The organism is Bacteroidales bacterium, assembly GCA_013314715.1.
Classification (GTDB): domain Bacteria; phylum Bacteroidota; class Bacteroidia; order Bacteroidales; family GWA2-32-17; genus Ch61.
Genome location: JABUFC010000005.1, coordinates 1 through 89,954, shown reverse-complemented (window position 1 = coordinate 89,954; position 89,954 = coordinate 1). Strand labels below are relative to the sequence as shown.

Annotated in this window: 80 protein-coding genes, 2 tRNA genes and 3 pseudogenes; 42 read left to right on the top strand and 43 right to left on the bottom strand. The window is 32.7% G+C overall.

The window, feature by feature from the left end; all coding sequences use genetic code 11:
• The coding region (locus HPY79_02220) for an IS110 family transposase (GenBank protein ID NSW44629.1) at positions 1-325 on the top strand (325 nt) is incomplete at its 5' end.
• Between the two features lie 637 nt (positions 326-962).
• On the opposite strand, the gene HPY79_02215 is transcribed toward HPY79_02220, so the two are convergent.
• Positions 963-3,101, bottom strand: a complete 2,139-nt coding sequence (locus HPY79_02215) for an OmpA family protein (GenBank protein ID NSW44628.1) — start codon at positions 3,099-3,101, stop codon at positions 963-965.
• Positions 3,102-3,321: 220 nt separating this feature from the next.
• On the opposite strand from HPY79_02215, the gene HPY79_02210 reads away from it, so the two are divergent.
• The 5 genes from HPY79_02210 to rplS all read left to right on the top strand — a co-directional run bounded on the left by HPY79_02210 (position 3,322) and on the right by rplS (position 7,178).
• Positions 3,322-3,403: transfer RNA gene (locus tag HPY79_02210), tRNA-Leu, on the top strand.
• A gap of 35 nt (positions 3,404-3,438) precedes the next feature.
• Entirely contained in the window at positions 3,439-4,785 is a 1,347-nt protein-coding gene (locus HPY79_02205; GenBank protein NSW44627.1) for a hypothetical protein, read from the top strand.
• Positions 4,786-4,791: 6 nt separating this feature from the next.
• Complete coding sequence (gene clpP / locus HPY79_02200) at positions 4,792-5,460, top strand: ATP-dependent Clp endopeptidase proteolytic subunit ClpP (protein ID NSW44626.1); 669 nt, start codon at positions 4,792-4,794, stop codon at positions 5,458-5,460.
• 11 nt (positions 5,461-5,471) lie between these two features.
• A complete protein-coding gene (gene clpX, locus HPY79_02195; GenBank protein ID NSW44625.1) occupies positions 5,472-6,704 on the top strand; it encodes an ATP-dependent Clp protease ATP-binding subunit ClpX in 1,233 nt (410 codons plus the stop codon).
• Between the two features lie 93 nt (positions 6,705-6,797).
• Positions 6,798-7,178, top strand: a complete 381-nt coding sequence (gene rplS / locus HPY79_02190) for a 50S ribosomal protein L19 (GenBank protein NSW44624.1) — start codon at positions 6,798-6,800, stop codon at positions 7,176-7,178.
• A 77-nt stretch (positions 7,179-7,255) separates the two neighbouring features.
• Here rplS and HPY79_02185 read toward each other — a convergent pair whose 3' ends face one another.
• From HPY79_02185 to HPY79_02125, 13 genes and pseudogenes are all read right to left on the bottom strand, one after another.
• On the bottom strand, positions 7,256-8,485 hold the full coding sequence (locus HPY79_02185) for an ABC transporter ATP-binding protein (GenBank protein ID NSW44623.1): 1,230 nt from the start codon (positions 8,483-8,485) through the stop codon (positions 7,256-7,258).
• Complete coding sequence (locus HPY79_02180) at positions 8,485-9,261, bottom strand: ABC transporter permease (protein NSW44622.1); 777 nt, start codon at positions 9,259-9,261, stop codon at positions 8,485-8,487. Before HPY79_02180 ends, HPY79_02185 begins: the two co-directional genes overlap by 1 nt.
• A gap of 1 nt (position 9,262) precedes the next feature.
• Positions 9,263-10,873, bottom strand: a complete 1,611-nt coding sequence (locus tag HPY79_02175) for a DUF4139 domain-containing protein (GenBank protein NSW44621.1) — start codon at positions 10,871-10,873, stop codon at positions 9,263-9,265.
• A gap of 14 nt (positions 10,874-10,887) precedes the next feature.
• Complete coding sequence (locus HPY79_02170) at positions 10,888-12,150, bottom strand: ABC transporter permease (protein ID NSW44620.1); 1,263 nt, start codon at positions 12,148-12,150, stop codon at positions 10,888-10,890.
• Positions 12,143-12,769: a C40 family peptidase gene (locus HPY79_02165; GenBank protein NSW44619.1), complete on the bottom strand. Its 627-nt coding sequence runs from the start codon at positions 12,767-12,769 to the stop codon at positions 12,143-12,145. The genes HPY79_02170 and HPY79_02165 overlap by 8 nt, the downstream gene beginning before the upstream one ends.
• The gene (locus HPY79_02160; GenBank protein ID NSW44618.1) at positions 12,708-12,926 is read right to left on the bottom strand and encodes an SH3 domain-containing protein; all 219 of its coding nucleotides are present in this window, start codon (positions 12,924-12,926) and stop codon (positions 12,708-12,710) included. Before HPY79_02160 ends, HPY79_02165 begins: the two co-directional genes overlap by 62 nt.
• Positions 12,919-14,913 (bottom strand): tetratricopeptide repeat protein, encoded by a 1,995-nt coding sequence (locus HPY79_02155; GenBank protein ID NSW44617.1) that lies wholly within the window; start codon positions 14,911-14,913, stop codon positions 12,919-12,921. Before HPY79_02155 ends, HPY79_02160 begins: the two co-directional genes overlap by 8 nt.
• Before the next feature lie 3 nt (positions 14,914-14,916).
• Positions 14,917-15,138, bottom strand: a pseudogene (locus tag HPY79_02150) (OmpA family protein).
• A gap of 3 nt (positions 15,139-15,141) precedes the next feature.
• A complete protein-coding gene (locus tag HPY79_02145; protein NSW44616.1) occupies positions 15,142-17,307 on the bottom strand; it encodes a PD40 domain-containing protein in 2,166 nt (721 codons plus the stop codon).
• A gap of 154 nt (positions 17,308-17,461) precedes the next feature.
• A complete protein-coding gene (locus HPY79_02140; protein NSW44615.1) occupies positions 17,462-17,974 on the bottom strand; it encodes an ATP-binding protein in 513 nt (170 codons plus the stop codon).
• The gene (locus HPY79_02135; GenBank protein NSW44614.1) at positions 17,961-18,539 is read right to left on the bottom strand and encodes a nicotinamide mononucleotide transporter; all 579 of its coding nucleotides are present in this window, start codon (positions 18,537-18,539) and stop codon (positions 17,961-17,963) included. Before HPY79_02135 ends, HPY79_02140 begins: the two co-directional genes overlap by 14 nt.
• Before the next feature lies 1 nt (position 18,540).
• On the bottom strand, positions 18,541-20,133 hold the full coding sequence (locus tag HPY79_02130) for a S41 family peptidase (GenBank protein ID NSW44613.1): 1,593 nt from the start codon (positions 20,131-20,133) through the stop codon (positions 18,541-18,543).
• A gap of 136 nt (positions 20,134-20,269) precedes the next feature.
• Positions 20,270-23,581 carry a PKD domain-containing protein gene (locus HPY79_02125; protein NSW44612.1) on the bottom strand — a complete coding sequence of 1,104 codons (3,312 nt, stop codon included), beginning with the start codon at positions 23,579-23,581 and terminating at the stop codon, positions 20,270-20,272.
• A gap of 120 nt (positions 23,582-23,701) precedes the next feature.
• On the opposite strand from HPY79_02125, the gene HPY79_02120 reads away from it, so the two are divergent.
• The 6 genes from HPY79_02120 (at position 23,702) to HPY79_02095 (ending at position 28,679) form a co-directional block, all read left to right on the top strand.
• Positions 23,702-24,394, top strand: a complete 693-nt coding sequence (locus HPY79_02120; GenBank protein ID NSW44611.1) for a hypothetical protein — start codon at positions 23,702-23,704, stop codon at positions 24,392-24,394.
• A 36-nt stretch (positions 24,395-24,430) separates the two neighbouring features.
• A complete protein-coding gene (locus HPY79_02115; GenBank protein ID NSW44610.1) occupies positions 24,431-25,519 on the top strand; it encodes a hypothetical protein in 1,089 nt (362 codons plus the stop codon).
• A 96-nt stretch (positions 25,520-25,615) separates the two neighbouring features.
• Positions 25,616-26,443 carry a universal stress protein gene (locus HPY79_02110; protein ID NSW44609.1) on the top strand — a complete coding sequence of 276 codons (828 nt, stop codon included), beginning with the start codon at positions 25,616-25,618 and terminating at the stop codon, positions 26,441-26,443.
• Between the two features lie 4 nt (positions 26,444-26,447).
• The gene (locus tag HPY79_02105; protein ID NSW44608.1) at positions 26,448-26,891 is read left to right on the top strand and encodes an SPOR domain-containing protein; all 444 of its coding nucleotides are present in this window, start codon (positions 26,448-26,450) and stop codon (positions 26,889-26,891) included.
• Positions 26,892-26,893: 2 nt separating this feature from the next.
• Complete coding sequence (locus tag HPY79_02100; GenBank protein NSW44607.1) at positions 26,894-27,745, top strand: transketolase; 852 nt, start codon at positions 26,894-26,896, stop codon at positions 27,743-27,745.
• Entirely contained in the window at positions 27,729-28,679 is a 951-nt protein-coding gene (locus HPY79_02095) for a transketolase family protein (protein NSW44606.1), read from the top strand. The genes HPY79_02100 and HPY79_02095 overlap by 17 nt, the downstream gene beginning before the upstream one ends.
• Positions 28,680-28,693: 14 nt before the next feature.
• Here the strand turns inward: HPY79_02095 and HPY79_02090 are convergent, their stop codons facing one another.
• Positions 28,694-30,622, bottom strand: coding sequence for a TonB-dependent receptor (locus HPY79_02090; protein ID NSW44605.1), 1,929 nt, complete (start codon positions 30,620-30,622; stop codon positions 28,694-28,696).
• Positions 30,623-31,200: 578 nt separating this feature from the next.
• Here HPY79_02090 and HPY79_02085 point away from each other — a divergent pair.
• Complete coding sequence (locus tag HPY79_02085) at positions 31,201-31,785, top strand: nicotinate-nucleotide adenylyltransferase (protein NSW44604.1); 585 nt, start codon at positions 31,201-31,203, stop codon at positions 31,783-31,785.
• A gap of 1 nt (position 31,786) precedes the next feature.
• On the opposite strand, the gene HPY79_02080 is transcribed toward HPY79_02085, so the two are convergent.
• Both HPY79_02080 and mutY read right to left on the bottom strand, forming a co-directional pair.
• On the bottom strand, positions 31,787-32,116 hold the full coding sequence (locus tag HPY79_02080) for a PUR family DNA/RNA-binding protein (GenBank protein NSW44603.1): 330 nt from the start codon (positions 32,114-32,116) through the stop codon (positions 31,787-31,789).
• Positions 32,117-32,180: 64 nt separating this feature from the next.
• Positions 32,181-33,245, bottom strand: a complete 1,065-nt coding sequence (gene mutY / locus HPY79_02075) for an A/G-specific adenine glycosylase (GenBank protein NSW44602.1) — start codon at positions 33,243-33,245, stop codon at positions 32,181-32,183.
• Between the two features lie 118 nt (positions 33,246-33,363).
• Between mutY and HPY79_02070 the strand changes: the two genes are divergently transcribed.
• From HPY79_02070 to HPY79_01995, 16 genes are all read left to right on the top strand, one after another.
• Positions 33,364-33,651 (top strand): integration host factor subunit beta, encoded by a 288-nt coding sequence (locus HPY79_02070; GenBank protein NSW44601.1) that lies wholly within the window; start codon positions 33,364-33,366, stop codon positions 33,649-33,651.
• Between the two features lie 183 nt (positions 33,652-33,834).
• Complete coding sequence (locus tag HPY79_02065) at positions 33,835-35,385, top strand: Rne/Rng family ribonuclease (protein NSW44600.1); 1,551 nt, start codon at positions 33,835-33,837, stop codon at positions 35,383-35,385.
• A 15-nt stretch (positions 35,386-35,400) separates the two neighbouring features.
• A complete protein-coding gene (gene asnS / locus HPY79_02060) occupies positions 35,401-36,792 on the top strand; it encodes an asparagine--tRNA ligase (protein ID NSW44599.1) in 1,392 nt (463 codons plus the stop codon).
• 54 nt (positions 36,793-36,846) lie between these two features.
• Positions 36,847-38,388 carry an RNA polymerase factor sigma-54 gene (gene rpoN / locus HPY79_02055; GenBank protein ID NSW44598.1) on the top strand — a complete coding sequence of 514 codons (1,542 nt, stop codon included), beginning with the start codon at positions 36,847-36,849 and terminating at the stop codon, positions 38,386-38,388.
• Positions 38,385-39,035 carry a hypothetical protein gene (locus tag HPY79_02050; protein ID NSW44597.1) on the top strand — a complete coding sequence of 217 codons (651 nt, stop codon included), beginning with the start codon at positions 38,385-38,387 and terminating at the stop codon, positions 39,033-39,035. The genes rpoN and HPY79_02050 overlap by 4 nt, the downstream gene beginning before the upstream one ends.
• 74 nt (positions 39,036-39,109) lie before the next feature.
• On the top strand, positions 39,110-42,340 hold the full coding sequence (locus HPY79_02045; protein ID NSW44596.1) for a DUF2723 domain-containing protein: 3,231 nt from the start codon (positions 39,110-39,112) through the stop codon (positions 42,338-42,340).
• The gene (locus HPY79_02040) at positions 42,340-42,897 is read left to right on the top strand and encodes a polysaccharide deacetylase family protein (protein NSW44595.1); all 558 of its coding nucleotides are present in this window, start codon (positions 42,340-42,342) and stop codon (positions 42,895-42,897) included. The genes HPY79_02045 and HPY79_02040 overlap by 1 nt, the downstream gene beginning before the upstream one ends.
• 185 nt (positions 42,898-43,082) lie before the next feature.
• On the top strand, positions 43,083-43,772 hold the full coding sequence (locus HPY79_02035) for a 4Fe-4S dicluster domain-containing protein (GenBank protein NSW44594.1): 690 nt from the start codon (positions 43,083-43,085) through the stop codon (positions 43,770-43,772).
• 85 nt (positions 43,773-43,857) lie between these two features.
• On the top strand, positions 43,858-44,220 hold the full coding sequence (locus tag HPY79_02030; GenBank protein ID NSW44593.1) for a four helix bundle protein: 363 nt from the start codon (positions 43,858-43,860) through the stop codon (positions 44,218-44,220).
• A gap of 67 nt (positions 44,221-44,287) precedes the next feature.
• On the top strand, positions 44,288-45,340 hold the full coding sequence (locus HPY79_02025) for a heterodisulfide reductase subunit B (protein ID NSW44592.1): 1,053 nt from the start codon (positions 44,288-44,290) through the stop codon (positions 45,338-45,340).
• A 33-nt stretch (positions 45,341-45,373) separates the two neighbouring features.
• On the top strand, positions 45,374-46,408 hold the full coding sequence (locus HPY79_02020) for a CoB--CoM heterodisulfide reductase iron-sulfur subunit A family protein (GenBank protein ID NSW44591.1): 1,035 nt from the start codon (positions 45,374-45,376) through the stop codon (positions 46,406-46,408).
• Position 46,409: 1 nt separating this feature from the next.
• Positions 46,410-46,745 carry a 4Fe-4S dicluster domain-containing protein gene (locus HPY79_02015; GenBank protein ID NSW44590.1) on the top strand — a complete coding sequence of 112 codons (336 nt, stop codon included), beginning with the start codon at positions 46,410-46,412 and terminating at the stop codon, positions 46,743-46,745.
• Complete coding sequence (locus HPY79_02010; GenBank protein ID NSW44589.1) at positions 46,742-48,517, top strand: (Fe-S)-binding protein; 1,776 nt, start codon at positions 46,742-46,744, stop codon at positions 48,515-48,517. Before HPY79_02015 ends, HPY79_02010 begins: the two co-directional genes overlap by 4 nt.
• 96 nt (positions 48,518-48,613) lie before the next feature.
• A complete protein-coding gene (locus HPY79_02005) occupies positions 48,614-49,489 on the top strand; it encodes a hypothetical protein (protein ID NSW44588.1) in 876 nt (291 codons plus the stop codon).
• A gap of 14 nt (positions 49,490-49,503) precedes the next feature.
• Complete coding sequence (locus tag HPY79_02000; GenBank protein ID NSW44587.1) at positions 49,504-50,100, top strand: hypothetical protein; 597 nt, start codon at positions 49,504-49,506, stop codon at positions 50,098-50,100.
• Positions 50,101-50,237: 137 nt separating this feature from the next.
• Positions 50,238-50,417, top strand: a complete 180-nt coding sequence (locus HPY79_01995) for a hypothetical protein (protein ID NSW44586.1) — start codon at positions 50,238-50,240, stop codon at positions 50,415-50,417.
• A gap of 88 nt (positions 50,418-50,505) precedes the next feature.
• Here the strand turns inward: HPY79_01995 and HPY79_01990 are convergent, their stop codons facing one another.
• The 3 genes from HPY79_01990 to HPY79_01980 form a co-directional block, all read right to left on the bottom strand.
• Complete coding sequence (locus HPY79_01990; protein NSW44585.1) at positions 50,506-51,300, bottom strand: thymidylate synthase; 795 nt, start codon at positions 51,298-51,300, stop codon at positions 50,506-50,508.
• Positions 51,301-51,444: 144 nt separating this feature from the next.
• Positions 51,445-52,707: a nucleoside permease gene (locus tag HPY79_01985; protein NSW44584.1), complete on the bottom strand. Its 1,263-nt coding sequence runs from the start codon at positions 52,705-52,707 to the stop codon at positions 51,445-51,447.
• Positions 52,708-52,731: 24 nt separating this feature from the next.
• On the bottom strand, positions 52,732-53,322 hold the full coding sequence (locus tag HPY79_01980) for a bifunctional nuclease family protein (protein ID NSW44583.1): 591 nt from the start codon (positions 53,320-53,322) through the stop codon (positions 52,732-52,734).
• Between the two features lie 174 nt (positions 53,323-53,496).
• On the opposite strand from HPY79_01980, the gene rplU reads away from it, so the two are divergent.
• The 3 genes from rplU to serS all read left to right on the top strand — a co-directional run bounded on the left by rplU (position 53,497) and on the right by serS (position 55,429).
• The gene (gene rplU, locus HPY79_01975) at positions 53,497-53,808 is read left to right on the top strand and encodes a 50S ribosomal protein L21 (protein ID NSW44582.1); all 312 of its coding nucleotides are present in this window, start codon (positions 53,497-53,499) and stop codon (positions 53,806-53,808) included.
• 11 nt (positions 53,809-53,819) lie between these two features.
• Positions 53,820-54,083, top strand: a complete 264-nt coding sequence (gene rpmA / locus HPY79_01970) for a 50S ribosomal protein L27 (GenBank protein ID NSW44581.1) — start codon at positions 53,820-53,822, stop codon at positions 54,081-54,083.
• A gap of 74 nt (positions 54,084-54,157) precedes the next feature.
• Positions 54,158-55,429, top strand: a complete 1,272-nt coding sequence (gene serS / locus HPY79_01965; protein NSW44580.1) for a serine--tRNA ligase — start codon at positions 54,158-54,160, stop codon at positions 55,427-55,429.
• Between the two features lie 73 nt (positions 55,430-55,502).
• Here serS and HPY79_01960 read toward each other — a convergent pair whose 3' ends face one another.
• Entirely contained in the window at positions 55,503-56,876 is a 1,374-nt protein-coding gene (locus HPY79_01960) for an MATE family efflux transporter (protein ID NSW44579.1), read from the bottom strand.
• Between the two features lie 214 nt (positions 56,877-57,090).
• On the opposite strand from HPY79_01960, the gene HPY79_01955 reads away from it, so the two are divergent.
• Together HPY79_01955 and HPY79_01950 are read left to right on the top strand one after the other, a co-directional pair.
• Positions 57,091-58,170 carry a hypothetical protein gene (locus HPY79_01955; protein NSW44578.1) on the top strand — a complete coding sequence of 360 codons (1,080 nt, stop codon included), beginning with the start codon at positions 57,091-57,093 and terminating at the stop codon, positions 58,168-58,170.
• A gap of 113 nt (positions 58,171-58,283) precedes the next feature.
• Positions 58,284-59,876, top strand: coding sequence for an AbgT family transporter (locus HPY79_01950; protein ID NSW44577.1), 1,593 nt, complete (start codon positions 58,284-58,286; stop codon positions 59,874-59,876).
• Here the strand turns inward: HPY79_01950 and HPY79_01945 are convergent.
• The 8 genes from HPY79_01945 to HPY79_01910 form a co-directional block, all read right to left on the bottom strand.
• Positions 59,873-60,853 (bottom strand): D-glycero-beta-D-manno-heptose-7-phosphate kinase, encoded by a 981-nt coding sequence (locus HPY79_01945; GenBank protein NSW44576.1) that lies wholly within the window; start codon positions 60,851-60,853, stop codon positions 59,873-59,875. The two genes, HPY79_01950 and HPY79_01945, sit on opposite strands and share 4 nt — an antisense overlap.
• Before the next feature lie 99 nt (positions 60,854-60,952).
• A complete protein-coding gene (locus HPY79_01940) occupies positions 60,953-63,172 on the bottom strand; it encodes a T9SS type A sorting domain-containing protein (GenBank protein ID NSW44575.1) in 2,220 nt (739 codons plus the stop codon).
• 175 nt (positions 63,173-63,347) lie between these two features.
• Entirely contained in the window at positions 63,348-63,587 is a 240-nt protein-coding gene (locus HPY79_01935) for a GIY-YIG nuclease family protein (protein ID NSW44574.1), read from the bottom strand.
• 105 nt (positions 63,588-63,692) lie between these two features.
• On the bottom strand, positions 63,693-63,932 hold the full coding sequence (locus tag HPY79_01930; GenBank protein NSW44573.1) for a GIY-YIG nuclease family protein: 240 nt from the start codon (positions 63,930-63,932) through the stop codon (positions 63,693-63,695).
• Positions 63,933-63,962: 30 nt separating this feature from the next.
• Positions 63,963-64,039, bottom strand: a tRNA-Asp gene (locus HPY79_01925).
• Between the two features lie 36 nt (positions 64,040-64,075).
• Entirely contained in the window at positions 64,076-64,630 is a 555-nt protein-coding gene (locus HPY79_01920; protein NSW44572.1) for an RsmD family RNA methyltransferase, read from the bottom strand.
• A gap of 1 nt (position 64,631) precedes the next feature.
• Positions 64,632-65,456, bottom strand: coding sequence for a DUF3822 family protein (locus HPY79_01915; protein NSW44571.1), 825 nt, complete (start codon positions 65,454-65,456; stop codon positions 64,632-64,634).
• A gap of 2 nt (positions 65,457-65,458) precedes the next feature.
• The gene (locus HPY79_01910) at positions 65,459-66,013 is read right to left on the bottom strand and encodes a hypothetical protein (GenBank protein ID NSW44570.1); all 555 of its coding nucleotides are present in this window, start codon (positions 66,011-66,013) and stop codon (positions 65,459-65,461) included.
• A 73-nt stretch (positions 66,014-66,086) separates the two neighbouring features.
• On the opposite strand from HPY79_01910, the gene HPY79_01905 reads away from it, so the two are divergent.
• Both HPY79_01905 and HPY79_01900 read left to right on the top strand, forming a co-directional pair.
• Positions 66,087-67,505 (top strand): AAA family ATPase, encoded by a 1,419-nt coding sequence (locus HPY79_01905; GenBank protein NSW44569.1) that lies wholly within the window; start codon positions 66,087-66,089, stop codon positions 67,503-67,505.
• A gap of 18 nt (positions 67,506-67,523) precedes the next feature.
• The gene (locus HPY79_01900) at positions 67,524-68,501 is read left to right on the top strand and encodes a methionyl-tRNA formyltransferase (GenBank protein ID NSW44568.1); all 978 of its coding nucleotides are present in this window, start codon (positions 67,524-67,526) and stop codon (positions 68,499-68,501) included.
• Here HPY79_01900 and HPY79_01895 read toward each other — a convergent pair.
• From HPY79_01895 to HPY79_01855, 9 genes and pseudogenes are all read right to left on the bottom strand, one after another.
• Positions 68,476-69,732, bottom strand: a complete 1,257-nt coding sequence (locus tag HPY79_01895) for a hypothetical protein (protein ID NSW44567.1) — start codon at positions 69,730-69,732, stop codon at positions 68,476-68,478. The two genes, HPY79_01900 and HPY79_01895, sit on opposite strands and share 26 nt — an antisense overlap.
• A gap of 35 nt (positions 69,733-69,767) precedes the next feature.
• A pseudogene (locus tag HPY79_01890) lies at positions 69,768-71,197 on the bottom strand (MBOAT family protein).
• Positions 71,198-71,425: 228 nt separating this feature from the next.
• Complete coding sequence (locus HPY79_01885) at positions 71,426-73,558, bottom strand: hypothetical protein (GenBank protein ID NSW44566.1); 2,133 nt, start codon at positions 73,556-73,558, stop codon at positions 71,426-71,428.
• A 625-nt stretch (positions 73,559-74,183) separates the two neighbouring features.
• Positions 74,184-75,338, bottom strand: a complete 1,155-nt coding sequence (gene dnaJ, locus HPY79_01880) for a molecular chaperone DnaJ (GenBank protein ID NSW44565.1) — start codon at positions 75,336-75,338, stop codon at positions 74,184-74,186.
• Positions 75,339-75,341: 3 nt separating this feature from the next.
• Positions 75,342-75,956, bottom strand: a complete 615-nt coding sequence (locus HPY79_01875; protein ID NSW44564.1) for a nucleotide exchange factor GrpE — start codon at positions 75,954-75,956, stop codon at positions 75,342-75,344.
• 39 nt (positions 75,957-75,995) lie between these two features.
• Positions 75,996-76,994, bottom strand: coding sequence for a GTPase ObgE (gene obgE, locus HPY79_01870; GenBank protein ID NSW44563.1), 999 nt, complete (start codon positions 76,992-76,994; stop codon positions 75,996-75,998).
• 5 nt (positions 76,995-76,999) lie between these two features.
• On the bottom strand, positions 77,000-77,578 hold the full coding sequence (locus tag HPY79_01865; protein ID NSW44562.1) for an adenylate kinase: 579 nt from the start codon (positions 77,576-77,578) through the stop codon (positions 77,000-77,002).
• Positions 77,579-77,589: 11 nt separating this feature from the next.
• On the bottom strand, positions 77,590-78,135 hold the full coding sequence (gene hpt, locus HPY79_01860) for a hypoxanthine phosphoribosyltransferase (GenBank protein ID NSW44561.1): 546 nt from the start codon (positions 78,133-78,135) through the stop codon (positions 77,590-77,592).
• A gap of 93 nt (positions 78,136-78,228) precedes the next feature.
• Positions 78,229-79,377, bottom strand: a complete 1,149-nt coding sequence (locus tag HPY79_01855; protein ID NSW44560.1) for an aminotransferase class V-fold PLP-dependent enzyme — start codon at positions 79,375-79,377, stop codon at positions 78,229-78,231.
• An 82-nt stretch (positions 79,378-79,459) separates the two neighbouring features.
• Here HPY79_01855 and purE point away from each other — a divergent pair, with 82 nt between their 5' ends.
• The 5 genes and pseudogenes from purE to HPY79_01830 all read left to right on the top strand — a co-directional run bounded on the left by purE (position 79,460) and on the right by HPY79_01830 (position 85,477).
• The gene (gene purE, locus HPY79_01850) at positions 79,460-79,972 is read left to right on the top strand and encodes a 5-(carboxyamino)imidazole ribonucleotide mutase (GenBank protein NSW44559.1); all 513 of its coding nucleotides are present in this window, start codon (positions 79,460-79,462) and stop codon (positions 79,970-79,972) included.
• Between the two features lies 1 nt (position 79,973).
• Positions 79,974-80,816 carry a hypothetical protein gene (locus tag HPY79_01845; protein ID NSW44558.1) on the top strand — a complete coding sequence of 281 codons (843 nt, stop codon included), beginning with the start codon at positions 79,974-79,976 and terminating at the stop codon, positions 80,814-80,816.
• Positions 80,816-82,903, top strand: coding sequence for a helix-hairpin-helix domain-containing protein (locus HPY79_01840; protein NSW44557.1), 2,088 nt, complete (start codon positions 80,816-80,818; stop codon positions 82,901-82,903). The genes HPY79_01845 and HPY79_01840 overlap by 1 nt, the downstream gene beginning before the upstream one ends.
• Positions 82,904-83,141: 238 nt before the next feature.
• Positions 83,142-85,043 carry an amidophosphoribosyltransferase gene (locus HPY79_01835; protein ID NSW44556.1) on the top strand — a complete coding sequence of 634 codons (1,902 nt, stop codon included), beginning with the start codon at positions 83,142-83,144 and terminating at the stop codon, positions 85,041-85,043.
• A gap of 299 nt (positions 85,044-85,342) precedes the next feature.
• Positions 85,343-85,477, top strand: a pseudogene (locus HPY79_01830) (transposase).
• A 300-nt stretch (positions 85,478-85,777) separates the two neighbouring features.
• Here the strand turns inward: HPY79_01830 and HPY79_01825 are convergent.
• Entirely contained in the window at positions 85,778-86,347 is a 570-nt protein-coding gene (locus HPY79_01825; GenBank protein NSW44555.1) for a hypothetical protein, read from the bottom strand.
• 156 nt (positions 86,348-86,503) lie between these two features.
• On the opposite strand from HPY79_01825, the gene HPY79_01820 reads away from it, so the two are divergent.
• Positions 86,504-86,725, top strand: a complete 222-nt coding sequence (locus tag HPY79_01820) for a hypothetical protein (GenBank protein NSW44554.1) — start codon at positions 86,504-86,506, stop codon at positions 86,723-86,725.
• A 59-nt stretch (positions 86,726-86,784) separates the two neighbouring features.
• On the opposite strand, the gene HPY79_01815 is transcribed toward HPY79_01820, so the two are convergent.
• The 4 genes from HPY79_01815 to HPY79_01800 form a co-directional block, all read right to left on the bottom strand.
• Positions 86,785-87,339 carry a hypothetical protein gene (locus tag HPY79_01815; GenBank protein NSW44553.1) on the bottom strand — a complete coding sequence of 185 codons (555 nt, stop codon included), beginning with the start codon at positions 87,337-87,339 and terminating at the stop codon, positions 86,785-86,787.
• Positions 87,317-88,660, bottom strand: coding sequence for a family 16 glycosylhydrolase (locus HPY79_01810; GenBank protein ID NSW44552.1), 1,344 nt, complete (start codon positions 88,658-88,660; stop codon positions 87,317-87,319). Before HPY79_01810 ends, HPY79_01815 begins: the two co-directional genes overlap by 23 nt.
• Positions 88,661-88,664: 4 nt before the next feature.
• A complete protein-coding gene (locus HPY79_01805) occupies positions 88,665-89,303 on the bottom strand; it encodes a hypothetical protein (protein ID NSW44551.1) in 639 nt (212 codons plus the stop codon).
• A partial coding sequence (locus tag HPY79_01800) for a hypothetical protein (GenBank protein ID NSW44550.1) occupies positions 89,293-89,954 on the bottom strand: 662 nt, incomplete at its 5' end. The genes HPY79_01800 and HPY79_01805, both read right to left, overlap by 11 nt.

Genomic DNA, 89,954 nt, shown 5'->3' with positions numbered 1-89,954 from the left:
AAGAAAATTTAATTGCTACGTTGGAATTGCTCCATTTGAGAAAAAATCAGGAACATCTATTAACGGAAAATCTAAAGTAAGTAACCTGGCAAACAAAAAATTAAAAACATTATTATATAACGGTGCTTACGCTGCTGCTCGATATGATACAGAAATTAAGACTTATTATACTATAAAAATAAGTCAAGGAAAAGAACATAATTCTGTTATTAACGCTATTGCTTGTAAATTGGTAGCAAGATTATTCGCTGTAATTAAAAGACAAACGCCATACGTTTCAATTTTTTTACAAAATTTTTATCAAAAAAATTTGGTTATGTCTTAGAATACGAATGAAGGGTTGGCATGGTGTTTTGATCCCGAGAAATAGGGAGAAGCAATCTTACTGATGCTCGTTACCATTGTGATATGTGTGTGTGTGGTGGAAATTGCTTCTTCTTCTCTTTTTTAAGAGAAGAATCGCAATGACAGTTAGGGGATACGTTTGCTTGCCATGACGTGAGATTTGCACATTGCTTTTTTTTCATTTAGATTGTTCTAATGTAATAGATAAAAAGAAATACAAATAATTAAAATAAGTTTGAAATTTTTATCACAATAAACGAGTACGTTTTTTAGTTTTGCAAAAGGCTCAATATTACTATTTTTATTAGCCTGATTGAATTTGTTTATTCATCCTACTTTGGTTAAAAATGCCCAAAAAGAAACCTTTGCAAAACTCCTTTTTCATCATTACGAACGTAGAGAAGTAATCTATAAATTATTGTAAAAAAAATTGATTTTTAATCGCATTAACGAATACTGTTGTTTTATTTTAGTTTTGCAAAATTCTCATCTAATAATTATTTTGGTTAATTATTTTTTAAAACACAAGGGTTAATTTTTATAGAAATTTTAAATTAAATAAAAAAAGCTATCCTCAAATTTAGAATAGCTTTTAAATAAGATTATTCTTAATAATTTTATTTTTTCATCACTTTAAATTCAACGCGGCGGTTCATAGCACGACCTTCTTCGTCAGTATTAAAAGCAATAGGACGCGATTCGCCATAACCAACAACTGTCATACGTTTAGCATCAACACCTTTGCTAATAAGATAATCGGCAACCGCACGTGCTCGTTTTTCAGAAAGCTTCTGGTTAGTAACATCAGAACCGATATCGTCTGTATGTCCGCCGATTTCGATTTCTATTGTAGGATTATTTTTTAAGAATTCAGCAGTTCTATCAAGTTCTGGATAAGATTCTGGGAGCAATACAGCTTTTGCAAATTCAAAGAAAATATTGTTTAATCGTACAACCGAACCTACTTCTATAGGCGAAAGTCTAAGCATTTCATCTTCAATTTCAGTATATTCAGTAATATCGGTTAAGTCTATATTTTTATTTACATCAAAGAAACCTAAGCCTATAGCACGAAAACCATACTTTTTACCAGCAGGTAAAATAATTTTAAATTCACCGGTGTTGGGGTCGGTACGTGCCACTGCTACTTCTTTACCGCCAGGTAATTCTTCTACAATAATACGTGCGTCGATAGGTTTATTTGTTTTTTCATTGAGTACTTTACCCGAAATTAAAACTACCGGTTTGGGTTTAACCTTCGATGGTAATTTAATTCTAAAAATATCGTTCTTACCCATGGATTTATTAGTAGAAGAAAAATATGCGTATTCGCCTGATGCAGGAATATTATATTTTGTATCTGATTCTGAACTATTTAATATAGGTCCTAAATTTTGAGGTTCTGTCCAATTTTGCCATGTATCATCGAGGCGAGTAGTTACAAAGATATCTTCTTTGCCATACCCCGATTTTCCAGATGTTGAATAATATAATGTAACTCCATCGGCAGCCAAAAATGGAGAATAATCGTTTACACTCGTATTTATAATTGGACCTAAATTAAGGGGTTTTGACCATCGATTATCTCCTTTTCTGAAGCTAACGTATAAATCTAATTCACCATAAGAATCCTTACGTTCGAGAGCCATTATTAAAAACTGACCGTCGTTCGATAAATAATAATTTGCAAAAGGACTAAGATTTATAAAGTCATCAATATTTTGTTTTTCTGGGAATGCCCAACCTTGTCTTGTTTTATATGTAAGCGAAGCACCTGGAGCTGTAGATCCATCTTTATTATATATATTGGCGAGCAATAATTGGTTACCGTCGGGTGTAATAGACTGAACATAATTATTATATTTATTGTTTAAAGGTAATCCAATATTTTTTGCTGGTGTCCAATGTCCATTTTCATCTCTAACTGAATACCAAATATCATCTTCATCGTTAATACCACCTGCATTTTCGGGATGAAATTTTCGTACAAAGAAAATAGTACGCCCATCGGGTGAAATCATAGGAGCTACTTCATCATAAATAGAATTTATGGCTTCGCCAAGATTTTCGGGTTTAGATGTAAATTCGAGATTAGGAACTAAATTTATGCTCCATTTAATGGTATCTTTACTATCAGATATACCAATAGCATCAATTCCATTGCGTCCGATAACGGCAATAGGATCAAGTCGAACTTCAACTTCAGAAACGTAAAATTCAGTAGGTTGAGGTAATATTATATTCAACATTCTACATTTTAATCCTAAATTTTTAGCAGGCTGTTCGTAAACAACTTGTTTTTCGCCATTGGCTCCAAATAAAGTAACTTTCGTTATAGCACCAGGGTTAGAACCCTCGGCTATAGCCACCTGTTGAATACGAGCAGGATTTTTGTAACCAACACGAATAAAAGCATTCTGATCTATTTCTTTTCCATCTTTTTCTTTAGTACACCAATTAGTATAAGCATCTCCTCCGGTTGGAAGCACATTGGGAGCTCCTAATGCCTGATATGCGGCCCTATCGGTTTTAGAATACTGCGAAGAAAAGGCGACCACTTTATCTGCCCAATATATATTAATGACTTTCGATTTTTGTGCCTGTAAAATAGAATCTTTAATTAAAGCAGCCTTCCATTTAACTATATTACTGTCAAGCTCATTCTTTTTGGTTTGATTTATAACCTCTACTTCTTGCTGAGAATACACACTTAAAGTACTAACAATCAACAATAAACTAAATAATATTCTTTTCATAGCATTAGTTTCAAAATTAACTTCAAAAATAAATAAGTATTGATTATTTACAAAATATTTAATGCTTTTTTTTTAAATTACTTATATAATATTTTGATTTACTGTTATATATTTTTATCATTAGTCTTATTTAAATTAACTTTTTGAGTTGAACACAGAAAATAATAAAATATATTTGGGGTAGTCAAAAATTATTTGTATTTTTGTGGCTCATAAAAAAGCGGGTGTGGCGGAACTGGCAGACGCGTCAGACTTAGGATCTGGTGCCGCAAGGCGTGGGGGTTCGAGTCCCTTCACCCGCACTTTTTTTTGTATCAATCTCAATTAAAATAAATGTATGAACGTTGAAAAAAAAGAAATCGGCAACTTACATGAAGCTGTAACCATTATCATTGAAAAAAATGACTATCAAGAAAATGTTGAAAAATCACTTAAAAATCTAAGAAAACAAGTTCAAATTAAAGGCTTTAGACCTGGCAATGTGCCTATGCCAATTGTTTCAAAGCTTTACCGAAAAAGTGTTTTAGTAGATGAGGTTGAAAAAATAATTCAAGAAAAAATTTCTGAACACTTAAAAGAAAATAACTTAGATGTACTTGGAACTCCCATTGTTACCGAATCAAATTTTAATTCTATTTCCGAAGACGAAAATCCAACCTTTAAAGTAACTTTTGAATATGGAATTAAACCTGAAATAAATATAAAACTCAGTAAAAAAGATAAGGTTCCTTTTTATAAAATTACTGTTGATCAAGATAGCATTAACGAATACCTCAACTATTACAAAAGAACTTATGGTCAACAAGTCGATTCAGCAGAAGTTGGAGAAAACTCATCGATCGAAGGTAAAATTTTTGAAAAAGACAACCCCGAACACGTTTTTAACGAACAAGGAGCTATTTTAGTTTCAATGATTCAAAACGAAAAAATTAAAAAGTCTTTTATTGGGAAAAAAGTTGGCGATATTGTTTCTTTCGATGCTTCAAAAACATTTACCAATAAAAAAGACTTAGCACTTTTACTTAAACTTAAAGAAGAAGAATTAGCAGAAAATCTTAAACTCTCAATAGAAATTAAAAAAATCACCGATTTTAAAGAAGCTGAATTCAACCAAGAACTTTGGGATAAAATTTACGGTAAAGATGTTGTAACTACCTACGAACAGTTTATAGAAAAAATAACAAAGGAAATTGAAGAACAACGAAAGATTGAAAGCGAATATAAGCTCCATGCCGATTTAAAAAACAAACTACTATCAAAAACACAAATTGATTTACCCGAAGAATTTCTAAAAAAACAACTCTTACAAAACGCAAAAGAAAAAATAACAGACGAAATTTTAGAAAAAGAATTTCCGTTTTACTTAAATGCTGTAAAAGAACAACTTATATATGCTCACCTCCAAAAAGAATATAAAATAGAAATCACTAACGAAGATATGCTCGAAGGAGCTAAAAAAATAGTTATTAATCAATTTCGTCAATACGGGCTTTATCAATTACCCGACGAATACCTCAATCAACTTGCCCCAAAAGTTTTAGAAAACCAAAAAGAAGCCGATAGAATTTTTGAAATGAAATTAGATGAAAAAATTATCGAAATTGTAAAATCTTTAGTAACTTTGGAAGAAAAAGAAATCACACTCGAAGATTTTATAAAAAAAGTAAAAGAAGATAAAAAATAACATTTTATGAGCGAATTCATTAAATATGCTGTAAAACATAGAGGTATTAGCAGCAACACACTCCATAAATATACATCCATTACTAGTAGCTATATTAGCCCAACCATTATTGAAGAACGTCAGCTCAATATTGCTACTATGGACGTTTTTTCACGTCTAATGATGGATCGAATTATTTTTTTAGGAACACCTATCGACGATGATGTTTCAAACATTATTCAAGCTCAACTTTTATTTTTAGAAAGTACCGACCCAAGTAAAGATATACAAATATATTTTAACACTCCCGGTGGCTCGGTTTATGCTGGTTTAGGCATTTACGACACCATGCAATATATCAATGCAGACATTGCCACCATTTGTACCGGTATTGCTGCATCGATGGGCGCAGTTTTGCTCACCGCCGGTGCCAAAGGTAAACGTTCAGCCCTTACCCATAGTCGTGTTATGATACACCAGCCTATGGGTGCCGCCGAAGGCCAAGCTACTGAAATAGAGATTACTGCACGCGAAATACTTAAACTTCGTAAAGAATTGTACGACATACTCGCTTATCATAGTGGACAGCCTTATGAAAAAATTGCAGCCGATAGCGAAAGAGATTATTGGATGACGGCTAGTGAAGCAAAAGAATATGGACTCATAGACGAGGTACTCATTAGAGAAAAAAAATAATTTAATTTTACATGAAAGGCAAACACTGTAATTTCTGCGGTAGAGCAGAAAATAATGTTCCTATGCTCATGCAAGGTATAGATGGATATATCTGCACAGATTGCATAGAACATGCACACGACATACTCCAAACTTTATCTAAAGAAGAAAAAACAACTCGTCCTTCTACGAGCAAACAAAAACTCTTAAAACCTCAACAAATATACGAATTCCTTAACCAATATGTAATTGGTCAAGATGAAGCTAAAAAAACATTAGCCGTAGCTGTTTACAATCATTACAAGAGAGTTTTCAAACAATCAAAATCGAACAATGAAATTGAAATTGAAAAATCGAATATTATAATGGTTGGCGAAACCGGAACAGGTAAAACTCTCCTTGCCCGAACAATAGCTAAAATGCTTGATGTACCTTTTACCATAGTTAATGCTACCGTTTTTACCGAAGCCGGTTATGTAGGCGAAGATGTTGAAAGCATTTTGTCGAGATTATTACAGGTTGCCGACTACGATGTTAAGCGGGCCGAAATGGGCATCGTTTTTATTGACGAAATTGATAAAATTGCTCGCAAAGGCGATAACCCAAGTATAACACGCGATGTATCGGGCGAAGGAGTTCAACAAGGAATGCTTAAATTGCTCGAAGGTTCAAAAGTGAATGTACCACCACAAGGAGGAAGAAAACACCCCGAACAGCGATTTATTGAAGTTGACACACAAAATATTTTGTTTATATGCGGCGGCGCATTTGATGGAATTGAGAAAAAAATTAGCCAACGCCTTAATACTAGAATGGTTGGTTTTAAAGCCAGCAAAGAAAATGAAAAAATTGACCGCCAAAATATGCTTCAATACATTGCTCCTCAAGACTTAAAAGCTTATGGACTCATCCCAGAATTAATAGGTCGTTTGCCTGTACTTACCTATTTACAGCCCCTAAGTAAAGAAATATTGCGTAAAATATTAACAGAGCCTAAAAACGCATTAATTAAACAATATATTCATTTGCTTAAAATTGACGGCATAGATCTACAGTTTACTGAAGGTGCTTTAGATTTTATTGTCGATAAAGCAGTAGAATATAAACTAGGTGCTCGTGGTTTACGTTCTATTTGCGAAGCTATTATGCGCGATATCATGTTTGATGCCCCATCATTAAAAATTAAAACACTTACCATCGATCAATTTTATTGTGAAGAAAAGCTAACTCAAGGTGTATTAAATAAACTTCAATCGGCAGTATAATTTTTTTACAAAAAATGTAATTAGTATTATTTTTTTTTGTAAATTTGCACTCCGATTTTTTAGCCAAAGGTAAACAATCAAATTATTAAAGAAATGGACTTAATTAAATTAGTTGAAAACGAACTTTCGCCCTCAAGAGAACTTCCAGCATTTAAAAGTGGCGACACCATCACTATTAATTATAAAATTAAAGAAGGAAACAAAGAACGTATTCAGAGTTTTAGAGGCGTTGTAATTCAAAAACGTGGCATAGGTGCAGGTGCTTCATTTACCGTTCGTAAAATATCAAATGGCGTAGGTGTAGAACGTATTTTCCCCATGAACTCACCTTTTATTGAAAGCATTGAAATAAATAAACGTGGTAAAGTTCGCAGAGCTCGTTTATTCTACTTACGTGGATTAACCGGTAAAAAAGCTCGTATTAAAGAAAAGAAATTATTTATTGTAGAAGAAAATACAGAAACTAAAGATTAACTCTTTAAAAAAAAATAATAAAAATTAAAAAAGAGGCTGTCTCAAAACGAGTCAGCCTCTTTTTTATGCGACTTTCACTACTTCACTTCCCACTCAACAGGAATTTTCACCGAGCCCATAAGCGATAAAAGACGAATCGTTTCGTTAATATTAAAATCTTCGGTATTTTTAATTCTAAAAGCTAACGATTTTTCAGATAATCGATATTCTTTGGTTGTTAGATGTAACATAAAGGGATGAATAAAAAACACTCCGGCATTCAATAAGTTCAAAGGAATTTTCAAATAAAGTTTAGCCTCCAATCCCGATGAAGGTAATCGAATATTATTTTGTCCGGCAGATATTGAAAATATAAGATTTTGCATAATATCACGTGCAATTATGCCAATATCTATTTCATGATGCGTAGAAGCGGTGCGAATAGAAAATTCAATCACCAAAGTCTCATGTGAACTAAATTCGTTATTCCCATCATTTGAGGGCATTATCTTAACGTTGTTAACACTTATCCCATCCATTTCAAAAGGTACATCAAAATGAATAACATTCCGCTCCAAAATATTATTTCTAACCCATGTATTTCGATGCTCAGCCTTTGATAGAAGTAATTCTTCGTAATATTCAGGTAATATTTTCAATGGAGGTCCGTCATTCACATATTTACCATTTTGCAATACCACAAAGCGATTGCATAAAGTGATAAGACTATTGATATGATGCGATACAATTAAATAAGTATTTCCCTTACTATGTAATGACTTTAAATATTGCAATGCTTTTTGCTGAAAACTTAAATCGCCAAAAGCTAATATCTCATCTACAAGTAAAATATCTCCTTTCAGAAATGGCACAATTGAAAACGATAAACGCGAAATCATGCCATTTGAATAATGTTTTATGGGCATATAAATAAAATGGCTTATCTCTGCAAATTCGACGATTTCGTCCATTTTGCTTTTTATTTCTTTCATGGACAGCCCTAATATTCTGCCAAAAATCAAAATATTATCGTAGCCGCTTAAATCTTTATGAAAACCTAAACCCGATTCTAATAGTGGAATTATTTTCCCATTTATGGTATAATGCCCTTTTGTTGGCGGATAAACGCCCGAAAGAATTTTCAATAAAGTTGATTTTCCACTCCCATTCCGTCCAATTAACCCAACCGATTCACCCTTAGTTACAGAAAAACTTATATCATCTAAAGCCGTTATATATTGTCCCGAATCGGTAGCAATACCTGTAGTTTCTTCGCGTTTTTTAAAAAGTTTGCTTAGGTGTTCTATTTCGATAACTTTTTCGCTCATTATATTTTTTCGGCCATTATAGATTCTTGCTTATGAAAATATAGAATTCCTCCTATAAGCATTACGAAAGAGAATGCTAGCCCCCATAAAAAATTTGTATTGTGAAATGGAATATGTAAAAACAAATAGCGGTACAACTCAATAACACCTGCTATTGGATTTAGGTAGAGAAATATTTTTAAATGTTCGGGTACCATGTTCATATGATAAAAAACAGGAGTAACCAACATGGTAAACCCGATAATGTAAGGAACCAACTGATAAATATCTCGCCAACTAATAGAAAAAGCTGTTACCCATATTCCTATCGAAAAGCCGGCAACAAAATTAAGAAACAAAACCAATGGTAAAAAAATTAGTGATAAACCAATTTTAATATGAAAAAAATACATTAGCACAATAGCCACTAAAAACCAAATAGCTAAATCGATCATTCCTGTTAAGGCTTTTGAAAGAGGAAATACTATTCGAGGAATAGCTGTTTTTTGAATAATTTCCTGATTTTGTATTAATGAAACACTTGAATATGAAATAATGTACGAAAAATAAAACCATCCTAACATTCCAGAATAAGCAAAAAGGGTGTAATTCGGAATTTCGTTGCTAACTTTCATTAAATTACCAAAAAAAAACGAAACTACTAACAATGCCATAAGCGGAGGGAAAAACATCCAAAATAGTCCCAAATAAGTTTGAGCATATTTTATTTTTAGCTCTCGCCAAACAAATACCTTAACTAAGTCCCAGAAATCTTTATCGAAGAATGGTTTAAACATTTTATTCCAAAATAATGGTTTTGTCTTTGGGGTATTTAACGGCATAAACAAACTTTATTTGTTTTGATTCGCCAGGTTTTAATTGTAATTTCCACAAAACAGCTCCGGTTATATCATTTACCAGCCCATTGCTCAACTCAATTTTCTCGATTTCAATATCTTTATTAGTTGAAAGCGGTAATTGCTCCAATAAATTTATCGAAACCGGAATGTTCTTATTATTACGAACCGTAATTTGGAATCCAATGCTTTGACGTTGGTTCGTTCCAATAATCTTTTTGCTCGAAAAATCTTTCATTTTTTCACGCTTTATCGAAATTCCTTTATCTTGACCAAGTGAAAAGTCAACGGTATCGGTTACCACCACTCCATTGTAATTTGATTTTCCAACATAAGTGTTTTCAAAGAACAAATGCATATCGCCAGGTAACATATTTAACGATTCAAAACCCGTAACTTTAGCCAATAAATAAGCGTAAGGATTGGCTTTAGGATAAGCATAATACTCATAATTAGCGTTCATTTCGGTAATAGTCATTTCAACTGTTACGCCTTGCCCACCCGATGGAATATCGTAGGGTTTATCAATAATAAACTCTGCCGTAGTCATATTGGTTTGCTGAGTAGTATAATGTGCTCCAGTAGTTGCGGGCATATCAGCTAATTGCTCCAACGACTTGCTCTCTTCGTTCATTGCGGCAGCCGGAGCTTTTGACTTAACAGCTCTTTCATCATATTCATATCGATAGGGTTGATAAAACGACAAATACCAAGGAGCAAACTCGGGTTTTGAGCCTTGACTAAATGGGTTGGCTGTAGATAGCGTCATCTTTATATTATTCCAATCTTCGCCGGTACGTTGTTCAACATTTGCTTTATAGGTAAGCTGGATAGGGCTGTTGATATTTTTCACTTTTAAATCGTAAAGAGGATACCACGATGCTGACGAAGTTACATAACTAACCTGAAACTGAGCTTGAGTTTGTGCCGAAGCCCATACTGAAATTAGAACTTCGCTGGTTGGTTGATTCATTTTTGCGTTTCGCTCATTGAGTTGACTCTCTATTTTGGTTATTTTTTTCTGAATATCGTTGATTTGTCGCTGAGTTTGAAGTTGTTTTGTTTTAATATCGAGCAAACGTACTCTAAAAAAATCGCTAGCTTCTTTTAATGCGGCAACACTCACTCCGTTGTTTTGTCCCCCCAATTGTTTGTTAGCAATAATCATTGCTTCTTCTTGGTTGTAAACAGATAATACTGCATTTTTATCATTTATAAGCTCACGCATACGTTGCAGTGAATCTTCTAATACCATTATTTCTTTAGGTTTTTGTTGCTCCACTAAATAATTAGTAGAATGCGAAACCGATAAAATACTAAAATTACCTTTCCCGCTTACCTGAACTGTTTGAGGATTAACATCAATAGGTAAACCTGTTACAACTACCATGCTATTACCTTCAGGAATGGATATAGTTCCCATTCGTTCTATTTGAGCACCATTCAGAAAAACGGTTACGTTTTTTAAAGTTGTTTTTAATGGTAAAATACTTTTTTGTGAAAAGGCTTGTATGCCAACAACTACAAATATAAAAAAAATGCTTGTTTTCATAATTCGTATATTTTTTAAAAGTTAGAATTAATTGCTTCAACAGGGTTCATTTTAGCTGCTACACGAGCAGGTGCATAGCCAGATAAGATACCAATAATAGCCGAGATGCTTAGGCCCGTAATAATATTTTTAAAGCTTAATGTCAAATTCATATCAATAATTTTTTCAGCATAGAATATTGCAATAAGAACTAATACTAATCCTAATATACCACCAAGTAACGATAATAAAACAGATTCGTTTAGAAATTGTAATAAAATAAAAGCATTTTTAGCTCCAATAGCCTTTTGAATACCAATTAACTTAGTTCTTTCTTTAACTGATACAAACATAATATTAGCAATTCCAAAACCACCTACTAAAATAGAAAAGCCACCAATAACTATGCCAGCTATATCTACAACACCAAATAAATCGTTAAATCCTTTAGTGATGGCACTTGCTTGATTTATAGCAAAATTATCTTCGTCTGCTGGTCGTATTCGTCGTATAGAACGCATAATTGATTTCAATTCGTAACTAAGTTGGTCGAGTGAAATTCCTTCGTATGCTTTAACAATAATAGTAGGGTTCATCATTTCGTCGCGAAAGTCGAAATAATTATGGCAAGCGTTTAAAGGCAAAAGTACTACATTATCTAAGCTCTGATCGAAGATTGAATTTCCTTCTTTCTTAAAAACCCCAACCACATTAAATTTAATTCCCATTAGCTGAATGTTATTTCCTATTGGGCTTTCGTTTTTAAATAGTATCGATGCCAAAGTTGCTCCAATAATAGCTTTTTTAACACCACTTTTTGATTCGTTTGGTGTAAAATATCTTCCTTTATCAATTTCAAATGAGCGAACTTTATCAAATTCGTAATCGGCTATTATAATAGGTACATCTTTTACTTCTATTTTATTAACTTCAACATTTTTAACCGAATTAGCCATAAACACAACCGAAGATGCTTTTAAGCTCCTGTTAGCAATTTCGTTAGCTTCTTCTACTGAAACTACAGGACGGCTTAAATACTTCCACCAAGGATAATCGTTACTAAATTCCCATGGCCATTTTTGAATATAAACAATATTATTTCCCAACGATTCTATAGAAGAATGTATAGAACTTTTTAAACTATCGAGTACAGCAAAAACCGATATAATTGAAAAAATACCAATAGTAATACCTATTAACGATAAAAACGCACGGACTTTATTTAGTTTAAGAGCTTGATAAGCAAAATACAACGATTCGGAGTAAAAATGTGCAATATATCTTAGGCGTTTAATCATTTAAAATCCGTTTTATTATTCGAAGTGTGTGCGAATATCTTTTTGCTTCTTCCTTATAAATACCATGATTATCAATAGAATCGATACGAACTTTTCCTGATGCGTGAATAATTTTATGGTTTCCTAAATAAATCCCCACATGAATTATTTTACCTTCGGCATTATCAAAAAACATCAAATCGCCCGGCTTTGCTTCTTCTATAAACGAGACTAATTTACCTGATTCTGCTTGTTGATAGGCATTTCGTGGCAATTGAATTCCTATTATTTTATATACAACCTGAGTTAAACCCGAACAGTCGATACCTAAGGCTGTTTTACCACCCCATAAATAAGGACAATTTAAAAATTCGTTGGCAAGTAGTATAATATTATTACGGGTAGGTTCATATAATGTTATTGGTTTTTGAAGCTTAAATACTTCATCTTTAATAACAAATGTATTGTTTGATAAATTAAAATTAGGTAAATTAGCTCCTGCCGGTATAATTATTTTTTCGTTTTTTGAATTTTCTGCCCAATTAATTAAAACATTATTAATCGCGTAAGATTTAGAGTTATCCCAAGCGTTTTTTTTCATCGAGATATAAAAAGTTTTTATTATCAACCCATCCTTCATAATGGTCGAATAAGTTTTTAATTTTTGACCAATTGCCTGTTGTTTCAATAATTTCAACAACTTCACCAAATAATAGTTGCGTTTCCATTTCGCTTTTTTCGGATGGTTCATGGCGTAATGGTAAACAAGCAATGGTAATAATGGCGTATTTAAACATAGCTAAAGCCTAATATTATAATATCGTCGACTTGTTTTAAATCACCTTTCCAATCATTTAGCGATTGTTCAAAAAATTCTCTACGCTTATTGGCTTCTAATGCATTAGCTTTAATCATTATTTCGTTTAATACTTTCTGTCCTAATTTCTTTTTATCGTTGCCTCCAATTTGATCGGCAAAGCCATCACTATAAAAATAGCAACTCATGCCTTTTTGGAGTTGTAATTGATGTTTTTCATATTTGGAATCGGGGCTTGCAAATACACCTCCAATCGAAAAATCCTTACCGTCTAACTCAGTCAATTCGCCATTATTAATAATAACACAAGAATGACCCGCCATTGCTATTTCAATAAATTGAGCAGATTCATTTAAAGTGCAAACCGTAATATCCATTCCATTATCTAAATCGTCGCCACTTTGCGACATTGCCTCTAGTACTTCGATATTCAAGTTTTCTAGAATAATAGCGGGATCGAAAATTTGTTTTTCTTTAACAATTTTACTTAACATTGAATTAGCAATTAAACTCATGAAAGCACCTGGTACTCCATGTCCTGTACAATCAATAGTTGCCAAAATAGCTTTGTCATTGGCTTTATGAAACCAATAAAAATCGCCACTTACAACATCACGGGGTTTAAAAAACACAAAAAAGTTTGGAAATACTTGTGAAATAATGGCTGGGTTCGGTAACATAGCAAATTGTATGTGTTTAGCATAATCGATACTTTCTCGAATAATCGTGTTTTGATGGGTTAATTCTTTATTAATAATTTCTATTTCATCTTTTTGTTTTTCAATTTGCAATTTTTGTTCACGAACTAACTTTAACGTTCTTTTATTTACTATGTATAAACGTACAATAAAAATTAACAAAATAATAACAACTGCTAATGCAAATCCAATAATAAATAATACCTTCTTTTGGTATGCTATAGCTTCGTTTTTCTTGGTTATTTCAGCTTCTTGTTGTTTTTTTTCAGCTTCTAAAACTTTTAAACTTTGTTCTTTTAGTTGATTTTCGAGTTTTTGTTTTTCAATTTCTCCCTGAATAGCCCTTAATTTGTATTCTTTAGCTTGATTTTCAATACTAAGTTTTTCGATTTCTTCGAACGATTTTAAATTTTGCAACTGTGCTTCTTGATATTGGCTTTGTAGCATAGTTACCATTTTTTCTTTTTCTTGCTCTTGTTCTTGTTCATAGGTAGTCTTGGTTTTATGAGCTAAATTTTCTTGTAAAGCGGATATACTTTGTTCAATAGAGGCTAATAATGCGGACAAATTGAGTGATTGAGCCATTTCTTTGGCAGCATTAAAAAATTTCTGAGCTTCATTATTATTACCATAATTTGCATAAGCAACTCCTAATTGGTAGGTAGCTGAAGCTATTTCTTTTTTATCGCCCATTTTCTCAGCAAGGGATTTAGCTTTCAAAAAAATATCGATGGCTTGTTTAGCTTGGCCAGATTTAACATATATTGCTCCCAAATTATTAGTAGTTAAATAAGCATTTTTGGTATCGCCCAGTTCTTCATATATTGGAATACTTTTATTATAGGCATTTATGGCATCGTTATATTTTTTGGCATCGCGACACGATAAGCCTAATTCATTATATATAGCTGCTAAGGTTTGTTTATTGTTAGTTTGCGAAACAATATTAATAGCATTATTCAAATATACTATACTTTCGCTTGCTTTGCCAGCATAACGAGCTGCTTTTCCGGCAATTACAGCCGATTGATATTCGCCATTTCGATCGTTATTTTTAACTGCAATACTATTGGCTGTTTTAGCTAATTCAAAAGCAGCATTTGAATTCGATTTCAATATACTATTGGCAATTTTGGTTAAATATGCTACTTGCTCTTTTGGTGATTTACCCGATAGTTTTGATTCAAGGCTATCGGGTATGTTTTGTGCAACAATAGGTGTAAGAAAAAAAGAACAAATCAATATCCATAAAAAAGCAATACGATTCATAAATTACATTTTTAAAATTTTAACTTCAATTCTTCTATTTATAGCATGCTCTTCTTCTGAGCAAGGTACATTATCTTTACATTTATTTAAAAGGCGTTTTTCGCCATATCCTTTTGCAACAATTCTTGATTCGGCAATACCTTTAGATACGATATATTCTTTAGCAGCATCCGCTCTTTGTTGTGAAAGCTTATTATTAAAATCATCACTCGATTTACTATCGGTATGTCAGCTAAGTTCAATTTCTAGTGTTGGATTTTCGTTCATAACTGCTACAATTCTATCTAATACCTCTTTTGATTCTTCTCTTAAAGTAGCCTTACCGTAATCGAAGTATATATTATGAAATTCAATAACTTTATCTTTTTTAATAACTGGATCTAAATTAAGATCAAGTGGAATTTCGGTTTCATTAGAAATGTCGCCCAATTCAATAACTTTTTGTTGATAATTATCTTGCTCAACCAAAAGTAATACTTTTTCGTTTTCGTCAAAATTTTCGAGTTTAAATTCAAATTCGCCTTTATCGTTGGCATATGTAACTGCTATAATTTTCCCCGAAGCAGAATCGGCCACTAATGCTACTTTAGCACCAGCAATCGATTTATCGGTTAATTTATCGTTCAGTTTTCCTTTAATGGTTTTAAAAGCCGATTTTTTGACCATCAATATAGGTTGTTGTTCAATAATAGTAAAGTTATAGATGGAGGTTAAATCGAGCGATTGTTTTCCATCGATATAACCATTGGCCTTAATAACCGCAGTATATTTATTACCAACAGGCAAATAAACACTGAATTTCCCGGTTAAAGAATCGCTAATTTCTTTAATTACAATGGCTTCGTCGGGATAATTTTTATATATAATAATAGCTCCTCCTATGGGTTCTTTGGTAGTCATATCCATTACGCTTCCTTTTAAAAGTGCGACTGCTTGAGGTTTTGCTGTATCGGGTAAAAGGATTCTGAAAATGTCGTATAAGCCAACAGAACCTTCTTTTGATGAAAAATAGGCATAACTCCCTGATGCTGGGATTGAAAATTTAGAATCGGATTCGGGTGAGTTAATAGGTTTTCCCATGTTCATGGGTTCTGACCAGTGCATCCATGTATCATCAAGTCGCCGAGTAACAAAAATATCTTCTTTGCCGTAACCACTTAATCCTGATGTAGAATAATATAAAGTAATGCCATCGGCTGCCAAAAATGGGCTATAATCATTTGCGGCAGTATTTACGTCGGGACCAAGATTGATGGGTTTTGACCACGAATTCTCACCATTTCTGAAGCTAACATATAAATCAAGTCCACCATAAGAATCGTCGCCTTCAATAGCCATTAATAAATATTTTCCATTGGCTGAGAGATAATAATTCACGTATGCACTATTATTCTTAAAATCTTTAATTTTTTGTTCAACAGGGAAACTCCAACCTGTTCGGGTTTTATATGAAACCGAAGCACCTGGTTTTAAAGTTACATTGCGTCCTTCTTTTACATAGATATTAGCTAACAAAATCATATTCCCATCGGGAGTTATAGATTGAGCAAAATTATTATCGTTAGTATTAAGAGGTGAACCAATATTAACAGCCGGCATCCATTGACCATCCAATATCTTTGAATACCAAATATCGTCTTCGTCGGCACTTCCACCAGTATTTTGAGGGTGATTTTTACGAACAAAGAATATTTCTTTTGAATCGGCTGAAATAATGGGAGCTCTTTCGTCGAACTCTGAATTGATGGCAGGTCCTAAAGATTCTTTAACAGCTTGATATTTCAAATTTACAGGTACATTAATACGAGCTTTTATTGAATCGGTAGTATTAGAAACTCCAATGGCATCAATTTCAAATTCTGATACTTTTTCGGAGTTTAAGCGTAATTCTAATTCTTGAACTTCAAATGTTGTTTCTTCAAAAAAAATATTGAGTACTCGTTTTGACTCACTGGCTAATTGGGCAGTTGACTGATACACGACTTTTTCTTCTCCAGGATTTTTTCCATAAAGAGTAATTTTTTCTACAGCACCTGGCTTATAATTTTCAAAAATAGCAACTTGTTTAACTTTTATAGCATTTTGAAATGAAACCCTTATAAATTCATCGCCATTTTTTGCCTTTTTAGCATAAGTCCATGCACAGGGTGAACTTCCTCCAATTGGGAATACATTAGGTTTTCCTAATACTTGATTTGCGCTTTTAATTTTAGGACTATATTCAGACGAAAATGATATTACTTTGTTTGCCCATTCTACACCTACTACTTTAAACTGAGCTTGTCCTACATCGATAACATTAGGAACCAACGAAGTATCAACCTGGCCATTCGCAATAAATAGCTTACATAAACTAACACTTAGAACCAGTAAAAAAGTATAAAAACGCCTCATAAATATCTATTAAACGGACAAATATACATTAAAAGTTTGAATTTTTTATTACTTACATTTTATATTTTTCGGGAAAATGTTTTTTAATCGAATAACAATTGAGGAATAAATTTTATAAATTATTTTTAAACAAATTTTATTTTATATTATTATACTAATTATTTTTAATATATTTAATTGCATTCATTATACGTTGTTTTTCTTTATCTTTTATGATAACATATTTAGCATGAATCGCTTTTATTTCTTTTTCGTACCAATTAAATAAATATTCTCTTAAATGAGGGTTTTCTCTAACAGGATCGAACTCCCATGGCAAATCGGGATAGGTTAAAAGATAAGCTTTGCGATAAGCATGTTTTAGGTATTCATCTATCCAAACGGGACTATTTTTGAAAACATGTTGTAGCCAGACCTTAGTAATTATGACATCAGTATCAATAAAAACATATTTTTTATCTGTTACAAATTGTTGTTCAATCTCTATTTGTTTTTTAGCTATATGAATGACATCATCGTATGTATAAGGTCGGTTTAATTGCTCTATATAAGTTCGAGCATATTCAGGAATCCATGCTCCATTAAAATAGTCTGCCAATTGCTGACAAAGCATCGTTTTCCCTGTCGATTCTGGACCTATAATAACATATGTATTATGTGGAAGCATTCAATTGTTTTCTCCATTCAAAATAGCCCCAAAAAGCTAACATTGTTAATATAACAAATAAAATAATAGTTGCATATAAATGCTTATAAAAATACAAGCCAATAGACATAAAATCTATAAAAATCCATAATATCCAATTCTCAATTTTTTTTCGAGCAAGCAAATATGTAGCAACAAAGCTGAGAGTAGTTAAAAATGAATCGACGAAAGGGACATCGGTGTTGGAATATTTTTTTAACAAAAAAGCCATACCCAGCCATATAAAAGGAAATATGGATATTATTACTAGCCAAGTTTTTGTAGTTGTTTTTGTTATTGGAATAGTAAGATTATTAGCTTTTTTAGACCAAAATATCCACCCATATGCACTCATAACTAAATAATACAATTGTAATGAAATTTCGGCATATAAACGAGCTTGATAAAAAACAAAAATATAAAGCATCACATTGATTATACTAATGGGCCAATATATGGGTTTAACCCTAATTTGGAAAAAAATTGCAATAATGCCTGTAATAGCTGCAATTGCCTCAATATAATTTTCGGCAAACCATTGAAGCATATTATAATTTGCCTAATTTTTTATTATATAATTTTTTATCACGTATAGCCTCAATAGCTTTAATATATTCATCGCGTGTTGGGTTAATAATTTCAAAATATTGAGAGTTGTCCCATAAGTCGCGAGCTAAAAGCGCCTTTATCATATTTTTGATATCTTTTTCGCTTTTAATTTTTTCATCGTCTGTAAAATCAATTTTTTCTTTTTTGGCTAACGAAGCTAAACTATCAATCATCGCAGCATCAACTTGAAAATTATTTTTAAAGTCTTCAAAAGTTTTATATTTTTCTTTTAATTTTTCACGTTCTTTATCAAGATATTGCAAATTAAAACGATATATAACTCCTTTCTGCATTAATTGTTTATAATATTTTGTATAAGCATTGGTATCGAGAGGTACAAATAAATCGGGCATAATACCACCACCTCCATAAACTGTACGTTTAGAAAGAATGGTTTGATATTTTAGACTATCGGGAAAATGAATACTATCGGCATTGGTAAGTTCGCCATTGTTATAGCGTTTAATAATTTCCTTAGAATAGTCGTCGAATCCTTTTTCGTATGGTTTTTGAATTAATCTACCCGAAGGAGTATAATATCGAGCTACTGTAAGCCGAATCATAGAACCATCATTAAGATTAAATGGGCGTTGAACCAGACCTTTTCCAAATGTACGTCTTCCCACTATCAATCCTCTATCCCAATCTTGAATAGCACCTGATACAATCTCGCTAGCCGATGCAGAACCTTCGTCTACAATCACTACTAAACGTCCAGTTTGCCATTCACCCTTTTCGGTTGCTTTATAATCGGTTCGTGGACTTGTTAAACCTTGTGTATAAACAATCATTTTTTTGTCATCGAGAAACTCATCTGCTAAATCAACTGCTGCATTTAAATAACCACCGCCATTACCAGCCAAATCGAGTATCAAATCTTTCATTCCTTTTGCTTTTAAATCTTTAATAGCCTTTTGAAATTCTTCTATGGTTGTAGCAGCAAAGCGATTAAGTTTTATGTAACCAATTTCTTTGTCAATCATATAAGCAGCATCGAGGCTATAAATTGGAATTTTATCTCGAGTTATGGTAAAATCTAATAATTCTTTTTCTCCTCTTCGCAAAATAGATACGGTTACTTGAGTACCTTTTTTACCTCTCAGTTTTTTAAATACTTCATTATTTTTAATTTTTACACCGGCTACATTTACTCCATCAATTTTAATAATTCTATCGCCTGCGCGTATTCCAAGTTTCTCGCTTGGTCCACCAGGTATGGGATTCACTACTAATATGGTGTCTTCAAAAATATTAAATTGAATTCCCACGCCTTCGAAATTACCTTCGAGTGGTTCGTTCATTTCGCGAACTTCATCTTTACTAATGTAAGTTGAATGTGGGTCTAAAGTTTTTAACATTTCTATAATAGCAGCTTCAGCTAATTTGTCATTATTTACGGTATCCACATAAAACAAATTAATAATATCGAAAGTTCGCTGAATTTTTAATGCTGCTTGTTGAGCTCCAACTTGTGCATAAGTAGTAAAACAAAAGAAAATACTTAATGCAATAAATACTTGTTTTATTTTCATCTCAATTTATTTATTTCCGCAAAGGTATTAAAAACATCAGAACAATAAGATGTTGTTTTTCTAAAAATATGCTAATTTTTGATAAAGAAAAAAAATAACCCACAAATTTAGCGAGCTATTTTTTTTAATAATTTCATTATTCTTTTACAAAAATCTTTTTATAAGTACCGTTAAGCGTTTGTATTTCGATTATATAAGCACCTTGTTCAAGTTTTTCAACATTCATATAACACTTTTCGCTATTAAAAGTATCTTGCATTACAAAACGTCCATCTATTGTATAAATAGTCATTTTAGTCTGCATAGGGTGTACTAAGTCAATTGTAAGAATATTGTGAACAGGATTTGGGTATATGTTTGTCCTTGCAAAATCATTATTTTCAATTCCGGATGCCTCAACGTGTATGGTTTGCGATATAGTATCGCTGCCACAGTCATTGGTTGCGATAAGCGTTACTATATAATCACCATTGGAAGCATAAGTATGAATAGGATTAACGGCATTAGAAAACATTCCGTCGCCATACGCCCAATTATATGAATTTGCATTTAGTGAGCTATTGGTAAAATTTACATCTAGTTGATTAACAGCATAACTAAATGATGCTTGAGGCAAGGGTAATACGTTAATATTGACCGAAGCAGTTCCTTGAATAAAACCATCGCTTACCGTTACCACATAAGTAGTAGAAGTCAAAGGGCTTACAACAGGATTGGATAAAGAACTACTAAAACCGGTAGGATTAGACTCCCATGTATAAGTATAGTTTCCATTTCCTCCTGTTACTTGTGTATTTAAAATTACATTCTCTCCTTGACAAACAGAAGTAGACGAAGGAATAATATTAACTGTTAAAATATTGCTGCTCACAGTAATTAAAATAGTATCGTGGCTTACACACCCTGAAACCAAGTCGGTAACTGTTAAAACAAAAGTTTGATTTTGAGTTAGATTAACAGTAGTAGGATTGGCGATATTAGCATTATTAACTAAATTGGCAGGTTCCCAATGGTAAGAATAATTACCCGAACCATTTGTAGCGGTAGCATTTAATTGAGCCGAAGTGCCCGAAGCTATTTGAATATCTTGTCCTGCATTAGCTATAGGTAGATTAAATACATTAGCTGTAACCGGTACTCGTGGACTTATGCAATCGGAACCTTTAACTTCCCAATTATAGAAATAATAGTAATAACCTAAGTCGTTTGCAGAATTGCCTGTTATAGAAATTATGTTACCAATATGATACGGATATGAGGAACCAGAATTATTCCGGTATAAAGCGGCATTAGTAGGTCCGACTAAACGTAATCCATTGGCAACTGGTAAATTAAAATTTAATGTAACGGTACTTAAACCAGCAGGCAATGAAACAGTAACCGATTGTAAAACACTTCCACTTGCATTTTGCAATTGTATGGTTCTACTTCCTTGCGACTGAGCATTTACCTGAACAGAAACTAAAGTAGCTGGTTCATAACAATCAAATATTAAGTAATGTGCCGTTGATGAACTTAAAAAACCACCCGAAGAGTTATATCGATTATCTCCTCCATAAACACTTGGTGCAGGTGTATGATTCTCGGCATAAACCGTTGTAGTTTGACTAATATTTGTAGAGTAAGTATTACCCGTAGCTAATTGATTTCCTCCTTGAGGTGCGTCATACCAATAAACAGTTCCACTTGCTGTTGCAGAATAGTTGGCTATTCCAGAACCACATAAGTTTATATTATTTACAACTGGGCTCGATGGCAAAGTAATAGTAATATAATTGGTTCGTGTTTTAGTTGCATTACCGGTACAAGAATTTTGCACGGTTAAGGTTACAGTATAAGTACCACTATTGGTATAGGTGTGTACTGGATTTTCATCTGTTGAGGTTTGCCCGTCGCCAAAATCCCATAAAAAAGATGACCCAACGGGTGCTTGTGATTGATTTGTAAAATGAATAGTTGCATTACAACCACTAGTAACATCGGCGACAAAATCAGCTACCGGTGGCAACGGAGTTAAAAGAATATCGCGAACCACAGTGGTTTTATTGGTAACTGAAATGTTATTAATAGTTTGCGATTGATATCCAGGTGCCGAGACCGTCATAGAATAAGTTCCGGCATAGATGGGGCGATGGTAATCACCAACAGGTAATGAACTATAAACATGCGAACTATCACGATCGTGCGATACAATAAAAATTTTGGCTTTTACTGGTTGTCCTGAACATGCATCGGTAACTACACCATGAATACCGTATTTAGCCTGACGAGCATAATTCAAAAATGAACGATAATTATAATTCCAATGATTTGGAAGCTGAGCTGCATCAAGCAATTTTGTATTAGAAATTTCTAAAGTTACTTCTCTTCCTAACAAATAATAAGTAAAATAATCCTGACGACTACCAAATGCATAATACCAGTCGGCACCTTCGGTTATACCATTACTTGACACTCCCCTCATATATGAGCTCGGACTATAAACAAAAACTGTATCCGCATATTCATGTCCAATATATTGCCACCAATTATCGTCTGCATGTGTTTTTTCGGCCGAGGTCCACGAATCCCATGGGTAATTAAAAACTTCGGCACCTCCGTGCGTATTCATCGACATAGTAAAATTATGAGCAGCTCCAAAATTCATCATAGCAACAGTTTCGGGTGCCCAAGATTCTCCATCGGGATGCTGTCCTTGAACAGGATTAGGGAAATTTCTATTAGGATCAACACCATTAGCTAATTCACGTGTTGCATTAGCGACTGTATTATCACCTCCAGCATAAGTTCCATCAGGATTGGCAAAAGGATTTATCCATATCTCTTCGTTGTCAACGATTTCTCTTACTCGAGGACTCGTATTATAGTTTGTTAATAAATAATCGGCTAGTCTTAACAAAAGCACTCCTCCAGTTATTTCATCGCCATGCATAGTACCACTAAAAAACACGCGAGGCTCACCTTCGGCCAAACTAGGGTTATCTGTAATTTTTAAAACTAAAAGTAAACGACCATTTTGACTCGTTCCAATCGTATCGAGCTTGCATAAATTAGAATAATTTGCTGCATAATTCTGCATCATTTGAACATATACCGAATAAGTAGGATATCTATCCCAATTTGCCATTTGAGCAACGGTAGTAGCCATAGTAAGTGCCTTGCTTTCAGAAGTTTTCGATACTACTTCGAAAGGAAGGTTCAAGGCTAAAAGCTTATCAAAATGTTTTTTGTGCACATAAGCATAAACCGTATTTCCTATTACATTATCCACTGAGATAAAAAGTGGCAGTACATTTAATTCTTCCCTTGACGAAACTTTAAACTTAAAATAAACATCATTATAAGTGTTTATTTGCTCATAAGCTTTTTGCTTCTCGATGTTGTTTTTTTGCCCATAAATAAAACTAAATGAGGCAACTAAAAATAAACCAATGATAAAACTTTTCATGTTATTTTTTTTCAAAATTAACAACTAAAACGATTTAATGTACTACATTAGACCATTTTTTTTGATAAAAAGTTGCATTAAATATATAAATAGCTTATTTTTAGCGACAAAAAATTAACTATGAAAACTATTGTTTCTTATTTATTTTTAGTATCATTAATGGCACAAGTATTTGCACAAGATGATACCACCGATGTTCGTTCACTTAACAAAAAAAACGATCGAATTACTATTAATTTGTTAAACAACCAATGGCAAAACATTAGCAACCCAATGCAACAAATGCCAGTTTCGCTTGGCATTGATATCTATACCTTTGAACAATTATTAAAAAAAAATAGAACATTCAACATTTCACTTGGTCTTGGTATAAGTAGTAAAAACTTTCATAATAATTCATTACCTTATGATAGCCTCGATATTACATACTTTAAACTCATTCCTGGTGGATACGAATACACCAAAAACAAACTAAACGTAACCTACCTAGATGCACCATTAGAAATAGATTTCGTAACTAATTCAGATAAGCGTAATAGAAATTTAAAAATAGCAGTCGGTGGACTTGTAGGTATTATGCTAACTAATTATATCAAATATGTAGGCGAAGACTTCAGAAATCATTCTAATCAAATAGTTAAATTTAAAGAATACAGAATAAATAATATCAACCCTTATCATTACGGTATTTATTTTCGTTTAAACTATGGACGATTTGGAATTATTGGTAACTATTGCTTATCTTCCTTATTTAAAGAAAATAAAGGTCCAAATTTAATAACCTTTTCTTATGGATTTAGTATCTCCATTTAAATAACTATTTTTGCTCAACAAATTTGAGCTCTTTTTATGAAAAGTATATCTTTAATTTTTGTTTTTTGCTTAGTTTTTTATTTCAGTTATTCTCAACAAGCAAATCAAAAAACTTCATTCTCAGCTTTAATGTTTGGAGATTATTTTTACAATGTTCAAAGAGACTCATTAGCCACATCATTAAATTTTGCATCCCTTAATGATGCTAAGAATATTAATGGCTTTAGATATCGACGAATATATTTAACTTACGATTACCCATTCGATCAACGAATATCTACTAAAATTACTTTAGAGTCGGATCAAGAAGCCAATACATCAAATGGCAAGTTTGGATTTTTTGTAAAAGATGCTTATATAAAATGGGATAGTTCATTTTTTAAATCCTCGCTTATTGTCGGAATCCAATCGCCTCCGACTTATTTATATTCTGAAAAATGGTGGGCACATCGTTTTTTAGAAAAAACTATTAATAATTTACGAAAAACTGAAGAGAGCAAGGATTTTGGATTATCATTAAATGGTAATATTTTCACTAACCGATGGTTTTATCATGTTATGGTAGGCAACAATAGCGGAAATAAAACCGAAATAGATCGCTTTAAATCGATTTATTCGTTAATTGGATATAAACCCAATAATCACTTTTTATTTACTTTAAGCTATTCGCATCATTTTCAAATTCGAACTTTAGATTTTTACGATACTAGCTCAACTATACAACTATTAAATAAGGATATTTCGTTGTTGAATTTTTTTGTTGGTTATCAAATAAAAGATAAATTATATTTTGGTTTAGAAGCTTTTTATGAAAGATTTAATCATGCTTTTAATTCAGGAAGTTCTTTAGACAACTATGATAGTTATGGAACATGTTTTTTTGTTAATTACAAACTTAATAATACTTTTTCATTTACTGGTCGTATAGATTACTATGAGCCCAATCATCATATTTTAGCTACTCACGACTATCGAATATTTTCATTACTAGCTACGAATGTGCAAGTATATAAATCCATTATTATTTCGCCCAATATTATAGCTGAATTCTACGAAAAACAGTCAAATGGAACAAAAATTAAGCCCAGTATTACCCCTAGAATAACTTTTTATTGGAAATACTAAACATTATTAAGTTCTATTAATAGAAAACCTTACAAATAACACTTTTATTTTAAGTAAAAAAATATTAATTTTGAAAATTAAAAACGGTTGTATTTTATGAAAACAATACTTGTGCCTATCGATTTCTCGGCAGATTCTATCAATGCACTAGAACATGCCATTTTAATAGCCAACAAAATAGATGCATCAGTTCGTCTTATTCATGTAGTAAAATCAAAAAATTTTGAACCTCCATTTGTAATCAATGAATTCACTTCTACAATGAGTAACAGTATCGACGATTTTATGAAGCGAATTATTGATAAATATGCAAATAAAGTGAAAGCGGGCATGGATTTTAAAATTAGAGAAGGAAAAATTTACCGTGAAATATGCAACCAAGCTAAATACGACGATGCATATTTAATTATTATGGGAACTCATGGTGTAAGTGGATTTGAAGAAAAAGTCATTGGTTCTAATGCTTATAGGGTTGTGGTTAACTCACCTTGTCCCATTATTACTATACGTCAAAAATTCAATCCTGTAGAACCTAAAAAAATAATACTACCTATCGATATGTCGAAAGAAACCCGCAAAAAAATTCCTTTTGTAACTGAATATGCCCTTAACTTTAATTCGGAAATTCATGTACTTGGAGTTTCAGATACCAATTCTGTTGACATAAAGAAAAAACTTACACTTTATTGCAATCAGGTTGAAGATTACCTTTCCGAAAAAAAATTAAATGTTCATAAAGAAATTATTATGAACAACGATATTACTAATTCCATCATTCAATATGCTCTTAAAAACGATGCACAATTAATAACAATAATGACCGAACAGCTTAATCGATTAGCATTTTGGCTAGGACCTACTGCTCAAGAAATTGTAAATAATTCACCTATCCCCGTTATGAGTTTTTCGTCGTTAATTTTTTAATTTTATGTTAAGACACTTTTTAATATTATCAAGTATAATTCTATTCTTATTAAACAGTGGATATTCACAAGCTCCTATATTTGTTTCATTAAAAACAAACCAATTAGGTTGGGGTAAATTCACTTTCATTTCTTCAGTAAATGCTGAAAATATTATTTCAAAGCATATAAGCATTAACCAAAAAGCTAAAGGCATTCCAGGGTATCGTGTTCAGGTATATTTTACTTCTGGAACCGATGCCAAAAATCAAATAAACAAAATGAAAACCGAATTGCGCAACTCTTTTCCAGAATACGATTGCTATATCATTTACGAAGAACCTTTTTTTAAATTACGAATGGGCGATTTTAGAACAAAAATTGAAGCTTATAAATTATTTTGTAAAATTAAAGATGTTTATCCATCTGCTTTTATTGTTGAAGACTTAATTGCATTTCCAAGTTTATAAAAATGTTTGATTTCGAGCAAATAAATAAATTAAAACTCAAGAGCCTAGCTATTCGAAAAGATATAATAAAAATGTTAGCAGAGGCGGGCTCGGGTCATTTAGGTGGGTCAATGGGGCTTGCCGATATTTTTGCAACGTTATATTTTCATGAACTCAAGCATCAACCGCAAAATCCTCAATGGAAAGAACGCGATCGATTAATTCTGTCAATAGGACACGTAGCACCGGTCTTATATGCAACTCTTGCTCATGCTGGTTATTTCCCTATCGAAGAATTATATACTTTACGCAAATTAGGCTCTCGTTTACAAGGACATCCTGGAAAAGATAAAGGATTGCCAGGGATAGAAATATCTTCAGGTAGTTTAGGACAAGGTTTATCAGTAGCAGTAGGAATAGCCTTAGCATTAAAAAACGACCAAAACAAAGCCCGTGTTTTTTGCATTTGCGGCGACGGTGAGTTGCAAGAAGGTTCTATCTGGGAAGCTGCAATGGCCGCCTCACATTATAAGCTCGATAATTTAATATGTATAGTTGACCGTAACGGAGTTCAAATTGATGGTCCTACTCATCAGGTTATGGCTCTAGAACCACTAGCGCTTAAATGGGCAGCTTTTGGTTGGCATACCATTACTTGCAACGGTAACTATATCCCCGATATATTAAAAGCATTTAACGAAACCAAACAAATTTTAGAAACACCTAAAGTAATACTAGCACAAACCATCATGGGTAAAGGTATCGCTTCTATAGAAGGCGACTACCATTGGCATGGCAAAGCTCCCAATAAAGAAGAAGCAATACAATTTCTAAACGAACTTGAGCAAAAAATAAACTATGAAACTCAAACATAGAGGTTTTATTTCTACTCGCGAAGGTTTTAGCAAGGGCATTTTACAAATGGCTCACAATCACCCCAATCTCATTGGTATCGGAAGCGATATTACTACTTCTGTGGGTATGGATAAATTTGCCAAAGCCTTTCCTGAACGTTTTTATAGTTTAGGCATTGCCGAACAAAATGCCATTACAGTAGCAGCAGGTATGGCTCTTTGCAATAAAATTCCTTTTGTAGCATCGTATGCTACTTTCATTGCTATGCGTACCTTAGATCAAATAAGAGTATCTGTTTGTTATAACAACTTAAATGTAAAGATTGGCGGTGCTCACGCTGGTATTTCGGTAGGACCCGATGGTGCTACACATCAAGCATTAGAAGACATTGCGGCACTTAGAGCTTTACCCAATATGACCATTTTATCGCCTGCTGATGCCACTCAAACAGAAAAAGCTGTAAAAGCTGCTGTCGAACATAACGGACCCGTTTATATAAGATATGGTCGTGAACCTATGCCCGATTTTACTTATTCCGACGAAAATTTCAACATTGGTAAATCGCATATTTATTCAGAAGGAAAAGATTGTGTCATATTTGCTACCGGTCATCTGGTTTGGGAAGCATTATTAGCAAACGAACACTTAAAAAATAACGGCATTCATTGTACGGTTGTAAATGTTTATTCATTAAAACCTATAGATATAGAAACAATCGAATCTACAGCCCGCTTATGTAAATGTGCTGTTACTGCAGAAGAGCATCAAATCACTGGAGGACTCTTTAGTGCTATAAGCGAAACACTTGCTACTCATTACCCAATACCTATTGAGCCCGTTGGTATGAACAATAGCTTTGGTGAATCGGGTAAACCACAAGAATTAATGTCGAAATATAAAATGAATGCCGAAGCCATTGTAGAAGCTGTGATTAAAGTATTAAAGAAAAAATAGCCCTCATTGAAGTTTTAGTTCGACCTTAACGACCAAATAAAACCACCTTTAACCCAACGACCCGGCATCGGTATATTAGCAATGTCATAATAATAAGTATCGAACAAATTGCTGCCACTCATGTAAAAAGTAAATTGCCTGAATTGGTAACTTATCCTACCGTCAACAGTCAAATAGGGAGTGTAACTTTTTTCAAGTCCACTTGGATACTCCGAATACGTTCCCATACGCTCATGATATAGTACCGACCATGAAGCACTCCATTGTTTTGTTATTTTATGTTCGAGCAATAAACTTACTTTATGCCTTAATACATCTAATGCATATTTTGAGTAATAGTCGCCACTTTGTTTAGTGATATCAATGTAAGCGTAATTAAAACGAATATTTTTTATCAAGAAATTCGGAAAGCGGTAAGTAAAATTATAACAAGAAGTAAATTCTACACCCATCGTATTCACTGTACTTATATTTTCGGTATGCCATTTATCTGTAACATTTAAACGTACCCAGTCAATAATATTTTCGCCCTGACGATAAAAGCCAGAAAGCTGAACTTGTAAGGCATCTTGATTAAATTTCAATCCAATCTCGTAATTAGTTGCTTGCTCGGGCTTTAAGTTGATATTGCCTTCATTGGCTGCGTCTTTGTAGTAAAGCTCAGTATAAGTTGGCAAGCGGAGCGAACGACTAACCGAACCAACAATGGTCCACAACGAATCTAACTTATAACCCAAATCAGCACCGGGATAAAAATAAAAATGTTCTGTGGACAAATAAGTAGCCATTAAACCGGCTGAAAAATGGAAGCGATGCCATTCAATGGAATGATCTACAAATACAGAGGTATAACTTTTTTGAGCTTTTCGAGTAAAAAAGCCATTGGTTTCGAAAGGAGCATCTATGGTATCGTTCATAGGTTCGCCTAAAACATTACTATATATGTGTTCGTAACGATAATCGACACCCAATGTGGTTTTGCCAAGCGAAGAATGAATAGCAACATTCGATTGACCTCCTAATACTTGTGTTAAGTGATAATTGTGATTCTTATACCATGTTGGAACTTGCAATGTAGGCAAATCGTGGCGGAACAATTCAAACCGATCGTGATGCTGACGATAGTAAACTTGTGTCGTTAAAAAAGCCTTATCCCATGAATAGCGATGTGTTAAAGACGAAAAAAGAGTGTGTGTTTGCTCATATTGATGAGGATATTTGGGGGTATAAAAGCTATTGGCCCCAAAAGCCTTATCTTCAATAGAAAATAATGCTTGCAAATGATGTTGATTGCGATGTTGCGAACCTTGCCAGCTAAACTGACTATGATTAAAATCGGTATTATTTCGATAGCCCTCGCTTTGATAACGACTTAAAGCAACAATATGCTCCGTATTACCTAATTTGAACATACCGTTTACTTGTCCTTCAAAATATTTAAAATCGCCACCAGCCAAAGCAACCGTTAAGTTATTTTTGGTAACTTCTTTGGTTACAATATTTATCACTCCCGAAAAAGCATTGGCACCATAGCGACGCGCATCGCCACCCGACAAAACCTCTATACGCTCTATCATAGTCATATCGATAGGTATGTTCATACTATGATGTCCTGTTTGCGGATCGTTAACCGGAACGCTGTTAATCATTACCAATGTTTGCTCATAATTGCCGCCACGAATGCTAACATCGGCTTGTACACTATGTACCCCACGCTGACGAACATCAACAGCCCCAACATAATCGAGTACATCCGTAAGCGATTGAATAGGCATTTGTTGCAATTCTTGTTTAGAAATAATTTGAATTAAACGTAAGTTATTTTTATAAGTTGTACTAACTCTATTGGCATTGACTTCAATTTCTTTAAGTTTAATGGTATCGTTTTGAGAATAAACTTGTAAAACGATAAACAAACAAGCTACAAAAATGTTAATCTTCATAAACACGTTTTTTAAAAATTTTGCCACAAAAGTAGAAAATTAAAAATACATTTTTACTTAAATCTATCATTTTTTAAGACCGTTTAAAAACTTACTCGTTTATTGCGATAAAAATTTCAATCTTATTTCAAACCTAGTAACATGAATAAAGAAATACAACCAGGCTAATTAAAATTTTAAAGGAGTCAACCCTACACCCACCGTCATACCGAGCCTGTCGAGGTATAACTAATCACAAATTGAAATGAGCATTGGGGTCCTTCTTCGACAAGCTCAGAATGACGAGGAATTCGATAAGCTTAGAATGAGAACAAAAGATTGAACTCGATAAAAAAAATCTTTTATTCATTAAAATTTGGATAAATTAAAAGAATTAAAACCTTTGCAAAACTAAGATAAAACTACATTATTCGTTATTGCAATTAAAAAATCAATCTTATTTATGTTTTCTTCTCAATTACATGAGAATAATCGCCATTACAAAAAAGAGTTTTGCAAAGGCCTAACTTATATATTTATTCGTAAAAATTATTAGCTAGATTATTTTCATTAAATTTGAACCGCAATAAAAACATACTATGCCCTCTAAAAAAGAAATCGGTTTATTTTTTGGTTCATTCAATCCTATTCATCATGGTCATTTAATGATTGCCAATTACTTTTTATGTTTTGCTCCATTTGATGAAGTATGGTTTGTAGTTTCGCCACAAAATCCACTTAAAAATAAAAAGATTTTAGCCGACGAATACCATCGCCTCGAAATGGTAAATCTTGCTATTGGCGATTTTGATAAATTTAAAGCAAGTAATATAGAATTTAATATGCCCAAACCGTCGTACACCATCGATACACTTATACACTTATGCGATAAATATCCCCATTATCAGTTTTCGCTCATTATGGGTAGTGATAACTTGCTTACGTTCCATAAATGGAAAAACTATGAAATCATTTTGCGAGACTATAATATATATGTATATCCTCGAAAAGATTTTATTGAACAAAATATGATTCAACATGCTCACATTAAATTCATAGATGCTCCTCTTATAGAGATTTCTTCAACATTTATTCGTAATGCAATAAAAGATAAAAAAAATATACCTTTTTTCCTACCGGAAAAAGTTTTTCAGTATATTCTCGATTGTAATATTTATCAATAATCTAAATTTCTTGCTGATTTTCGTCTTGGTGTGTTTCAGAACCGCTCGATAACTTTATGTTGTTGTTACGGATAAACTGAACCACATCATTTAAACCTTCAGCAAATTTTTCAAAATCTTCTTTGTAGAGAAACAATTTGTGTTTTTCATAGTAAATAGAGCCATCGGGTCTATATCTTTTTTTGCTTTCGGTAATAGTTAAATAATAATCTTCACTTTTTGTAGACTTAACATCGAAGAAATACGTCCTCTTGCCAGCTCTTACAGATTTAGAATAGACTTCGTCTCTACTCCTCTGATTGTTTTCCTGATAGTTTTCGTTATCTTCCATCATTTTCCCAAAGTATTAAAAATATAAGCAAATGTATAAACATTTTTTGAACTTTCAAAATTTTTTAATCACTTTCTGTAAATAATTCTTGATAATCATTTAATATTTTTTCTATTAAACGAGGCATTGGTATTTTTTTTAGTTCTTTTATACTTATTCTTTTAAAATTTATTTTATAGTTTGGATTTACTTTTCTAAAAATAAATGCTTTTGCATAAATAATACGGTGACTTAAAACATGTTTATAGTTATTAGTTTCTTTCAAAAATTCTAAAGTATTTTCAAACCAAAGTTTATAATCACTATGTTGCTTCAATTCTTCAAGACTAAACAATCTATTAGAAACGATACCGGGAAACTCATACATATTTTTCCAAATAGCATCTTTATTGCGAAAATTCATGTAAAGAGCCTGTTTTTCAATAACAATAATGTAGTTAAAATAAAGAATTTGTTGTTTAGATTTTTGTTTAACAATAGGATATTGATCGATGGTACGATTTACAAAAGCTTTACAATATTGAGCAATAGGGCAATCGAAACATTTAGGGTTTTGAGGTAAACAAATCAAGGCTCCTAACTCCATAATCGCTTGATTTAAAATATCTGGTTTTACATAATCCATTGCTGGTTTTACAATATCTACTAATTGATGCCTGAAGCTAATATTATTTTTATTTCCTTTTAATTCGTACAATCTACATAAAACCCGCACTACATTACCATCAACAACAGGTGTTTTTTCGCCAAATGCAATAGATGCAATAGCAGCAGCAGTATATTCGCCCACACCTTTTAACTTTAATAAATCATTAAAAGTGCTTGGAAATACACTATCACACTCACTAATAATATATTTTGCAGCTTGGTGCATATTTAGTGCTCTTCGATAATAACCCAATCCTTTCCAAACATTTAAAACATCTTTTTCATCTGCTTCTGCTAAACTTCTGATGTTAGGGAAATTTTCAATAAACTTTTTATAATAAGGTAATCCTTGTTCCACTCTTGTTTGTTGCAAAATGATTTCAGATACCCAAATATAATAGGGATTTTTTGTATTACGCCAAGGCAATATTCTTTTATTTTTATGATACCAATCGTTTAAAATAGTTGCTATTTCAATCATGGAACAAAGTTGCATTTTTTTTTTCAATAAATTTCATGAACTTATTTTTTGGTAAATAAAAATAAGCTATATTTGCAAGCTCAAAAATAAGACAATCATTATATTAAATTTTTAAGATATGACAAAGGCAGACATTGTAAACGAAATTTCAAAAAAAACCGGAATTGAGAAGGTTTTAGTACAAAAATCTGTGGAATCATTCATGGAAATCATGAAAGAATCGATGGTAAAAGGAAATAACATTTACCTTCGTGGTTTTGGAAGTTTTATTTTAAAGAAACGCGCTAAAAAAACTGCACGTAATATTTCCAAAAACACAACCTTAATTATCCCCGAACATTTTATCCCAGCTTTTAAACCTGCAAAAACTTTTGTAGCTGAAGTTAAAGAAAAAGTAAAAAAATAACCTTAAAAAATTTGAATTATGCCTTGTGGTAAAAAAAGAAAAAGACACAAAATGGCGGTTCATAAACGCAAAAAACGTTTAAGAAAAAATCGTCATAAAAAGAAAATCCGTTAGGTTTTTTATTTATCAGTAAAACCTATAGCTTGCTATAGGTTTTTTTCTGTTTATTAATACACAGATATTGTGACAAGAGAGTTATTTGTAGAAGTAGATTCGAATGAAATAAAAATTGCTCTTCTTGAAGATAAAACCTTAGTTGAATTAAACAAAGAGAAAAACAATCTTCAATTCAGCGTAGGCGATATTTATTTAGGAAGAGTAAAAAAAATAATGCCCGGATTAAACGCAGCTTTTGTCGATGTTGGCTACTCAAAAGATGCATTTTTACATTACCTCGATTTAGGTCCCAATTTTCTTTCGCTTCAAAAATACATGTTACAATGTATTCAAAACCCTAATCCTAACACCTCATTAAATGTCTTTGACCCTAGTCCTGAAATAAGTAAGAATGGAAAAATAAACCAAATATTAAAATCAGGACAAGTTATTGTAGTTCAAATTGCAAAAGAGCCTATATCAACAAAAGGTCCTCGCTTAACTTCTGAAATTTCTATTGCAGGTAGAAATCTAGTATTAGTACCCTTTTCTAATAAGGTTTCTGTTTCTCAAAAAATAAAATCATCGGAAGAACGCCAGCGACTCAAACATATCGTAGAAAGCATTCTACCTTCCAATTATGGAGTTATTATTCGTACTGTATCAGAAGGTAAACACGCTCAAGAACTGAACCTAGAACTGAGGGAACTTATCGATAAATGGGAAAACGCCTTTAAAAAGATATATCAACTAAAGCCTCCCATGCTCATACTTGGTGAGCTCGAACGAACAAACGCCATTCTTCGCGATTTACTCAACGAATCGTTTGCCAATATTTATGTAAACGACAAACAGATTGCCAACACCATGCGCTCATTTATTCAAACAATAGAACCCGAAAAAGAAAAAATTATTAAATATCATCAAAGCAATACTTCATTATTTGAGCAATTTGGCATAAACAAACAAATTAAATCCTTATTTGGAAAAACAGTAACCCTAAAATCGGGCATTTACCTTATTATAGAACATACCGAAGCACTCCATGTTATCGATGTTAATAGCGGACACCGACAAATAAACGATAATAATCAAGAACAAAATGCATTAGAAGTAAACCTGATTGCAGCCGAAGAAATTGCACGACAATTGCGTTTACGCGATATGGGAGGCATTATTGTCATTGATTTTATTGACATGTACAAAGCCGAAAACAAAAAAATGCTCTATGAACGCATGAAAAAACTTATGGAAAAAGACAGAGCAAAACATAACATATTACCCCTGAGCAAATTCGGCTTAATGCAAATAACACGTCAACGTGTACGCCCCGAACTTAATATTATAACTGTTGAAACCTGTCCAACTTGCTCTGGAACTGGTCAAATGGGAAGCTCTATACTTATCAGCAATCAAATTGAAAGTTATCTTGAATATCTATTTGAAAAAACTCCATATCGCTATTTTCACATCAAAGCTAACCCCTATGTTGCTGCTTACCTAAAATCAGGATGGCTATCGCTTCGATTAAAATGGATGCTTAAATATAAACGTTATATTAAAATTACTGCCGAAAACCAATTATCTTTTTTGGAATATCATATATTTAACCGTCAGGGATTTGAAATAGAATTATAAATAAAAAAAGAACTTATGATAAAAAGAACTAAAATTATTGACCTACTAAATCAAAAAGATATAAATACCGATTATGTTTTAGAAGGTTGGGTACGTACCCATCGCGGAAATAAAAACGTTCACTTTATTGCACTTAACGATGGTTCTATTATACATAACATTCAAATTGTTGTTGATACTAAACTTTTTAGTGAAGATTTTTTAAAACCCATAACAACTGGCTCGTGTATTAGAGTGCTTGGTACCTTAGTCCCCTCGCAAGGCTCTGGTCAAAAAGTAGAGATATTAGCCAAAGAAATTACAATCTATGGCACTTGCGATCCAGAAACATATCCATTACAAAAAAAAGGACATAGTCTTGAATTTTTAAGAACCATTGCACATTTGCGCCCACGTACCAATACTTTTGGTGCTATACTTCGTATACGACACCATATGGCATTTGCTATTCATAACTACTTCAACTCAAAAGGCTTTGTATATTTACATACTCCTATTATTACAGCCAGCGATTGCGAGGGAGCCGGACAAATGTTTCGAGTAACGACACTCGACCTATATAATTTGCCAAAAACCGAAGATGGTAAAATTGATTTCAGTCAAGATTTTTTCGGTAAAGAAACCAGCCTTACCGTTTCGGGTCAACTCGAGGGCGAACTTGGTGCACTTGCATTATCAGAAATATACACATTTGGGCCTACATTCAGAGCCGAAAATTCTAATACTCCACGACATTTGGCAGAATTTTGGATGATTGAACCAGAAATGGCATTTTACGACATCAACGATAACATGGATTTAGCCGAAGATTTTATTAAATATCTTGTAAAATATGCACTTGAACATTGTAAAGACGACCTCGTATTCCTAAACGAAATGTACGATAAAGAACTATTGCAACGCTTAGAATTTGTTATAGAAAACCCATTTGAACGTCTAACCTACACAAAAGCTATTGAAATTCTCGAAAATTCTGGCGAAAAATTCGAATTCCCTGTTTATTGGGGTTGCGACTTACAATCCGAACACGAACGATATTTAGTTGAAAAACACTTTAAACGCCCTGTTATTCTCACCAATTATCCAAAAGAGATCAAGGCATTTTACATGAAGCAAAACGACGACGGAAAAACCGTTCGTGCAATGGATGTTTTGTTCCCTAAAATTGGCGAAATTATTGGTGGTTCACAACGTGAAGAAAATTACGAAAAGCTTTTAAATAGAGTAAAAGAACTCAACCTACCCGAAAAAGATGTATGGTGGTATTTAGAAACCCGCAAATTTGGAACAGCACCTCACAGCGGCTTTGGATTAGGTTTTGAACGTCTAATACTCTTCATTACAGGAATGGCTAATATTCGCGATGTAATACCATTCCCAAGAACCCCCAAAAATGCTGAATTTTAATCCTTTTGAAACTTTTATGAAAAAAAAACGTTTCTAAGGAAAAATATTTAGAATATGTTAGAACAAAAATTACAGCAAAAATTACTTCAACGACTTTCGCCTCAACAAATCCAACTCATCAAAATGCTCGAAATCCCAATGATGGAATTAGAGCAACGTATAAAAAAAGAACTAGAAGAAAACCCCGCACTCGAAGAAGGTCAAGAAGAAACCGATGAGCCTATTCAAATGTTAGACGACGACAACCAAATAGACGAAAACAACGATAATGAAGAAAACGAAAACTCCGACGATCAAATAAATGAAGATGATAACACCTCCCAACAAAGTCAAGAAGATGATTTTTCATACGAAGATTTTTTAAGCGAAGAAGATCAAGACGAAATACCCTATTATTTATTACAAGCTAATAATCAATCTAAAGACAATGATGAGAGAGAGTTTGTTTTTTCAAGTCAAGAATCTTTTATTGAAAACCTAAACATTCAAATAGGTTATCTCAATCTCACACCTAAACAACGAGCCATTGCCGAATACATTGTTGGAAACATTGACGAAAAGGGATATTTACAACGAGATATCGAACAACTATCAGACGACTTAGCTTTTAATTTAAACATTCAAGCAAGTACTCACGAAATTGAAGAGGTTCTCAAACAAATACAGACACTCGATCCGCCAGGAATTGGAGCTAGAAATATATCCGAATGTTTTTTAATTCAATTAAAACGGAAAAAACAAACCGATGCAGTTAAAAATGCCATTAAAATTATTGAAAAAACATTTGAAGAATTAACAAAAAAGCATTACGATAAGATACAACGCAAACTCAATATGAGTACCGACGAGCTAAAAGAAGCCATTGCTGAAATTCAAAATCTTAATATCAACCCTGGTAATACTTATGCAGATAGGTTCGATACGGCTATCAATCAGGTAATACCCGACTTTATTGTTGAAATTGATGATGGCGAAATAAAAGTTTCGATCAACTCTCGATATTCACCCGAATTAAGAATTAGCAAATCGTTTCAAGAAATGCTCTATACCTTAGAAGCTCAAGCAAAGGCAAAGAAAAAAGCAAAAGAATCACATCGCGATGCTATACAGTTTGCACGTCAGAAAGTAGATTCGGCCCGATGGTTTATTGATGCCATCAAACAGCGTCAAGATACGCTTTTAACCACTATGCAAGCTATTGTACATTTACAAAAAGATTTCTTTCTCGAAGGCGATAAGTCGCTTTTAAAACCTATGATTCTGAAAGATGTTGCCGATGTAACAGGATTTGATATCAGTACGATATCAAGAGTAGCAAGTAACAAGTATGTTGCAACTCCATTTGGTGTTTTTCCGCTCAAGTCGTTTTTCAGCGAATCGATGACTACCGATAGCGACGAAGAAATATCTACTTACAAAATTAAAGAACGCATTCAACAACTTATTTCTAACGAAGATAAATCAAATCCGCTTACTGACGAAGAATTAGCCGATTTATTAAAAAAAGAAGGACTGAATGTTGCCCGAAGAACCATTGCTAAATATCGTGAGCAGCTGAACATACCGGTTGCACGCTTAAGAAAGGAATTGAAATGAGCGACTTTAAGGTAACTTCTTTAGAAAAATCTATATTTAACTTTGTTTCAATCATTTTTCACCCTATTTTTATTCCTACTATACTCATTTATCTTACTTTTAGCCTTTTTTCTAGTTATTTTATTTTTAATCCTAATTATGTTTTAGCATTAACAACACTATTTTTTTTATTAACGGTTATTATTCCATTAGTTGTGTTAATTCTATTTTATTATTTTAAGTTTATACAAAGTTTTTATCTACAAAGCAAAGAAGAAAGAATACTCGTTTCGCTCACCATGAATATTTTTTATGTTTTCGCTACTTATTCTATTCGCAATATCTATATTCATCCTAACATTTATTTAGCTTTTCTGACTGTTCCCATAGTAAGCACTTTGTTCTCTGTAACAATATTTTTATACCCTAAAGTTAGTATGCATACTTTTGGCCTTGGTTCACTTATAGGTGTACTTTTATTTTATCGATATAAATATATTTTAATTTCTAATTTTGAGATAGTTATATTTTTATTTATGGTCTCTGGGCTTATCATGACCGCCCGACTCATTCTTAAAGCACATGATTATCGCGATGTTATATGGGGCTTTATTATAGGAATTTGCGAAAGTTTTTTTAGCATTTTATGCGTTTATTATATTTTTTAAATTTAGTTAAATTAGTACAACTTCATTAAGTTTAGAAAAATTTATAGTATTTTCGTGCTTTAAAATTTTTCACAATGAATTATAAACGATTAAACAACATTGGTGCGTGGCTTGCTTTTGCCATAGCTGCATTTACGTATTTATCTACCATCGAACCCACCGGGAGTTTCTGGGATTGTGGTGAATTTATAGCTACTTCTTACAAATACGAAGTGGGGCACCCTCCGGGAGCACCTTTCTTTATGATTATGGCTCGTTTTGCTTCTATGTTTACAAGCGATGTTACAAAAGTTGCTGTTATGGTAAACTCATTATCAGCTATCATGTCTGCACTCACTATTCTCTTCCTTTTCTGGACAATAACCTATTTTGCTAAACGCATGTTATTGAAAGAAGGTGAAGAAATGACCACCGGTAAAATGATTGCCATTTTAGGAAGTGGTTTAGTTGGTTCGCTTGCCTATACTTTTTCTGATACATTTTGGTTCTCAGCAGTCGAAGGCGAAGTTTATGCCTCATCGTCTATGTTTACAGCTCTTGTATTTTGGCTCATTACCAAATGGGACGAAAATCACGATAAAAGCGACTCTATAAAATATATCATACTCATTGCACTATTTATGGGCATTTCTATTGGGGTTCACTTATTAAACTTACTTGCAATTCCTGCTATTGTATTCGTTATATACTTTAGAAAAGCCGAAAAAATAACCAAAAAAGGTGTGTTAAGTGCTTCTATTGTTTCTGTTATTTTACTCGCAGCTATCATGTATGGTATTATTCAAGGTTTATTTAAAGTAGCTGGATTCTTCGAACTTATGTTTGTAAACACCTTCGGAATGCCATTTCATACAGGACTTATTTTCCACATATTGTTACTTATAGCACTTATTGCTTATTCACTTCATGTTACCAAAAAAGATGGAAACTATAAATTACAAATATCAGCAGTTACACTTACATCCTTTTTTGCTGGTATCCCATTAATGATATCTTCACCAATTTTTATTGTTCTTTACATTCCATTAGTATGGTTTTTATTAAATATTTTTAAAGCTATTAAACCATATCTTAATGCAATTGTTTGGGGTATTGCCATGATCTTAATAGGCTACTCTTCGTTTGCTCTTATTTTAATACGTTCAAACCAAAATCCCCCCCTCAACGAAAATAAACCCGATAATGTATTTGCCCTCATTTCGTACCTCAACCGCGAACAATATGGCGATAGACCTTTATTTTATGGACATTCGTTTGCCTCACCCCTCGACAGAACAAATCCATACATAGAAGAAGGTCCTATATACATTCAAAAAGATGGGAAATACGTTGAAATTGGCAAAAAACAAAAACAAAATTTTGCCTCCGAATTTAATATGCTTTTCCCTCGTATGTACAGTTCGGAAGATAGCCATATAAGAGCCTATAAATCATGGACAGACTTTAAAGGGACACCTGTTAATTGGGTGGGATACGATGGCAATGTAGAAAAAATTTATAAACCAACCTTTTTCGAAAATATGAAATTCTTTTTCTCTTATCAAATTGGTTGGATGTATTTCCGCTATTTTATGTGGAACTTTGCCGGACGCCAAAATGATATTCAAGGACATGGAAATGTAATGTACGGTAACTGGATAAGCGGTATTCCTTTTATTGATAATACTCGCCTTGGCGACCAAAATTTATTGCCCGATTATTTAAAAAATAATAAAGCCCGCAATGTATATTTTATGTTACCGCTTTTGTTGGGATTGATCGGCATGTACTTCCATTACCTCCGCGAAAGCAAAGGATTTGTCTTAGTATTATTGTTATTTTTCTTTACCGGTATTGCCATTGTTATTTATCTTAATCAAACTCCTTATCAACCTCGCGAACGTGATTATGCTTACGCTGGTTCATTCTACGCTTTTGCTATTTGGATTGGCTTGGGCATTGCAGCATTATGGCAAATTTTAAGCAAAAAAATAAACCATGTTGTAACTGCCTCTGCACTCACCTTAATAGGATTATTGACCGTTCCATATGTAATGGCTAAAGAAAACTGGGACGACCATGATCGTTCTAACCGCTATACACCACGCGATTTTGCTAAGAATTATTTAGAATCGTGCGAAAAAAATGCGATATTGTTTACCAATGGCGATAACGATACCTTCCCTCTTTGGTACGCTCAAGAAGTTGAAGGCATTAGAACCGATATTCGTGTAGTTAATTTATCACTTCTCAACACCGATTGGTACATCGAACAAATAAAATATCGTGCCTACGACTCCGATCCTGTTCCTATTTCTTTCACATACGACCAAATAGCCGGCGAACGTCGTGTTTATTGTCCTATCATAGAACAAATTAAAAAACCTTATAACATTGCCGATATTATTGAATTTGTTAAAAGCGATGCCCCCGAAGCTAAAGTACCTGTATCAAATACAGAAAGCATTAACTACATTCCAACCCGCAATTTCTTATTCCCTGTCGATTCAGCAGCTGTTATTCAATCAAAATTAATAAAACCCGAACAAGCATCGAAAATGGAAAAAGAAATGGTGTGGACGGTGAAAAAGAATTATGTATTTAAATCAGAATTGGCCATACTCGATATAATGAATCAAACCAAATGGAAACGCCCTATTTACTTTGCTATTACCGTTGGCGATGCTTATCTAAATATGGAAGATTATTTCCGCTTAGATGGTCTTACCTACCGACTTACCCCAATAAAATCAGATAATTTCGATGGTCAAACAGGCTGGATTGATACCGACATCCTTTACGATAGACTGATGAACAAATTTGTGTGGGGAAATATAGATAAAGAAAATGTTTATTTAGACGAAAACAACCTCCGCATGACCATGAACTTCCGCAATGTATTTGCCCGATTAGCTAATGCGTTGCTTCGTGAAGGTAAACGGGATTCTGCCGTAAAAGTTTTAGACCATTGTATGCAGGTAATGCCCGAAAAGACAGTTCCTTATAATGTTTTCGTACTCGGCATTATTGAAGCATACTTCAAAGCTGGCGAAAGCAAAAAAGCACTCGATATTTTCCAAGGTATGCGTAAGATGACCGAACAAGAACTAAATTATTTCTTATCGCTCGACACTAAAAAAGCTCAAACACTTTCGTTCGAAGCTCGCCGTTCAATGACAGTTTATAACGAACTGGCTAGAATAGCACGTACATACTCCCAGGATAAATTGGCTAAAGAACTTGACGACCAAATGAAAATATTCTACGAAAAGTTTGTTACACAATTCCCACAAGAAGCTACCAACGCTTCCGGTATGGAAGAATAATGAGCGCTGAAAAACTTATATACCTCACATTCGATGACGGTCCAACACCCGAGGTTACTCCTTGGGTGTTGGCTTTATTAGAAAAATACGAATTCAAAGCTACATTTTTTTGCTTAGGTATAAATGCTCAACAACATAGCGACATTATTAAACAAATTGAAAAACGTGGACATACCTTAGGCAACCACGGATACGAACATTTAAACGGATGGAAAACAAAAAACAAGGTTTATATTGCCAATGCCGACAAAGGTGCAGCTATTTTGAAAACTAAGCTTTTTCGCCCTCCTTATGGTAAAATATCACCCCTACAATGGCTAACACTGCGAAAAAAATATAACATCGTTTTTTGGGATTACCTTTCGAAAGACTATTTAAACATCGATAAACAAAGCCATTTTCTTACCAGATTGCAAAAACATACCCACCCTAACCGTATTATTGTTTTCCACGATTCTTATAAAGCCTTCCCTACACTACAAAAATATTTAGAACCATATTTCGAATGGCTTAAAAACGAAAATTATACAACCCAATTACTCCATACAAGGCTATAAAAATGATAAACAATCATCACATCCATTCATCGACACATCATTTTAATGTTCCTATTGCTGTTTTTACCAACAAGTACTCAAAAACATAGCAATATATTGAGTTTTTGACTTTATTAATTAATAAAACTTTTTTACCTTTGCCCAATATCACTACTATTTAACATATAGATTTTATAGACTAATATATGAACCTACTGGAGCAATTAAAAACCGATTTTCGATTTATCGAAGGTATGAAAGCCTGTATCAATTGCGGTGTTTGCACCGCTATTTGCCCTGCTGCTCAATACTATGAATACGACCCACGAATGGTAGTGAACATTGTTCAACGCAAACAAGAATCAGAACTTGAGCAATTGCTAAAAAGCGATTCTATTTGGATGTGTGGTGAGTGTTTATCGTGCAAAACTCGCTGTCCACGCGAAAATGTACCTGCTTACATTATTCAATCGCTTAAAACACTTTCTATTAAAACCGGCTATTTTACCGAATCGGAAAAAGGTCGCCAACAATTAGCATTAGTCAGAACTATTGGTAAACATATTTTAGAAGAAGGATATTGCGTTCATATTGATAAAATTGATATGGATATGTTTCCCGAACAAGGACCTGTCTGGGAATGGGTCAAAGAAAACATTAAAACCTTATCATTAACTGTTGGAGCCAATTATCATGGAAGCGGAAGTGGATCACTCCGTCAAATACCCCAAGAATCAATAAACGAGCTTAAGGCAATTTTTAAACAAACAGGCGGTGCAGACTTTTTTGAACTGATTGAAAACAAATCTGAAGAAAAAGCTAAAGAACTCGGGTTAACTTTCCATAAAGGAGAAAAAGATGAGTATTTTTATGATGTTTATGAAAGTAAATTGTGAATGTGGAAATTTGAAAATGTGGAAATTTGAAAATGAGGAAATTTGAAAATGTGGAAATTTGAAAATTTATTTTAAGTATTTAGAAATGATTGAAGCTAAAAAAAATATAATTGTAGATAAATCTTTTCAGTTTGCACTAAAGATTATTAACTTTTGCGAACTCCTTGAAGAAAGGAAAAAGAATATTGTTTCAAGGCAATTATTAAAAAGTGGAACATCTATTGGAGCAAATATTAGAGAAGCTCAAAATGCAGAAAGTGTTGATGATTTCATACATAAATTGAAAATTGCTGCCAAAGAAGCTGGCGAAACTGAATATTGGTTATTAATTTGCAAAGAAAGTCCAACTTATCCTTTTGAAGAAAAATTGTTGATTGATATTCAAGAAATAATGCAGATTCTTTCAAAAATCATTATCTCAACAAAAAAACGTAAATATGATAAATAATATTATTTGCTTCTGTAACTTTGAATTTCCAAATTCTCACATTTCCAAATTTTCAAATTAATAAGCTATGATTCAAGACGGAAAAAAACAACTTTGGGCACAATATCAAAAAGAAATAGCTGACGATAAATATTATTACGCACGCAGTTGTATAAGACAAAATTTCTTTCCTGGAGCCGAAGAAATGTTTTTAAAAATATTAAGAAATAATCTTCAAAAGGATATATACGACGATGCACGTCAAACTACTTGCACTGGAATTGGTTATCATTCAGCTATTGTTCCACTCGAAACCACCATGGCAGTTGTAGCACGACAGTTTTCGCTCATGAATGAGCTAGGCTACGAAAATTTTGTATGTTCATGCGTAACATCGTTTGGAATTTATTCTGAGATGCTCGAAACTTGGCATGAATTCCCCGAAACTCTTGAAAAAACACGCGAAAATCTTTACAAAGCAACAGGCAGGACGTTTGAACTCCCTAAAAATCTTGTTCATGCCAGCGATGTAATTTACAAACTAAGAATAGAACTTTTGCCCCAACTAAAATATAAACTTGTACATGCAAAAACCGGAAAACCCTTAAACGTGGTAGAACATATTGGTTGCCATTATGCTAAAATATTTCCACACAAAGGTGTAGGTGGTGCCGAATATCCTTATGTATTAGCCGGTTTAATAGATGCATGGGGAGGCAACCTAATTGACTATCCCGAACGTCGGCATTGTTGCGGTTTCGGATTTAGACAATATTTGGTAAAAGCTAACAGAGGATACAGCTACTCACATTCGCTAAAAAAATTTGAGTCGATGCAACCTTACGATGTCGATTTGATTATTACCAACTGTCCAGGGTGCAATTATTTTCTTGATCGCTGGCAATATGTAGCTGCTGAATCGGAACATAAACTTTTCGGAGTTGATGGAAAAGCTATACCTGTTTTAACATTTGAAGAAATAACAGCACTCCTTTTAGGTTATAACCCATGGGAAATTGGCTTACAAATGCATCAAATACCGGTAGAACCATTGTTAGATAAACTAGGTATTCACTATTCTAAAGAAAATAAATACCTCGGCACAAAAGGACCTGAAATACCTAAATTGTTAAACTATTAACAAATATCTATTTTTACAAAATAAATTCAAGCTATGACAGCAAAACAAAAAATAGTCGTAATAGGTGGTGGAATTGCCGGATTAGAAGCCTCATCAACACTTTCGAGAATGCAATATAATGTTACTCTTATTGAAAAAAGCAACCATATTGGGGGACACGTTGCACAATGGGACAGACTTTTCCCCAACCAACGAAAATCAGACGAAGTCATCGAATTTTTAAAAGCTAATATTCCATCGAACTTAAAAATTCAACTCAACACAACGGTTTTGAACATCGCAAAGAAAAACACGTCTTTCGTTGTAACCCTCTCAGATAACGAAACCATCGAAACAGACGCTATACTTATAACTACCGGCTATGATTTATTCGATGCCCGACTTAAAGAAGAATACGGTTATGGCATTTACGACAATGTTATCACCTCAGCCGAATTAGAAAAATTATTTCGCGAAAATCAACCTATCCTTACCAAGCAAGGCAAAGAACCGCAACGTATTGGTTTTATTCATTGTGTAGGTTCTCGCGACAGAAAAATAAACAATATTTACTGTTCAAAAGTTTGTTGCGTTACGGCTGTAAAACAAGCTATTGAAATAAGGCAAAAACTACCTTACTCCGAAGCTTATTGCTTTTATATGGATTTACGCATGTACGGTTTATCGTTCGAGGAAATTTATAACGAATCACAAGAAAAATATGGTGTTACCTTCATTAGAGGACGACTATCTGAAGCAGCCGAGAACAAAGAAGGGAAAATTATTATTAAAGTAGAAGACACGTTGCTCGGACGTCCCATGAAAATGACCATGGATATGTTGGTACTTATGGTTGGCATGACCCCTTCCGAAGGCACATCTAACTTAATCAAAATGCTAAATTTGGAAACAAATAGCAGTCATTTTATTGCTTCTAAAGATGATCATACACAATCGAATATAACATCGCAAGCAGGGATTTTTGTTGCCGGTGCAGCCACTTCGCCCAAAAGCATAGACGATACCCTTGCCGATGCACGGGGAGCTGTGGTCAAAATATTAGAATTCTTAAATTCAAAAGCTCAGTAAAATGAAAAATTTTGGATTTAGCGTTAACAAAAGCCGAGTAATTGAATACGATCAAAACGACCGTGCTTTATTCTATTATCTTATGCGTGTTGAACCTTCGGTATCGCTTTGCATAGCCTGTGGTGCTTGTACAGCTACATGTTCGGCAGGTGCTTTTTCATCGCTCGACTTTCATAAAATCATGCTGAGCATTCGACGAGGCGAAAAAGTTTACATTGCCAAAGAAATTACGCAATGTATGCTTTGCGGTAAATGTCAACTTGTTTGCCCCAAAAACGTTAATACTCGCGGTGTAATTTTACAAATATTGTCATTCCTTCAAAGTTCGCAGTTATGAAATTCGATTGGTTTGTTGTTCCTTTTGCAGTTGGTTTAGTCGGACTAATTTTATTTTTAACCCTAAAATATGTTCGATGGATATTATCATTGCCTAAAGAAGAACGAAAAAAAATAAGAAAATCGTTTTTTTCTACAAAAATATTCGCATTTGTTTGGGAAGTCTTCCGCGAAGCTCTTTTGCATGTTAGAATTTTCAAGAAAAATATAATACTTGGCTACATGCACAGCAGTTTTGCTTTCGGATGGTTTTTGCTAATTGTGTTTGGTGCCATCGAAGTAGAATTTGCCAACAGTCGCCATGCTAACCACTTATACGAGCCTATTTTCTTTCGCTTTTTCCACAGAGACCCATCGGTTTTAGAGCATCATGCTTTTTTTACTTTCATCATGGACGCCATCTTGTTGTACATTCTCTCAGGTTTATTGTTGGCTTTAACCAAACGCCTTTATTCACGCCTTATGGGCATGAAAAAAACAACCCGTCTTTATTGGACCGATAAAATTGCATTATATAGTCTTTGGCTTATTTTTCCCTTACGCCTTTTAGCCGAAAGTTCTACAGCAGGCATATATGCTAACGGTGGTTTTATGACCAACCATGTTGGCAGTTTTTTAGCAAACCTTCTTCCGTTAGAAAAGATAATGTATCCCCTATGGTGGATGTATTCCATCGATTTATTTTTATTTTTTGCTTTTCTTCCTTTCAGTCGTTACATGCACATTCCCACCGAAATAGTTTTAATTGCACTTAGGCAAGCCGGCATTTATACAAAAAACAAAATTACCGGATTCTCTCAATTAGAAATCAATGCCTGTTCAAGCTGTGGTATATGTATCGATGCTTGTCAGATTCAAGATGTTTTAGGTCGCCAAAATATGATACCCGCTTATCTTTTTCAAAAAATTCGACATGAAAAAGTCCTCAAACCTGCCTTATACGATTGTCTTATTTGCGGAAGATGCGAAGAAGCATGCCCCGTCAATATCAATATTTTAAACATAAAAGTAGCTAAGCGAAACGAAAAACTTAATCATAAACATCAACAATACGATTACCTGAGACAAGTTACAACAGAACTTCCTAAAACTCAAATAGCTTATTTTGCAGGTTGCATGAGTCATCTTACACCATCCATAAAAAAAGCAATGGTTTCTATTTTTGAGAAAACCCATACCCCTTTTACTTTTATTGACGAAGACGGAAGCATCTGTTGTGGACGTCCACTTCAGCTATCGGGCAAAATTGAAGATGCCAAAATACTTATGCAAAAAAACAAGGAAATCATTGCTGCTTCAGGAGCCGAAATATTAGTAACTTCGTGCCCAATCTGTTACAAAGTTTTCAACGAAGAATATCAACTAGCGATTAAAGTTATGCATCATTCGCAATTATTTGATTTATGGTCGAAGCAAGGCAAGCTTAAACTCAATGCTCAACCTATAAAAGCTTCTTACCACGATCCTTGCGATTTAGGAAGAGGCTCACACGTTTACGATGCTCCACGCCATATATTAAATCAGGTTATTACCTTACAAGAAACTGCCTATCAAAAAGAGCATTCGCTTTGTTGTGGCGGGAGTCTGGGAAATTTTTATTTTCAAGAAAAAGACAAAGTTCAAGTTGCACAAGATGCTTACGATAAAATAATGACCAACCATTCGGAAATGCTTATCACCTCTTGTCCATTATGTAAGAAAACATTTCAAAAAGTAGCCGAAAAACCGGTAATCGATTTGGCTGAGATTATAGATAAAGCTTTAATGCAATAAACGAATACACATTTATTATTTATTATCAAAAACAAATCATTTTTTGACATTTTCAAAAAATAATGTAAGTTTGCATATAATTTAAAATTAACTATCATGAATAAATCGATTCTATTTATTGGAATTTGGGTTTCGTTATTGTTTACTTCGTGTGGTAATAATAACGACACAAAAACTATTGATAATTCAGATACCCTTATTGATAGTAGCGAAAATATAAAATCAGAAATTATTTATCAGGTACCCTCACCCGATGAGTTTATATCATTATTAAAAAATTCAAAAGCCTCGTTTAAAGCCAATATAACAGCTCCCGAAAAAACAAATTTTATTGATCCCATCAAACAAAAATTAAACCTGGGTGTATATGCAGCCGATATGGCTTATTTAGCTACCTTTAGTAAATTTCAGGAAACCGTTCGCTATTTTAGCAAAATAAAAAGCATGAGCGATCAAATTGGAATAACCAATGCTATAGAAAAATCTACTTTTGACCGTCTCGAAAACAATATTACCAATGTAGACTCTATCAGTGCCATTACCAACAATTCTTTTTACAACGTTATTGACCACTTGCAACAAAACGACGATGGCATAACACTTGCATTAATTAGCACGGGTGGTTGGATTGAAAGCATGTACATTGCATTTCAACTGGTTAACAAATACGATGAAAAAAATCCAATTATACAACGTATCGCTTCACAAAAAATAGTTTTACAAAATCTTATTGGAATGATAGAATCACTTAAAGATCAAAGCACAACACAAAATATTAAAAACGATCTATTATCTATTAAAAATTTAATGGATAAAATTAGTGCCACTACCGAAGAAGATAAAAACATATCACAAGATACTACAAAAATTATTATTGGAGCTAAAACTATATACAAAATTGATAACGAAACATATTTGCAATTAAAACAAACTATTGAAAAAATAAGAAACGAAATTATTAAACAAGCTTAAAAAAACTGACAACTATGAAAAAATTAGCATATTTATTACTTTTCGTTCCCATCTTTAGTTTGGGGCAAAATTGCAGTGATTTTTTAACGGTTCAAAGAAGCGGCATTCGTTATCCATGGAAATATGATATTCAATCGAAAAGTGCAGTTTTTTTCGCTGGCAAATCGTCAAAATTAAATATTATATGCAACGAAGGTAAAGATTATAAAATTTCATTTCTTGTTTCATCGCAAATAATGAACGAAGTTAGTATAAAAGTTACTGATAATACAGGCAAAGTTTATTTCTCTACTGGGATCGATGAAGAACTGCTCAAAACAATTGAGCAAAAAAAACAATTTCTAATATCACTCGAAAATCAAAAAGTAAAAATCAAAGGTGGTAAAAAGAAAATCGAAATCGATGCTAACATCAATAATTTAAAGCTCGAAATATCGAAATATCAAGACGAAATAGAAATGAAACGTTATCGCCCTTCTACTTCTTTTGAATTTACTGCAGCATCTACCATGGAACTTATTGTTTATGTTACTGCTTCTGAAAAATGTAGCGGAAAAGGTTGCGTAGGAGTTTTAGTATCTAATAAACCCAGTGAAAAGTCAAGTTTTTAATTTCATTTATCTATTCAAAATTCATGTTCATCTAAAAAATAGATAAGTTTTATATCTTCATCAACACTATTTAACTTTTAATCAAATTTTTTTATACTAAATGGTTTTAGGCTGTAACTTTGCTAAAAATTACAGTCATGAACCAACACACAAAAAAAGAACCTACGGTAAAAGTCGTAAAACGTTATTCAAACTTTAAACGTCCCGTATTATATGTACTTGTTAGCAATATATATAACGAAGATAACTCTATTATTTATAAAATATTTCCTCATTACGACATAGCCCAATCGAGTAAAGCCGAACGATTGAACTAGTTTTTTCATAGCATATAAGTTTTAAATTAGTTCCTTTTTGCAATGCTGCAAAATGGCGAAAAGCCCTGAAAACAGGGCTTTTCTGTTACTATACTGCCACTGGTCCTTTGATAGGAGGATGAGGATCGTAACCTTCGAGCGTAAAGTCGGTATATTTAAAAGAGAAAATATTTTTTACATGAGGATTTATTTTCATAATGGGTAATGGACGTGGTTCTCGTTGTATTTGTGTTCTTACTTGATCAAAATGAAAAGTATATATATGTGCATCGCCTAAAGTGTGAATAAATTCACCAGGTTGTAAATTACAAACCTGTGCCATCATCATAGTTAATAACGAATACGAAGCTATATTAAAAGGAACACCTAAAAACAAATCGCCACTACGCTGATACATTTGGCACGAAAGTTTTCCATCTGCAACATAAAATTGGAACAAGATATGGCAGGGAGGTAATGCCATTTTATCCAAATCGCCCACATTCCATGCACTCACAATATGACGACGTGAGTCGGGATTATGCTTAATAGATTCAACCACTTCCGAAATTTGATCGATTATTTTACCATCGTTCGATTCCCATTTTCGCCATTGATGCCCATACACTGGTCCTAAATTACCATTCATATCGGCCCACTCATCCCAAATACTTACACCATTATCTTTTAAATAATTAATATTAGTATCACCATTTAAGAACCATAACAATTCATAAATAATCGATTTTAAATGTACTTTTTTAGTAGTTACCAAAGGAAAACCTTTTTGTAAGTCAAATCGCATCTGATATCCAAAAATACTCTTTGTTCCAACACCGGTTCTATCGCTCTTTAAGGTGCCATGATCGAGTACATGCTGAAGTAAATCTAAGTATGGCTTCATTTTATTAATGTTTTAATTTTCAAACTATTTTTACAAGTGTTGTAAAGATTCGCTCTAAGCCTAACAAAATCATAAGTATGAAAAAACTAACAATTAACAATTTAGCATTAAGAATCTTCATCTCTATTAATTTTCAATAAATAATCAATGAGCTATATTTTGTAACTTAGGATCATTAGGATTATGTTTATGTTTAAATAAAAGAGCAAACAAAAGAGCAACCACTAAAGCATATAAGGCAAAAGTAATCCATATATGATGCCAGTCTCTAAAACCATTAGGAAGAATAAAGAATTTTTTAATAATAATACCACTTGTTAAAGCACCAATCATGGTACCAAAACCATTGGTCATCATCATAAATAAACCTTGTGCACTTGCTCTAATAGACGAGTCGCATTGGGTTTCAACAAATAATGCTCCCGATATATTAAAAAAGTCGAATGCCATACCATATATAATACATGATAAAATTATCATCCATAAACCATCTTCAGGATTTCCATACCCAAACAAACCAAAACGTAGTACCCAAGCAAACATGCTCATAAGCATAACTTTTTTAATGCCAAATTTTCGCAAGAAAAATGGAATAGTAAGAATGAAAAGCGTTTCGGACATTTGCGAAATAGACATGATAATCGTAGAATAACGAACCACAAACGAATCGGCATACTGTGGTAGATTTTTAAATTCATCTAAAAACACATCGCCATACATATTAGTTAATTGCAACGAAGCACCCAAAAGCATCGAAAAAATAAAAAACAAAGCCATTTTGTAATTAGCAAATAACTTAAATGCGTCTAACCCTAAAAGCTTAACCAACGAAGAACTTCCCGAAGATTTTAATTGTGGAGGACATTTAGGTAAAGTAAAAGAATATATACCCAATACAAAAGAAGCAAATGCCGAAATATAAAATTGTATCTCAGTAGCTTTGTTTCCCGTAAGGTTAGTAATCCACATAGCAACAATAAAACCAATAGTTCCAAATACACGAATGGGTGGAAAATCTTTTACTACATCGTAACCATGAGTTTTTAAAGCATTGTATCCAACCGTATTGGTAAGTGCAATAGTAGGCATATAAAAACACATAGCCAACAGCATAAACCAAAAAAAAGTAGATGGATCGTTAATAAGTGGAAAACAAAAAACAGTAGCCCCGCTCAAAAGATGAAGTATGCCATATAATTTTTCAGCATTCATCCATTTATCGGCAATAATACCCGTAAGAGTGGGCATAAAAAGTGAAGCAATACCCAATGTTAAAAATACGGCACCAAATTCTTCGCTCCCCCATTGTTTAGTTCCAAACCAATAATTTGCAATAGTAATAAGCCAAGCACCCCAAACAAAAAATTGGAGAAAATTCATCACAATTAATCTAAATTTTAGACTCATATAACTTTATTTAAATTCTATTAATTAAAAATCTTTCTTACGACGTGCTAACTCATCTCTAATAGACGATGCTTTTTCGTATTCTTCATTTTCAATAGCCTTATTAAGCATTTCTTCTAACTCATCAATGGTATATTTTGAATAAAACGATGGTCTATTATTATCATTCTCGGCAATCTGATTTTCTTCATCTTTTTCTTCTTCAAATGTAAGTAAAATGCCAGCTTTATCTAAAATATCTTGAGTTGTATATATGGGACATTCAAAACGAAGTGCCAACGCAATAGCATCAGAGGTACGGCTATCTATCTCAACTTGTTCATCGTCTTTTTGCAAAATCAAATTCGAATAAAAAATACCTTCTTCTAATTTATATATATTAACCTCAAGCAAATCAACCTTAAATGCCGAAGCAAACATTACAAATAAATCATGAGTAAGAGGACGTGGTGGTTTTAATTTTTCTAATTGAATAGCTATGGCTTGTGCTTCGAACGAACCTATAATAATGGGTATTCGCCTACTTCCATTTTCTTCTTGCAACACTAAAGCATAAGCCCCCGAATGAGTTTCGCTATATGATAAACCAACTACGTTTAACTTAATCTTCTTCATTTATTCGTACCATTACTTTTGAACAAAAATAAGAAAATCATTTCGTATAAATAAGCTTTCGTACATTTTTTTATAAAAAAATTGTCGTTAATTATTTTTTTCATAAAAAAGAGTTGAAGATTGAAAAAAACTTTATATCTTTGCAGTCCAAAACAAAACCTATTTGATATCATCATGTATGCTATTGTAGATATTGCTGGACAGCAATTTAAAGTTGAAAAAGGAAAGAAATTTTTCGTACACCGTTTGAGTGCCGAAGAAGGCGCTTCAGTTGAATTTTCTAAAATATTATTAGCCGATAACGACGGAAAAATAACGGTAGGTGCTCCCTACATAAATGGAGCTAAAATTTCTGCTAGAATTATTAAACATTTAAAAGGCGATAAAGTTTTAGTATTTAAAAAGAAAAGACGTAATGGTTATCGTAAATTAAACGGGCATCGTCAATTCTTCTCGCAAATAGAAATCGAAAATATTCAACTCTAAAATAAAGAATTATGGCACATAAGAAAGGAGCAGGTAGTTCAACCAATGGTCGCGAATCGCACAGTAAGCGATTAGGTGTTAAAATATATGGCGGACAATTTGCTAAAGCAGGCAATATTATCGTACGTCAACGCGGAACCGTACATTATCCCAGCCTTAACGTAGGAATGGGAAAAGACCATACACTTTTTGCATTGGTCGATGGTAAAGTTGTTTTCAAAAGAAAAAAAGACAACAAATCATACGTTTCCGTTGAGCCTGTTAATATTCAATAAGTTATTAAGATTAATAAATTCACTCCTTAGCTTATCTTGCTAGATAACTAAGGAGTTTTTTTTTACAAAAAATTATGATACAGTTAAAAACCATTTTAGAGCAAAAAAATGAAGTTATTGAGCGTCTAAAAATTAAAAATATCGATGCCACCGAAACTATTGAAAAAATTATTGAGCTCGATTCACAACGTCGTAAAAACCAAAAAGATGCCGACGACACTCAAGCCGAACTTAATCGCATAGCAAAAGAAATTGGAAATTATATAAAACAAGGCTTAAAAGAAAAAGCCGAAGAGGCAAAGTTACAAACCAATACGCTCAAAATAAAAGCTCAAGAATTGCAACAAAAATACCAACAAATAGAAGAGCAAATAGATCAATTAATTGTAACCCTCCCCAATATGCCTCACCCAACAGTACCACTCGGCAAAACAGCTGAAGATAATGTTATTGTACGAAGCGGTGGTCCATCTGCTACTGCAAATAATGGCTTACCACACTGGGATTTAGCAAAAAAATACGATATTATCGACTTTGAACTTGGCAATAAAATTACAGGTGCCGGCTTTCCTGTTTATAAAGGCAAAGGTGCCAAACTACAACGAGCACTAATAAGCTTTTTTCTAGATAAAGCTATCGAAACAGGATTCAACGAAGTTATTCCTCCTTTTATAGTTAACGAAGCTTCAGGATTTGGTACTGGCCAGTTGCCCGATAAAGAAGGTCAAATGTATCACATTACACTCGATAATTTCTTTTTAGTACCAACAGCTGAAGTTCCAGTTACCAATATTTTTAGAGATGTTATTGTAAATGAAAACGATTTACCCATTAAATATACTGCTTATACTCCGTGTTTCCGCCGCGAAGCGGGTTCCTATGGCAAAGACGTGCGTGGTCTTAACCGACTGCACCAATTCGATAAAGTAGAGATTGTAGTCATTGAACACCCCGAACGTTCATATGAGCAATTAGAACAAATGGTAAAACACGTAGAAAATTTGGTTGCATTACTCGGACTCCCCTATCGTATTGTTAAATTATGTGGTGGCGATATGAGTTTTACTTCTGCCCTCACTTACGATTTTGAAGTTTTTAGTATGGCTCAACAACGCTGGCTCGAAGTAAGCTCCGTATCAAATTTTGAATCATTTCAGGCCAATCGACTCAAACTACGTTATAAAGATAGCCAAACCAAGAAAAACGTTTTATGTCATACACTTAATGGAAGTGCCTTAGCACTCCCACGAATTTTAGCTGCTATTTTAGAAAACTATCAAACCCCAAATGGTATCCTCATTCCTGAAGCCTTAATTCCTTATACAGGTTTTACCACGATTGATTAAAAATAATTGACAACGATTGTCCGTATTCTAAAAACTAAGTCAATTGAATAATTCAACTTGGCATTAAAAATATTTATGGTTCAGCAATTACATCAACCTCATCGGTAGGTACATATTTTTTAACTACCGACTTGCTTTTCCATCGACCTGTTCTATAATATATATACGAAAGTGTCATGCCAAAAAACCAAGCTATGGGAATTGCCCACCAAATACCTATAAAATTGTATGTTTTAGATAATAAATAAGCTAACGGAATACGAACAATCCATAACGAAAACAAAGTTATGAACATCGGTATTAATGTATCTCCTGCACCTCTCAATACTCCATTATTTACAAACATCGTTGTAAAAAAAATAAAGAAAAAGGATACAATATTTAAATACCCACGACTAATATTTATGACCGATAAATCGTTCGTGAATAAACGAGTTAAAGGATACGAAAATATTAATATAAGCAAGGTAGAAACAATAGTAATAATTAATGTCATTTTTAATGTTGCAAAATAACCGCTTTTAACTCTATCAATCTTTTGTGCACCTATATTTTGCCCTACAAACGTAGAAAGTGCAGCAGCAAAATTCATGGCAGGTAAAGCAATAAACGACTCAATACGGGTTGCAATAGAATAAGCCGCCACCACATCGGTTCCGAAAAGATTTACCACACTCAATAAAGCCACCATTCCAAGAGCTACAAAAGATTGCTGTAAAGCAGTCGGTAAACCTATTTGCAGCGATTTCTTAAAAATATACTTATCAAACTGGAGCCTCCAAATTTTAAATTTCAAAAAATTATGAAATTTATTGATATAAATAATCGAAGCAAAAAATGCCAAAGCCTGAGAAATAATGGTGGCCCATGCTGCCCCCTCTATTCCCCATTTAAAAACAGCTACAAACAATAAATCTAACCCTATATTTATAATAGTAGAAAATATTATAAAATATAAAGGAGTTTTTGAATCGCCCATCCCTCTGTATATGGCTGCATTACCATTATAACCAAAAAAGAAAACCAATCCCAATAAATAAATACGCAGGTAATGAATGGCTTGAACATGAATTTCAGCGGGTGTTTTTATCAACGTCAATACATCATCCATCACCCATAAACCCACAATGGTAAATAGAGCAGATGAAGCAAATAAAATAATATTCATCGTATCGACGGTTCGTTGCACATTCTTGTAATCTTTAGCTCCAAAATATTGGGCAATAATAACATTGAAACCTATAGATAAACCAACTATTAACGATATCAGTGTAAAAATTAAAGGCATGGTAACACCTACAGCCGCTAAGGCCGCCTTTCCTATAAATTGACCAACAATAATGCTATCAACAACATTATATAATTGCTGAAAAACATTACCTAAAAGCATAGGAATCGCAAACTGCAAAATGAGTTTGGATTCTTTTCCTACAGTCATATCTTTCATTCAGCAAAATTGATAAAAATATCAGAATTATTTCATGCTTTATATGCTTAAAAATACACAATTGTTTAAAATCTTATCAAATATTTAAACTATATATATTTTTCCAAAGTAAAAAGTTATTAAACAATTCTAGTTACTAATTTTTTTAATAATTAATTTTTTTATATTCAAATTTATTCTATCTTTGCTTAAGAAACCAAGTTAGTGAGATTTTATGAAAAAAGTATTTTTGTTTTTATGGATGTTTTCATTTGTTTTATTATTAAAAGCTCAAGAAACAGATATCGATCTGCAGAAAGTATTTTGCTATCGCCAAATTGACAAACAAAACAATATAATTAATGTTACCCTATTAGTAAATACTGCCGGACTTGAACGCGAAAAAACTCTAAAAATTAAAGAAAAATTTCCAACCGGTTTTCAATGCAAAGTAAAAGAAGGTTATGGCAGCACTAATGCTGTTGCAGAAAATTCTGTTCTTTTTGTTTGGTCGGTACTTCCTAAAAGCGAACTTTTCATTGTTAAATACGAAATAACCTCACCCACTGCTTTAAACGAAGCTGTTAACATCAATGGTAATGTTTCGTTTTTGAGCGAAACTGGAATTAAATACGTAAGTGTTGAACAACGCGATTTTACAACGAATAGCAACGTAATTTCAAGGATTAAAAGCATTCCGCCATACGAACCGGGCTCTAATGCCCCTGCAACCGTTCAAAGCAGCAACATCACCATGACCGAAGTTCCCAAAACTACACCCCCTTCAAATACTATACCCGATACTAATACAGCACCGAAACCAAAGCCTATTGTAAGAACCAACGTAAAAGATGAGCCTATAAAAACGCAAGTTGCTGAAAATAAAACCCCCGTTCAAACACAAGTCGAACCCAAACCTGTAGTTGAGCCCATAAAAAACACTGCAGAACCTGTAAAAACTGAAAAACAAAATGTAACCGAACTACCACCGGTCAATACCCATAAAACCACTACCAAAACAACAACTCCCACTTCGGTATCAACACCATCGGGCTTTTATTACACAGTACAATTGGGAGCATCGCCCAAACCATTACCCAATGGATATTACGACAAATATCAATTTGACCAACCCGTAGATGTATTAATAATCGATAATATGTATAAATATTCGGTGGGTAAATTTCAAACACTGAAAGAAGCTAATAAATATACCTCGGTCGTAAAACAAAAAGGCTTACAATGCTTTGTTGTTGCTTACAACAATGGTAAAAAAATTAGCATTAACGAAGCACTGGCTATAAGTAAACAATAATAAATATATTCCTTTTTTTACTACAAAACACTTGCTTTTAAATACAAGCTTTATATTTCTATAAATACCGTTTTACTTTTATTTTACTATTTTTGCAAAACAAAATCTGAATTATGAAGCATTTTCCACATACCTATGTTATCGTTTTTGCTATTATTGTTGCAGTAGCTGCGCTTACTTGGATTATCCCGGGAGGTGAATTCGAGCGAAAAACCATCGTTGCCAATGGACACGAACGAGTAGTTATTGACGCTCAAAGTTTTAAGTATGTTCCTAACCAACCACAGATTTGGGAAATCTTCGGAGCATTTTTTCAGGGTTTTGTCAATCAGGCAGGTATTATTGTCTTTATTTTAATCATTGGTGGCACTTTTTGGGTTATCAACTCCACACAATCTATAGATGTTGGTATTCAGGCATTGGTCAAAAAAATTCATGCGGCAAATCAGCTTAAAATGATTCGCATCCTTGGTTCGGACAATGTAGCTATTGTATTTATCATGCTTATATTCAGTCTGTTCGGGGCTGTTTTTGGAATGAGCGAAGAAACCATTGCTTTTATCGTAATTTTTGTCCCCTTGGCTATTTCTATGGGTTATGATTCAATTGTGGGCATTTCTATGACATACTTAGCCGCCCATGTAGGTTTTGCAGCTGCCATGATGAACCCATTTACCATTGGTATTGCTCAAGGTATTGCACAACTCCCGCTTTTTTCCGGCATCGAATATCGTTTTATTTGCTGGCTTATAATTAACAGTATAGCCATTGCTTTTGTGCTTTGGTATGCCCATCGGATAAAAAAGAATCCCCAACGCTCACCCATGTACGAATTAGACAAGAGCTGGAGAAACAATCACAGTGCCTCTATGGATATTAGCCACCTTAGAGCTACTGCTAAATCATGGATTGTTTATATTTTGCTCGTATTGACAGGCATTTATTTATCGTTTTCGTTTTCTAAAACTACCATACAAATAGGTAATTCTTTGCTTTCGTTTAATTTCATAGCCATAATTACAGCTTATTTTAGCATTTCTTCATTCTGGGCTATCCGCAAATCGTTGCGATACTTTATTTTAAATTTGCTCATTACTACCATTTTTATTTTAATTCTTGGCGTACTTGGCTACGAATGGTACATTAAAGAAATAGCTTCGTTATTTTTAGGCTTAGGCATTACAACAGCTATAGTATTTGGTTACTCTGCCAACGAAACCGTAAAACAATTTCTCGATGGTGCCAAAGATATTTTATCGGCAGCTCTGGTAGTAGGATTAGCCGGTGGCATTATTGTTTTACTCAACGATGGCAAAATAATCGATACCATTTTGTATCATATAGCCCAGTCGCTTAAAAATACTGGAGAAATAGGCTCTGTAAGTATGATGTATCTGTTTCAGAATGGATTAAATATTATAATACCCTCAGGTTCTGCAAAAGCAGCTCTTACCATGCCCATTATGGCACAATTTTCTGATTTAATTGGTATATCGAGGCAGCTCACCGTATTGGCATTTCAGTTTGGCGATGGTTTTACTAATATGATAACCCCAACAAGTGGCGTATTGCTGGGTGCACTTTCTATGGCAAAAATTCCATATACCATTTGGTTTAAGTGGATATTGCCTTTTATTCTTTTGTTAATTTTAATTGGATGGTTTTTGTTGTTACCCCCTATGTATTGGAGTTTCAACGGATTTTAAGCCAATCTTTTAAGCAACTCTTCTTTTTCGATAGGTACTACTCCCACTCGCTCGCAAACAACACCAGCAGCAATATTAGCGATGTTGGCAATATCGAAAAGCGTCATTCCCTTAGCTAAACACAAGGTAGCCGTAGCTATAACCGTATCGCCCGCTCCAGACACATCGGCTAAATCGCGAACTCGCGTTGGAATATGGTGTTGCTCCTGCTCATTCATAATAAACATGCCCAACTCCGAAAGGGTTACCATCATAGCTTTATGATGCTGACGTTGCATAAATTCTTGACATAATACAGGCAGTTGTTGCATTAAATTATCTTTGTGAATATCTGTTTTCAGACCTATCGCAAGCTCTTTTAAATTGGGCTTAAACAGGTCCACACCTTTATAGATCATAAAATTACGATGCTTGGGATCAACTGTAACAGGAATTGCCAATTGCTGAGCTTTTTTGGTTACAGCATCAATAACTTTTTTAGTAATACAGCCTTTATCATAATCTTCAAATACAACAGCATCAATCTTTTGCGATGAAAATAGTTCGTTTATTTTATCGATGAATAATTTTTCTTCATCGTGCGATAATGGAGTTGTTATTTCTTCATCTACTCTCAACAGATGCTGATTATGCCCTATTACTCGGGTTTTGGTAGTAGTCGGACGCAACTTACTTTCTACTAAGCCAATGGTTTCCATTTTTTCGTTACGACATAGCTGTTTAAAACGGTCAGCACGTGCATCATTTCCGATAATGCTTATTATAATAGGTTTAGCACCAAGGCTTTTTATGTTTAATGCAACGTTGGCGGCTCCTCCTAAACGCTCTTCTCTACGCTCAATAGCCACAATGGGAATAGGAGCTTCGGGTGAAATACGTTCTACCTTACCCCACATATATTCATCTATCATAACATCGCCAATAACAAGCACAGATAGATTTTTAAACGATTCAATAACATGATTTATGTTGCCCATAATAATGATAATTCATTGCAAATATACATGAAGATTTCGGAATTCGATGGCGACAAAATTAGAATTAGCTAAAAATGTTACAAAATTATGGTTGTTATATTAATGTTTAATTCTAAGCTTCTTAACATAATAAGATTCTTTCGAAACGAACCAAATAAAATAAGTTCCTTCATTCAAATCGGATATTTGAACTTCAGCAAATGATTGTTGCATTTGCCATGGTATAATCCTTAATATTTGGCCTTGTGCATCGATAATTAAAACATTCGCCTGACTTACGGTTGAAGGATTAAGCGAAATATGCAACTTATCATTACATGGATTGGGATATACCTCTATGCCATTCAAATCCAAATGTTGAATTTGCTGAGAAGTTAAATAAATTTGCCCATCTGAAGATGATATCTCAGCATACAAGCCTGCATTGTTTTTTGCTCTCACGATCACATAATAGGTTTGTCCAATACTTAATGTTAATGTATTAACACTGACCGATAAATTATGTAAATTATCCGTCCAATCGAGCACATCATTACCGAAGGGAGTTGTACCTATGGCTATTTCATAACGTTCTATTCCCGAATTGGAATCATTGGAAGGTAACCAATTCGCTTGAATTATCATATTGCTTATAGTATCAATATCATTCGATACACCATCGCTCACTATTACCGAAGTAGGTGGTGTCCAATCTACATTTACCAATTGCTCAACAATATTGCTAAGATTGCCGGCATTATCAGATACAACAGATTTTATTCGCCCCGAAGGCATTGCTGGAGAATCATTCTGGTAACGAATATCATTCATATTCCCGCTACCAATGCTAATATTTGCTGTAGGGTATCGCGACCGATAAACATCAAAATCATCAATTTGATAATTACAATTGGCACTCCTAAAAGAGACATAACTACCATTTTGTATGGGTGTAGTATCCACCCACTGAGCTGAAAGCACATTATTTATATAAACCCGAATAAGCCCAGTAATTCTATCATATATTATTTTTACATCGAATTCTTGGTTAGCGGTAAAATTATAAGCAGTATCCTTAACAGGACTTGAACCCCATGAATTATTCACAACTTTATAGATTTGAATTTTATCGTCATCTAAACGAAACCAAACAAAATATGAATTCCCTCTATTCGATGAATCGGGTTGATCGGCAAAAAAATGGAATCCAGCTCTTCGAGAAGTTCCTGTACCACCCATAGTGGCTTTAAAGTGATACAAATAACGGTTTGATAAATTTTGTGTCAAAGGAGCATAAATATTGGTATTAGACAAGGCTTCGTTCGATTGTTGTAATTTATTATTGGTATTGATGGTCCATGTACCACTTACAATAGTCCAGTCGGGGTGAATCGTATTTTGATTAAAATTATCGCAGAAAAAGCCATGCAAATAATTGGCTCTCCATTCGTTGCTATGAAAATCGGACACATTATAAAATCGTTTTTCTATTCCACTTCCTCCAACATTATCCGAGTCGGAAAACTGAGCCACAAAATCGCTTGTAACCCATTGCGAAGCCATATTAATTTGCGTAGTTGGCGATGTATGGTCTGCCGGCATAGGTTCTAAGCATTGAGTAATTCCGGTGCCTCCAATGGCTGCAATTTTTAAAGCTCCAATACTATCAATCTGAGCAATAGACGGTATGGTTCCCTGCCCATATCCAGACATAGGAAACACAATATAATCGATAATTCCTAAACTGGTTCCACCTGTTCGAGGGTCGGAGTTTATTCCAATTTGCTGTGCCAGATAAATAGAACCTTCGCCTAATTTTCCAGCTGGTCCGGTGTCAGCATATATGGCAAAGCATCCTTGACCGGTTTGTGTATTATAAACATAAGCAACATCACCAATACGAATTCCTCCCAATGAAACCAAAGCCGATGGCAAAACATAGTATGGCACTGTTTCAGAATTAGTATAGCGTAATGGATTAGTTACTGAATAAGCTGAATTAACCAACGAAGTGGTAGAGACATACATTCCAGGATATGGATCGCCAGGTCCTTGAATAATGGGATCACCATTGCTATCGGTAACAACTCCCCACCAATTACCTGGATATCCAGCATTGGCAGTCCAATCTAAGCCACTATTATTAGGACCATAGGCACGCGGACTACCATCAGCATCGATGTACATTTTGGCTTTATACATAATAACGCCCGATGGATTATGGCGATATACATTAAAATTTTCAATGGTAGTAATTAAAGTCAAATCACAATCGACCGAAACTTGCCCCCAAGCAAAAAAGGAAGCAAAAATAAAAAAGGAGAAAAACAGTAATTTCATCTTTTTTTGCTTTAAATATAATAATTTTTTGGATAGGCTTATTAATTCCCTCTCAATTTTTTACGACTGCTAAGAATTTTCTACTACGATCTTGTTGGTAATTTCACAAAACTAAGGCAGGCTAAACCCTATCTATACAAAAAAATTGTGAACAACGAGATAACAGGCCGGCATGCTAACCTTGTTCAATTAACTTCTTTATCGAGTTTGAATTTAAACGTTTTAAACGACGTTCTTCTTTCAATGCTTCTGTTTTAGTCAAATATGAACGCTTATAAACTAATTTCCAAGGTCCCTTGCCTGATGTATAACGACTTTCGCCAGCATTATGCTCGTAAAGACGTTTTTCAACATTCTGAGTGTAGCCTTTATAGTAAAGACCTTCAGGATTTTCTATGATGTAAACCCAATACATATAAAAAAAACCGCCCTTTTTTTGAGCGGTTGGCGGTGTGTCTCGTTAATCTTAACGAGATCGAACCCGTCTCGTTGTGTAACAACGAGATGACAGGCCGGCATGCTAATCTTGTTCAATTAACTTCTTTATCGAGTTTGAATTTAAACGTTTTAAACGACGTTCTTCTTTCAATGCTTCTGTTTTAGTCAAATATGAACGCTTATAAACTAATTTCCAAGGTCCCTTGCCTGATGTATAACGACTTTCGCCAGCATTATGCTCGTAAAGACGTTTTTCAACATTCTGAGTGTAGCCTTTATAGTAAAGACCTTCAGGATTTTCTATGATGTAAACCCAATACATATAAAAAAAACCGCCCTTTTTTTGAGCGGTTGGCGGTGTGGACGGGACTCGAACCCGCGACCTCCGGCGTGACAGGCCGGCATTCTAACCAGCTGAACTACCACACCCTGTTAAAATGCAGCTGCAAAGGTAAACATTTTTTTTCATTTGAAAAAATATTTTTGTGCATTTTTTGAAAAAAAACTAAATTGAACTTTACCATAGCTTCGTTGATGTAAAAAATATGGATAATCAACAAAAGCATTCTTTTTACTATGTTCTATAATGAGCAAACCACTTTCGCTTAAAATTTCATGTTCAAAAATTAGCTTAGGTAAACGATCCAATCCGTCTAAATCAAAAGGTGGATCGCAAAAAATTATATCAAACGAAGCTTGAACTTTTTCAATGTATCGAAATACATCTGCTTCAACTACGTATAAAGGCATTTGCAATTCCTTAGCTGTTTTTCGAATAAAAGTTATGTGAATTGGATTTATTTCAACAGCCGTAACCGATGAAGCACCACGCGATGCAAACTCATAGCTTATAAAACCCGTTCCACTGAATAAATCTAATACACTTAAGCCTTCTAATTCAATTCGATGTGCTAACATATCAAATAAACCCTCCTTGGCAAAATCGGTTGTTGGACGTGCTTTCATATTTGCTGGAGGAATAATTTTTCGACCTTTATATTTACCACTAATGATTCTCATATCAAACACAAAATAGAGTTGCAAATTGATGCGATTGCAATTCATTAAAGCGATAGCTATAAATGTATTGAGGATTAAATTTAGCCCATTCTATTCTAAAATCAAATTCTTTCATCTTTTTTATTAGTTCACCTTTTTTATCAACCCACCCCGACAAAACAAAAATATTTTGTTTGATATCTAGTTCAATGCTTTTAATCATCCAATGCAAATAATAAAGAATATCATCGGTATGTTGAAAATGGTAAGTATTAAAAAGAATTAGTTGGTTGTTCTGAATTACAACTACTTCAAATAAATAATCGTGAAAGTGTAAAAAAACCGACGACTTATAATTATATTTACGTATCATCCACTCAGATAAATTTAATAATAAATGAGCATGATGATAAATATTACTATTTGAAAAATTTAAAATATTTATGCATAAATCTGGTACATTAAATTGTACAATTGTGTTATAGTGTGCTTTTTGTGATACAATTTGCTTATGTAAATCGTTACCATTTGCAAAGTCAAATATATGTTGAGTATTTTCTTCTTTAAAAAATGACTCAGGAAAAATATGTACCTGAGGTGTAACCATGTAAAAATTAATTTGCTGCTGATGCTCTGTTACAAAGTGTTGTTCTAAGATTGTTGAGAGCATTTGAGCATCAATTTCATCATCAGAGCGTTGTAACGAAAAATAAACAAATTTTTTTCGAACAGTATCTAAATGAGCAACATTAACATAAAATTTATCTATAACAACATAGCTTTTATATGAAGAAAAAAAAGTCTGATGAAAAGTTTCATCAGACAAAACAATAGGTTTTTGCATCATAATTATTCCCAGTTTCCAGAAGTTGAAGCTTCCGTCATACTGCCAACTTTCAACTGAAAAGTAGGATCGAATGGCTGCGGATCGGCAGCTTCAAAAACTTTAACTTTTATTTTTGAACCTGTAACAATTTCACCTGCTTGAAGCTTAAAAATTAAACCATTCGAAAAAGGCACATATTTTAATGAATCGGCAATAAAACCTTTAGGGAACAAAGTATCTTTAATTGCTATGTTAATGGTATCACGATAAACCAACTTCATTTTAATGGCTTGTTCTTCTGTAAGTGTATCGGGTACAGTTCCAATAGCTTTTACTATAGGCATAGAGTCTGTTTTAATAAACTGAATAAGACTATCAAAATTGGCAGTGTAACGTCCATATTTTTCATAAAAACCTAATTCAGCAGTTCGAATATCTTTTAATCGTTCTATAATTTTTGCATACCTTTTGTCGCGTTCTTCTTGAAAGCGAATAGGTTTACGGATGCTATCATAAATCAAATAAGAAAGTACCACGATAGCTACTACTAAAACTCCTTGAATAATTTTGTTTACCATGAAAAAAAAGTTTAGTTTTGCTGGCAAAGTTAGTTTTTTTTTGAACAAGTTATTTCAATAAAATTATTTTTTTATGCTTCATCAATTTTTTTTTAGTGAAATCCTTAAAAACCTTGATTATGAACCAACTAATGATCAAAAAAAAGCTTTAGAATTATTTGCAGAGTTCATTTTTTCGCCCAACCAACATATTTTTATTCTTAACGGATATGCAGGAACTGGAAAAACTACTCTTATAAAATCTATTACAAAAACTTTTTTAAACATAAAATATCCTTTTGTATTGCTAGCACCTACGGGCAGAGCTGCAAAAGTTTTATCCAATTATTGTCAACAAATCGCATATACTATTCATAAATTTATTTATAGGCAATTATCGGCCGATGATTTTAGGTTTGTATTAAATTATAATAGCATAAAAGAAGGTGTATTTTTTATCGATGAATCTTCGTTAATCTCGAACGAAGGGAGCGATTTTAATATATTTGGTAGTGGATATTTATTAGAAGATCTACTTGAATTTGTATTTCAACACCCTAAAAACAAGCTTGTTTTTATTGGCGACGCAGCTCAGTTGCCTCCAGTTGGTTCTATCAATCATCCTGCACTTCAAATAGAAACCTTTAAACAAAAAGGGTTTAATTGTATTTATGCCGAATTACAAGAAGTAGTCCGACAGCAACAAAGCTCATTGATTTATCAAAATGCTACGCTACTTCGTAAAAAAATTGAAGAAAACCTACACCAATTGCCAATTTTTTATACATCTTCAAACGACTTTATTTTTTTATCATCTGCAGACTCGCTCGAGTATATTGCCTCCTCTTATGACCATGTAGGCCTAGACGAAACCGTAATACTTTGTTATTCAAATAAACGAGCTTTACAGGTAAACAAAGCCATTCGAAATAGAATATTTTATTACGAAAACGAAATGGTCAATGGCGAATTACTCATGGTAGTAAAAAACAATTACATGCCTTTACCCAAAGATATTCCTTTTAACTTTATTGCCAATGGCGAAATGATTTATGTACGCAAAATATTACGCAATGAGGAAATTTACGGCTTTAAATTCAAAAAAGTACTTGCCGAACTTAGCTCAGCTCCGGGTATCGAAATAGAGTGTTTATTGCTCGAAGAAACCATGTTCTCTGAGCAGGCAAACCTATCGCGTGAAAGACAAGAAACACTTTTTCAGCAAATCGCCATCGACTACGAAGATGTTAAATCAAAGAAAAAACGCTTAACTTTAATACGCGAAAATCCGTATTTTAATGCCTTACAAATAAAATATGCTTATGCCATAACCGCCCACAAATCGCAAGGTGGACAATGGAAACATGTTTATATCGACCTTTCATTTTTAAACTATACCGAATTTGGCATTGAACAATTAAAATGGCTATATACTGCAATAACTCGGGCAACCGAAAAAGTGTATATAATAGACTTGCCTCAAAAGTTTGCGAACCATATCAAAAAAAGTTAACTTAGCTCCCAAAAAAAGATGAAGATTGTTTTTATGGGGACACCGCAATTTGCGGCTTATACATTAAAAGAATTATTAAAAAGCCAACATCAAATCGTTGCAGTTGTTACTGTTCCCGACAAGCCAGCTGGAAGAGGTCTAAAACTTAAACAAAGCGAAGTTAAACAAATTGCCCTTGAACATCAAATACCCTTATTACAACCTGAGCGGTTAAAAGACGAATCATTTATTGCTTCGTTAAAATCATACCAAGCCGATTTATTTGTTGTTGTTGCCTTTCGCATGTTACCCAAAGAAGTATGGTCAATACCTCCCAAAGGAACAATCAACATACACGCCTCTTTATTACCACAATACAGAGGTGCTGCACCTATCAATTGGGCAATTATTAACGGAGAAAAAACTACAGGCGTAACTCTTTTCTTTATTAACGAACAAATTGACTGCGGAAAAATTATTAATTTTAAAGAAGTTCCTATTTTGCCACACTATAATGCCGGTATGCTCCATGATGTTTTAATGCAGGAAGGGGCTCAATTGCTTATCTCAACATTACCATCAATTGAATTTAATGAGATTGAGCCCATTGAACAAAGTAGCTTTATAATTCAAGAACAAGAATTAAAATCAGCTCCAAAAATTACACCCGAATTATGCAAAATAAACTGGTCGTTAAAAATTGAACAAATTCATAATTTAATACGAGGCTTAAGTCCTTACCCAGCTGCATTCACAACACTTATCAACCTCAAAAACAATAAAACCTTACATTTAAAAATATTCAGTTCAGAAATAATTGATGGTAAGCACGAAAGTCCATGTGGAACTATTATTACAGATAAAAAAAATTATCTTTATATCACAGCCGATGGTGGCATACTTCAGATAAACGAATGCCAACCCGAAGGCAAAAAACGAATGACGATAAAAGATTTTTTGAATGGCTTTAAGGATATTGAAGATTGGAAAATTATTGATTTTGAATCATCCAAATAGCATCAATGGTCATCATAGAATCGAGTGAAATGTTTTTTTCTTTGGCTTTTTGAATCAAATAATCTTTCCATTTTTGGTCTGATCTCATTTTATCTTTAATCTTTATTACTTTATCCCAAAAACTCATATCATATTGATTATTTTTAGATATTTTAAGTAAATCGTAAACATTTTCAATAAAATTCCAACCCAATTTGTCCAATGTTGCCTCTGTTGCCATTAAAATAAAAACATCGTGCTTATCAATTTCGTCTTTCAAATTAAAAGTAGTAGGGTCAGTTTTTGTGGTATAACTTTCAGGATAAGCTTCTCTATAATAAAACCAAAAATGACTTAATCCGAATGCATTTGAAATACTTAAACTATAAGGTCCCCAATAATAACTATCAGAAACAGCAAGAACATTAGGCTTAGTTTTATTTGAATCTGATTCAAATAGGACTTTAGGGTATGCTAATTTTTCAGTTGGAATTTCAAATAATAAATTCATTGCTTCAGCTGCATCATCGTCTTTTTCTCTTGGATAATCAAATTCTACTTCTTTCCAATACAAATGGGGCATTCGTATGTTTCTTTTCTTTTCAATATACTTAATAATAGAATCGGAAGCAATGGTATAACCATAATACGACCAGTGCACTCCTAAGCGAGGATATAAAGGATATTCGGTTTTTCCTTTTTTCTTATTAAAATAATCGTTAAAATCGATGCAGTTTATATTCATTTCTTTGGCTAATTTAATAGCACATTCATAATTTGTTGTATCTTTACCTTTTAACAATTTTGGAGGAATATATTCTGGGTAAAACGAGGCTTTTCCAGGGGCTAATATTAAAATTAAGGTTTTTCCCATTTCTTGCAAAGCATCTTGAATATATTTTATTTTTTCCATTCTTTCACGCCAAGCTTTTTCGCCGATAAATGTTCTGCCAGTATATCCATCGATATACGACATCTCATATAAATAATTCTCTTTACCTATAACTATACCATTAGCTTTGGGCTTATTAAACATCCAAAATGCCAATTGATTATTTAAACGAACAAAAATGTTTCGAAAACCAAAATTTTCGTTTAAATATTTTTCTTTTTTTTCTTGATAATGACCCGAAAACCATTCCTTAAATGTAAATACGGTATCCTCACTAAGTACAACAGCTCCCTGCAAAGGTTTTACTTCAGTAAAATGTAATACTGTTTGTAAATAAGGCAACAATAGTATTACAAACATCAAATTAAAATATATAACGCGAGCCTTCATAACTTTTAAAATCTAAAATAAATAAATGGATTAAAACCAAAAGCTGTTATAGATGAAATACATAAAATAAAAAGTATAAAAGCAGTTGAAAACATAACATGGTGCTTATTAGTTGTATAAGGCTTGAAATAAACTTCATCTTGTATTTTTTGACCTTTATCAACCAATACAAAAAATGAAAGTACAATAGCTAAAACGAAATAAAACCAGTACTCAATATCCAGTTTTACATTAGTTAAACCATCCATTTTAAAGACAAACATCTTTTTCAAAAAAACAAAAGCTTCCGATATATTTTCAATTCTAAAAAAGACCCAACCAATAACAACAACAAAAAATGTAAAAATCACACGTGGAATTTTGCCAATATTTTCAGTTAATTTCAACAGAAACGCTCGCTCTAAAACTAAGAATAAACCATGATATGCCCCCCAAAGAACAAAACTCCACGAAGCTCCATGCCACAACCCTGATGCTAAAAACACAAACCACAAGTTAAAATATAAGCGATATTTTGATTTTACTCTATTGCCACCTAAAGGAATGTATAAATAATTGCGCATCCAACTACCCAAGGATATATGCCACCTACGCCAAAATTCTGTAATACTTTGCGAAACATAGGGATTATTAAAGTTTTCGGGAAATACAAAACCCATCATTTTACCCAAACCTATAGCCATATCAGAATAACCAGAAAAATCGAAATATATTTGAAAAGTATAAGATAGAATTCCTACCCATGCAGTACCAGTACCTAAATCATGAACATTTAAAGCAAAAATTGCATCGGCTTGTTGTCCCATTTGATTGGCTATAAGAACTTTCTTCGAAAGTCCTAATATAAAACGATAAAAACCTATCAAGCGGTTATCTAAAGTATCATTCTGACTTCGGTCGGTAATCTGGTCGGCTAAATCGTGATAACGAATAATGGGGCCTGAAATAAGTTTCGGAAACAAAATGATGTATAACTGGTAGTCCCAAAAATTTTTTAGCGGTTTGTGTACTCCTCTGTATACGTCAACCACATAAGTTATCGTCTCAAATGTATAAAAAGAAATTCCAATGGGTAAAATAAGCTTTGTCCATTTTATAGCATTAATACCCAAAAGTCCGAGCAAGGCATTTACATTTTCAATAAAAAAATTGGAATACTTAAAATAAAAAAGCAATCCGAGATTCATTGAAACAGAAAAAGCAAGAAGCAACCGCCGTTTTGTTTTATCATTCAAGCTCGACATCCACTTTACTAAATGGAAGTCAATGAAGGTTGTACCTAAAATAACAAAAATAAAGCGTGAGGCACCCCAACTATAAAAAAAATGCTAAATAATAAGATTACAATATTCTTGTATTTCTTATCTACCAAATAATATGTAAGTAAAAATGCAGGTAGAAAATATAACAAAAAAACAATGCTGCTAAAAACCATATTTTAATTTTGCAGCAAAGCTAAGTATTTTTAAGAAAAGTATTTCTTAAAATGCTCAAAGAAATTTTTGTCTTTTTTTGCATTTTCGGGCTTAAAGCTTTCCGACTTTAGTGCGGTGAATTTAATTTCTCAACAAGTAAGTTCTTTTTTTTAACTTTTAACAGAACTTTAATTGTTATGATTTTTTGAATGGCTTTTAGGATATTGAAAACTGGAAGGCAACATTATCTATTTTTTTTGCGATTTTTCTTCTAAATCTATCATATATAATGCATTATGCATTATGATTGAATCTAATGATTCTTTTGCTTTATTTTCTAAAATAATTTTATTTAACCATTCTTTATTACTCTTTATCAAATCCTTATAGTAAATAATTTTTAAAAGCTTATTATCTTCTATCTTAAATGGGGAATATAGCACCATATACTCTGCATTATCATAAATATATTTATCTAAAGCAATACTTTTATTTTTAGCCTCAGATTTTAATGTATTATACCAACTAACCGAGTTTTTAATTTTATTTATATAATATTCTATTAATTGCGACTTTTTGCAACTTAATATCGAATAATCAATATCAGTTTTAATAAAATAATTATTATAGAATAATATTCCCTTATTGTTTTCTCCGCGAAATACTTTAAAAACATCCACATTAACAGGTTTAATTAAAATATCATCTACATAAATAGAATCTATCCAGTTTTCTGAAGGAGCAAGAAATATTTTATAATGACAATTCTTCGATTTAGGTTTAAACCTGGTTTGAACCAACGACCATTCTCCATCAATAACATATGAAAATCTGGCATCTGTTAATCCTATCCAAGAGCTACTCCCCTGATCTTTATCCATCTCATCAATGGCAATTAATCCTGCTGTTCTTCCATGACCTTTATTATAGAACCAAAAACTAGCCTCATATTCAGTATTTAAATCTAAATCTTTCGCACTTATTTCAGCAAGAGAGCTAAAGGCATTTTTAATATTTCTAAAACAACTAGAACCACTATGTTTTATGCCACATTCATCTATATTAAAACCATCATAATAAATAAAAGCATTGCTATCAGAAACATAAAAATCATTTTTTCTATACTTATCATCATCTATGTTAATATAACGTTTTAATATTTCATTTTGGGTTTCATAAAATAATTTTTCAAAATCCAATTTTGCCAAAATCACTTGATTATCCTCATAAAACTTTTCTGATAGATTTAATATGCGTTCTTCATAAGGAGATAGGATGTCTTTTGTATATAAAATCAAGAATGGTTTACGATTTGGCAATTGGGTTTTAATACTCTTGCTATAAAATTCCGGCATTAATATTTGAATAATCTTTTTTGCTTCATCAACAGATGTTCTTGGTGAATTTGAAGACATCATTGACATATTTTTATTATAAGCAAAAATCTGTGAATAAATAATTGACTTATCAGAAACATTTGAAGCAATCATAAAATCTTCAGAACCATAATGATAAAACGGCAATGGGATTATTGCCTGAAAGCTGTCTTTGTCAAAAGATTCCATTGATTTTTTCATTCCAGCTGGGATATAGTTTTCATTCAAATAATTAGGTGAGTTTAAAGCAGTTTTACTATAACTAAGCTGAAAAACAAAAGCTTCGGAAAGAAAGATAAATAAAGGAACAATAAATAAAAGTGTACTAAGAATTTTTTTATTCATTAAAGAATACTTTCTGTATAAGTTATAAATAAAAATCATGGATATAATTCCGATAACGTAGTAAAATGGCCATGCAAATCTTCCTAATGCTCTAAATTGTCGAAGTTCTTTTATTTTTTCAAATAAAAAATCAATAATAAACTTTATGGGAGTTGCCATTGATATGATTAATAAGATAATCGAAGCAATAAAAAATGCCCATATCATTGCAGGGAATATATCATTAAAAGTTTTTAAATTTCTACTTTTAATCATGCCAACTATAAAAACAAAGAACATGGCAACTATAACTCCATTAGAGACTAAACCAATGTAATTTACTCCCTCCCATTGCTGAAAACCAATATTTACAAAAGACAAATATATTTTTTGTAAAAGAGTATCATAAGGTAAAAAAATGGTATTTAAGTTAGACACATACTCATAAGTACCTGCAGGACAATCAGATCTATTAGTATGAAAATCTGTAAGATTATTCAAAATAAGAAATATTAGAATAGGAATAAATACTTGTAATAATATATGAACAAGGTATTTAATTTTTCTAATTTCTTTTTTAAAGAAAAATAAAAAGAAGTAAGACAATAAGGCAAATAATGCTGAAATTATTCCTAAATAGGCATGTGTGTAAAAAATAAAAAGAAGTGATGCTAAAATCATGATGGAATACTTTGGTTGCAAGGTCTTGTAATACTTAATTACAAGCAACCATATTAAAGGAATGGCAAACGGATAAAACAAGCCATAATGTCCTAATAGCCTATAAAACTGCGGTGAAAGAAAAGTTACTGCAAGAGATGATAATATAGCAAATATTCCATTAACATTAAACTCCCTAAAAAGTAAAAGAATAATAACAGCAGTAAAAACAATAGATAAAACTAATAAAAAATTTAATATACCAACACTATAATTGCTAATTCCTGGAAAAAAATAAGCTAAAGCTTTGATTGGAAATGCTAAAGTAGGTTGACAATCTAAATAACCAAAATGCTCACCGAATGGATAATTGACACATTTTGAGTTAATAAAAGAGGTGTCGTTTTTAATAAGATAAGCATAGGTATAATAATTTTTTAAACCATCACCCGTTGTACTAAATAAATATTTATTTGGTGTGAATACAGCTCTTGGATAAAAAAAAGTTGTAATAATTATTGATAAAATAATAGTTATTACAATATAAGTTTTGAGAGATAACTCAATATTGTTGAATAAACCCTGTACGTTTTTTTTTAGACATTATAAATTACATATGCGTTAATACAACGCAAATGTAATCAAATTAAGAAAAATATTTCTTAAAATGCTCAAAGAAATTTTTGTCTTTTTTTGCATTTTCGGGCTTAAAGCTTTCCGATTCTTCTAATTTTTCTAATATTTTTCGTTCTTCTTTAGAAATATTTGTAGGAATATAAACAATTACTCTAACTATTAAATCACCGCGTCCGTATCCTTGCACTTCGGGCAGTCCTTTGCCTCTTATTCGCAAAAGCTTTCCGGACGTAGTTCCCGGATCAATTTTCATTTTTACTTTTCCACCTTCTATTAAAGGAATTTCGACCGTGCTTCCTAAAATTGCCTGAGGAATAGATACAATTAAATTATATATTAAATTATTGTCTTCGCGGATATAATCCGGATGCTTTTCCTCTTCAATCAATATTATTAAATCGCCAGGTATACCACCATGTCTAGCGGCATTTCCTTTGCCTGTCATTGAAAGTTGCATTCCTTCGGCAACTCCAGCAGGTATGTTTATCGAAATTACTTCTTCGTCGTGTACAACTCCTTCGCCCGAACATTTTGAACATTTATTCGTAATTATTCGTCCTTCACCTTGGCATGTTGGACAAGGAGAGGTCGATTGCATGTGACCTAATATAGTTCTTGTAACACGAGTTACATAACCTTGCCCGTTACAAGTATGGCATTCGCGATATGAATGACTATCTTTAGCACCTGTACCATTACAAACAGGGCATTGAACTAATTTTCGAACTTTAATTTTTTTCTCAACACCGGTTGCTATTTCTTGCAACGTAAGTTTAACTTTTATCCGTAGGTTAGTGCCTTTATTCACACGTTGACGCGAACCTCCACTACGTCCAAAGCCTCCAAAACCTCCAAAACCAAAATCGCCAAATATATCACCAAATCTGCTAAAAATATCTTCTATATCAAATCCTTCAAATCCTCCACCACCAGCAGCACTACCTACACCAGCGTGTCCAAATTGATCGTAGCGACGACGTTTTTCGTCATCGCTTAAAACATCATAAGCCTCGGCTGCTTCCTTAAATTTTTCTTCTGCCTCTTTGTCGCCAGGGTTACGGTCTGGATGATATTGTAAAGCTTTTTTGCGATAAGCTTTCTTTATCTCTTCTTTGGAAGCATTTTTAGGAACTTCTAATATTTCATAATAATCTCGTTTAGTCATAACTTATTCTCCTACAACAACTTTTGCATAACGAATAACTTTATCGTGTAGCATATAACCTTTTTGAATTACATCAATTACTTTTCCTTTCATATCTTCGGTAGGTGCAGCAAATCGAGTAACAGCCTCATGGTAATCGGTATTAAACTCGACATTTTGAGCATCTATTTCTTTAATTCCTTGTTGTTTCATAAATTCTTGAAATTTATTGTTAATTAGATCAATACCTTGTTTAATACCTTCTATATCGGTGCTGTTTTTAATAGAATTTTGTGCCCGTTCAAAATCATCTAATATCGAAAGCAAATTGGTAAGTACCGTTTCGCCTCCATATTTCAATAAATCTGATTTTTCTTTTAAAGTACGTTTTTTATAATTATCAAATTCGGCAGCTAAACGTAAATACCTATCATTTAGTTCATTATATTTATCTGACAAGATTTTTAGTTCTTCTTTTAATTTTTCTATTTCTTTATCGTCTTTCTTTTTTTTCTTTTTTGATGTAGATTCGTTGTTTGGTTGTATTTGTTCTGAAACATTTGTTACATTCTCAATATTAACTCCTTGGTTTTCTTTTACTTCATTTTCACTCATAATGTATAAATTTTGCTGTTGCATTTTACAAAAGTTTTGCCATTATATAAAACAGACAATCTGTCAGATTTCATTTAATTTTGTCCATACAAGTTCTACCAATTTTTTTAAGTTTTTTTGAGATACAGACGAAAAAATAATGGTAGGTTCTTTTAATTTTGTTAATTGTCGTTTTATTTTTATTTCTTCTTCGGGCGTCAATAAATCGGCTTTTGATATGGCTACAATTCTTGTTTTGCTTACAAGTTCTTTATTATAAAGTTCCAATTCTCGCAGTAAAGTTTTATATTCAGCTAAAATATTTTCAGAGTTGGCAGGAATTAAGAACAATAAAATAGAATTACGTTCAATATGTCGTAAAAATTTTAACCCCAACCCTCTACCCTCGTGTGCTCCTTCAATAATTCCAGGAATATCAGCCATTACAAACGAATAAATATCGTTTACTCTGACAATTCCGACATTAGGAACAAGTGTAGTAAACGGATAGTCGGCTATCTTTGGTTTAGCAGCTGATACCGATGCAAGTAATGTACTTTTGCCAGCATTAGGAAATCCTACTAATCCCACATCGGCAAGAATTTTAAGTTCAAGATACACCCATAATTCTTTGCCGTCTTCTCCTTGTTGAGCAAATCGAGGTGTTTGCATAGTTGCCGACTTAAAAAAAGCATTCCCCTTACCACCCCTACCACCTTGCAATAATATAACCTCTTGATTATGTTCTGTAACTTCTGCCAATATTTCATTGGTTTCGGCATTCTTAACTTGTGTACCAAGAGGTACTTCAATGTATATATCGTCAGCATCGGCTCCAAATCGGTTATTGGATGCACCATTACCACCATTTTGAGCAATAAAATGTTTATGATAACGAAGATGCAATAAAGTCCATAGATTACGATTCCCTTTTAAAATAATGTGTCCACCTCTTCCTCCATCGCCGCCATCAGGTCCACCTTTTATGGTTCTTTTATCTCTATGAAAATGAACACTTCCGCTTCCACCTTTTCCTGACTTAACGAATATTTTTATAAAATCAATAAAATTATTTTCGCTCATTTTAATTATTTACACTGAGAAAAGTTATCTACATTATAGCAAATATCTTTAAAAACAACTTCTTCTGGCTGCATTCCATTTACTATATAAGCCTTCCCTTGAGATTTATAATATTCAAGAACAGGAGCTGTTTGATTTTGATAAACTTTTATTCGGTTTTCGATAATATGAAGTTCATCATCTTTGCGACCTTCAATTTTTGCTCTATTCAACAGTCGTTTTATTAGCTCTTTTTCGCTAACTTGCAATACAATCATTATACAAATAGTTCTTTTAATACCCGAAAGCATAGAGTCTAAAGCCTTTGCCTGGGCAACAGTTCTCGGGAAACCGTCAAAAACAAAACCTTTAAGATTTTTTTCAGCAAACATTTCTTCAATAATGCTAATTACTACTTCATCGGGAACAAGTTCGCCTTTATCAATATAATGTTGTGCTATACGACCGAGAGGAGTTTGCTCAGCAATTTCTTTGCGAAGTATATCACCTGTTGATAAATGCTTTAATCCATAATGTTGAATTAAACGCTTTGATTGAGTCCCCTTACCAGAACCTGGGGGACCAAATAACAAAATATTAAGCATATAATCGAATTTTACTTTATTAACGAATAAATCTCCGGAAGGTTACGTCCATATCCGTCGTAATCTAATCCATACCCAACAATAAAATCATTAGGAATTTCCATTCCAACATAATCTAATTGAATGTCTTTTTTATAAGCTTCGGGTTTAAATAAAAAGGTAACTAATTTTATATCATATGGTTCAAAGCCTCTAAGCTGGCAAATAATATTTTCTAAGGTTTCGCCACTATCAACAATATCTTCTAAAACAATAACAATTTTATTTTTTAGGTTTTCGTTTATCCCTATTAAACTTTTTACAACACCGGTAGATTGTGTGCCAGAATAAGAAGCTAACTTTAAAAAAGTGATTCGACAAGGAAAAGTTATACGCCTAAATAAATCGGCTGCAAACATGAAAGAACCATTTAAAATACCTATAAAAACAACTTCTTTATCTGCGTTGCCCAAATCTTTATTAAGTTTATAGGCTAATAGATCTACAGCTTTTGAAATTTGCTCGGCATTAATGCTTAAAGCAAATGTTTTATCTAATATCTGTACTGTTTTTGTCATTCAAACACCTATTTATATAATTAAACTTTAAAAATTTATGTAAAGATACATATTTTTTTTGTACTAAAATTAAAGGCTATTCGACAACTAAGTTTATGATATAAAACTTTGAATTGCGTTAATTAAGGCATCTACATCCGCTTTATTATTAAAAATATTTACCGATACCCTAATAAAACCATTGCGTAATGATACCATTATATTTTTTTGCTCTAAATATCTTACTAAATCTTCATTAGCTTTTTTCTTTAATGTAAAAGAAACAATAGCAGAGCGTTCATCTAAATGATCTGAAGGGCTTATTATTTCAACATCTATACTTTTTAATTGTTCAATTAAATAACTAGAAATATTAAATAAATGCTGACAAAGTGTATTTATATGGTATGAAGTTAAAAAATCAAGAGATGCATCAAGTGCAAGACGGCTTTTAAGGTTGGTGCTGCCATACTGATATTGTTGTGCTGATTGCCATATTTCAAATGGTACACCTTTGGCAGTATGAATAAAATCATTTGACTTCGAAACATCTACTGAAAGCCACCCCGCTATAGGACTCGGGTATTTCTTTCTGAATATTTCTTGCGTGATAAAAATCGTTCCAATATGACCACAAAAACCCCATTTATGAACCGAACAAGTCAAAACACTTATGTTCATAGCTTGCATATCAATAGGAAAAAATGGAAAAGCTTGCGTAGCATTCACAATTAATAAAATATTTCGTTGTTTTAACCGATTACCAAGTTTCAATAACGATTGTCTAAAACCTGTGCAATATTGTACATACGAAGTTACTACAGCCAGTGTTTTATCGTCGCATACATTTAAAATCTGGTCAATATCGTAACGATGATTTAAATGGTTTACATATTTCATTTTAATTCCTAAATATTCAAAAGGCACTGAGTTTGATGGGAATTCTTCTTCCATACTAACAATATTAAAATTAGTATGTTTATTTTTTAATGAAATACCCACCAACGACATGGCCATTGAATTACTGTCTAAAAAAACAATATCGTTAGGTTTACAATTAACAATTTTTGCAATTTTTTCATATAGCTTTTGTAATTGTTGCATGTCGTTATGCCAATAAATATCGCCATTTTCTAACAACGATCGATACCCATGTACTACTTTTTCATATACGGGTATTGGCATAGGACTCATTCCGGCACTTTGAAAATAATGATATTTTTTAGTTACAGGAAAATAGTCTCTTATTCTTTCTACATTCATGACTTTTTTATTGCAAAGATACAATTTGTAGCTGTTTATTAAACTAAAAAATCTGTATATTTGTCATTTAAAATTAACAACTATGATACCCTTAGTTAGCATAATAATGGGCAGTACAAGCGATTGGCCTATTATGGAACAAGCAGCAAAGCTATTAAACGATTTTGAAATTCCTTTTGAAGTTAATGCTTTATCTGCACATAGAACCCCACAAATGGTCGAAGAATTTGCTACCCAAGCACATAAAAAAGGTATTAAAGTTATAATTGCAGGAGCTGGTGGAGCCGCTCATTTACCCGGTGTAATTGCTGCCTTTACTCCACTTCCTGTTATTGGTGTCCCCTGTCGCAGCAATATATCTATCGATGGTTGGGATAGCATATTATCTATTTTGCAAATGCCTCCGGGAATTCCCGTTGCTACTGTTGGACTAGATGCATCACAAAATGCCGCTATCTTAGCAATACAAATTTTAGCAACTTCAGATTCAAATATTTTAAAAAAATTGCTAGAATATAAAAACAAATTAGGCGATAAAGTCGTAAAAGCCAATGCTGAATTAGCACAATATAAATATCCATTCAAAACAAATTAACATGAGAGCTTCATTCATATTTTTGTTTTTATTCACAGCTTTATACACCTATTCTGGAAACGAAAATTGGTCGTTGGGTAGCAAACAAGCTGGTATGGGTTTTACGGGTGTAACACTAAGTGATGTATGGAGTTCATCTCATAATCAAGCAGGTTTAGCACGTCTAAATATTCCAGTAATTAGTGTGTATAACGAAAACCGCTTTCTATTACCCACCACAAGCCTTAAGGCATTGAGTTTTGCTTTACCTACCAACGAAGCAGGTGTTTTTGCAGCTGATTTAAGTTATTTTGGTTACGAAAAATATAATGAAATAAAAGTTGGCTTAGCTTATGCTATGATGATTGGCCATCATTTTTCGATTGGAGCAAAAGTCGATTACCTGAATACCCATTTCGCCGAAATGTATGGAAATAAAGGTCACGTCATTGCCGAACTTGGCTTCTTAGCAGAACCCGTTGAACACCTATTTATAGGCGGTCATATATATAATTTAAGCCGAACAAAACTTGCTGTATACGATGATGAGAGAATCCCTTCTATTCTTAGTCTTGGTTTAGGATATAGATTTACAGAAAAGCTTTATATGGCAACAGAAATTGAAAAAACATTTACAACAAAAATGATATATAAAATCGGGCTCGATTACCGCTTCATGAATAATTTATATATGCGAGCTGGAGCTACTACCTCACCCGACCAATTAACCTTTGGTTTAGGTTATGTATTAAAAAAGATTAAAGCCGATGTATCATTTTCATATCATCAGATTTTAGGAATTACTCCACATGTAGGTATTACATACAATTTCAAATACGAAACAACAGCTAATATTACCGAATAATGGTTCGCATTTTAAGCATAGGAATATTTTTGCTATTTACGTTGATTGTAACTGCACAAGAACAAAAACCAAATCAAACGTCGGAAGAAATTATTGAAAATTATATTGAAGAAATATCTGCCAACACCGACAAAGAATTAGATTTAACTACTCTTTATGAAGATTTAACATTTTATTTAAACGAACCACTTAACATTAATATAGCTTCAAAAGAAGAATTGGAGAAACTTCAACTTTTAAGTGATTTTCAAATCAATTCACTATTACAATATATAAAAGACTTTGGACAACTATTTAGTGTTTACGAACTACTCAATGTCAATGGTTTTAACGAAGAATATGTTCGACTCATACTGCCTTTTATAACCGTTCAAAAAGTAGAACCATTTCTCAGTTACGACCCTAAAAAAGCAATCAAATATGGCCGACATAAAGTATTTATACGCACTCAACGTGTACTCCAGCAACAACAAGGATATAGTCCTATTAGTGATTCGGCTCTTGCTGCAAGTCCCAACTCCCGTTATTTAGGCGACCCCATGCATTATTATGTTCGTTACAACTATACTTATAAAAATAAAGTATCGTGGGGCATTACTGCCGACAAGGACCCCGGCGAAGAATTTTTTAAAGGCACACAAAAACAAGGTTTCGATTTTTATTCGGCACATTTAATGGTTAAAGATATTGGTCCCATTAAAACCATAGTACTAGGCGATTATTACGCTCAATTTGGTCAAGGATTAGTAATGTGGTCGGGTTATACGTTTGGAAAATCGTCGATGGTTACCAATACCCGAAAACGTGCACAAGGACTTAAAAAATACAGTAGCTCCGACGAAAATCTATTCTTACGAGGTGGAGGCATTACACTCAGGTACAAAAATCTCGATTTTACCACTTTTGCTTCGTACAAAAAAATCGATGCCAATATGTCGGTTGTTGATTCTATAACAGGCGAGGCAGAAGAAGTTAGTAGCCTTCAAACCAGCGGATTACATACAACTCCTGGCGAAATGCAAGACCGAAAAGCCTTAGGGGAAACCATTTTTGGTGGAAATATATCATTTAACTCCAATTTTTTTAGGTTGGGGCTTACCGGATTAACTTACTCGTATTCAGTTCCATTGTCTAAAACTCCTACGGTTTATAATCAATACGATTTTTCGGGAAAACAAAACTCCAACGTTGGTTTAGACTACCAATTTAATATTAAAAATGTTACACTTTTTGGCGAAGCTGCTATGTCGCAAAATGGAGGAAAGGCCTTTTTAAATTCGATGCTTTTTAGCCTTTCGCCACAAACAAGCATGGCTATTCTTCATCGCCATTACGAAAGAAATTATCAAGCTCTTTATGCACAAACTTTTGGCGAAAATTCAAACATTCAAAACGAAGATGGGATGTATATTGGAACTACCATTCTGCCCTACTCCCGTTGGAGAATATCGGCTTATTACGACATTTTCTCTTTTCCATGGCTTAAATATGAAACCTATGCTCCCACCAAAGGACACGATTATCTTGCCGAAGTAGGTTTTACTCCCAACCGAAAAATCAGCATGTATATTCGTTACCGCCAAAAAAACAAACCTACCAATATCCCCTCTTCTATTCCACAAGTTATAAATGGAATTCAAGATGTAAATACACAGCGAGTACGTTTCCATATTGCCTATAAAATCAATAAATCGCTCGAGCTTCGTAACCGCATCGAATGGTTAGAATATAAAACCGACCAAAAAACTGACCAAGGAATTTACTTCTATCAAGATGTAATTTACAAACATCAGAAACTACCATTGCAAATAGCTTTTAGATACGGAATATTCGATACCGATAGTTACGATTCTCGTATTTATGCTTACGAAAACGATGTTTTATATGCTTTTTCGGTACCTGCAGTTTATTACAAAGGCAACCGCATGTACCTTACAATAAAGTATTCTATAAATAAAAATATCGATATTTGGCTGAGATATGGCGAAACCTACTACGCCAATCAAGATATTATTAGTTCTGGCTTAACTCAAATCAACGGCAATAAAAAATCAGAAATTAAAGCACAAGTTAGAATTTTATTCTAACTCTGAATATAAACCCAGATTATGCATTAGAAATGCTTAAACGATAAAGTGATTGTAATCAATTCCAAAAAATGGAATTGAATCATCACTAAATCGGGGTTATCGCAACTAAATCAAGTAGTTCAGCTCATCTCGTTATTAGTTTAATAACGAGACGACCCTCCTATTGATTAATTTGGGATAAAATTTAACTCTTTCCTTTAAAAAAATAAGATTATCTTTGTCCCAAAACTCTGCTATGAGTGAAGCAATAAAACATGAGTGTGGTTTTGCCTTATTACGATTGCGAAAACCATTAGAATACTATGCCACACATTATGGCACATGGATGTATGGATTAAACAAACTTTATCTTTTAATGGAGAAACAACATAACCGTGGCCAAGATGGTGCCGGTTTTGCTACCATTAAAATCAATCCTAAACCCGGTAAACCCTATATTGACCGACTTCGCTCCAACTCTCAACAACCATTACTTGATATTTTTGAACAACTTCGTAATCAATTTGATACCATAGAACAAAAACACCACGATCGCCTTTTAGACCCTTACTGGGCAAAAGAGAATGTTCCTTTTGCTGGAGAATTGTTTTTAGGACACCTACGATATGGTACTTTTGGACGAAACGATATAGAATTTGTACATCCCGTATTACGCGAAAATAATTGGAAAACTCGAAATTTAGTGCTTGCTGGTAATTTTAATCTCACTAACGTTCAAGAGCTTTTCGAACATTTAATTGAACTGGGACAACATCCTAAAGCCTATACCGATACCGTAACTATGCTCGAAAAAATTGGGCATTTTCTCGACGATCAAGTTGAATCACTGTTTAGAAAATATAAAGATATGGGCTTAAGTAATGCCGAAATTACTGAACACATATCGAAAGAATTAGACATTAAACGAATATTAAATAATGCTTCGTGGCGTTGGGATGGTGGCTATGCAATAGCTGGAATGATTGGCACAGGCGATGCTTTTGTTTTTCGAGATCCATGGGGAATTCGACCTGCATATTATTATTATAACGATGAAATAGCAGTTGTAACTAGTGAACGCCCTGTTATTCAAACCGTATTTAATGCTCCCTTTGAAGAGATTCAAGAACTCGACCCTGGTTATGCTATTATTATTAGGCATTTTAACGAAATCTGTATAGAACGTATTATTGAACCATATAAAAAGAAAAGTTGCTCTTTCGAACGTATTTATTTTTCTCGTGGAACCGATCGCGATATTTATACCGAACGAAAAAATCTGGGTAAACTTATTGCTCCCAAAGTACTCGAAACCATTAACTACGACATAAAGAATACCGTATTTTCGTATATTCCCAATACTGCTGCTGATGCATTTTACGGTCTCGTAGAAGAAATAAATCAACATTGCAACCAAGTTAAAAAGAAAAAAATACTTGGGCTTGGTAATCAGCTTAGTGCTGATAAGCTCGACGAATTTATGTTTTTATGTCCACGTATCGAAAAACTTGCTGTTAAAGACCTGAAACTTCGCACTTTTATTTCACAAGACGACGGACGTAACGACCTCGTAGCTCACGTTTACGATGTTACTTATGGCATTGTAAAAGATTACGAAGACACCCTTGTCATTGTGGACGACTCTATAGTTCGTGGCACAACACTTAAACAAAGTATTCTTCGAATGCTCGACCGCTTAAGACCTAAAAAAATCATCATTGTTTCGTCGGCACCTCAAATCCGATATCCCGATTGTTATGGCATTGATATGGCGAAATTGAGCGATTTTATTGCATTCCAAGCTGCTATCGAATTACTTAAAGATACTAAAAAGGAACATATCATCGATACCGTGTATAAAAAATGTAAAGAACAACAATACTACGCCAAAGAAGATATGGTAAACTATGTAAAACTTATATATAAGCCTTTTACTGCCGACGAAATATCAAAAAAAATAGCTCAACTTGTAACTCCAAGTGATATTAAAGCCGAAGTTGCTATTATATATAATAGCATTGAAAACTTGCACACGGCTTGTCCTCAGAATCTTGGCGATTGGTATTTTACAGGCGATTATCCCACGCCCGGCGGAAATAAGGTTGTAAACAACTCTTTTATAAACTACATTGAGGGTGTAAATACAAGGGCATATTAAAAATATAAAGCCTTTGCAAAACTAAAAAACAACTGCATTCGTTATTGTGATTATTAAATCAATCTTATTTTCAATAATTTATAGATTGCTTCTTCTACATATTAGAAGAATCGCAATGACTAAAAAGAAGTTTTGTAAAGGTCTCTATTTGCATGTAAATATTTAATTGTTAATGACTTATTCATATTTTTATTTTTAATTCCAGAAATAATGGTTATTTTAGCGTTATGAAATTAGAAAAATCAGCAAACTTGACATTTTTTAAGCTTATATGAGACACTATCGTTATTTAGTAGAAAGAACGGACATTTGGTAGTATAAAACGTTGGTTTAATGGTGATGTTGCTCGTTATAAAGGCTTAGCTAAAGTTCATACTCAGCATGTATTGCAGGCCATAGCGTATAATTTGAAAAGTGCCGTATCACTTATTTAGATGGGCGAAGTGTGCCCATGTGCGAACTAAAGCCTAAAATAAGGGCTAATAGATAAAAAATAAGGTTCTTTGACTTTAAAAAAGGTGTTTTTTTGAATAAAATCGTCCAGTAATTTGAATCATTACCTTAAAAAAATCAATTTTTAAGCAAATATTTTTAAATTATCGAAAAATTGAAATAATTTTGCAAAGGTCTCGCTAAATCAAATAGTCCGTCTCTTTGTAACTAAGAACGAGATTTCTGAATATTCATTTGAGTTTAATAAGGGAATATTCGTTAAGTTAATAGACTGGTTTAACTTATTCTTTTTTCTCTTTTTTGCTAAATGTATAGCGAATGCCTATTTGAGTAAAAACAAGCTTTGATAAATCAGACGCTTTATATACATCTAAATTATCATCAGCAATATATTTTGCTTTTAATTTAATGTTTCTTTCATCAAAATCTATGATTGTTGTTTGAGGATCACTATAACTATAATAAACTTCTTGATAATACTTAAAATAAACAATTTTAGAATTAAGTGGATGCTGTATTTTATAGAGATTGGTGTTAGCTTCTAAAAAAATATTTATATTTTTATACATAGCAAGACTTATTTTAATATTGACGTTTGTTGTATAGTATTCTTCGGTAAACTGATATAACGATTGTCCATTTACTATTAGTTTGAATTGTAAAATATCATTTTCATAATTTTTTTCGATAGTATTATTACGTGTGTATTTATAAAAATTTGACAAGTAATATCCTATACCACCTCCAACTGATATGCTGAAATTTTTTCTAATGTAACTATATGAAACTTTTGGAATAAATGAAATATACGAACCATCAAAAAAAGATGGACCACTTATGAAAAAATACATATTATAAGAGTTGTTGTAATATGAAATGTAGGAATTTGTTTTAAAACTTTTCGAATAATTTAAAACATTATTTGACTTGGGGTCACGTCCGTCCAAAATAATTTTTAAAAATTAAAAAAGTAGGAGTTGGTAACACTTCAAAAATGAAGTAATTTTATGTTGTCAATAAAACCAACTCCTATGGTAAAGGTAAATATATTTTCTCAAATAATAAATATACTTCCGAGAAATATTTTTGAAAAAATTGATTTATGGCAATGGTTAAATCAGCCATTTGTTAAAACTAAAAAAAATTACGACCCACATTATCATTATTTTCTGGATAACTTGAATTTAAAAATCATTGTTTTTGAAACATATATTATTGATTATCAATAGCATAATTTTATTTTTAAATTATTCTGGACAGCATTGAAAAATATATAGTTCATAATAAGTTATTTAACACCTGTAAATATAATTTCATCTGTAAAAATTGTATCAATCGTATTTTGATATAGTTTTGATATAATCATAAATCTAAAATAATTGTTATTTGGCACGTATGTATTATTTTTTAGCAAACATAAAATCTTTGTTTGTGGTTTTTTATCTAATATTTCTTGTTTTGTATTTATGAAATCTGAAAATTTAATATCTGTAAAAGTATCTTTTAACAAATAGTTAAAGTATGTATCATCTAATTTTATTGTATCTGAAGATGAAACAGTATATATGCTAAAATCTTGAATATAATTGTCAACTATAAAAGAATCGCATGGATGTTCATAGTATAATTTTACCTTTGGATATAATAATAAAATAAACGTATCGGAAGCAATAGAAATATCGTTTTTAAATATAATTTCGTTATTAGTTAATATACTACTTTTTGGAAATAAACCAGCTATAGTTTCTTTACATTTAGGGAATTCTATTATAACTTTTTTACAAGCAATAAAACTTATAAACATTAAAAGCAATAATGCTTTATATTTTAATAACTTTCTCATAATATGATTTTTGATTAATAAATAATTTACTAAGATAAACACCATTTTCTAAATTTATCAGGTTAATTTCTTGATTGTTGTTGTAAAATTTTTCGTAATGTTTGATATTACCTAATATGTCGTATATCACAAAATACGAATTTTCAATCTGTTTCAATGAAATATTAAGGTGTTCACTAAAAGGATTGGGAAATATTCTATACCCAACATAATTATTATAAATTTCTTTAAATTTAATAATATTTGTATCAATATTTATGTTTTCATCAGTAGTATCAATATATACGTTTTCTTCGTCTAACTTGTAAGAAGAACATGGTATGATTTTTCCCAAAAAATAACCACCTTTTTTTACACTAAAGCCAGGTTTTAAATGAATTTCTTTAGTCGCCAGTAAGTCTAAATGTTCGTTTTCATTAACAATTACATTACAATTATCACCCGATTTAATTATTCTACCAGTAAATATATTATTATCAAATTTAGCATCATAATTACAAATAGTTACAATATCATTACAATTTTGTTTTTGCCAGACTTTTATATAATCTACCAGCATTGTCTGTGGTAAACTCGGAGTATTATCATGTAAAAATAAGTTAAAAATAATGTTCTGCCCTTTTTCAGGATAATCGACAGTTTCACCAACAATGTTCCCCAAATATGTATTATACAATCTATCATTATTATTTTTTTTAAAGTCAGAAACTTTATTCCCATCAATATGAACTTTTATACATGCATTATTTAAGTTCTTATCATCCCAGCTTAAAGTGTATGTATGCCAATTATCAAGAAAGCTTGTATTATATTTATTATTATCAGATATTTGTTCACCTGAATGATGAATAGTTGATTTTAAATTAACTTTTTTATTAGTCCAATATTGTTCAAATATATCAATTTCATCACCATAAGTAGCACTACCATATAACCAAAACGCACTCCACAATTTCTTTTCATTAGGAAGCTTAATTTTTGCTTCAAAAATACCATATCGAAAATATTTTTTTGACCATATCATACCTCCACTGTACGGGTAAAAATGTATTGTGTTTAAATTTGGAACATAATGCCATCTATTATCGTTTTTAAGAATTAAATGTAAATAACCGTTTTGCAAAAAAACATTTTCTGTTAAATATATTACAGGTTCGACATTCGGTGGAAAATCTCCCCATTTGCGTTTATTGTACCAATAAGCAGTATTTAAAGTATTTCCATTAAAATGATCTTCAAAAACAACAATCCACTGTCCTACCAACGAAAAACAATCTAACATAAAAGAAATCAACAATAATATTCTAATTTTGACCAACATAAGTTTATTTTTTTCTGAACGATAAATAATATCCCGTACTAAAACTTATAAAATAAGAATTTTTAACAACTTCTTTACGCTCATAACTGAATCTATCCCTGTATTCATGATAGCTTAAAGGAAATAATCCTCTTGAAAAAGTAATAGAAAAAAATGAATTTTTAATTTCATATAAAAATGAAAAATTTAATGAAAATAACTTGAAAATATCGAGACAATGATAATGATACATTAAAAAATTAGCATTATCAAAATAATAAACTCTTGCAAAAGTTCCTAAGCCTGTTGAAGCATTTAAGTTCTTATAAAATTTATAAGAAATATTAACTGAAAATGGAATTATTAATCTATTTTTACTGACTTTTAATCCTTCTGTATTAAAAGACAATCTTTTATCTATATTTTCGTACAACACTAATAAGTTCTTTTTATTTTCTAGACTTTCAAATGAAATAAGTGGAAGAAAAGCACCAGAAATGCCTAAATGTAAATTTATTCTATAGTTTATTATTGGTTTTTCAAATTTAATACCCAAACCTCCACCATATAATGTTCCATACCCCAATGAAAACTTTAAACTATCATTTGCTTTAATTATTGATAAAATAAAGATAAAACATAATAATAATATATTACTTCTCATATTTCTCTATTTTTTTATTCAGTTCAATAATATATAGGGTTAGTTCTTCTATTTTTTTTACAAGTTGGGCATTTATTTCAGCCAAAGATAATCCATTTTCTTTTATGTTGTTTGCTGTTGGCATATCGGGCAGGTGTTTGTTTTTAGTTAAGTATGTTTCTAATTCGGGCAAAGGCATAAGTTTATAATGTTCATCAAATACATAATCGGGCCAAGGTGTTTCGTCCACTTCAATAAATATATCTTTGGCTCCCATAGTGCCGTTTACAGCAAAACGATAACCTTTGGGATTATTATTGGCTGTTAAACAAATACCTATGCCTAAGTTATCTTCGATGTATGTATTACCTTTTATTTGTAAATCGGCATTTGCATTCATATTAGTTGTTCTTATACCTATTTTTTGGTTTGATGTAATTAGTAATGGTGTATTCGCCATCAACTCCGATTCTGTTAAAGTAGCTGTAATAGTTCCTTCGTTGCTTAACCAGTAATTACCAAGTTTTATATTTTGCAGAGCAGTGTGGTTGCCAAGGTTATCGCCAATAAGCGTTGGCTGTGCCTGACTCACATTGCCTTGTGCATCGATAAGTAAAACGCGTGCATTGGTAGCTTGCGTGGCCACCGTCAGATTTTCCATGCGTACTGTGC

Bases quoted from the DNA above. Each gene is read 5' to 3' on its own strand.
- HPY79_02090 (NSW44605.1), bottom strand. From the start codon at position 30,622: ATGAAGATTAACATTTTTGTAGCTTGTTTGTTTATCGTTTTACAAGTT.
- HPY79_01825 (NSW44555.1), bottom strand. From the start codon at position 86,347: ATGTATTTTTTCATAAGTGGTCCATCTTTTTTTGATGGTTCGTATATT.
- HPY79_02045 (NSW44596.1), top strand. From the start codon at position 39,110: ATGAATTATAAACGATTAAACAACATTGGTGCGTGGCTTGCTTTTGCC.
- HPY79_01915 (NSW44571.1), bottom strand. From the start codon at position 65,456: ATGATGCAAAAACCTATTGTTTTGTCTGATGAAACTTTTCATCAGACT.
- HPY79_02050 (NSW44597.1), top strand. From the start codon at position 38,385: ATGAGCGACTTTAAGGTAACTTCTTTAGAAAAATCTATATTTAACTTT.
- HPY79_02120 (NSW44611.1), top strand. From the start codon at position 23,702: ATGAAAACTATTGTTTCTTATTTATTTTTAGTATCATTAATGGCACAA.
- HPY79_02085 (NSW44604.1), top strand. From the start codon at position 31,201: ATGCCCTCTAAAAAAGAAATCGGTTTATTTTTTGGTTCATTCAATCCT.
- asnS (NSW44599.1), top strand. From the start codon at position 35,401: ATGATAAAAAGAACTAAAATTATTGACCTACTAAATCAAAAAGATATA.
- HPY79_01900 (NSW44568.1), top strand. From the start codon at position 67,524: ATGAAGATTGTTTTTATGGGGACACCGCAATTTGCGGCTTATACATTA.
- HPY79_02080 (NSW44603.1), bottom strand. From the start codon at position 32,116: ATGGAAGATAACGAAAACTATCAGGAAAACAATCAGAGGAGTAGAGAC.
- obgE (NSW44563.1), bottom strand. From the start codon at position 76,994: ATGAGCGAAAATAATTTTATTGATTTTATAAAAATATTCGTTAAGTCA.
- clpP (NSW44626.1), top strand. From the start codon at position 4,792: ATGAGCGAATTCATTAAATATGCTGTAAAACATAGAGGTATTAGCAGC.
- HPY79_01980 (NSW44583.1), bottom strand. From the start codon at position 53,322: ATGAAGAAGATTAAGTTAAACGTAGTTGGTTTATCATATAGCGAAACT.
- HPY79_01895 (NSW44567.1), bottom strand. From the start codon at position 69,732: ATGTTTGTAATACTATTGTTGCCTTATTTACAAACAGTATTACATTTT.
- purE (NSW44559.1), top strand. From the start codon at position 79,460: ATGATACCCTTAGTTAGCATAATAATGGGCAGTACAAGCGATTGGCCT.
- HPY79_02070 (NSW44601.1), top strand. From the start codon at position 33,364: ATGACAAAGGCAGACATTGTAAACGAAATTTCAAAAAAAACCGGAATT.
- serS (NSW44580.1), top strand. From the start codon at position 54,158: ATGATACAGTTAAAAACCATTTTAGAGCAAAAAAATGAAGTTATTGAG.
- HPY79_01875 (NSW44564.1), bottom strand. From the start codon at position 75,956: ATGCAACAGCAAAATTTATACATTATGAGTGAAAATGAAGTAAAAGAA.
- HPY79_01960 (NSW44579.1), bottom strand. From the start codon at position 56,876: ATGAAAGATATGACTGTAGGAAAAGAATCCAAACTCATTTTGCAGTTT.
- HPY79_01835 (NSW44556.1), top strand. From the start codon at position 83,142: ATGAGTGAAGCAATAAAACATGAGTGTGGTTTTGCCTTATTACGATTG.
- HPY79_02215 (NSW44628.1), bottom strand. From the start codon at position 3,101: ATGAAAAGAATATTATTTAGTTTATTGTTGATTGTTAGTACTTTAAGT.
- HPY79_01940 (NSW44575.1), bottom strand. From the start codon at position 63,172: ATGAAATTACTGTTTTTCTCCTTTTTTATTTTTGCTTCCTTTTTTGCT.
- HPY79_01810 (NSW44552.1), bottom strand. From the start codon at position 88,660: ATGTTGGTCAAAATTAGAATATTATTGTTGATTTCTTTTATGTTAGAT.
- mutY (NSW44602.1), bottom strand. From the start codon at position 33,245: ATGATTGAAATAGCAACTATTTTAAACGATTGGTATCATAAAAATAAA.
- hpt (NSW44561.1), bottom strand. From the start codon at position 78,135: ATGACAAAAACAGTACAGATATTAGATAAAACATTTGCTTTAAGCATT.
- HPY79_02010 (NSW44589.1), top strand. From the start codon at position 46,742: ATGAAATTCGATTGGTTTGTTGTTCCTTTTGCAGTTGGTTTAGTCGGA.
- rplS (NSW44624.1), top strand. From the start codon at position 6,798: ATGGACTTAATTAAATTAGTTGAAAACGAACTTTCGCCCTCAAGAGAA.
- HPY79_01985 (NSW44584.1), bottom strand. From the start codon at position 52,707: ATGAGTCTAAAATTTAGATTAATTGTGATGAATTTTCTCCAATTTTTT.
- HPY79_01815 (NSW44553.1), bottom strand. From the start codon at position 87,339: ATGAGAAAGTTATTAAAATATAAAGCATTATTGCTTTTAATGTTTATA.
- rpoN (NSW44598.1), top strand. From the start codon at position 36,847: ATGTTAGAACAAAAATTACAGCAAAAATTACTTCAACGACTTTCGCCT.
- HPY79_02175 (NSW44621.1), bottom strand. From the start codon at position 10,873: ATGAAAACAAGCATTTTTTTTATATTTGTAGTTGTTGGCATACAAGCC.
- HPY79_02185 (NSW44623.1), bottom strand. From the start codon at position 8,485: ATGAGCGAAAAAGTTATCGAAATAGAACACCTAAGCAAACTTTTTAAA.
- HPY79_02000 (NSW44587.1), top strand. From the start codon at position 49,504: ATGAAAAAATTAGCATATTTATTACTTTTCGTTCCCATCTTTAGTTTG.
- HPY79_02140 (NSW44615.1), bottom strand. From the start codon at position 17,974: ATGCTTCCACATAATACATATGTTATTATAGGTCCAGAATCGACAGGG.
- HPY79_02025 (NSW44592.1), top strand. From the start codon at position 44,288: ATGATTCAAGACGGAAAAAAACAACTTTGGGCACAATATCAAAAAGAA.
- HPY79_01865 (NSW44562.1), bottom strand. From the start codon at position 77,578: ATGCTTAATATTTTGTTATTTGGTCCCCCAGGTTCTGGTAAGGGGACT.
- HPY79_02160 (NSW44618.1), bottom strand. From the start codon at position 12,926: ATGTTTAAATACGCCATTATTACCATTGCTTGTTTACCATTACGCCAT.
- HPY79_02030 (NSW44593.1), top strand. From the start codon at position 43,858: ATGATTGAAGCTAAAAAAAATATAATTGTAGATAAATCTTTTCAGTTT.
- HPY79_01945 (NSW44576.1), bottom strand. From the start codon at position 60,853: ATGGGCAACATAAATCATGTTATTGAATCGTTTAAAAATCTATCTGTG.
- HPY79_02155 (NSW44617.1), bottom strand. From the start codon at position 14,913: ATGAATCGTATTGCTTTTTTATGGATATTGATTTGTTCTTTTTTTCTT.
- HPY79_01950 (NSW44577.1), top strand. From the start codon at position 58,284: ATGAAGCATTTTCCACATACCTATGTTATCGTTTTTGCTATTATTGTT.
- HPY79_01935 (NSW44574.1), bottom strand. From the start codon at position 63,587: ATGTATTGGGTTTACATCATAGAAAATCCTGAAGGTCTTTACTATAAA.
- HPY79_02110 (NSW44609.1), top strand. From the start codon at position 25,616: ATGAAAACAATACTTGTGCCTATCGATTTCTCGGCAGATTCTATCAAT.
- HPY79_02125 (NSW44612.1), bottom strand. From the start codon at position 23,581: ATGAAAAGTTTTATCATTGGTTTATTTTTAGTTGCCTCATTTAGTTTT.
- HPY79_01930 (NSW44573.1), bottom strand. From the start codon at position 63,932: ATGTATTGGGTTTACATCATAGAAAATCCTGAAGGTCTTTACTATAAA.
- HPY79_01855 (NSW44560.1), bottom strand. From the start codon at position 79,377: ATGAATGTAGAAAGAATAAGAGACTATTTTCCTGTAACTAAAAAATAT.
- HPY79_02170 (NSW44620.1), bottom strand. From the start codon at position 12,150: ATGATTAAACGCCTAAGATATATTGCACATTTTTACTCCGAATCGTTG.
- HPY79_02105 (NSW44608.1), top strand. From the start codon at position 26,448: ATGTTAAGACACTTTTTAATATTATCAAGTATAATTCTATTCTTATTA.
- HPY79_01805 (NSW44551.1), bottom strand. From the start codon at position 89,303: ATGAGAAGTAATATATTATTATTATGTTTTATCTTTATTTTATCAATA.
- HPY79_02100 (NSW44607.1), top strand. From the start codon at position 26,894: ATGTTTGATTTCGAGCAAATAAATAAATTAAAACTCAAGAGCCTAGCT.
- HPY79_01990 (NSW44585.1), bottom strand. From the start codon at position 51,300: ATGAAGCCATACTTAGATTTACTTCAGCATGTACTCGATCATGGCACC.
- HPY79_02130 (NSW44613.1), bottom strand. From the start codon at position 20,133: ATGAAAATAAAACAAGTATTTATTGCATTAAGTATTTTCTTTTGTTTT.
- HPY79_02040 (NSW44595.1), top strand. From the start codon at position 42,340: ATGAGCGCTGAAAAACTTATATACCTCACATTCGATGACGGTCCAACA.
- HPY79_02020 (NSW44591.1), top strand. From the start codon at position 45,374: ATGACAGCAAAACAAAAAATAGTCGTAATAGGTGGTGGAATTGCCGGA.
- HPY79_01885 (NSW44566.1), bottom strand. From the start codon at position 73,558: ATGATTTTAGCATCACTTCTTTTTATTTTTTACACACATGCCTATTTA.
- HPY79_02180 (NSW44622.1), bottom strand. From the start codon at position 9,261: ATGTTTAAACCATTCTTCGATAAAGATTTCTGGGACTTAGTTAAGGTA.
- HPY79_01955 (NSW44578.1), top strand. From the start codon at position 57,091: ATGAAAAAAGTATTTTTGTTTTTATGGATGTTTTCATTTGTTTTATTA.
- HPY79_01820 (NSW44554.1), top strand. From the start codon at position 86,504: ATGTTGTCAATAAAACCAACTCCTATGGTAAAGGTAAATATATTTTCT.
- HPY79_02005 (NSW44588.1), top strand. From the start codon at position 48,614: ATGAATAAATCGATTCTATTTATTGGAATTTGGGTTTCGTTATTGTTT.
- HPY79_02205 (NSW44627.1), top strand. From the start codon at position 3,439: ATGAACGTTGAAAAAAAAGAAATCGGCAACTTACATGAAGCTGTAACC.
- rplU (NSW44582.1), top strand. From the start codon at position 53,497: ATGTATGCTATTGTAGATATTGCTGGACAGCAATTTAAAGTTGAAAAA.
- HPY79_01995 (NSW44586.1), top strand. From the start codon at position 50,238: ATGAACCAACACACAAAAAAAGAACCTACGGTAAAAGTCGTAAAACGT.
- clpX (NSW44625.1), top strand. From the start codon at position 5,472: ATGAAAGGCAAACACTGTAATTTCTGCGGTAGAGCAGAAAATAATGTT.
- HPY79_01905 (NSW44569.1), top strand. From the start codon at position 66,087: ATGCTTCATCAATTTTTTTTTAGTGAAATCCTTAAAAACCTTGATTAT.
- rpmA (NSW44581.1), top strand. From the start codon at position 53,820: ATGGCACATAAGAAAGGAGCAGGTAGTTCAACCAATGGTCGCGAATCG.
- HPY79_02115 (NSW44610.1), top strand. From the start codon at position 24,431: ATGAAAAGTATATCTTTAATTTTTGTTTTTTGCTTAGTTTTTTATTTC.
- HPY79_01910 (NSW44570.1), bottom strand. From the start codon at position 66,013: ATGGTAAACAAAATTATTCAAGGAGTTTTAGTAGTAGCTATCGTGGTA.
- HPY79_02015 (NSW44590.1), top strand. From the start codon at position 46,410: ATGAAAAATTTTGGATTTAGCGTTAACAAAAGCCGAGTAATTGAATAC.
- HPY79_01920 (NSW44572.1), bottom strand. From the start codon at position 64,630: ATGAGAATCATTAGTGGTAAATATAAAGGTCGAAAAATTATTCCTCCA.
- HPY79_02145 (NSW44616.1), bottom strand. From the start codon at position 17,307: ATGAGGCGTTTTTATACTTTTTTACTGGTTCTAAGTGTTAGTTTATGT.
- HPY79_01845 (NSW44558.1), top strand. From the start codon at position 79,974: ATGAGAGCTTCATTCATATTTTTGTTTTTATTCACAGCTTTATACACC.
- HPY79_01840 (NSW44557.1), top strand. From the start codon at position 80,816: ATGGTTCGCATTTTAAGCATAGGAATATTTTTGCTATTTACGTTGATT.
- dnaJ (NSW44565.1), bottom strand. From the start codon at position 75,338: ATGACTAAACGAGATTATTATGAAATATTAGAAGTTCCTAAAAATGCT.
- HPY79_02165 (NSW44619.1), bottom strand. From the start codon at position 12,769: ATGAAGGATGGGTTGATAATAAAAACTTTTTATATCTCGATGAAAAAA.
- HPY79_02035 (NSW44594.1), top strand. From the start codon at position 43,083: ATGAACCTACTGGAGCAATTAAAAACCGATTTTCGATTTATCGAAGGT.
- HPY79_02095 (NSW44606.1), top strand. From the start codon at position 27,729: ATGAAACTCAAACATAGAGGTTTTATTTCTACTCGCGAAGGTTTTAGC.
- HPY79_02135 (NSW44614.1), bottom strand. From the start codon at position 18,539: ATGCTTCAATGGTTTGCCGAAAATTATATTGAGGCAATTGCAGCTATT.